Origin of the sequence: Acidisoma silvae, from assembly GCF_020618775.1 — a bacterium.
Taxonomy (GTDB): domain Bacteria; phylum Pseudomonadota; class Alphaproteobacteria; order Acetobacterales; family Acetobacteraceae; genus Acidisoma; species Acidisoma silvae.
The window spans coordinates 1-114,454 of record NZ_JAESVB010000001.1 but is presented as its reverse complement, the minus strand read 5'-3'; the positions used below and the strand labels follow the sequence as shown (position 1 = coordinate 114,454).

At 62.4% G+C, this 114,454-nt stretch carries 98 protein-coding genes, 2 tRNA genes and 1 riboswitch (1 of these 101 cut by a window edge); of the genes, 41 read left to right on the top strand and 59 right to left on the bottom strand.

The window, feature by feature from the left end; all coding sequences use genetic code 11:
• From ASILVAE211_RS00505 to ASILVAE211_RS00470, 8 genes are all read right to left on the bottom strand, one after another.
• Positions 1-93, bottom strand: the 5' end (the start) of a protein-coding gene (locus tag ASILVAE211_RS00505; protein ID WP_227319332.1) for a phosphogluconate dehydrogenase C-terminal domain-containing protein. It extends 747 nt beyond the left edge of the window; the window shows 93 of its 840 coding nt (coding positions 1-93); its start codon is at positions 91-93; its stop codon lies beyond the left edge, outside the window.
• 16 nt (positions 94-109) lie between these two features.
• On the bottom strand, positions 110-1,510 hold the full coding sequence (locus ASILVAE211_RS00500) for a four-carbon acid sugar kinase family protein (RefSeq protein WP_227319331.1): 1,401 nt from the start codon (positions 1,508-1,510) through the stop codon (positions 110-112).
• The gene (locus tag ASILVAE211_RS00495; protein ID WP_227319330.1) at positions 1,507-1,959 is read right to left on the bottom strand and encodes an RpiB/LacA/LacB family sugar-phosphate isomerase; all 453 of its coding nucleotides are present in this window, start codon (positions 1,957-1,959) and stop codon (positions 1,507-1,509) included. Before ASILVAE211_RS00495 ends, ASILVAE211_RS00500 begins: the two co-directional genes overlap by 4 nt.
• 33 nt (positions 1,960-1,992) lie before the next feature.
• Entirely contained in the window at positions 1,993-3,264 is a 1,272-nt protein-coding gene (gene oiaX, locus ASILVAE211_RS00490; RefSeq protein WP_227319329.1) for a 3-oxo-isoapionate-4-phosphate decarboxylase OiaX, read from the bottom strand.
• On the bottom strand, positions 3,264-4,283 hold the full coding sequence (locus ASILVAE211_RS00485) for an ABC transporter permease (RefSeq protein ID WP_227319328.1): 1,020 nt from the start codon (positions 4,281-4,283) through the stop codon (positions 3,264-3,266). The genes oiaX and ASILVAE211_RS00485 overlap by 1 nt, the downstream gene beginning before the upstream one ends.
• Positions 4,283-6,778, bottom strand: coding sequence for an ATP-binding cassette domain-containing protein (locus ASILVAE211_RS00480; RefSeq protein WP_227319327.1), 2,496 nt, complete (start codon positions 6,776-6,778; stop codon positions 4,283-4,285). The genes ASILVAE211_RS00485 and ASILVAE211_RS00480 overlap by 1 nt, the downstream gene beginning before the upstream one ends.
• 31 nt (positions 6,779-6,809) lie before the next feature.
• Positions 6,810-7,850, bottom strand: a complete 1,041-nt coding sequence (locus ASILVAE211_RS00475) for an ABC transporter substrate-binding protein (RefSeq protein WP_227319326.1) — start codon at positions 7,848-7,850, stop codon at positions 6,810-6,812.
• Positions 7,851-8,217: 367 nt separating this feature from the next.
• Positions 8,218-8,526 (bottom strand): putative quinol monooxygenase, encoded by a 309-nt coding sequence (locus ASILVAE211_RS00470; protein WP_227319325.1) that lies wholly within the window; start codon positions 8,524-8,526, stop codon positions 8,218-8,220.
• 336 nt (positions 8,527-8,862) lie between these two features.
• Between ASILVAE211_RS00470 and ASILVAE211_RS00465 the strand changes: the two genes are divergently transcribed.
• The 11 genes from ASILVAE211_RS00465 to ASILVAE211_RS00415 all read left to right on the top strand — a co-directional run bounded on the left by ASILVAE211_RS00465 (position 8,863) and on the right by ASILVAE211_RS00415 (position 21,646).
• A complete protein-coding gene (locus ASILVAE211_RS00465) occupies positions 8,863-9,882 on the top strand; it encodes a glycosyltransferase family 2 protein (protein WP_227319324.1) in 1,020 nt (339 codons plus the stop codon).
• 123 nt (positions 9,883-10,005) lie between these two features.
• Positions 10,006-10,198: riboswitch (cobalamin riboswitch) on the top strand.
• A gap of 92 nt (positions 10,199-10,290) precedes the next feature.
• Complete coding sequence (locus ASILVAE211_RS00460; protein ID WP_227319323.1) at positions 10,291-11,364, top strand: HoxN/HupN/NixA family nickel/cobalt transporter; 1,074 nt, start codon at positions 10,291-10,293, stop codon at positions 11,362-11,364.
• A gap of 451 nt (positions 11,365-11,815) precedes the next feature.
• Positions 11,816-12,211, top strand: a complete 396-nt coding sequence (locus ASILVAE211_RS00455; protein ID WP_227319322.1) for a DUF4214 domain-containing protein — start codon at positions 11,816-11,818, stop codon at positions 12,209-12,211.
• A 115-nt stretch (positions 12,212-12,326) separates the two neighbouring features.
• Entirely contained in the window at positions 12,327-13,532 is a 1,206-nt protein-coding gene (locus ASILVAE211_RS00450) for a hypothetical protein (protein ID WP_227319321.1), read from the top strand.
• A 94-nt stretch (positions 13,533-13,626) separates the two neighbouring features.
• Positions 13,627-14,712, top strand: coding sequence for a glycosyltransferase family 4 protein (locus ASILVAE211_RS26260; RefSeq protein ID WP_227319320.1), 1,086 nt, complete (start codon positions 13,627-13,629; stop codon positions 14,710-14,712).
• On the top strand, positions 14,705-15,637 hold the full coding sequence (locus ASILVAE211_RS00440; protein WP_227319319.1) for a hypothetical protein: 933 nt from the start codon (positions 14,705-14,707) through the stop codon (positions 15,635-15,637). The genes ASILVAE211_RS26260 and ASILVAE211_RS00440 overlap by 8 nt, the downstream gene beginning before the upstream one ends.
• Positions 15,634-16,764: a glycosyltransferase gene (locus ASILVAE211_RS00435; RefSeq protein WP_227319318.1), complete on the top strand. Its 1,131-nt coding sequence runs from the start codon at positions 15,634-15,636 to the stop codon at positions 16,762-16,764. The genes ASILVAE211_RS00440 and ASILVAE211_RS00435 overlap by 4 nt, the downstream gene beginning before the upstream one ends.
• A gap of 391 nt (positions 16,765-17,155) precedes the next feature.
• Positions 17,156-18,355: a hypothetical protein gene (locus ASILVAE211_RS00430; RefSeq protein WP_227319317.1), complete on the top strand. Its 1,200-nt coding sequence runs from the start codon at positions 17,156-17,158 to the stop codon at positions 18,353-18,355.
• 109 nt (positions 18,356-18,464) lie between these two features.
• On the top strand, positions 18,465-19,481 hold the full coding sequence (locus ASILVAE211_RS00425) for a KpsF/GutQ family sugar-phosphate isomerase (RefSeq protein WP_227319316.1): 1,017 nt from the start codon (positions 18,465-18,467) through the stop codon (positions 19,479-19,481).
• A gap of 80 nt (positions 19,482-19,561) precedes the next feature.
• Entirely contained in the window at positions 19,562-20,443 is an 882-nt protein-coding gene (locus ASILVAE211_RS00420) for a tetratricopeptide repeat protein (RefSeq protein WP_227319315.1), read from the top strand.
• Between the two features lie 108 nt (positions 20,444-20,551).
• Positions 20,552-21,646 (top strand): glycosyltransferase 61 family protein, encoded by a 1,095-nt coding sequence (locus ASILVAE211_RS00415; protein ID WP_227319314.1) that lies wholly within the window; start codon positions 20,552-20,554, stop codon positions 21,644-21,646.
• Between the two features lie 140 nt (positions 21,647-21,786).
• Here the strand turns inward: ASILVAE211_RS00415 and ASILVAE211_RS00410 are convergent, their stop codons facing one another.
• The 4 genes from ASILVAE211_RS00410 to kdsA are packed head-to-tail and all read right to left on the bottom strand — an operon-like array spanning position 21,787 to position 25,741.
• Complete coding sequence (locus ASILVAE211_RS00410) at positions 21,787-22,707, bottom strand: CatB-related O-acetyltransferase (protein WP_227319313.1); 921 nt, start codon at positions 22,705-22,707, stop codon at positions 21,787-21,789.
• A gap of 57 nt (positions 22,708-22,764) precedes the next feature.
• Complete coding sequence (locus ASILVAE211_RS00405) at positions 22,765-24,123, bottom strand: hypothetical protein (protein ID WP_227319312.1); 1,359 nt, start codon at positions 24,121-24,123, stop codon at positions 22,765-22,767.
• A gap of 32 nt (positions 24,124-24,155) precedes the next feature.
• Entirely contained in the window at positions 24,156-24,890 is a 735-nt protein-coding gene (locus tag ASILVAE211_RS00400) for a 3-deoxy-manno-octulosonate cytidylyltransferase (RefSeq protein ID WP_227319311.1), read from the bottom strand.
• Complete coding sequence (gene kdsA, locus ASILVAE211_RS00395; protein ID WP_227319310.1) at positions 24,887-25,741, bottom strand: 3-deoxy-8-phosphooctulonate synthase; 855 nt, start codon at positions 25,739-25,741, stop codon at positions 24,887-24,889. The genes ASILVAE211_RS00400 and kdsA overlap by 4 nt, the downstream gene beginning before the upstream one ends.
• A 131-nt stretch (positions 25,742-25,872) precedes the next feature.
• Between kdsA and ASILVAE211_RS00390 the strand changes: the two genes are divergently transcribed.
• Genes ASILVAE211_RS00390 through ASILVAE211_RS00375 form a run of 4 tightly spaced genes read left to right on the top strand, consistent with a single transcriptional unit; the run spans position 25,873 to position 31,868 of the window.
• On the top strand, positions 25,873-28,248 hold the full coding sequence (locus ASILVAE211_RS00390; protein WP_227319309.1) for a glycosyltransferase: 2,376 nt from the start codon (positions 25,873-25,875) through the stop codon (positions 28,246-28,248).
• The gene (locus tag ASILVAE211_RS00385; RefSeq protein WP_227319308.1) at positions 28,245-28,955 is read left to right on the top strand and encodes a methyltransferase domain-containing protein; all 711 of its coding nucleotides are present in this window, start codon (positions 28,245-28,247) and stop codon (positions 28,953-28,955) included. Before ASILVAE211_RS00390 ends, ASILVAE211_RS00385 begins: the two co-directional genes overlap by 4 nt.
• A gap of 25 nt (positions 28,956-28,980) precedes the next feature.
• The gene (locus ASILVAE211_RS00380; RefSeq protein ID WP_227319307.1) at positions 28,981-30,798 is read left to right on the top strand and encodes a glycosyltransferase family protein; all 1,818 of its coding nucleotides are present in this window, start codon (positions 28,981-28,983) and stop codon (positions 30,796-30,798) included.
• Positions 30,795-31,868, top strand: coding sequence for a glycosyltransferase family protein (locus tag ASILVAE211_RS00375; RefSeq protein WP_227319306.1), 1,074 nt, complete (start codon positions 30,795-30,797; stop codon positions 31,866-31,868). Before ASILVAE211_RS00380 ends, ASILVAE211_RS00375 begins: the two co-directional genes overlap by 4 nt.
• A gap of 29 nt (positions 31,869-31,897) precedes the next feature.
• Here the strand turns inward: ASILVAE211_RS00375 and ASILVAE211_RS00370 are convergent, their stop codons facing one another.
• The 18 genes from ASILVAE211_RS00370 to ASILVAE211_RS00285 all read right to left on the bottom strand — a co-directional run bounded on the left by ASILVAE211_RS00370 (position 31,898) and on the right by ASILVAE211_RS00285 (position 54,327).
• Positions 31,898-32,617 (bottom strand): glycosyltransferase, encoded by a 720-nt coding sequence (locus ASILVAE211_RS00370; protein ID WP_227319305.1) that lies wholly within the window; start codon positions 32,615-32,617, stop codon positions 31,898-31,900.
• 104 nt (positions 32,618-32,721) lie between these two features.
• Positions 32,722-34,185, bottom strand: coding sequence for a mannose-1-phosphate guanylyltransferase/mannose-6-phosphate isomerase (locus tag ASILVAE211_RS00365; RefSeq protein ID WP_227319304.1), 1,464 nt, complete (start codon positions 34,183-34,185; stop codon positions 32,722-32,724).
• Between the two features lie 104 nt (positions 34,186-34,289).
• Positions 34,290-37,049: a tetratricopeptide repeat protein gene (locus tag ASILVAE211_RS00360; protein WP_227319303.1), complete on the bottom strand. Its 2,760-nt coding sequence runs from the start codon at positions 37,047-37,049 to the stop codon at positions 34,290-34,292.
• A 269-nt stretch (positions 37,050-37,318) separates the two neighbouring features.
• Complete coding sequence (locus ASILVAE211_RS00355; RefSeq protein WP_227319302.1) at positions 37,319-38,716, bottom strand: class I SAM-dependent methyltransferase; 1,398 nt, start codon at positions 38,714-38,716, stop codon at positions 37,319-37,321.
• A gap of 31 nt (positions 38,717-38,747) precedes the next feature.
• The gene (locus ASILVAE211_RS00350) at positions 38,748-40,193 is read right to left on the bottom strand and encodes a tetratricopeptide repeat protein (protein WP_227319301.1); all 1,446 of its coding nucleotides are present in this window, start codon (positions 40,191-40,193) and stop codon (positions 38,748-38,750) included.
• A gap of 256 nt (positions 40,194-40,449) precedes the next feature.
• Positions 40,450-42,168 (bottom strand): AMP-binding protein, encoded by a 1,719-nt coding sequence (locus ASILVAE211_RS00345; protein ID WP_227319300.1) that lies wholly within the window; start codon positions 42,166-42,168, stop codon positions 40,450-40,452.
• Positions 42,165-44,342 carry a rhamnosyltransferase WsaF family glycosyltransferase gene (locus ASILVAE211_RS00340; protein WP_227319299.1) on the bottom strand — a complete coding sequence of 726 codons (2,178 nt, stop codon included), beginning with the start codon at positions 44,340-44,342 and terminating at the stop codon, positions 42,165-42,167. Before ASILVAE211_RS00340 ends, ASILVAE211_RS00345 begins: the two co-directional genes overlap by 4 nt.
• 670 nt (positions 44,343-45,012) lie before the next feature.
• Positions 45,013-45,927 (bottom strand): PfkB family carbohydrate kinase, encoded by a 915-nt coding sequence (locus ASILVAE211_RS00335; protein WP_227319298.1) that lies wholly within the window; start codon positions 45,925-45,927, stop codon positions 45,013-45,015.
• A gap of 6 nt (positions 45,928-45,933) precedes the next feature.
• Entirely contained in the window at positions 45,934-46,797 is an 864-nt protein-coding gene (locus tag ASILVAE211_RS00330) for an SIS domain-containing protein (RefSeq protein WP_227319297.1), read from the bottom strand.
• On the bottom strand, positions 46,794-47,747 hold the full coding sequence (locus tag ASILVAE211_RS00325) for an ABC transporter permease (protein WP_227319296.1): 954 nt from the start codon (positions 47,745-47,747) through the stop codon (positions 46,794-46,796). Before ASILVAE211_RS00325 ends, ASILVAE211_RS00330 begins: the two co-directional genes overlap by 4 nt.
• 24 nt (positions 47,748-47,771) lie before the next feature.
• Entirely contained in the window at positions 47,772-49,271 is a 1,500-nt protein-coding gene (locus ASILVAE211_RS00320; RefSeq protein WP_227319295.1) for a sugar ABC transporter ATP-binding protein, read from the bottom strand.
• Between the two features lie 14 nt (positions 49,272-49,285).
• A complete protein-coding gene (locus ASILVAE211_RS00315; RefSeq protein ID WP_227319294.1) occupies positions 49,286-50,329 on the bottom strand; it encodes a sugar ABC transporter substrate-binding protein in 1,044 nt (347 codons plus the stop codon).
• A gap of 51 nt (positions 50,330-50,380) precedes the next feature.
• Complete coding sequence (locus ASILVAE211_RS00310) at positions 50,381-51,274, bottom strand: sugar phosphate isomerase/epimerase family protein (protein WP_227319293.1); 894 nt, start codon at positions 51,272-51,274, stop codon at positions 50,381-50,383.
• A 740-nt stretch (positions 51,275-52,014) separates the two neighbouring features.
• Positions 52,015-52,091: transfer RNA gene (locus ASILVAE211_RS00305), tRNA-Arg, on the bottom strand.
• 70 nt (positions 52,092-52,161) lie between these two features.
• On the bottom strand, positions 52,162-52,467 hold the full coding sequence (locus tag ASILVAE211_RS00300; RefSeq protein ID WP_227319292.1) for an ETC complex I subunit: 306 nt from the start codon (positions 52,465-52,467) through the stop codon (positions 52,162-52,164).
• Positions 52,468-52,518: 51 nt separating this feature from the next.
• Positions 52,519-52,595 (bottom strand) — tRNA-Pro (locus ASILVAE211_RS00295).
• Positions 52,596-52,647: 52 nt separating this feature from the next.
• On the bottom strand, positions 52,648-53,196 hold the full coding sequence (locus tag ASILVAE211_RS00290; RefSeq protein WP_227319291.1) for a DUF192 domain-containing protein: 549 nt from the start codon (positions 53,194-53,196) through the stop codon (positions 52,648-52,650).
• A 3-nt stretch (positions 53,197-53,199) separates the two neighbouring features.
• The gene (locus ASILVAE211_RS00285; protein WP_227319290.1) at positions 53,200-54,327 is read right to left on the bottom strand and encodes an acetoin utilization protein AcuC; all 1,128 of its coding nucleotides are present in this window, start codon (positions 54,325-54,327) and stop codon (positions 53,200-53,202) included.
• A gap of 357 nt (positions 54,328-54,684) precedes the next feature.
• On the opposite strand from ASILVAE211_RS00285, the gene alaS reads away from it, so the two are divergent.
• Both alaS and ASILVAE211_RS00275 read left to right on the top strand, forming a co-directional pair.
• The gene (gene alaS / locus ASILVAE211_RS00280; protein ID WP_227319289.1) at positions 54,685-57,324 is read left to right on the top strand and encodes an alanine--tRNA ligase; all 2,640 of its coding nucleotides are present in this window, start codon (positions 54,685-54,687) and stop codon (positions 57,322-57,324) included.
• Positions 57,325-57,396: 72 nt separating this feature from the next.
• A complete protein-coding gene (locus ASILVAE211_RS00275; RefSeq protein ID WP_227319288.1) occupies positions 57,397-57,585 on the top strand; it encodes a DUF5397 family protein in 189 nt (62 codons plus the stop codon).
• A gap of 306 nt (positions 57,586-57,891) precedes the next feature.
• Here the strand turns inward: ASILVAE211_RS00275 and ASILVAE211_RS00265 are convergent, their stop codons facing one another.
• On the bottom strand, positions 57,892-58,842 hold the full coding sequence (locus ASILVAE211_RS00265) for a glycosyltransferase family 9 protein (protein ID WP_227319287.1): 951 nt from the start codon (positions 58,840-58,842) through the stop codon (positions 57,892-57,894).
• A gap of 78 nt (positions 58,843-58,920) precedes the next feature.
• Positions 58,921-60,465, bottom strand: coding sequence for a YifB family Mg chelatase-like AAA ATPase (locus ASILVAE211_RS00260; protein WP_227319286.1), 1,545 nt, complete (start codon positions 60,463-60,465; stop codon positions 58,921-58,923).
• Between the two features lie 168 nt (positions 60,466-60,633).
• On the opposite strand from ASILVAE211_RS00260, the gene ASILVAE211_RS00255 reads away from it, so the two are divergent.
• Positions 60,634-61,668 (top strand): aspartate-semialdehyde dehydrogenase, encoded by a 1,035-nt coding sequence (locus ASILVAE211_RS00255; protein WP_227320095.1) that lies wholly within the window; start codon positions 60,634-60,636, stop codon positions 61,666-61,668.
• A 47-nt stretch (positions 61,669-61,715) separates the two neighbouring features.
• Here ASILVAE211_RS00255 and ASILVAE211_RS00250 read toward each other — a convergent pair whose 3' ends face one another.
• Positions 61,716-62,546, bottom strand: coding sequence for an SDR family oxidoreductase (locus ASILVAE211_RS00250; RefSeq protein ID WP_227319285.1), 831 nt, complete (start codon positions 62,544-62,546; stop codon positions 61,716-61,718).
• Positions 62,547-62,662: 116 nt separating this feature from the next.
• On the opposite strand from ASILVAE211_RS00250, the gene ASILVAE211_RS00245 reads away from it, so the two are divergent.
• The 3 genes from ASILVAE211_RS00245 (at position 62,663) to ASILVAE211_RS00235 (ending at position 67,943) form a co-directional block, all read left to right on the top strand.
• Positions 62,663-63,556 (top strand): LysR family transcriptional regulator, encoded by an 894-nt coding sequence (locus ASILVAE211_RS00245; protein ID WP_227319284.1) that lies wholly within the window; start codon positions 62,663-62,665, stop codon positions 63,554-63,556.
• A gap of 120 nt (positions 63,557-63,676) precedes the next feature.
• Positions 63,677-66,361, top strand: a complete 2,685-nt coding sequence (locus tag ASILVAE211_RS00240; protein ID WP_227319283.1) for a glycosyltransferase — start codon at positions 63,677-63,679, stop codon at positions 66,359-66,361.
• A gap of 10 nt (positions 66,362-66,371) precedes the next feature.
• Complete coding sequence (locus tag ASILVAE211_RS00235) at positions 66,372-67,943, top strand: hypothetical protein (RefSeq protein ID WP_227319282.1); 1,572 nt, start codon at positions 66,372-66,374, stop codon at positions 67,941-67,943.
• Here ASILVAE211_RS00235 and ASILVAE211_RS00230 read toward each other — a convergent pair.
• The 3 genes from ASILVAE211_RS00230 to ASILVAE211_RS00220 form a co-directional block, all read right to left on the bottom strand.
• Positions 67,923-68,597, bottom strand: a complete 675-nt coding sequence (locus tag ASILVAE211_RS00230; RefSeq protein ID WP_227319281.1) for a hypothetical protein — start codon at positions 68,595-68,597, stop codon at positions 67,923-67,925. The genes ASILVAE211_RS00235 and ASILVAE211_RS00230 overlap by 21 nt on opposite strands.
• A complete protein-coding gene (aat, locus tag ASILVAE211_RS00225) occupies positions 68,594-69,259 on the bottom strand; it encodes a leucyl/phenylalanyl-tRNA--protein transferase (protein WP_227320094.1) in 666 nt (221 codons plus the stop codon). The genes ASILVAE211_RS00230 and aat overlap by 4 nt, the downstream gene beginning before the upstream one ends.
• A 92-nt stretch (positions 69,260-69,351) precedes the next feature.
• Complete coding sequence (locus ASILVAE211_RS00220) at positions 69,352-69,999, bottom strand: S24 family peptidase (protein ID WP_227319280.1); 648 nt, start codon at positions 69,997-69,999, stop codon at positions 69,352-69,354.
• Positions 70,000-70,212: 213 nt separating this feature from the next.
• Here ASILVAE211_RS00220 and ASILVAE211_RS00215 point away from each other — a divergent pair, with 213 nt between their 5' ends.
• Positions 70,213-70,638, top strand: a complete 426-nt coding sequence (locus ASILVAE211_RS00215) for a hypothetical protein (RefSeq protein ID WP_227319279.1) — start codon at positions 70,213-70,215, stop codon at positions 70,636-70,638.
• A 36-nt stretch (positions 70,639-70,674) separates the two neighbouring features.
• Positions 70,675-70,911, top strand: a complete 237-nt coding sequence (locus tag ASILVAE211_RS00210) for a hypothetical protein (RefSeq protein ID WP_227319278.1) — start codon at positions 70,675-70,677, stop codon at positions 70,909-70,911.
• Between the two features lie 12 nt (positions 70,912-70,923).
• On the opposite strand, the gene ASILVAE211_RS00205 is transcribed toward ASILVAE211_RS00210, so the two are convergent.
• The 8 genes from ASILVAE211_RS00205 to ASILVAE211_RS00170 all read right to left on the bottom strand — a co-directional run bounded on the left by ASILVAE211_RS00205 (position 70,924) and on the right by ASILVAE211_RS00170 (position 77,243).
• Positions 70,924-71,178: a hypothetical protein gene (locus tag ASILVAE211_RS00205; RefSeq protein ID WP_227319277.1), complete on the bottom strand. Its 255-nt coding sequence runs from the start codon at positions 71,176-71,178 to the stop codon at positions 70,924-70,926.
• 127 nt (positions 71,179-71,305) lie between these two features.
• Positions 71,306-72,235 (bottom strand): cation diffusion facilitator family transporter, encoded by a 930-nt coding sequence (locus tag ASILVAE211_RS00200; RefSeq protein ID WP_227319276.1) that lies wholly within the window; start codon positions 72,233-72,235, stop codon positions 71,306-71,308.
• A 62-nt stretch (positions 72,236-72,297) separates the two neighbouring features.
• Entirely contained in the window at positions 72,298-72,960 is a 663-nt protein-coding gene (locus ASILVAE211_RS00195) for a tyrosine-protein phosphatase (protein ID WP_227319275.1), read from the bottom strand.
• Between the two features lie 24 nt (positions 72,961-72,984).
• On the bottom strand, positions 72,985-73,767 hold the full coding sequence (locus tag ASILVAE211_RS00190; RefSeq protein ID WP_227319274.1) for a succinate dehydrogenase iron-sulfur subunit: 783 nt from the start codon (positions 73,765-73,767) through the stop codon (positions 72,985-72,987).
• A gap of 24 nt (positions 73,768-73,791) precedes the next feature.
• Entirely contained in the window at positions 73,792-75,603 is a 1,812-nt protein-coding gene (sdhA, locus tag ASILVAE211_RS00185; RefSeq protein WP_227319273.1) for a succinate dehydrogenase flavoprotein subunit, read from the bottom strand.
• Between the two features lie 13 nt (positions 75,604-75,616).
• Positions 75,617-76,018, bottom strand: coding sequence for a succinate dehydrogenase, hydrophobic membrane anchor protein (gene sdhD / locus ASILVAE211_RS00180; RefSeq protein WP_227319272.1), 402 nt, complete (start codon positions 76,016-76,018; stop codon positions 75,617-75,619).
• Between the two features lie 12 nt (positions 76,019-76,030).
• Positions 76,031-76,465 (bottom strand): succinate dehydrogenase, cytochrome b556 subunit, encoded by a 435-nt coding sequence (gene sdhC / locus ASILVAE211_RS00175; RefSeq protein ID WP_227319271.1) that lies wholly within the window; start codon positions 76,463-76,465, stop codon positions 76,031-76,033.
• A gap of 373 nt (positions 76,466-76,838) precedes the next feature.
• Positions 76,839-77,243, bottom strand: a complete 405-nt coding sequence (locus ASILVAE211_RS00170) for a ketosteroid isomerase-related protein (RefSeq protein ID WP_227319270.1) — start codon at positions 77,241-77,243, stop codon at positions 76,839-76,841.
• 92 nt (positions 77,244-77,335) lie between these two features.
• On the opposite strand from ASILVAE211_RS00170, the gene ASILVAE211_RS00165 reads away from it, so the two are divergent.
• The 5 genes from ASILVAE211_RS00165 to ASILVAE211_RS00145 all read left to right on the top strand — a co-directional run bounded on the left by ASILVAE211_RS00165 (position 77,336) and on the right by ASILVAE211_RS00145 (position 84,674).
• Positions 77,336-78,217 (top strand): glycine--tRNA ligase subunit alpha, encoded by an 882-nt coding sequence (locus tag ASILVAE211_RS00165; protein ID WP_227319269.1) that lies wholly within the window; start codon positions 77,336-77,338, stop codon positions 78,215-78,217.
• Positions 78,218-78,222: 5 nt separating this feature from the next.
• Positions 78,223-80,298: a glycine--tRNA ligase subunit beta gene (gene glyS, locus ASILVAE211_RS00160; protein ID WP_227319268.1), complete on the top strand. Its 2,076-nt coding sequence runs from the start codon at positions 78,223-78,225 to the stop codon at positions 80,296-80,298.
• Complete coding sequence (gene ppdK / locus ASILVAE211_RS00155) at positions 80,299-82,980, top strand: pyruvate, phosphate dikinase (RefSeq protein WP_227319267.1); 2,682 nt, start codon at positions 80,299-80,301, stop codon at positions 82,978-82,980.
• A 141-nt stretch (positions 82,981-83,121) separates the two neighbouring features.
• Complete coding sequence (locus tag ASILVAE211_RS00150; RefSeq protein WP_227319266.1) at positions 83,122-83,985, top strand: glycosyltransferase family 2 protein; 864 nt, start codon at positions 83,122-83,124, stop codon at positions 83,983-83,985.
• Entirely contained in the window at positions 83,982-84,674 is a 693-nt protein-coding gene (locus ASILVAE211_RS00145) for a TVP38/TMEM64 family protein (protein ID WP_227319265.1), read from the top strand. Before ASILVAE211_RS00150 ends, ASILVAE211_RS00145 begins: the two co-directional genes overlap by 4 nt.
• On the opposite strand, the gene gluQRS is transcribed toward ASILVAE211_RS00145, so the two are convergent.
• Complete coding sequence (gene gluQRS, locus ASILVAE211_RS00140) at positions 84,658-85,515, bottom strand: tRNA glutamyl-Q(34) synthetase GluQRS (protein WP_227320093.1); 858 nt, start codon at positions 85,513-85,515, stop codon at positions 84,658-84,660. The genes ASILVAE211_RS00145 and gluQRS overlap by 17 nt on opposite strands.
• 95 nt (positions 85,516-85,610) lie before the next feature.
• Here gluQRS and ASILVAE211_RS00135 point away from each other — a divergent pair, with 95 nt between their 5' ends.
• Positions 85,611-86,282: an alpha/beta hydrolase gene (locus ASILVAE211_RS00135; RefSeq protein ID WP_227319264.1), complete on the top strand. Its 672-nt coding sequence runs from the start codon at positions 85,611-85,613 to the stop codon at positions 86,280-86,282.
• A 309-nt stretch (positions 86,283-86,591) separates the two neighbouring features.
• Positions 86,592-87,104, top strand: a complete 513-nt coding sequence (locus ASILVAE211_RS00130; protein ID WP_264478648.1) for an HNH endonuclease — start codon at positions 86,592-86,594, stop codon at positions 87,102-87,104.
• A 59-nt stretch (positions 87,105-87,163) separates the two neighbouring features.
• Here the strand turns inward: ASILVAE211_RS00130 and ASILVAE211_RS00125 are convergent, their stop codons facing one another.
• On the bottom strand, positions 87,164-88,726 hold the full coding sequence (locus ASILVAE211_RS00125; protein WP_227319262.1) for a Do family serine endopeptidase: 1,563 nt from the start codon (positions 88,724-88,726) through the stop codon (positions 87,164-87,166).
• Positions 88,727-88,880: 154 nt separating this feature from the next.
• Here ASILVAE211_RS00125 and ASILVAE211_RS00120 point away from each other — a divergent pair, with 154 nt between their 5' ends.
• The 9 genes from ASILVAE211_RS00120 (at position 88,881) to ASILVAE211_RS00080 (ending at position 98,177) form a co-directional block, all read left to right on the top strand.
• Complete coding sequence (locus ASILVAE211_RS00120) at positions 88,881-90,014, top strand: Mrp/NBP35 family ATP-binding protein (RefSeq protein ID WP_227319261.1); 1,134 nt, start codon at positions 88,881-88,883, stop codon at positions 90,012-90,014.
• A 336-nt stretch (positions 90,015-90,350) separates the two neighbouring features.
• Positions 90,351-91,304, top strand: coding sequence for a hypothetical protein (locus ASILVAE211_RS00115; protein ID WP_227319260.1), 954 nt, complete (start codon positions 90,351-90,353; stop codon positions 91,302-91,304).
• An 82-nt stretch (positions 91,305-91,386) separates the two neighbouring features.
• Positions 91,387-91,914, top strand: coding sequence for a Fur family transcriptional regulator (locus ASILVAE211_RS00110; protein WP_227319259.1), 528 nt, complete (start codon positions 91,387-91,389; stop codon positions 91,912-91,914).
• Positions 91,915-91,962: 48 nt separating this feature from the next.
• Positions 91,963-94,788: an isoleucine--tRNA ligase gene (gene ileS / locus ASILVAE211_RS00105; protein ID WP_227319258.1), complete on the top strand. Its 2,826-nt coding sequence runs from the start codon at positions 91,963-91,965 to the stop codon at positions 94,786-94,788.
• A 5-nt stretch (positions 94,789-94,793) separates the two neighbouring features.
• Positions 94,794-95,303: a signal peptidase II gene (gene lspA, locus ASILVAE211_RS00100; RefSeq protein ID WP_227319257.1), complete on the top strand. Its 510-nt coding sequence runs from the start codon at positions 94,794-94,796 to the stop codon at positions 95,301-95,303.
• A 29-nt stretch (positions 95,304-95,332) separates the two neighbouring features.
• A complete protein-coding gene (locus ASILVAE211_RS00095; RefSeq protein ID WP_227319256.1) occupies positions 95,333-95,890 on the top strand; it encodes a DUF3035 domain-containing protein in 558 nt (185 codons plus the stop codon).
• 13 nt (positions 95,891-95,903) lie between these two features.
• Positions 95,904-96,671 carry an SDR family NAD(P)-dependent oxidoreductase gene (locus ASILVAE211_RS00090; protein ID WP_227319255.1) on the top strand — a complete coding sequence of 256 codons (768 nt, stop codon included), beginning with the start codon at positions 95,904-95,906 and terminating at the stop codon, positions 96,669-96,671.
• A 40-nt stretch (positions 96,672-96,711) separates the two neighbouring features.
• Positions 96,712-97,737 carry an aldo/keto reductase gene (locus tag ASILVAE211_RS00085; RefSeq protein ID WP_227319254.1) on the top strand — a complete coding sequence of 342 codons (1,026 nt, stop codon included), beginning with the start codon at positions 96,712-96,714 and terminating at the stop codon, positions 97,735-97,737.
• Positions 97,738-97,742: 5 nt separating this feature from the next.
• Positions 97,743-98,177: a secondary thiamine-phosphate synthase enzyme YjbQ gene (locus ASILVAE211_RS00080; RefSeq protein ID WP_227319253.1), complete on the top strand. Its 435-nt coding sequence runs from the start codon at positions 97,743-97,745 to the stop codon at positions 98,175-98,177.
• A 32-nt stretch (positions 98,178-98,209) separates the two neighbouring features.
• Here the strand turns inward: ASILVAE211_RS00080 and ASILVAE211_RS00075 are convergent, their stop codons facing one another.
• The 4 genes from ASILVAE211_RS00075 to rpsF form a co-directional block, all read right to left on the bottom strand.
• Entirely contained in the window at positions 98,210-99,493 is a 1,284-nt protein-coding gene (locus ASILVAE211_RS00075; RefSeq protein ID WP_227319252.1) for an SAM-dependent methyltransferase, read from the bottom strand.
• 169 nt (positions 99,494-99,662) lie between these two features.
• Entirely contained in the window at positions 99,663-100,229 is a 567-nt protein-coding gene (gene rplI, locus ASILVAE211_RS00070; RefSeq protein ID WP_227319251.1) for a 50S ribosomal protein L9, read from the bottom strand.
• A gap of 12 nt (positions 100,230-100,241) precedes the next feature.
• Positions 100,242-100,517, bottom strand: coding sequence for a 30S ribosomal protein S18 (gene rpsR / locus ASILVAE211_RS00065; protein ID WP_227319250.1), 276 nt, complete (start codon positions 100,515-100,517; stop codon positions 100,242-100,244).
• A gap of 3 nt (positions 100,518-100,520) precedes the next feature.
• Positions 100,521-101,006, bottom strand: a complete 486-nt coding sequence (gene rpsF, locus ASILVAE211_RS00060; protein WP_227319249.1) for a 30S ribosomal protein S6 — start codon at positions 101,004-101,006, stop codon at positions 100,521-100,523.
• Between the two features lie 383 nt (positions 101,007-101,389).
• Between rpsF and ASILVAE211_RS00055 the strand changes: the two genes are divergently transcribed.
• On the top strand, positions 101,390-103,294 hold the full coding sequence (locus ASILVAE211_RS00055) for a potassium transporter Kup (protein WP_227319248.1): 1,905 nt from the start codon (positions 101,390-101,392) through the stop codon (positions 103,292-103,294).
• Positions 103,295-103,304: 10 nt separating this feature from the next.
• Here ASILVAE211_RS00055 and ASILVAE211_RS00050 read toward each other — a convergent pair whose 3' ends face one another.
• From ASILVAE211_RS00050 to ASILVAE211_RS00030, 5 genes are all read right to left on the bottom strand, one after another.
• On the bottom strand, positions 103,305-104,939 hold the full coding sequence (locus tag ASILVAE211_RS00050; RefSeq protein WP_227319247.1) for an ABC transporter ATP-binding protein: 1,635 nt from the start codon (positions 104,937-104,939) through the stop codon (positions 103,305-103,307).
• Entirely contained in the window at positions 104,936-105,976 is a 1,041-nt protein-coding gene (locus ASILVAE211_RS00045; protein ID WP_227320092.1) for an ABC transporter permease, read from the bottom strand. Before ASILVAE211_RS00045 ends, ASILVAE211_RS00050 begins: the two co-directional genes overlap by 4 nt.
• Before the next feature lie 6 nt (positions 105,977-105,982).
• Positions 105,983-107,044, bottom strand: coding sequence for a microcin C ABC transporter permease YejB (locus ASILVAE211_RS00040; protein ID WP_227319246.1), 1,062 nt, complete (start codon positions 107,042-107,044; stop codon positions 105,983-105,985).
• 43 nt (positions 107,045-107,087) lie between these two features.
• Positions 107,088-108,926 (bottom strand): extracellular solute-binding protein, encoded by a 1,839-nt coding sequence (locus tag ASILVAE211_RS00035; protein ID WP_227319245.1) that lies wholly within the window; start codon positions 108,924-108,926, stop codon positions 107,088-107,090.
• 119 nt (positions 108,927-109,045) lie between these two features.
• The gene (locus ASILVAE211_RS00030; RefSeq protein WP_227319244.1) at positions 109,046-109,828 is read right to left on the bottom strand and encodes an inositol monophosphatase family protein; all 783 of its coding nucleotides are present in this window, start codon (positions 109,826-109,828) and stop codon (positions 109,046-109,048) included.
• 226 nt (positions 109,829-110,054) lie between these two features.
• On the opposite strand from ASILVAE211_RS00030, the gene ASILVAE211_RS00025 reads away from it, so the two are divergent.
• Positions 110,055-110,912, top strand: coding sequence for a prephenate dehydratase (locus ASILVAE211_RS00025; protein ID WP_227319243.1), 858 nt, complete (start codon positions 110,055-110,057; stop codon positions 110,910-110,912).
• Between the two features lie 17 nt (positions 110,913-110,929).
• Here ASILVAE211_RS00025 and ASILVAE211_RS00020 read toward each other — a convergent pair whose 3' ends face one another.
• The 4 genes from ASILVAE211_RS00020 to ASILVAE211_RS00005 all read right to left on the bottom strand — a co-directional run.
• On the bottom strand, positions 110,930-112,108 hold the full coding sequence (locus ASILVAE211_RS00020) for an acyltransferase family protein (RefSeq protein ID WP_227319242.1): 1,179 nt from the start codon (positions 112,106-112,108) through the stop codon (positions 110,930-110,932).
• 30 nt (positions 112,109-112,138) lie between these two features.
• Complete coding sequence (locus ASILVAE211_RS00015; protein ID WP_227319241.1) at positions 112,139-113,470, bottom strand: amidase; 1,332 nt, start codon at positions 113,468-113,470, stop codon at positions 112,139-112,141.
• Positions 113,471-113,568: 98 nt separating this feature from the next.
• Positions 113,569-113,988 carry a hypothetical protein gene (locus ASILVAE211_RS00010; protein WP_227319240.1) on the bottom strand — a complete coding sequence of 140 codons (420 nt, stop codon included), beginning with the start codon at positions 113,986-113,988 and terminating at the stop codon, positions 113,569-113,571.
• A 100-nt stretch (positions 113,989-114,088) separates the two neighbouring features.
• Positions 114,089-114,454, bottom strand: a 366-nt coding sequence (locus tag ASILVAE211_RS00005; RefSeq protein ID WP_227319239.1) for an integrase core domain-containing protein, incomplete at its 5' end; no start/stop codon positions are given.

Below are 114,454 nucleotides of genomic sequence, written 5' to 3'. Positions count from 1 at the left end.
GACATGGTCGACGTCGAAACGCGAGCCCTTGAGGTTGGTGGCGAGACGAACGCCCATCTTGCCGCCGGCGCCGAGGAGAGCAACCTTGGTCATGATCTTGATCCTTCAATCAAATGGTTGAGGCGATATCCTGGCCACCGGCCCGGATACGCCCGAAATAGTCCGGCTGGCCCATCTGGCCGCCCTTAAGGGCAAGTTCCAGATCGCGATGGGCAGGGTCGTCGGAATGGGCTTTATTGAGTGCGGCGCCCGGCACGGTGGCAGCCACCGCCGTCAGCGCATAAACACCCATCGCAAGCGCCGCGTGGCTTGATGTATCACCACCGGCGATTATGCCACGGTGGAGGCCGGTCTCACGCAGCGTCGCATTCAGAATCCGGCCGAGGCCGTTGCCGATGCGGTCATTGACCTCTTCCATGGTCACGCCAGCGGCTTCCACCGCCGGACGCAGCACATGGGCGGATGGGTCATCCGGACCGCGCGCGGTATAGAGGATCGGGCTTTGACCCTCGGACAGAACGCCGAGGGCTGCGGTCACAGCCCGCGCGATCTCAGCGTCCCAGCTATCGGCCGCGACCGCCTTGGTCGCGTCCAGCGGCAGCGTGCGGAAGCCATTGGCATCCGCCCAATCGAGCTGCTGGGCCGTCACCGGCGAGCAGGACCCCGAGACGCCCACAACCTGACGCACACGCTCCGTGATCGGGGCTTGCGCCTGCGGCGCGATCCAACCACGCTTCTGGAAATAGGCGATCAGGGCATATTCCAACCCCTGAGAGCCGACTGCGAACTGGCAGTATTCACGATTTTCCCAGACCAGACGGCCGGCTTCTGCCAGCGTCTCCTGATCGACGATATCGAGGGACAGGATTTCAGCACCGGCCGCGCGGCGGCTGGCGAATTCCGCATCCGCCTGGCCGGTCTTCATCGACACGAAATCGACGACGTCGATGGCACGTGCCGTCTGCTGCGCCAGATGCAGGCCGAGATCGGCCTCATGCATCGGCGTGACAGGATGACGGCTCATCGTCGGATGACGATCAAGCCGGAAACCGCGCCCGGCGACGGTCGCGAAAAGATTACCGAAAGCCTGATAGCGGTGAATGGCGGGTGCCGCCGTCACCAGCGGCACCCAGCTATTGCCGAAGATCCCCTGCCCGATATCGATGGCCGCACCGATTGAACCGACATGCGGCGCGGAATCGAAGGTCGAGCAGATCTTGTAATGCACGATAGGGGCTGCGGTCTCCCGCAGCGCCTCATAGACCGGCGGCAAATGGGTCTGCATCCAGGCCGGGGTCTGGGACCGCGCGATGCCGGCAATGCCGATACCGCGCAGGCCCGGAAAGCGCGCAAGCTGCTCTGCCGTCGGTGCCGCAAAGAACAGCGCCGAAGGCAGGCCCGCGAAGGTCAGCGCCTCCATCGTCGCGGCCGAGCCCGTGAAGTCATCGCCATAGAAAGCGACGATGGGCCCTTCGGGCAGACCTGCGGTCATGGTGGCAGCGTCGCTCATGAGCAGCGCGTGTATTTCGCGTCGAGGCTGCTGATGCCGTCGACATTGGCAACGGACGCGCCCTTGGGATCGAAATCGGATTCCAGGAACTTGTCGGCGATGGCCTTGGCCAATTCGCTGCCGATCACGCGCGCGCCCATGGTGATGAAATGCGCGTTGTTGCTTTTGGCAGCGCGCTCGGCCGAGTAGGTGTCGTGCGTCTGCGCGGCGCGGATGCCCGGCACCTTATTCGCGGAAATCGCAACGCCAATGCCCGTGCCGCAGCACAGGATGCCGCGTTCGGCACGGCCTTCCAGAACTTCCTTGGCGCCGCGATCGGCGAGGTTCGCGTAAAGCTCACCCGTCTGCGCACCGAGGTCAATCACCTCATGGCCCTGGGCCGCGAGATGCTTGACCAGGATATCCGCGAGCGGCTTGCCCGCACTGTCACCACCGACAACAATCTTCATCACATAGTCTCCAAGAAACGCGAGGAACGGCCTTTACGACACGCCCGTCTTGCCGAAAGCCTCGATAGACTGGGCCAATTCCTTATGGTCGCGGGCATAGGTTTCCAGCGGAATGCCGGAAACGGCCGCTTCCCAGGATTGGGCGATGGCGCGCACGCCCGCGCCCGGCCCGCCGGGATGGCCCATGATGCCGCCGCCGCCGAGATACAGCAGATCCGTGGACTTCCCGTTGCGGGCATAGGTTTCCGGCGCCTGGCCGCCCCATTGGCCGGACCCGACGACCGGCAGCGGCCGGTCGCTGTCGTCCAGCAGCGGCGTCATGCAGTCATGGAAGGATTTCAGGAAGCTTTCGTCCGGCTCCCAATATTTCGCGCCTATGCCGTTGATCTGGAACTGATCGACGCCGAGCAGACGCCACAGCTGCTGATAGACGCTGAATTCCAGACCCAGATCCGGGTGGCGGGTCAGCATATCCCACTGGCTGCGATGCGCATGCAGGATGAGGCGCGAGCGCTTGCGCAGATACATCATGCCGCCATAGCCGAGCGCATTGATATTGATCACCGCCGTGGTGCCGCCGGCATCCGCCACCAGATCATGGTGACGCAGCATCGTATCCGGGTCGGCGGAGGAAATGCCGAAGGCATACAGCACGGTCTTGCCGGTCTTCTGCTCATGATTTTTCAGCACCGGCATCACGGCCTTCACGCGCGCTTCCAGGGGCGCATAGCCTGGGTTCATCATCTTCTCATCGTCTTTGATGAAATCGACGCCCGCCTCGACCAGTTCCTTCGTGACCGTCGCCACATCCTCGGGCGAGAGGCCGAGCGCCGGCTTGATGATGCTGCCGATCAGCGGACGCCCCTGCACGCCCGAGACGCGGCGCGACCCGGCGATGCCGAATTGCGGACGCGGATAGGCGCGAATGAATTCCTCCGGCAGCTTCATGTCGACGATGCGAACGCCCGATAGCCCGCGCACGGAAAAGACGCCGCCGAAGGCGATGGTCGTCAGCGCCGCGATATCGGTACCGACCACTTCCAGCGGAAAGTCGACATCGATATCGGCACGCTTATAGGGGCGCGGATCGGACGAGGTGACCCGATCCTGCGGATAGGTCGGCTCGGCATAGGGTTCCAAGTCGCGAATGGCGACGACGCGGGCCGCGCAACGCGCTTTCAGGTCCGGCGTTTCCCCCGGCACCGGCACGAAGGTGCCGGTCGTCTGGTCGCTGGCGATCTTGTCCGCCATGCGGCGCACGTCACCCGGCGTTTCGATGCGGTAGGTGAGGCGAATAAAGGCCATTACGCTGTCTCCTGCGCGGGCTTGGGCCGCGCCTTCTTCACTGTCCGCCCCTTCACGCCGCCGGCCAGCGACAGCACGAAAATGACGACCAGGCCTTGCACGATATCCTGCATGCCCTGCGGCAGACCGGCCACCTGCATGGTAGCGACAATCAGCACCAGCAGGACGCAGCCGAAGAGCGTGCCGACGGCGGTGGAAGCGCCACCCATGATCAGTGACCCGCCGAGCACAACCGCGCCGAGCGATTGCAGCAGGTAAGGCCCGCCCATATCGAGGAAGGCACCACCGACATAGGCTTGCAGCAGCAGACCATCAACCGCCGCCAGCACGGCGCTGATCAGGAATGTTGCGGCCACAATGCGCGTGACCTTCAGACCGGCCAGATAGGCCGCGCGGCTGTTCTGTCCGACCGCCGAGAGCGTACGGCCATAGACCAGCTTGCCCAGCACCACGGCAGAAATGGCGACGGCGACGACAGCGACGATGGCGATCACCGGCAGCGCGCCGAAGCGTGCGGTCGTCAGCCATTTCAGCGTCGGGCTGACGCCGTAGCTGACCAAAGCGCGGTTCGCAAAGAGGCTGAAGGTCGCCAGGATATAGCCCGTCGCCAGGGTCGCGATGATGGAGGGAATACGCAAAGCCAAAACCAGAAAGGCATTGACGGAGCCGACGACGAGACCGATGGCAATGGCCACCAGCACGCCCATCCACAGCCGATGATCATGGCCCTGGATCAGGATGGTGCTCATATAGGCGCTGAGCGTCAGCACATTCGGGATCGACAGATCGATATTGCCGCGCCCGGCAGTGACGACGAACATCTGCCCCAGACCGGCCAGCGCCAGGAAGGAGGCCGAGATCGCAACGCCGGACAGGCTGCTGAGGCTGAAGCGGCCGGTGACGCCGGACAGAATGATCCAGATGAAGACGACGCCGAGCAGCGACCAGACCCAGCGGTTGCGCTGCGCCCATTCCATCAAATTGAACGACTTGTTCTGTGTCATCGCGTTCTGGGCCATCACGCGTCTCCCCGCCGGGTCAACATGGATCGGAGCGCCAACACGCCCAGCAGCAACAGCCCTTGCACGGCCGCGTTGTAATCGGTGCTGACATTCAGCGCGCCGAGCAGCGCGCCGATCAGCGACAGCAGAACCGCGCCGGCGACCACGCCCCAGGGGGCCAGCACACCGCCGAGCAGCATGCAGCCACCGATGACGACCGCCGCGACGCTCGACAGCGTGAAGGGGCCGCCGACGGTGATGTCGCTGGCGGTATTGATGGCGGTCAGCGACAGGCCCGCCAGCGTGGCGAAGATCGCCGCCATGCCGTAGCGGATCGTGCTGTAGCGCAGAGCAGACCAGCCGCTGCGGACAAGCGCCGGGGAATTATTGCCGAAACCGCGCAGGACGACGCCAAGCGGAGCACGGTCGATGACGACCGCGATGGCGGACAGGACCAGGATGATGATGACGGACGTCGGGATGCCGGGCACCGACCAGCTGAACAAAGTCGTCAGCCAGTCCGGGCTGCTGCCGCCGGGCGAAGGTTGCAGCGAATAGCCGGTGCCTTCCCAGACGAAGGACGCGCCGAGCGTGACGACGATCGCCGGAATATGACGGATGCGGATCAGCGCGCCGAGCAAGCTGTAGACGATGACGCTGCCAACGATGGCCGCGATGCCGATCAGCGGCGTATCCACCAGCAGGGTCGCACTCAGCACGTTGATGAGGCCGGCGAAAGCACCGACGCCCAGGTCGATCTCGCTGCCGCCGACAACGAACATCTGCGCCAGCGCCACCAGCACCAGCGGGATGGAGGAGCTGAGCAGCAGGTCCAGGCCGAAGACGGTCGCCGTCTTATGGTTGACGAGCATCATGATCGCGAAAATTACGGCAAGGCTGACGAAGGGCGCGGCCTTGATGATGGTCTTGCCCCAGTCGCGCTTCTGCGCACCAAGGGCTGCCTTGTCCTCGCCTTTCGTCATCTGGTCCGCGAAGGACGCGCCGATGATGGCGTCTTCCGTAATTTCCTCGCGCTTCAATTCGCGCACGATGCGATCCTTGCTGAAAACCAGCACGCGGTCGCATTCCAGGAATTCGAGGTCTTCGGTCGACAGCCAGACGATCAGCCGTCCGGCATCGGCGGCTTCGCCGAAGAGGCGATAGAAATCGGCTTTCGCGGCCACATCCACGCCGCGCGTCGGGTCATCCAGCAGGATGGTCGGCGAATCGCTGACCAGCGCGCGACCGACCAGCGCCTTCTGCTGATTGCCGCCCGACAGATCGAGAATGCCGGACCCGAAGCGGCCGGAATCCAGCCGCAGCTGCTCGGACGCGCCCTTGATCGCCACGGCGTCATCGTCACGCGCGAAGGGGGCCAGCGCAAAACGCCGGCCGACGCGCTCGATATCCATATTGGCGAAGACGTTCCAGAAGGCGAAGACGCCTTCGCGCTGACGGTCGCCGGAGACGAAGCTGACCGCGCCGCTGCGCTCGATGCGATTGCCGCGGCTGGACTTGCCGGCATAAAGCTCATGCAGGAAGGTTTTTTGACCCGCGCCTTCCAATCCGGCGAGACCGATGATCTCACCTTCGTTCAAAATCAATTCGCCGCCGAGCGGTGCGACGACCGGGCCGGTGATGCGCAGACGCTGCGGGCCGGAAGCGGCGTGTTCCGCCCCATGGGAGCGACGCAGCACTTCAGTGGCGCTGCCGCCCATGGCCTGAACCATATCGGCAATGGTGATGTCGCCGCGATCGCCCGTCCGCGTCACGCGGCCGTTGCGCAGCACCATGATACGGGTGGCGACATCTTCGATTTCCACCAGCTTATGGCTGATGAAAATGGTCGCCAAACCTTCCGCTGCGCGGGCATGGATGAAGGCGCGCAATTGCCGGCTGCGTTCCAGGTCGAGCGACGAGGTCGGCTCATCCAGAATCAGCACGCGCACATTCGGCACCATCGCGGCACGCGCGATTTCCACCATCTGGCGGTGGCCGATGGACAGGTCTTCAATGACGCTGTCGATATCGATGCCATTATTCGGAAAGACGAAATCCAGCGCCTGGCGCGCACGCACCTTATAGGCGCGGCGCCAGCCGGGAACGGGCTTCGCCAGATCCGGCGCTTCCAGAAAGAAATTTTCGGCCACCGTCAGATTGGCGCAGAGCGACAATTCCTGATGGACGATGCGGATGCCATGGGCCTGCGCTTCCGCAGGCCCCCAGCGATCCCAGGCAGTTGCCTGTCCATCCAGTTCCAGCCGTCCGGAATCGGGACGCATGACACCGCAAAGCTGACGCATCAGCGTGCTTTTGCCCGCACCATTGCCGCCGACCAGGCCAACGACATCGCCGGGGGCGATGATGAGCGACACCTGGTCATTGGCGAGCGTCGAGCCGAAAGCCTTGGTGACATCATGCAAAGCGACGATGGCTGGCGCCGCCGCCTGCACTGTCCCTGGTTCACGCTGGGGGGAGACGTCCATCTCCCCCAAAACTGCGTCACGGTTCATGGCGTCATCCGTTTCCGCTAACCGGTCGCGATCAGTTCTGCGCCGACTTCTGATTGATCAGATTCGTCTGCACCCAATCCTGCGAATAGGTCGGGCTGACGATGATGTTCGGCGGCAGATCGGCGTATTTCGCCAGATTGTCCTTGTTCACGGTCGCCACCGGCATGATCAGCGTCTTGGGCACGTTGGCGCCTTTGACGATGCCCAGCGTCAGCCAGAAGGCGGCGCTGCCGATGCCCGGCGTGGTGTTCATAGAAATCGTCTCATAACCATTCGCCTTGTTCTCGGCGGCCCACCAACGGATGAAGTTGGAGCTGCCACCGCCTTCGACGATCGGCATATGGTCCTTATAGGCGCTGCCAGCTTGCGCGAAGGCCTGCGCGTCACCGTAGTCATCGCCGCCCTGGCCCAGCACGGCATCGACATGCGGCAGGCTGGGCAGAACATTGGCGATGGCGGACTGCGCGACGGCGGCATCGCACTGACCGAAGACGGTCGCGACAACATGCACATCCGGGTTCTTCTTCAGAACGGCGAGCTGCGCGCCATACATGGTGACATCGGGGGCCGAGCCCTTCACGCCACGGACGACCACGATATTGCCCTTGTGGTGGATCATATCCATCACGGCATTGGCCTGCGCGGTCTTATAGCCGGCGAAGTCGAAATTCAGCTGGGTATTGCAGGGTGCGGAGGCAACCGAGTCGAAGGAAATGACCTTGATGCCGGCGCGGCAGGCCTTTTGAATCATGCCGTTCTCGGCCGTCTCGGACGCGGCGTCGATGGCGATGGCATCGACGCCTTTCAGGATCAGTTCGGCGATCTGGCTGTTCTGCTGGCTGACGCTGCCGTCACCGTTCAGAATGATGTAATCGGCGATCTTGCCATCGGCCTTGGCCTGCTTGGCAGAGGCTTCGAAAGCCTCGACCATCTGATGGCGCCAGATATTGCCATAGAATGCGTTCGACAGCGCGATGACGGGCTTGTCGGCCGAGGCGAAAGCCGGGGCGGCGGAAACGCCGAGCCCTGCGAGGAGCGCCAGGCCAGAGGCCACGAGGGTCTTGAGTTTCATCAGTACACATTCCTCCATGAAAGGGTTCGGCTGCCCCGAACCGTTTATTGATCCCTGAGGCGTTATCGCCGTCGAGGTTGGTAAGCTCATTATACCAGTACCAAGACGCTGAAAAGACCCCTGCGCCCGGCAAAAGTACTACCGTGAAAACTCAGATTATCTCGCCGCCCCGATCTGGCGGCAGCGCGCCACGATCACCAGAAAGCGGCTGTTTTCGGCCAAAACCGGCATGCCGGGGGGCGCCTTGGGGGCGCCTGTTTTGCCCTGCGCGCATGGTTATTGAGCGGCAGCCGCGCCGCCAATTCATCCGAATGGCCGAGGCGCATTATCTGCACGGCTTATCCTGAGACGTCTGACCGTCGCTGCGTCAGCGGGTGGCAGGCTTGGCAAAGATCTCTTCGCCCATGGAGAGGGTCATGGGACCGTCCAGCATGGATTTCGCCCCCCACAGGAAGCGCTCCATCACGCCGGAATTGAGGTGCAAGTCCAGGGCGGCGCGGGAGGTGAAGCGCCCGAGCAGAGTGAAGATCGCCTTGTCCTGCTCATCGGCCAGAATACGGAAGTCGACCGTCTCGGTCTCCTCCGACTGAACGAATTCAGCGAGATCGAGCAGGGCCTCGCGGATAGCGCCTTCGTAACCCGGCTTTGCCCTGAGAATGGTGGTGCTGCTGATCATAAGGCCTGTCTCGTCAGTCCCGGGCGTCGGGTGTCATTGTCGCGACGGCGACCATACCGGCCTCCGGCGCGAAGGCCCAGAGCTAATTCCGCGACAATATGACCAGGTCACCCGTCAGACAGTAAGACAATATTCAATATTTTTTGCGATGATTCACTGCCGTCGCATGCCGCTCATCCGGCAGAAAACCTCTGCCTGGAAAGGTCATTTATTGAACCCGGCTTGGACACAGCGCCTGCATCGCGATGCTTATGTCAAATCCACGAGAAATATGACGCATGTAAAGAAATTCGAAAGCAAATCAATCAATAGCTTGCCAGGCCGCCCGCGCGGTCAGTGCAGCTTGAGGCTGCCTACAGGTGGCGGCTGACCGTTTTCGAATCTGGGAGGCGTAAGGTGATAATCGTCGGCGTCGTCAGGACCCTCAACGAGGATGACATCATTGAATCCGTATTACGCCATCATCTGAAACTCTGCGACAGGATTATTGTTCTTGACGACGGCAGCAATGACGACACCGCCGTCATTGTCCGGTCAATGATCGAGGAAGGCTTGCCGCTCGATCTCATTGAAATTCGATGCGTCGTATTTGACGAGGGAAATCGGAATACCTTCCTGTTCAACCGGGCGCGCGATCATCATGCCGCGGATTGGGTGATCTTTTTCGATGCCGACGAGTTTCTGGACATGCGGAATGCGGGCCTGTCCTTGCGTGCATTTCTGCAAAGCGTTCCGGGCGAGGTCGATGGCGTGCAAGTCCGTCTCGTCAATTATATGGATGCGATGACCGATAACGAGCATGAGCTGGTTGTGCCCGCACGCATGGTCTGGCGGCATACGGTGCCGCATGACGTCCATAAAATCATGATGCGCGCGGGAACCGGCATTACCATTAGACCGGGGAACCACAGCGCGGATCGAGAGACCGGCTCCCTGACCATCATTCAAAACCAGGATATTTTATTTGCCCATTACCCCCGCCGTTCCGGTTGGCACGACATCTATAAATGGGTCATCGGCCGGCTGAAAATCACCGCCGCCGGCGCTAAGGAAACCTCCCGGGGCACGCGGACGCATTACATCGCGCCTTTCGGGATATTGCTCGAACGGCCTGAGCAGATCATCCAGAATGAAGGATTTTTCAGGCAGACGCCCAATGAGCGCATCATGTCCCAAAATCCGATCGACTATCTCGGCGGTGCGTTAAGATACACGCGCGTGACAAACTATAAGATGAAATGCGTCAGCATGATTCTGAAATATTCTTACGAACTGGCGACCGAATTCGGGAAATTGGTCGACACTGATCAGGCCGCGCGCAAGCGGATAGACGACAGTCTCAAAATCGAGCCCTGACCAGCGAGCCCCTCGCCGCCTTTGTCATCGGGACGGCACGATTGCGGTCGGCGCTGACACTTTGCACAATTTAGGACGGGCGTCAGTCCTGGCGCTAAGGCTTGCGATGCCCCAGCCCAGCCGCTAAGGCAGACGTGATGGTTCCCCGCGAAGGGATTAAACGGGAATGCGGTGCGGGCGACGAGCCCAAAGCCGTGGCTGCCCCCGCAACTGTAAGCGGCGAGTCCTGCGTCATGATGCCACTGGGGCAACCCGGGAAGGCGATGCCGGATAAAGACCCGCGAGCCAGGAGACCTGCCATCGACAGGCGTCAAAGCATTCACACCGGGCGGGGTGCCTCGGTGGGTTCAGGACCTGCTTTCCTGAACCGGTCTGCAGAGACAAACGCCGTTTGAAGGCAGTTTTGTTATGTTAAAAACTCTGAGGCTTGTCTTTAACGACGCTGCCGCCGATGTGCGCGGCAAAGTCGTGGGAATGTACAGTTTCCTGATTGCCGCGAATATCGGCGCCTGGGTCTGGGCAATCGCGGCTTTTCATAACCGCCCTGTACTGCTCGGTACCGCCCTTCTCGCCTATAGCTTCGGCCTGCGGCACGCTGTCGACGCCGACCATATCGCAGCCATCGACAATGTAACGCGCAAGCTGATGCAGGAGGGTAAACGCCCGGTCACCGTCGGTTTCTTCTTTTCCATCGGCCATTCTTTGGTACTGCTCATCGGCACAGGCATCATCGCGGTCGCCGTGGTTGGCCTGCAGAAAGGGTTCAACGCCTTCAATGACGCCGCCGGCATCATCAGCACCGTGGTCTCGGGCAGCTTTCTGCTGATCATGGCCGTCATGAACCTGATGATCGCGCGTGGCGTCTGGAAGACCTATCGCCATGTCCGGCGTGGCGGCCAATATGACGACGACAGCTTCAATATTCTGCTCAACAATCGCGGCCTAATCGCGCGCCTGCTGCGCCCGCTGTTCCGGCTCATCGATCACAGCTGGCAGATGCTGCCGGTCGGCTTTCTGTTCGGTCTTGGCTTCGACACCGTCACAGAGGTCAGCCTGCTGACCGTCGCCGCGACGGAGGCCAGCAAAGGCCTTCCGGTCTGGTCGATCCTGGCTTTTCCGGCGCTTTTCTCAGCCGGCATGTCGCTGATCGACACGACCGACGGCATCCTCATGCTTGGCGCCTATGGCTGGGCTTTCGTAAAGCCCATTCGCAAACTCTATTATAATCTGACCATCACGATCGTCTCTGCCATCGTCGCCATTCTCATCGGCGGGATCGAGACGCTGGGCCTGATTGCGGGCGAGCTGAACCTGCAGGGCTGGTTCTGGGACCGGATGGGTGACCTGAACAATAATTTCGGCCTGCTCGGCTACGGCATCATCGCCATTTTCGCCGCAGCCTGGATCATCTCCTTTGTCATCTACCGGGTGAAGAGGCTCGACGATATCGAGATCAGCCAGACGGGTAGCGCCAAGCCCTGACCGCCGTTCTCCAAACGAGCGGGGGGCAGAAAGCTCCCGCTCGTCCAGGCAGGCGCGGCAGGCGCCGTCTCAATTCATATTTTGATATGCGGGAGGCGGTCGAACCGGTTTTGCCGAGTATTCGTTTCAATCGCTCGATGATGCCGGGATCAATGCACGACAAACGGAGCTCTAGCCGTGAAGAGCTAGCTGCCGTCTCACCACAGGCCTTCCCTAAAGCGTCACGATTGGCCATAACACGGGCCGCATCACAAAGGCGTGAGTCCTCGTAGAAAACAGGAACGATCTCGACGCATAAGATTTTCGCATGCTCATGTTTTCGCAGAAAATTTTTCAACTTTAGTATTAAAATTAGGCCTTTTGGGTGGGTCCAGCGTTGCAATGCAACAATTTCGTGATAGGTTTCGGCCTGCTTGCGAAGATAGACGCATCCATCGAGGCAAGATTCACGATGAACAACAACGCTGCGCAGAAACTCGCAGGACTTCTCTATGGCAATATTTTGCATCGCAATGCCGATGCTGAAGGCTATGACTTTTATGTGAGAAGCCTAAGCGACGAGGCGATGCCGCTGAAAACGATGATTGTAGAATTTTATACCTGCGAGGAATTCTGCCAGAAATTCGTTGTCAACCAGACGCCTAACGAGCTTGGCCGCAATCTGCTGGCAAGTTTCTTCAACATCACCGATATAACCATCACGGACGTCAAAGCCGTGACGGACAGCCTTATCAGACAGGGATTGCCGGCCGTGGTCACCGATCTTGTCCACGACCACCGGTTCTTCGATCGCCACGGCAACCTAGGGGTGCCTCGCTATGCCGAAAACGCCCAAATCTACAGCTAGAACCAAGGCAAAGGTTACCCCGCCCGCGCCCGCCGCCGAGGAAACGACGCCACCGCGCACTGCAAAATCGACGACAACTCTGGTGCTGGCCGATCTGACGTTGCAAGACGGCGTCTTGGATTATGTATTCGATACGGAAACCGGCGTCAGCGAAAGCGACAGGATTGAGGCTTTCGCGGGAGATTACCTGATCGGCACCACTTCGGTCAGCAAGGGCCGGGGCGCCAAGGCAGTGCCGTCCGCGCAGATATCGTTGCGCGACCTGCCCGTCATGGAATTTCCGACCGAAATCCGCTCTCTCCTGGCCCGTACCGGGCAGGAAATTGCCGCGACCGTTCCGCTGCGCGATAAGGCCGCGCTGCTGCAATCCGTCGGTGCACCGACCGTCAAAGTTGACCTGACATCCGTCAGCGACCGTGCGGTATCCTTCGATCTGACGATCGAGACGCTACCGGAATATGCCCGCGAATGCACCCTGTATGTCAACGGCGCCGAAACCGGCACCGCCGTCTCAAAACCCCGCCCCTTTGTCGGCCATCCGTCCGCTATCACGCACGAAATCGCCTTTCCGCTGCGGGCGCTTCTGCGTGACGGCGCCTATGTCGAAATCACCGATATCGCGACCGGCACCGGCATCTATGCCAGCTCCATCACCTGGATGAACATCATGGGGCCGGTGCTGACGGATTTGAAACGCCTACAGGCCCGCTACGATGAGTTGTCGTCCTTTTTCGAGCGCGCGCAGTCGCGTATGGACACGATCGCCAATATCAGCCGTGACAAGCAGCTGCTTGACCGCCTGGATATGTTCTATTTCCTGATCAATGACCGGCTCGATCGCGAGGTCAAGTTCCTGGCCGGCAAAATCGACCCGGCGCTGGCGCAGCAGATGACGGCCGAACGGGCCGCCGCCGTCGAGGAAGACATCGCGCGACGCACGGCCCATGACATCGACGGCGTCGGTTTCTACGAGGTTGAATCGGACGGACGGGCCTTCTGGCGCTGGTTCGGCCCCGACGTGACCCTTTTCCTGAAAGACGTCAATCCCACGGCCCGCGCGTTGCGCCTGCAATTCGGCGCGGTCGGCAGCGGCGTGCGGTTTGATGACGCGAGCGGCAGCCTGAACGGATTTCCGATTCAAGCCGAATTCAGCACGGCCCCCGAGGGCTATAGCGAAATCACCTTCCCCATCGCTCCGGGCAGCGTGCGGTCCGACCGCGCCATTATCCTCAACCTCACCTTCAAACAGGCCTACCGGGCGCCGGGCGACGCGCGCGCCTTGAGTGCGGCCTTTGTGGCAGCGCAGATTTTCTTCAGCTAGCCGATCAATGTATACAATTTGCACGCCCTGGCCGCCACAAGCGAACGGCATCGCGGATTATGCCCACGAGCTTGTGCGGCATGGGACGCGCCCCGTGGGCGTCATCACCCAGGCCATGCAGCCGGTCCTGCCGCCCGGCCCTATCCGCGTCTTTTCGGACCATGAGCCGGAAGCCTTGCGGCAGTTGGAGCGCGGCCGGAACATCTTCCATTTCGGCAATAACAGTGACCATGTTTTTCTCGTGCCGCTGTTTCACCGCTATGGCGGCGTCGCCGTCGTGCATGACGCGACGCTGCATTATCTGGCCGAATGTACCAATGACGTCATTCCGGGCTTCTTCGAGGCCAGCCTGGCCGAGGAGCAGCCGCAGCGCGCGGAAGCCCTGATGCGGCTATGGCGCCAGCCCGGCTTCAAGCGCGTGATGGACTATCAGGAGATCAAGCTGCTGTCCTGGTTGAATCGCGCCAGCGCCATCATCGTGCATTCGCATTTCGCGGCACGGGTGGTGGGGGCGCGGCTGCCGGGCATGCCGATCCATGTCATCCCGCATTTCGCCTATCCCTCCGCCATCGGACCGGATGGGCAGGCGCCGCTGAAACAGGCGGCCCGCACGCGGCTGAATATCGCGCAGGATCGTTTTGTCGTCACCACGCTCGGCTTCGTGACGGCGAATAAGCAATATGACGCGATCATCCGCGCGATGATGCAGCTCCCCGCCGATCTGCGCGCCCGCGCCACCTTCCTCATCGCGGGCCAGGTGAGGCCGCATGAATATGATGTGGAGCGCGTCATCGATCAGTTCGGCATGCGCGGCCAGGTGATGCTGACCGGTTTCCTCAGCGAGGCGCGGATGCGCGATGTGCTGCTGGCCAGCGACCTCATTTGCAACCTGCGCTATCCGACCTTCGGCGAAAGTTCGGGCTCCCTCTCCCGCGCGCTCGGCCTCGGCTGCGGCATTGCCGTCACCGATACCGGCTCCTATGCCGAAATGCCGGCCGGCACCTGCTTTCGTATCCCGGCCAAGGCCGATCCGAGCCGGGAACTGGCCGAGCTGTTCGGCCAACTGATGACCGAACCCGCCATCCTGCGGGCGCATCGCCAGGCCGGCTATGCTCATGCGCGCGATGATCTGTCCCCCGCGCTGATGGCGCGCCGCTATGAAGAGATCGTCCATGGATAGCGCGGCCCCGATCAGCCCGTCCGTGATCCGCAATATCGTGCAGATCAACCCGACCGCCGACGCGCTTGGCTTCGCGGCGGCCGGTTTCGCGGCGGAGGCCCGCGTGCTGCGCCTGTCGGAACTCGGCCCCGACCGGCTGATGGTCCGCATGCTGCCGCCCGCCGGCACGGATATCAGGATCTGGCTGCCGGACCGCACGGTTCTGGCCCAGGGGCCTGAGGCCGTGATGCCCTTGCTGGACAATCTGCGATCCTGCCGCCTGGCGGTGGTGCATCGCGTCGACCATCCGGCCCGCGTGGCCAGCCTGCTTGACCGCATGGGCGCGGACGCCATCTGCCTGTCGCCCCAGGTCTCCGCTGCTTGGATGCCGGACCTCACCCGCAACGGTCTGGCCGCATGCGACCTCGGCTTCGATATCGCGGCGTGCGGCCTCACCGGTCTGCGCCTTTTCGCCAATGAGATCGGCGCCGCCGCGCTGACCGCTGGCTTTCTGACATTGGACGGCGCCCGCCGCCGCCGGCTGCGCGAAACGGAGCGCGTCTATGACGTCGAGGATTTCGTGCCCTGCCACGGTCTTTATCCCAATGAGCGGGATGACTGGGGCCGCTGGGCCTGGACCGGGCCGGAAACCATCGCGACCTTCCTGGCGCCCATGCATGGTGGCGCGCGGGCGCGGCTGACCCTGTTTTTCTTTGCCAATAAACGCCCGCTGGATGCCGCCAATCTGCGCGTTCTGGTCAATGGCCGCAGCTTCCCCTGCCGCTATGTCCCGGACGAATTGAAGATCGAGATTGCGGTGGAAGGATTGGGCGACGCCGCCTTCGCCCGCTTCGACCTGCTGCAGGCGGCCATGGTGCCGACCGAGGATCATTCCCGCCGCCTCGGCTTCGCCTTGCATAAGCTGAAGGTGGAGACAGAGCTATGAGGGTGCTTGTCATCACCCCGACGCCGACCCATCCGGCGACCCAGGGCAATCGCGTGCGCGTGGCCCAGGTGGCAGGCGCCATGAAGGATGCCGGGGCGACCGTCGATCTGCTCTATTACGCGATCGACGGCAGCGATCAGGAATCGATCAATGCCATGCGCGCCGCCTGGGACACGCTGTATCTGGTGCCGACCGGCGGCTTTCGGCCGCGCCGGGCGCATCCGGCCTATTGGGGCGTGGATGACTGGGTGAGCCCCAATCTGCTGCAGGCCGTGCGCTTTCTGGCCGAGACCACGCATTATGACGCCGTCATCGTCAATTACGTGTGGTGCTCGCTGCTGCTGGATTGCTTCACCGACCCGCGCACGCTGCGCATTCTGGATACGCATGATGCCTTCGGCGGCCGCCATGAGGTGGCGCGGCAGGCGGGCATGCAGCCGCACTGGTTCTATACCTCGCTGGAGGAGGAAGGCCGCGGGCTGGACCGCGCCAATCTGGTTCTGGCCATTCAATCGGACGAGGCACGGCATTTCGCCGCCATTACGGCGACGCCGGTTGTGACCATCGAATACGCCGCCCCGCCGCATTATCTGCCTGCGACCCAGGCGGACAGCCTGACCATCGGCTATCTGGGCTCCGGCAATCCGTGGAATGTGCGGAGCGTGGAGGAATTCGACGCGGCTTTGGCCCTGTCCCTGGCCGAGACGCCGCGCGTCGCCTGGCCGAAACTGTATCTGTTCGGCGGCATCACCCGATCCGTCAAGGATCTGAAGGTCTTCCAGCCTTTAGGCATGGTGGATGACGTGGCCGACGCCTATGGCGTGCTGGATATCGTGGTCAACCCGATGGTGGGCGGCACCGGGCTGAAGATCAAGACGGTGGAGGCGCTGGCCTTCGGCAAGCCCGTGCTGAGCACCAAGGCCGGCGGCGCCGGGCTGGAGGCGATCCACACCGACCTGCTGCATGACGATCTGGCGGGGATGATCGACCGGCTGCATCATCTCATCGACCACCCGGAGGAGGTCGCCCCGCTGGCGGCCAGCATGCGCGCGGGGTATCAGGCGTTTTATGATAGCGTGCATGAACGGCTGGGGGATTTGGCGAAGCGGGTTGGGCATGATCGCTAAGCGATATCATAGACTTGCCGATGGCTATGGCGCTGGCCAAGCCTTGGCCATTGTCATGCACCGCCCTTCCTTATAGGGAACAGTGTGATGCAAGACATCGGATAGAGACGAAAGGCTATTAGCTGATGACTGTCTTTGCCTACCAGCTGATGGCACGGAGTAAGTGATGGACGCTATCTTGCGGGGCGTGCTCCAAAATCTGCCGGAGAGCGGGGCCGAAAGCTGGTCTGCGCTTGCGGCAGTCATGAGCGCGCTCAGTCTATCCGCGGCAGACGGCCAAACCAGATTCTGGAATGCCTTTCGGGAAATTGGATTGCGCTATCTTGATAGCCTTCCCGACGATCAGGCATCCGGCCGGCCCCAGATCAAGAGATTTCTTGAAACGACGACCTTGGATGACGTTGCGCATTTCGTTAGGCGCGACCGCCATGTCTGGCATAATTGCCTTCACGTCGTGCGCCAGGACGGCCAGTGGCTGGTCTGCGACGGCCTATACAACGGCACGATGCTGCTGACGAAAGACGAGAGCACGGAAGACCTGCATATCGCCGGGCAGCATTCCGAGCGTGACCCGTCCCTGTCCGTCATCCAGGACGAGCAGACACGCAATCTTTATAGCAAATTGCACGGCCGCACGCCTCGCACCCTGGTGATTTTGGCGAATGGCCGCCCAATCGACCAATCCGTCAGCATTGCCAAATTCGCGACCTTCTTCGCGTCCGAGGACATCGCGCCCACCGTTTCCGTGCATCAATCGCGCGTGACGGCCTATTTCGACCCGGCCATTTTCCCCGAAATGAAAATGCGCGGCGAGATCGAATATTTCGATCCCAAAGCCTGGCATCAGCGGCGAAACAGCCTGCACGAAGGCACGTCGATTGTCGAATCAAGCTACCTGCCCGACAATAGCTGGGACACGCAGGCCGCTTTGATGCGGCAGGTGCAGTCTGCCATCTGGAAAGAGGCCGGCGCACCGGCGGCTTACGTCGACCCGCGCGAAAATCTGCGCCTTTTCTGCTCCCTGGAATTCGAAAAGCGGTCCTGGGCCGAACAGATCGACGCCTTGCTTGATGTTTTCAAGAAAACCAAGACGATAACAAAGAAGCTGACGATCGTCCTCAACGGCATGACCGGCACCATTTTCCCGGACGCATCTGCCAAGCTTGAGGAACTATACGCCGGCATCTTCAAGCTTGAGAAAGAGATCGCCCAGACCTGGCGCGATGCCCTTGGCGATTTCGTGACAATCGAATTCCTGGGCGGCAAGGATCTTGTGAGTAAGGTGCGGGCATCACAATCCGCCCATTTTTTCCTGGCCCCGGCCGGCACGGCGGCCCTTATTGCGCTGATGGCGAATGTCAAAGGCGTCTTTTACAGCCATCCGCGCCTGCACGGCCATTTCGCAAACCAGCTCAAGGGTTTTCCCAACGGGCATTTGATCTGCCGCAAGACGACCCGGGAGGAAACCGGCGAGCATGGCGGCGTGATGAACTACGAATGGTCGGGTGCTGCCGGCCAATCCTACAGCATTTCATCCGAAGCCTTCATGGCCGAAGTTTGGCCCGCTTTGACCAAGAGACTGTCCGAATAGCGGAAGACCGGAAAGCAGGCGCATAAAGGCTGCTCTCGGCCTCATAAGCGTTGCAGCTCGGTAAAGAATCGGGTGTCATGTCGACGATGACGGGCCAAGGAATTTTGCCGTGGTAACGAAATTGCTTGAATTGGCCAGAGCGGACGTGGATTCGGCCGCCGTCGCGACGGCGGTTTCCAGTGTGTCGCGTGCCATTGCCATCGAACAGCAGGGCCTTGCCGCCATCCTGGGGGCGTTGGACGCGGGTCTGGCGGCCGCCTTCGCCCGCGCCGCCGCCGTGATCAGCGCAGCGACTGGAACCGTCATCGTGACCGGCATGGGCAAATCCGGCCATATTGGCCGCAAGATTGCCGCTACGCTTGCCTCCACCGGCACACCCAGCCATTTCGTGCATCCCGGTGAGGCCAGCCACGGCGACCTGGGCGTTATCCGTGACAATGACGTTGTTCTGGCGCTGTCCTGGTCCGGCGAGTCACCGGAACTGGCCGATATCGTTGCCTATACGCGGCGCTTTGGCGTGCCCCTGGTGGCGATCACGTCACGCCCTGACAGCGCCCTGGGCTCCGCCGCCGATATCTGTCTGGCCTTGCCCAAAAGCCCGGAAGCCTGCCCCAATGGTCTGGCGCCGACGACCTCCACCACCATGCAGCTTGTGGCGGGCGATGCGCTGAGCATTTTCCTGCTCGAGCAGCGGAAGTTCTCGGCCGAGGATTTTCACCAGTTCCACCCCGGCGGCAAGCTGGGCGCGAAGCTTCTGCAGGTTCATGCGCTGATGCATACCGGCGACGAATTGCCCATCGTTCCCACCACCGCCAGCCTGTCTGACGGAATCATGGAAATGACATCCAAGCGCTTCGGCGTCACGGCTGTGGTGGATGACGGGGGCAAGCTGGCTGGCATTCTGACAGACGGCGATCTGCGCCGCGCCTTCAAGAAAGGTTTTGTCGATCAGCCTGTGCAGAATACCATGGGCAAGCGCCCCTATACGCTGCCGCCGGAAGCGCTGGCGATGCAGGCCCTGGCCATCATGAACGATGCGAAGATCACCTGTATTTTCGTCGTGGATAACAAGAAGCCGGTTGGGCTGGTGCATATTCATGATTTGCTGAAAGCCGGCATCGCCTGACCGGCCGGACAGAGCCGTGCTACAGGCTTGCCGCTTCGCCTAACCGTATTTTTCGACTACTAGAAGGCAAGACCGTCACGATGGCCAGTTTCACCAATTCTCCATCGCGGCAGAAGCTTCTGAAGGCCGTCAAAGATCATTTCGAGTCGAATGGATGGTTTGTCGAGACGGTTAGGAATGACTACCAAGACTACAGTGTTTCGATTGGAAAGATAAAATTTGCCGTCCTTTGCGTTGATGAAAATCGTGGAAATTTTCATGATTCAACAAACATACTGACCAAAATAGAGCGAGCATCAGTAACTATTCGCGGACATTGGAACCGAGTGCTGATTACCGTTCTCGACAGAAATTTTCTTAATGTTCCGTTGGATGACCTTCGATCCAAAAGAGTTTTCGTAACTACGATGCCGCAACTGGATGAAGTTTCTGCACTTGGTATATATGCACAATCTGAACCGGGACAAATGACACCTTTGCAGGAAGACCTTCTCACAAGCGAACTTCAGTATGGAATTTTTGTATCTGACCGATATCAGAAGAAGGGGGATCAAGACCGCGCAATTACGTGGGCGCAACATGCGACAGCAGCCGGCACGGGAATAACAGACGCTCATCTCCATCTATTTTCGCTCTACAGAAAATATCAAAAATTAGAAGAAGCTGATAAAATTTCCAAAATAATCACAGATCGCTTTGGAGATAATCCTAAATTTATCAAGATGATGGTTTCTTATTCAAAAGAGCGAGGAGACACGATAGCGGCAGTCACCTGGGAAAATAAACTCTCCGGTAGCAATCTGATTCCGCGAAATATACAGGACATCCTTACGATACAGCGGTCCCGCCAAGCCGATAGCCCCGCAGAAAACATTACGCCGAAAAGGCCGGAATTAAATGCTCCTTCACACAAATCGGGACTATTAGCGCGCATTGTAACCTCGCTTAAGAGCAGGCATTAAAAGATCTGAAAAACTAGTTTTGTGAGGCAAAATATTTGAAAGGTCATCAGTCAGATTTAAGATTTTCTAGACCTAAATTTATTATATTTGTTTGAGGTGTCTATTCCTATGCTGAAAGACGAAGTGGACATTATCGCAGACGCGCTTGTCACGCCGCTACCGAGAGACCGCAATTGTGGTCTATTCTCCAACGGACAAGCTGTGCTGAAGTCCATCCATCTCAATGGCCCAAAGGCGCCAGAAGCCAACCCTTCGATTGCACCAGTCGTGGAGGTAAAAGATAGTCTTGAAGAAGCTATCTTTGGCGGCGTCGCATTCAATCATTTCGGCCATTTCATCATGGAATCATTGGGACGACTGTGGATGGTTAATGATGACCAATATCGTCATCTACCGATCCTCATGCATAGCCCCTGGAGGCAACCACCACTAGAAAACAAGGATCATTTCTTTCCGATCTTGCTTGATTTTCTGGAAATTGATCCACGGCGGCTAAAAATCGTCAGTCAACCTATGCATATAGGCAAGTTGCATCTTCCATCTCAGCTTTACGGTTTCCACACCTTTGATGATGTCTCTCCCGTTTTTGTAGATTTTTTGCGCGTTGCCCAGCGCAATATATCTGCTCTAAGCAAAGACTATACGCTTGATTCAGAAAAAGTATTCATATCTCGATCGGAATGGCAAAAAACTGCGCCCCGACGTGGTATCGTTGCAGGAGCCCAGGCATTTGATGACTATCTAAGCGCTGAAGGGTGGCTAGTAATACAGCCGGAACAATTGAACCTTCGGGACCAAATGAAGATTTATGCATCGGCAAAGCATATTTTGATTTCTGAGGGCAGCGCTCAGCATAGCTTTATCCTTTTGCCCGACATCACTGCCAGCGTAACTGTCTTACTTCGCCGACCGAATAATTGGGACAAAACGCGTGTCACCAAGCAGTTCGGGGGACTCGGCTGCACCGCGCAGACAATTCAAGATATTGAAAAAACTTATTTCTTTGGTCAACCAAGTTGGAGCGGATTAACTGTGGTGAACCATGACCTTGTAAGCGAAAAACTTAAGGTGTCCGGCCTTGTATCAGAGACCTTCACAAAATGGGAGGGAATGAAGGCGCAAAACGTCAATGCAAGCTTACGCGAATACATTGCGGCTATACATGAAGATGATAGTTTTATTGATTTTCTGACTAAAATATAAAGAAGAAATTTTTCTAGGAAAATCGCTGCATCTGCTCGCAGAGTGTAGCGACTTTCTAAAAATTCACCGAATATGGCCAGAATATCATTACGATATAAACTTAAATAAAACTACTCGAAGAGTGCTTTAGCGCCTCAAATCTACTTCGCATCGACATTACTATGCAATAAGTCTATTTCTGACCTTATTCGCTCAAATTCATCCAAAATAATTGAGCTATTTTTAGACATAAGCGCCGGAATAATTGATTCTACAGAATCATGCGGCAATTCCCACCAGCGTATATTCAACAATCGCTCAATAGTATTTTGATCAAAACGACTCCTGGCAACTCTGGCTGGATTGCCAACAGCAATTCCATAAGCTGGAACATCTTTAACAACAACAGCTTTGGCGCCAATTACAGCACCATCTCCTATCGACACACCTGATCCTATAAAAGCTCCAGAACCAATCCAGACATCATTGCCAATACAGACATCACCTTTTGTTGAGTGGTCATTAATATTATCAGGAATATTTTTCCATTCCGATTTTAAAGACTTAAACGGATAAGTCGTAAATGTATCAGTCCTATGGTTTCCAAGTGAAATTATAACTCCACCAGCAATCGAACAATATTTTCCTATAGAGAATCGAGACATCCCTTCTTCGATAAAAGATGGAATTCCATACGTATAATCACCCACCGACCAACCGAATTTTTTAATCTGCTCAGAGAGAGCTTTCTTGGTTGGCCCATATGTTAACCGTTCACCGGTTCGTTCCTCTAAACATAGAACAACCTTAGGGTTGGGGATGTGTTTGCCTTTCAAGAATAACTGGTTGCTTTTGAATTCAACGATTTCAAATTTAACAGTCTCTATTTTCTTATTGTTTAATAAGCGAAGAACACCATCTTTTATCTCCCAGTATTTCTCATTGTTGTGATTGTAGCCTCCTATATGGCCATCGGGAAGAAACTGAAAATTGTCAGCCGATGAAGGTTTACCTTCGCGCGAAAAAATCCAAAACTTGTCTCGTATCCTTGAAAAATCTAAATACTCTTCCGCGTCGTTCATTGTTCGTCCTGTTTATGTCTTGCGTAAGCCTTATGCCTGCTTCTGCAAGCAATTTTCTTACGCCACGCGAAACCGAGCCGCCAAATTCGTGCGCGGGGGCAATGTCAGGCTGACGCCATCAGCGGTCAGGGCAAGCATTGGGGCATCCTTGCCGAAATACCTCGTCTCCACCGGCCTTTTGCCCGGCGGCAAAAGGCCGGAACAATCGAGAGAAATTTGTACTTTCTCCTGACGCAGATTGACGGCGCAGAGAGTAACAGTGCTTCCCTTCTGGAACAGCATGACAGGCACCTGCGCCACGGCCTGCGCCGGCACAAACACCTTCATGCCCGGGGCCACCATGCCGAACAGGTCCACCAGAGCCTGCACATGCGGCTTGATGTTGCCGTCCAAGTCGATCAGGCCCCAGGCCTGCTTGGCACCCTTGTTATCCTCCAATGTCCAGATGAACATGTTGGTGACGCCATCGGCCACCAATTGCAGCGCCTCACCAGACAGGGCGATGCCGTAATCAAGTGGCGGCGGTTGCTTGCCCGGTAGGAAGGGGCCCGGCGGCTGGTTCCAGGGGTTTGCGGTTACCGAATATTCGGTGATGGAAATCGGGTGGGCCGGAACGCCCGCCAGATCAGGGCGGATCATGGTCAGCCCCGCCGGCACAAGGCCTGCACGGCTGTCATATTCATGGAAGGAATAGGCGCCCAAGTCGCTGATATGACCGGTGCGCGTCAGCTCCTGGAAATATGGCGGTGAGCCGTCACTGCTGGCGCCAGGCCCTTCGATCTGAATATGTTTCAACCCAGCTGCGTCCAGGGCCGCGCGTGTCACGGTCAGCAGCTGGTCATATTGCTCGGGCGTATAGCGCGCATTCCAGGCGCCCATTGGTTCGTTCGTGAGTTCGACGGCGGAAATGACCGCACCCTGGTCCTGAAAATAGAGCAGATGCGCCGCGATATAATGCGCATAGTCATCAAAATAGGCCGGATTGGCGAGATGCTTGGTGGCCCCCAGCGGCAGCAGCCAGTTCGGCGGCGCATTCCAAAAAATCACATGCAGCTTGATATGCAGCTGCGACATCTCATCCGCGAAACTCTGCAATGACGACTCTTTGGCGCCATGCAGAGCAATGATCTCATTGTAGATGGATTGCGTATCCAGCTTGCCGGTCAGGCGGCCTGGGGAAATCAGATAAGGCGCGCCGACACGGAGAAGGGCCGCGTTGAGGTCGTGCAGCAATTTGTCCCGCACGGCGACATGGGGAGATTCAATGCCGGCATTGGCACCGAACCCGGCAAAAATCTGACGCGGCACCAGACGCAGGCCTGTCGCCTGCGCCCAGCTGCGCCCCGATACCAGGGCGCTGCCGAAGATGCCGGCGCCATAGGCCAGAAAGCGCCGGCGCAAAAGATCAAGGCTCATGTCTGTCTACCGATCCAGTTCCTGGGCTCGCCTCAGCGGGCGCTCATCATCACGCGCGCCCGCTCCAGATCCTCGGGCGTGTCCACGCCCAGCGGTACTTCGCCCACCTCAATGGCATCGATGCGCATGCCGTTTTCCAGGGCGCGCAGCTGCTCCAGCTTTTCGCGCTGCTCCAGGGGTGAAGGCGGCAGGGTGATGAACCGCGCCAGCGCGGCACGGCGCCAGGCATAGAGCCCGATATGGTGATACAGCGGTCCCTCGCCCCAGGGCGCGGTGGCGCGGGTGAAATAGAGGCAGCGATGCCGCCCAGCCCCCAGCGGCGCGCCGACCATTTTCACGACGGAGGAGGCCGTGCGCTCCTCCTCCCGATGGATTTCGGCGACCGGGGTGCCGATGGCCACGTCCGGATCGTCCAGCACCGAGGCAGCGGCGCGAATGGTGGCGGGCGCCAGCAGCGGCAGGTCACCCTGCACATTCAGCACCACGTCATGCCGCTGGCTGGGGTCGAAGCGCGTCAAAGCCTCAAAGATACGGTCTGACCCTGAGGGATGCGCCTCCGCCGTCATCACCGCCGTGCCACCCACGGCGCGGATGGCCTCGGCAATCTCGGGCGTGTCTGTCGCCACCACCACGGGCGCGATATCGGCCTCCATGGCGCGGCGCCAGACGGCGACGATCATCGGCTCGCCGTTCAGGTCAGCCAGGGGCTTGCGCGGCAACCGGGTGGAAGCCAGCCGCGATGGGATGATGATGACGGGGTAGCTCATGCTGCGGCGGCCGCCGCAGCCTGCGCCTTGGACAGCGCGTCAATCGCCACCAGATTGCGCATCAGCGTCTCGAACTGGCTCAAAGGCACCATATTGGGGCCGTCCGAAGGCGCATTGTCAGGATCCTGATGCGTCTCGATGAAGACGCCTGCCACGCCGACCGCGACGGCGGCGCGCGCCAGGACAGGCACGAATTCGCGCTGCCCGCCAGAGGAGCCGCCCAGGCCGCCGGGCTGCTGCACCGAATGCGTGGCGTCAAAAATCACCGGAGCGCCGGTCTTGGCCATGATCGGCAGGCCACGGAAATCCGATACCAGGGTGTTATAGCCGAAACTCGTTCCGCGATCGGTGACGAGAACCTGCGGATTGCCGGCCCCCACCAGCTTGGCCACCACATTGGCCATATCCCAGGGCGCCAGAAACTGCCCCTTCTTCACATTGACGGCTTTGCCCGTGGCAGCAGCGGCCAGCAGCAGGTCCGTCTGGCGGCAGAGAAAGGCCGGAATCTGCAATATATCCACGGCCTCGGCGACAGGCGCGCATTGATAGTCATTATGCACATCCGTCAGCACCGGGATGCCGAGGCTTTCCCGAATTTCAGCAAAAATCGGCAGTGACTTCTCAAGCCCCAGGCCGCGCTCGGCCTTGCCGGAGGTACGGTTGGCCTTGTCAAAAGAGGTTTTGTAGACAAGGCCGAAGCCGACACGCGCTGCGATTTCCTTCAGCGCCGCTGCTGTTTCCAGCGCATGGGCGCGGCTTTCAAGCTGGCACGGTCCCGCAATGACCGCCATCGGCAGAGCATTGCCGAAACGGACCGAACCGACCGCGAGTTCAACCAAAGGTGTTGCCATGACGTCCTCACAAAAGCCTGCGTCTTGTCACGACCGTAGCGCAGACAAACCTGCGATCCCAGCCCCAATCCGAAAACCGCCCCGCGCCCGCGCTTGCCAAGCCCCCGGGCAGGCCATAGCTTTGGCAGCCCATGCGCCAGCCGTCACGCCGACATGCCCTTCGCCGCGACCGGCTGGACCTCGCCTGGGTCGCAGGCCACGCCCCGCCGCCGCGTGCAGTGGCCGAGGACGAAGCGCGGGCCGTGGCGCTGGCCAATCGCCTGCTCGATGTCGAAGCCGAAAGCTTCGCGCTGCGCGCCGAACTCGGCCGCCGCAAACAGTCCGGCGGCGCGGTCTTCGACATACCGCGCCCCGACCATGGCTGGCCGCTGGCCCAGACCCCGGACAGTGACCCGGCGGCGCTCGGCCCTTTCGACCGGCGGCCGGACGATGCCGTCATTCTGGAAGGCCAGCTTGGCCAAGGGTTTATGGATCGTTTCGGCCTTGCCGGCGACGCCCCGGATTTCGGCGCCGCGACGGCCGCCCTCGCCGCCTCGCCGCCCATCCTGCGGCTGATCCCGCCGACAGCGGAGGCGGTGCCGGATGTCTCCATCATCATCCCGATCTACGGACAGCTGCATTACACGCTGAACTGCCTCGACAGCCTGCTGACGCATAAAGCCGGCTATAGCGCCGAAATCCTGATCATCGACGACCGCTCGCCCGATGACAGCGGCCGGTTTCTGCGCGGCTTGCCCCATATCCGCTACCAGCGGCAGGCCCAGAACGGCGGCTTCATCGCCAGCTGCAACGCCGGCGGCGCGCTGGCGCGCGGGCGGTTCATCCTGTTCCTCAATAACGATACGCGGGTGGTGCCGGGCTGGCTGGATGCGCTGCTGGAGAGTTTCGGGCTGTTCCCGCGCGCGGGGCTCGTCGGCTCAAAACTCTTCTATCCCGACGGCAGCCTACAGGAAGCCGGCGGCATCGTGGCGCGAGACGGCACCTGCCGCAATTATGGGCGCGAGGATGACCCCAACCGCCCGCAGTATTGCCATGCCCGGCCGGTCGATTACATCTCGGGCTGCGCCATCGCGCTGCCCAGGGCGCTGTGGCATGACCTTGGCGGTTTCGACACCCGCTACAGCCCGGCCTATTGCGAAGATGTCGATCTTTGCCTGCGCATCGCGGCAAGCGGCCAGCAGGTCTGGCTGCAAAGCGAATCCCGCGTCATTCATTACGAAGGCAAGACCTCCGGCATAGATACGCGCCAGGGCGTCAAAGCCTATCAGACCGTCAATCAGCGCAAGCTCTTTCTAGAATGGCACGCCTATCTGGAACAGCATCGGCCGCGTGACGAGGCGCCCTATTTCGAGCGGGAACGCGGGGTTGCGCGCCGGCTGCTGGTGATCGACGCGACCACGCCGACGCCGGACCAGGATGCCGGGTCGGTGCAGACGCTGCATGCCATCGGCGCGGCCCAGGCCTTGGGCTATAAAACTCATTTCGTGACCGCCCATAACTGGTTGTTTCAGGCGGGCTATACCAGCGCCTTGCAGAAGCGCGGCGTCGAATGCGCCTATGCCCCCTTCGACCTGGATATCGCCACCTATCTGGAACGCTACGGCCCGCTATTCGATGTCATTCTCGTCTATCGCATGACGGTGCTGGGCCCCATTCTGGACGATATCCGCACCCACGCGCCGCAAGCTCTGCTGCTGTTCCATCTCGCTGACCTGCATTACCTGCGCGTGCAGCGTCAGGCGGAGATGGAGAACAGCGCTGAGGGCTTTGCCGAGGCTGCCATCACCCGCGCCCAGGAACTGGCGCTGATCGCGGCGGCGGACGCCACCATCACCCATTCCACAGCCGAGGCCGCCATCATCGAAGCGGCGCTGCCCGGTGCGCCCGTCACCGTCTGGCCGCTGATGCTGGATCACGTCGGCACCGCAACACCTTTCGCGGCGCGGCGGGATATCTGTTTCCTCGGCGGCTACCGGCATACGCCCAATGTCGATGCCGCCGTCTATTTCGTGGAAGACATCCTGCCGCTGATCCGCGCGGAGGAGCCTGGCATCCGCTGTCTCATCGCCGGTGCCAATGTCACGCGCGAGGTAGGCGCGCTGGCCGGCGAGGGCGTCGAAATTCTGGGCCAGGTGCCTGAACTCTCCGATCTCTTCGACCGCAGCCGCGTTTTCGTCTGCCCCTTGCGGGTCGGTGCGGGCGTGAAGGGCAAGGTGCTGTCTGCCCTTTCCCATGGGTTGCCGATCGTCTCCACCGGCATCGGCATCGAGGGCTCGGGCCTGTCACCCGATACGCATCTGCTGCAAGCCGATACGCCGCAGGATTTCGCGCAGAAAGTGCTGCGCCTCTATCGGAACAAGGCGGAATGGGGCCGCCTCTCCGCCGCCGGGCAGCGGATCGTGCAGGAGGAATTTTCTCCGGCGCAGGGCAAACGCTTCCTGGAAGCAGCCATCACGCGCGGCTGGGCTCAGCGGCTGGGTCTGCCGCTGGAACGTGCGACCGCATGACGGCCCATCTGCGCTTTCCCGCCTTCCCGCTGCGCTCGGCCGAGGATTTTCAGCGTTTCGCGGCGGAGAATCGGGCGCTGCTGGATGAACGGCTGCGGCAGGAAATGCTCTTCATCCGCGAAGGCCAGCTTGTCCGCGCCGGCACCTGCGGCGCCTGCCTGGCCGTCACGCATTTTACCAGCGACACCGCGACCAGCCACGGCGCCTATGACCCAGGCCAGCAGATCTGCGATTGCGCGGCGCGGCTCAGCGCCCATCGCCGGGCGCTGCTGCATCTGGCCGGTGCCAGCTTCGGCGGCCGAGACTGGTTCCGCCTCGGTCTTTTCGGGCAGGACGCGCCGCTGGCGCTCAAGCTCGCCACGCTCTGCCCACCGGCCTGGGTCTGGCCCAAGACCCAGGCAAAACCGGCCGCGACCCATATGGTGTTGAGCGTCGATACGCTTTCGACCGTTCCCGACCCAGGGACAGCCCTGGCATGGATCGCCGAAAGCCTGATGCCGGGCGGGCTGTTTCTGTTCACCCTGCCCTTCGACCCGGCCGCCCGGGACAAGCAGCCACCGCTGGCCGGGTCACCCCGCCGCTTCGGCTGGGATATCCTGGACCGCGTGCGGGATGCCGGGTTTCAGGATTGCGTCGCCCACTGCTATTGGTCGGGGGAGCTTGGGCTTCTCGGGCCCGATGCCATGATCTTCAAGGCCTTTCGATGACCGAGCGGATGCGGAAACCCACGCGATGAGACCCCGCGCCCATCTGGAGCAAGTGAAGAACGAGGGGCTCGTCAGCGGCTGGTGCTGGGATGAGAGCCGCCCTGATCACGCCGTGCGGCTGGTGGTGCTGGTGGACGGCCAGCCCGTGGGCAGCACGGTCGCCAATCTCTTCCGTCCCGATCTGGCCGAGGCCGGGATGGGCGACGGGCATCATGCCTTCTCCTATCTCATTCCCTGGGACCGCATCGCCGCCAAATCCGTCTCCACGATCGGCTTGATTGATGAGGCAAGTGGCGAGGCGCTGGACACGACCTTCGTCTTCCGCCGCACGGTAGTACTGACAATCGAAGACCGGCTGCGCGATGTCGAGCAGCAATTGCGCCTGCTGGGCGCCCGGCTGGATGAGACGACTGCGCGGGCGGCGCAGGACAGCGCGATGATGGCCGGCGTCTTCGCGACCATCGGCGCCTTCTTCACGCGCCTGTCGGAACTGCCACCCGCTGCCGTGCCGGTCGAACTCGGCCATAGCGTTGCGGGCCTGCTAGACAGCACACGCGCCCAATGTCCGCCCTTCAGCTTCACCCAGGCCAACGCACCGCTTCTGACGCTCTGCGTCGATGGCGGGGCGCCGGTTCAAACCGTCTATGCCTGCCTGCGGCAGATTCACGAAACCGGTCTGGACCGGATGGCCGAGGTGGTGCTGATCGATGATGGGCAGGCGGGTCAGACCGCTCTGCTGCCCGCTTTCATCGGCAATCTGCGCTACCAACGGCTGCAATCAGGCCAATCCGTGACCGAAGCGCGCAACCAGGCCGTGCTGTTCGCCGACCGGCCTTTCGCCGGCTTTCTGTCGTCCGGCTGCCGCGTCACGCCCGGCTGGTTCAACGCCGTGCAGGCTGAATTCGCGGGGCGGCCGGAGGCTGCCGTCATCGGCACAGGCCTCGCCGAGGCAGGGCCGGCGCTGACAGGGCCGCTCGCCGATTTTCTGGAAGCGTCCGAGGATGATGGCCTGACCCCCATCACCGCGACGCTGGATGCGGCGATGATCATCCGCAGCGCGGTCTTCAAGGAGCTTGGCGGTTTCGATAGCGGTTTTGTGGCGCCGACGGCTGCCGCGATCAATCTCTGTCTCCGCGCCTGGGAGACCGGCTACGGCGTCTATCACCTGCCTGCGCCTGTCTTGCTTTGGCAGGATGAGGGTGGTTCTGCCGCCGCAAAATTTCAGATCGCGCCCGATATTGCCGATCTTCTCGCCTATCGGGCAGAATCAGTGACAGAGGATGAGGCCACTGAACCGCAGACGCGCGTGCTGATCGTCAGCGGCGCAGGCTTTGACCAGGCCGATTTGCGGCAAACGGTCTTTTCCTTTCAGGCGCAGGGGCTTGCCGTATCGGCCGCTTTCGCCGGCACGGTGCCGCCATCCGCAGAATTGATCGCATTTTTGCACGAGAGCGGATGCGCGGTCATCGATACCACCCAGGCCAGCGGCTATGATGTGCTGTATCTCACGGTCGCGGCTTTCGGTCATCCCGCTCTGCCGCCGCAGGACAGCATCGCGCCCCGCATGGTTTTGGCGCTGGATGCGGCGGCGGAGGAACGGCTCAGCACCGGCGGCCGAACACGCCCCGGCATTAAGGCGATACGCGCGGCGATCGATGCGGCCGATTGCGTGCGGCTGCGCTCGGCGGCCGGCGCCGCCAAGCTGGCCTCCCTCGGCAATGCCCACAAGATCTGGCGCATCGGCGCCGATGACGGCAACGGGCTTGACCGGTCACCTTCGGCCGAGGATGTCGCGCGGCTTTTGGCGCAATTGGGCCTGTCACCGCACGACGCAGACGCATGACCGGCACGCCCGTTCAAGGCGGGCTGAGCCGTGCCGGCGGTTCCGCTGTGGGCATGGTTCAGGGCTGGTGCTGGTCGGCCGACCGGCCGGCGGAGCGCCTGACGGTCGCCCTGCTGATCGACGGTGTGCAAAAAGCCAGCGTTGTCGCCGCACGGCTAAGGTCGGAACTGGTGCGACCCGGCCTCTGTGACGGCTATCACGGATTTTCCCTGGCCTTGCCGGCCGATCTGGCGCCAACCGCGCGGATCGAGGCCATGGAATGCGGCAGTGGGCAGGTCTTTGCCCGCATCGTGCCTGCGGAAACGGCCGAGAGTCTCGCCTGGGCTGCCCAGGCGGAAGCGGCCTATGTGACGGCGGCCACGTTGCAGGAGGCGCTACCCGATTGGGCCGGCACGCCGCGATGGTCGACGCTCGGCCCGGCCTTGGCCGAAACCGGCCGCCATTTTGCGCGCCACCCTTTGTCTGAGCTGCAATTGCCGGCGGCCCCGCACCTGCCCGTCATAGCCCAGCCGCGCTTCACTCTGCTGCTCGATGCTGGTTCCGATCCTGCGGCGGGCCGGGCTGGAATCCTCGCCATCGCACCGCTTCTCCGCCGCTATCTGGCGGAACTTCTGGTCTATGGTGACGGCCATGGCGCGCAGCACGTGAATGATGCCGCCGCCCAGGCGCGCGGTGACACCCTCGTCTTCCTGCGTGCGGGCCAAATCGCCCCCCGTGATCTGGCGATTCTGCTGGATGCGGCACAAGGGCGCAGCGATAGCCTGCTTGGCGGGGCCGCGCAGATGGCGGCACGTCAGGCTGGTTTCCGCGATCCGTTTCCCGCCATGCCCGCTAAAGCGTCGCGCAGCGGCCTGTCCCTGCTGACCCCCCGGTCCCTTTTCGAGGCGCTGGGCGGCTTTGACCTGACCATGGCGGATGGTGCCGATCTGCCCATGCTCGATTTCGCTCTGCGCGCGGAAGACGCCGGCCATACTGTCCTCGCCTGGGGCGACGCGGCCGTTCCGGATCTGTCTCCGGGACCGCAGGCCGCCACGGCACGCGGCAATTTTCTGGCTTATTGGGTCAACTGACATAAATGCAGGTCGCGGCGCAGTTTGCCTCAGCCCGGTTCGAACAGGCGTTCAACCTTCTGCCGCTCGCTCCAATGCTGGCCCGGTTCGCGATAATGGTAGTGCTTGTACCAGACGAAAGCCGGCTCCCCTTTGCTGGGATGCAGAACTTCCAGCTGCACGCGCTCGGCCAAATCACCCTTCAGATGATAGGGTTTGCGACTGAGGTCGAACAGAAAGTTGAGCAGTCCCCATCCACCCGTGAGGGAAAATATATTGTAGCCGACATGATCTGTCGTCCGGCTTTCCCTTGCCCAATGGGTCTCAAGATTCCTGAAACAGATTTCAATAAACTCACCCAGCAATGCAGATTGCCTGCGCGCAAGCATCGCACCATTGAGCAGGTAGATATCGTCTTCGGCGCGCCCTTCCCCGGCCTGATCGAAAACCACAAGCTCTTTCGAAGCCAGATGGGCGAAAAGCTGGATCAGCTTGACCTGACTACCACTACCGCTATGTGCATCGACATAGAATCCGCCATAGGTGAAGAGCAGCAGCAGCCGGGTGAGATCGGACCGGCAGGCCGATATGCGGATACGGTCAAACAGGGCCAGACGCTCGGGACTGTAGCTTTTGGCCAGAAGGGCGCGGACATCTTGCGGGCCGAAAATCTTCACGTCATGGCCGGCCATCAGCCAATCCGCGCAGAAGGGACCAAGCGCGCTGCCATCACCCTCCCAATAGGTGAATATGGGATAGGGGCTGGTCATGGCGTCTGTCTATCCTCTCGGCCGAAGGCCAGGATTATCCGACAGACCCCATGCTTCACAACCAGAAAGGCAGCGCTTCCGCTGCTCTTTCGGCATGGCCGAGATCAGCTGCGGCCGTAGGTATCTTCGTAGCGGACGATGTCATCCTCACCCAGATAGGCGCCGGACTGGACCTCGATCAGCGTCAACGAGATGCGGCCGGGATTATAGAGGCGATGTCTACAGCCGAGCGGCAGATAGATGCTCTCATTTTCACGAACGAAAACCTCATCCGTATCCCGCGTCACGATGGCGGTACCCTCGACCACGACCCAATGTTCGGCACGGTGGAAATGGCTTTGCAGCGACAGCTTTTCACCTGGCTTGACCACGATGCGCTTGACCTGGAAGCGGTCGCCCAAAATCAGCACCTCATAATGGCCCCAGGGCCGATAGCTGAGATTATGGGTCGTCGCTTCCGGGCGCTTCTGGGCCTTCAGCCGCTCCACGATCTTCTTGACGTCCTGGGCACGATCCTGATGCGCGGCAAGGACGGCGTCCTCCGTCACCACCAGGATGGCGTCTTCCAGGCCCAGCACGGTCGCCAGCATACCGTCACTGCGGACATAGCAATTGGATGCGTCTTCAATGACGACATCACCGACGGCGACATTGCCGGCGTTATCCTTCTCGCCCAGATCCCACAGCGCGCTCCAGCTGCCGACATCGGACCAGGCGAAATCGACCGGCAGAACGGCGGCCCGGGTGGTGTGCTCCGCGACCGCATAATCGAGGCTGATATTCGGGCAGGCGGCGAATTCCTCGCGGCCGAGGCGGATGAAGTCCAGATCACCGGTCCGCGCATCCACCGCGCGGCGCACGGTTGCCAGAACATGCGGCGCATGAGCCTGCAATTCTTCCAGCAGAGTGCTGACGGTGAAGACGAAGATGCCGGAATTCCACAAGACCTTGCCTGAAGCGATCAGGGTTTCCGCCAGGTCAGGATCAGGCTTTTCGATAAAGCGAAGCAGCGTATGGGCCTCTGCCATTTCGGCCAAAGGCGCGCCCATTTCAATATAGCCGAAGCCCGTCTCCGGCTTGGTCGGCTTCATGCCGAGTGTCACGACCTTATTGCTGTGGGCAACTTCCGCCGCCGCGATCAGCGCGTGGCGCAGCGCCGTGCTGTCCGGAATTGCGGCATCGGCCGCCATCATGCAGATGACCGCCTGCGGATCGTCCTGCGCCACGATCAGCGCGGCAGCGGCGATGGCCGGGGCGCTGTTGCGGCCTACCGGCTCCAGCACGATGCGGGCCCCTGTCACGCCGGCCTCTCGCAGCTGCTCGGCCACCATGAAGCGATGTGCCTCGTTGCAGACGACCATCGGCGGAGCGAACTCCCCGCCCAAAGTGCGCAACACCGTATCGGCGATCAAGGATTTACCGGAAGCCAGCGGCCAGAACTGTTTCGGAAAGCTTTCGCGCGAGACCGGCCAAAGGCGCGTGCCCGAACCGCCGGACAGGATGACAGGCACGATCACCACCGATTTCGCCGTATGGCGAGAGAGTTCGGCCTCCAGATCCAGGTCCATGTGCAACTCCGCAAAAATTGCCAATTCGCACTTATTACCTAGAACTTAGGATCGTTCAAGAATTTCGCTGCATCTTGCGACAATTTTGCAAAATCCAGACTGTCTCAGACCGTTTCCGTCACCGCCGCACGCGATGGGAAGCTGGAATTGAGCCAGTGGCGGGTCGTGACCTTATATCCGGCGGAGCAATGAATGGCGACAAACTGGTTGAGGGTCCGCCTGTCCAGAATAAGAGCGCCTGCCGGCAGGCCATCCGCCTCCTCCGCCACCATGACCTGCACAAAGGCGCGGGTGACGAGGCCGGGACCGGTGGACAGCCAGGCGATTTCGGAATCGCCCCGGTTGATCGCCGTCACCGCCAATTCCAGCGCCCGCACCATCACCGAATGGCGCGGGACAGCCGCCATCACGTCATTCGCCAGCGTGCCGATATCCTCCTGATAGACGACCAGGCGCGCTTCCTTCGGCAGCATCTCGTCCAAGGGCTTGATGCAGCGATCATCGGCATCGACATAAATGCCGCCGCTGGCCACCAGCCAGGCAAGGCGGAATATATCCGCCTTCTGCGCCGGCTCGCGGCAGCGGCTGAAGGCGTGCAGCACCGGCGCCGCGAAATGCTTGCCCAGAAAAGCCGCTGCCGACCGGCTGTCGAAGACCTGAATCTCATAGCCGGGATTCAGGAGGCTCCAGCTTTGCATGAGCTTCTGAACGTCATCGGGTACCGGCGCCCTGTCCCAGAACTGCGCGATCGTGCGGGGTATGCCGCCCTCGCCGGAGGGGCGATGGTCCAAAGCACCGGCCTGACGCATGGCAAGAAGCAGGCTGAAAGCGGCGGCCGTATTATCTGGATTGTACCGCGCGATGAGGCGCAGCACAGAAGCCCGCCCGGCAGGCACCAGGGGCTGCAAGGCGCCCACCGCCCCGGCCAGGGTCTGATCGATCGTCAATTCGTTGATGATCTGCCCAAAAAAGGTCTGGGAGACGTTCACCGATTTCCGACGCAGGCGGTTGTAATAGGCGTCGAGTTTGGACGCGGCCTGCAAATGCACGCGCGCGCCCGCGAAGTCGCTGCTCATGATCTTCACCCGCGTCAGATCCTTGAGCGGACTGGGATCGGTGGGATCGAATTCCGTCGCATGGGTATAACGCGTTATCGCGGCCGCAAGACGGTTGCGGTTTTCCTCATACAGGCCCCAGCAGCGTTCCAGCACGGATTGTTCCAGCCGCCCGGCGGGCCGCATGCCCTTGAGAGATGCCTCGATCGCGGCATCATCCCCGAACAGGATCTCCGTGTAGAAGCGCTCGTAGAATATCCAGAAATTGTCAGGATGGGCCTCGGATGCTGCGCGGGCGGTCTCCAGCGCCTCATGGTAGCGGCCGGACTGACGCAGCAGCATGATCAGCTTGACCAGGAAACCCAGCGGGACTTCCTGGCTCAGCCGCAGGGTCTCGATGAGGTCGATCGCCTCGTCGGTTCGCCCAAGACTGCCCAAAACGGTCAATAGCCCCAGGGTGAAGGACGGCTCACCCGGCCGCGCGGCGCGCGCGCGCTCGAACAGCAGCTTCGCCTCCTCGATATCATTCCGCGCGATCAGCCGATCCGCCAGCAGGGCCACCGCGTCCACATGGAACGGATGCATGGCCAGCACCTGCTGCAGATGGGCGTCGCATTCGGCATGAAGGCCCAGGCGATGCTCGTCCTGCGCCATTTCCATGATGAGATCGGCGCTGGCCGAATGGGCAGGATAGGCTTGTCCCAGCGCCGCCAAAGCGGCTTCGCGGTTGCCCGCCTGACGCTCGGTCTGCGCCAGATTGCGGGCCACATTGAGATCATGCGGATCGCGTTCGAGCAGGCCGCGGGCAATCGCCCGCGCCTCATCAAAACGGCCAGCCTCGCGATATTCCTGCGCCAATTCCAGTTGCGGCCAGGACTCGCCCGGCGCGCAGCGCGCCGCTTCCTCAAAGAATTCCAGGGACTTGCGCTTGTTGCCACTGGCCCGCGCGCAGTAGCCCGCACCGATCAGCGCCATGATAGTGCCGGGCTGGCTTTCCAGAACGGCGGCGTAATGCGCCTCAGCCTCGTCCGCCCGGCCGAGATCGCGCAAATCAGCCGCGGCCTCCAGGCGCGGCCAGATGGCGGCGCCATCCTGCGCCACGACCGCGAGGAAAAACTCCAGCGAGGCCCCTGCCCCCTTCTGCGTGCGGAGGATTTGCCCGATGCCGATCTGCGCCTCATCGAAGCCCGGATCGAGCGCCACGATCTCCTGATAGACCTGCCTGGCGTCATCCAGCCGATCGAGCGCCATCAGCTCGATCGCGACGTCTCGTTTGCGCCAGATATCCTGCGGCAGATGACCGGCGACTGTCTGGAAATGTGCGAGCGCCGCCTGGCGGTCGCCCAGCCCGCGCGCGCTTTGCCCAAGCGCGATCAGCGCCTGTGGCTGGCCAGGCTCCAGCGCCAGCACTGCCTCGCAAACCGCCTGCGCCTCCGCGAACTCGCCGAGCGCCATGAGGTCGTCGACTACGTCGAGCTTGCGCCAGATATCCTGCGGCAGACGGTCGGCGGCATAGCGAAAATAGGCGAGTGCGGCCAAACGGTCCCCTATCCGGCGCGCGCCCTGGCCGAGCGCGATGAGCGCCTGCGGCTGCTCGGGTTCCAGCGCCAGCACCGCCTCGCAGACCGCCTTGGCCTCATCGACCTGGTCGAGCGCCAGAAGCTCGTCCGCCACATCAAGCTTCCGCCAGATATCCTCAGGCAGGGCCTCGGCCGCCGACCGGAAATATCCGAGGGCGGCAAGGCGGTCCCCGGTCTCCCGTGCGCTTTGGCCGAGCGCGACCAGCGCTTGTGGGGTCTCTACTTCCAAGGCCGGTCTCTCACGCTGGCGTCCCACCGTCTCATTCCATAGACGGATAGATAGCAAGCCTTCCTGGCCTTTGCGAGTGCCGGGTTGCGGGCCCCGGCGCCGCACTCACCCGGCGCGCTTTGCCGACGCGATTGGATATGGCATCGCCAGACGGCGGGTAGCGGCTATGCGACGATCTCGACCGACGCGTCATTTGACCGGCAAGACGCTATGACACGAAAACGACGCGGCTACCTTGATGCGGTGCAGCTTTGGCAACACTACATTCTCTAGCCATTTCTTGTCCGCTTGCCGCCACGCCGCAAGACGGCAAAGTCAAGGTTGCCGATTGCCTCGGGCAGTATGTCAACAATCTCAAAATATTTGGACCATTCTCTCGTCACATGCTCATGCGTCTGAGCGGTATTTCGATAGTATGTTGCGTCTTCAATTTTACCATCAAGCGCCAAGTCGATCTTATCGGCATGAATGCCGTCCTCACGCCATTTTGTAAAATAGTTTTCGTTATTCCAAACTGAGGACCAGGCGACGGCTGCCGGACCACCGAAACTCATAAGCACAATGCCTCCTGGGCGTACGATCCTCGCCAGCTCGGCTAACCAAAGCAACTGCACGTCCAAGGGAAGATGGGTCATCACTGATATGGAGAAAACGGCATCAACCGAAGCATCTGCCAACTGGCATGGCGGAAGCAGGGGAGATGCAACAAATTTTCCTTTGCGAAGATTATTTGTCGCCCAATCAATATTCTCGGCATCAATATCCATTCCGATAATATTTGCGCCAGGCCACTCCCGAATGAAGTGCCGCGTGACACGACCGTGGCCACAGCCCCAGTCCAAAATAGTTGCCCCATCTCCCCGTATGCCGTAGCGATTGAGCAAATCACGAATGACGTGATACGCATTATAGCCCGTCAGAGAAACGCTCCGCGTATCGGACCATGTCTGGACCCTCGTCAACTGAGTGCCATCGTGGGGAAAGCCGATAGAGGTTCCGAAGTCGCGCGGTATCCAAACCCGCCCATAAGGCTCTGGAAAGTTCTTTTGTGGCCCCCTTGAATATTTGAACCTAAACGAAAACGGATCTGCCCCATAGGCACTGGCCGCAAGATCAATCGTCAGGAGAAAGTCAGAAAACACGGCATTGGGCCAGTACCAAAAATGGCTCTCCCAACCGGGTGCCTCAAGCGGATATTGAAAATCAAAGACGACGCCGGGCTGAAATTCGACCCGCAGTGCGGATGGATCACCGTCTGGCGGCAAATGCGAACCAACAATAGTTAGCTTGGCACCATCGAATGACATATAGGGAACGCCAAAAAATGGGCGATTGTGAAGTGCCAGAATATCCGCAGCCGAAACCCCGGCGCTGTTGCAGGCAGGTAGACGAGGCGGAACCGCGATCGATGCTATCGTGTCGCCGTAAATGTCGACAACAGACGCAATACCGTCGGGCGCCCCGTCAGCCGGCGGAGGAGGAAGATCACAGCGAAAAATGCGATTGGTCGACCCGTCCAACGGCTTTGACGGCACTTTTGCCCAGTCACGACCATCGTAGCGAACACTGACATCCCCCGTCAGAATACCGGATGACGAAACCCCTCTTAACGTCCCGCGCTGATCAATGCTCAGTGAAAGATGGTCAGATGTCTGCAGCAGCATCATTATTATTCCTTACGACAGTGAGGAGAAAATTTCAGCCGCGGGTATGGAGACGGTTGGACAGATCCAGATATGCCAGGTTATTCGGATCAAGCTGCAGCGCACTGGAGACGGCAATCAGAGCCTCGCCAAATTGGCCGGATGCCTCTCGCAAAATAGCAGCCCAATACCACAGGTTTGCGTGGTCTCGGATGCTCCGGAGCGCGGTCTCTGCTACTAGGGACGCAACAGCCGACTGCCCATCTTGGATTAAACTGTAAATATACAGTTCCTGGATGGCTCCGTTCCAAGGTGCGACTTCCACGGCTCTCGATAACACTTTAACCGCCTCCCCAAGCCGGCCCGTGGCGAGGCGACACCTGGCGGCCAATGCCAGAGCGCCAATACTGTCAGGTGCGGCCGTTAAGGCTGCCTCTGCAAAGGGAGCTGCTTTGGCATGATCCCCGGCAGCCTCGAAAATCACCGCGGCTGAATAAGCATGTACAGAATTCTGCAAAAGGTTGTGTTCCTCCTTTTGCATAATGTCTGCAGCTGCAACGGGCTCCCCCCCCGCCAACAGGTTAAGAGCACGCAGCACACTCTTGCCCAGATCACCGGAGTGGTCCGTCAGATAGAGCCAATCATAGCTATGAGTCTGATGGTCAGTCTCAAAGGCAACAAGACGGCGCTCTGCGACTTCGCTGATAACGACATCCGGTTCCCAATCATCCACAGCGTCCAACATGACGCGGGTCGTTGTTCCCATCGTCAGAAAGTCAGAAAAGCTACGTGCAAGGTATGGAGACAGGTCGGTCATGAAAGAATCCCGAAAGGCGAGCACACGCCCGACCGGGATATCCGGCATATGGGTAACCGTCGTCGTCTGTCGTTGTGCCCCGTGGCGCTCAAGGACACGGTCGGGCTCTCGGCCATCGAAAGAGACAATCGGTATTTCGGAACGTCGCTCGGGTTCGCATTGTGAACCCAAGTCACCGAAGCTATTGCGAAAGGTAAAGCGCGTAGCACTTGTTGGAATGATTTGACATGGAATCGAAGTGGCCATGACTTTCATAATTTCTTGATAGGCTACTCCGCTGCCAAATGTTGTCCAATGCGAGTCGGTGCGCTGATAAACCTCGAGACCGCCTCTGGAAGCACGAAGCGCCTCTACGGGATAAACGAACCGCACTCCGGGTATATCGCCCATCGCAGCCAGAAACACCTGGCCCGGCGTTTGGTAGGGACCGGGATAGTCATCCGGCAAGTCCTCGAAATGGATCGACGCGGCATCGGGCGGAATGATGAAGACGTAAGGAATTCCACGAGACGACAACTCTCGCCCGCGCCGGACAAGGGTCGCACGCCACTGGACGAGAAGCGAAGGCGGGAGGGCGCTGCCATTGATGAACCGACCCAGGTCAAAACCCTCTTGTCGGCCCAGGAAGAGGCGTCCACCTCGACCTTCCACAACAGCGCCGACAGCACCGACGAGGGCAGTCACGCTTCCGCTGCCCGGAGAGAAAGCCTCGTTATTCTATCATATAGTTCCCCCACCGATTCTGCTGGAGAAGCATCCGCTTCGACCAGGGCGAGGTGAAGCCGCTTTTCAATTCTGGACAGAAGGACTGAATGGCCAAGGGAATCCCAACCTGGAACATCGGCGCATCGCGTATCACGCGTGATTAATTTTGGTGAAAGATCAAATGTTCCCGCGACCAATTCTGCGAAATTCGAAAACGGGGTTACTGACATAGTCGTCATACTCTCATCTCCTCAGCGTATCGCCTCCCATTCTCATATCGGCTTAACTTGCCGCTGGTCGTCTTAACCAACACTCCCGGCGGCCTGATGGCGACGTGGTGCAGTGTAAGGCCTAGAATGTCGAATACGGCGCGGCTGACGGAACGCGTAAGGGCCGGGTGGTCGAAGAACTCTGACGAGGACTCCGCAAGCACAACTGCTCCCTCGCTGCCGGCAGAGGCCTTTTCTACGGAAAATGCAACAGCCCTCCCCGCCTTGATACCCGGCACCGAGGAGACGATCGCCTCTATGTCATGGGCGTAGAAGTTGCGGCCATTGACGATAATGAGATCCTTCAAGCGGCCCGAAATATATAATTGGCCTTCATACACAAACCCAAGATCACCGGTCTTGTACCAAGACCCGTCCATGCACGCCACTGAAGCCGCTTTATCTTGATGATAGCCAGAAAATGCCGAACTGCTGAGCACCTGAACTTCACCAACCATGACGACCTCTGGATCTGCACGATGAAAAAACCCAGGTAAAGCAGCAAGCAAGTTGAAACGACGCCCCTGGGTTGGCACAACCCGTATTGAGGTTCCTTCAACCGGTAAGCCACACGAAACAAATCTAAGAGCGTCAGGCGTTCGGTCGCGCACTACAACGACCTGGGAGTCCTCTCTGAAGCGCTCGGCATCCACAGAAAGGATAAGGGGCCGCGATCCGACGTCTGATTGCGTAACAGCAAAAACTGTTTCTGCCATGGCATAGCAAGTGGTGACAGCGCCCGCACGAAGGCCATGCTTGGAAAAGCGGTTTTGGAAGGTTTCCAATGTATCCGCCCGGCAAGGTTCCGAACAATCCACAAACGCTCTTACCGTCGAAAGGTCATAGTCAGAGGCATCGTCAGCGGTGTTAACCAAATGGGCGAAAGCAAAATTCGGCAACCAGCAGAATGAGGCCTTGAAGCGTGCTATCGCCAAGAGGATCATGTCTGGTTGCACGAGCCAGTCGAAAGGATCCATGGCAACGACCAGACAGTTCAGGGACAGTGGCATGATGAAGCCCGTCACAAGTCCCATATCGTGGTAAAGCGGCAACCAGGATGCGACAACGTCGTCACCGGACATCGCCAAGCAATCAGAATACGCCTGAACCTGACGGCGCAACTGGCCATGCGTAAGGATCACCCCCTTTTTAAGACCTGTCGTCCCTGAACTGTGCTGAAGCAATGCGGGAATATCATCATGATCGACGTCGTCGAGATCAGGTAAAGAACCTACAGTTACGGGAAGGGGAGCATCGACATCCAGAAGCGGCACCGAGGCGTCCAGCACGTTCCGGAGATCGTCCATGAGTTCGGCAGGCGCTACGACGACGGCCGGCGAAATTCGCGCCAAGACTTCACGGTGACTTGCCCAATACAGATTCGGATCCTGCTTTGATGTCGGACGAGGGATGAAACATGCCACCAGCCCCGCGCGCATTGCGCCAAGATAAGACGCATAGCCGTTGAGACCATGCTTTGCGACTATGACGGCAACTGCACTCCCGGGCCGGTCGTTAGGCGGGCGAAAACCAGAAAAGGCTCCTGCCCAGCGTGTCATCATTGCGTCAAGTTCGCCATATGAGACCTGTTGCCAGCCGTCACGTGAATACAAGACAAGGCTCGGCTTGTAAGGCTTGTCTTGCCCGGCAAGAACAACCGATCTGATAACCGAATTGGTTTTCATGTGCAGTGCTCCCTTACGGCGCTGCCGTGAAGAGATGGTTTTGGCCTTCTTGTTTTCGGGATCACGGAAACTTCCTCGTGAGTCGCAGTGTCCGTGGGCAAGGCTTTACCGAAAGTGGATTCCACGAACTTGGAATTGAATATTTCTTCCCATCCGCCGGCGTTGGGAACAAGGCTATTGCGAACGCGCCCTCTAAAATCGGAGACCCTGCCTGCAGCGGTTCTTATGGCTTCCGAGACTGATTCAATTGATAACTCGCATGGAACAATATTGGCGCAAATAGATACCAGCTCGGAGGCTGATCTATTTTCATAGGTATTGGTCACAACCAGCGATCCGGTGGTGGCGAATTCAAACGGCATGACGCTCGGGTGCGGAGCATACATGAGGCTGAGGCCAATATCCATGGACCCACACATGCTTGCATAATCGGTTTCGGATTGCTTCTCCCGCAGAATAATTTCGTGGCCTTCACCGAGGCGAACCGGCGGAAGCTTGCTGAGCGCGCCGACACCTTCAAAGCGCCACTCGGGACCGAAGAAGTTTTCCTTGCAAAGGCGCCTGAGTGCCAAAACAGCTATCTCGAACACGTTGCGCGCCGCATGGGCTTCAGGCCGAGCATAGATGACAAGCAGGCGCGTGGACCGCGACGACATGGCGGCCACGCTTTGGCGCGGCAGCTGCATGATGCGATGCTCAAAGACAACATATTTCGAACGAACACTGTTTTTGTCATTATTTGAAAAGACGCCGAGACCACGCGCCATGAAATACTTGCAAAGCATGGCACTATTTATGATCGCGTAATGTGGAATGCGGTAGATCGCTTCGAGAAGCGCTCGGTGAGAGCCGTTATCGTGGAAAACCGGCTCGTATTCCTGCGTCAGAAAAAACGGCAGGGGGTGTTTCGTGTTCGCAGCCAGGCGCGCGCACAATGGCAGATCCCAAGCCGAATAGGCCATGAACAGATCGAAAGCCGAATAGGACGACGTTGCGATCTCAGTCAAACGCATGACAGAAACCGTGGAAAACGCGGCTCGGACTGCAGCGGAACCTTCGCGCAACAGAAAGTATTGCAAATTGGGTTCGTCTTGCACGCAGACAATTTTGACTTTGAACTTGGCTTTGACAAGCGCGACGACAAGCCAAAGGACCGTACGATAGCCCCCAAACATGATATCCGGATTCAAAGTCGGTAAGACGATCCAGACCGTGGCAGGGCCTTGGGCGGTCGCGTCGAACTGCGGCACTCCATGGTTCGGATTGAGGCGGTTTTCGAGCTCCTCCGCTTTAGAAAGCAGCGTCGGCGACGTCACGCCCGGCATCCGCGCTTCCAGGGCCTGCGTGAGATTGAACCGGGGCAGGCGCCCCTCCGAACGTCCCGTATAAAGATAATGGAAAAAACCAGACGGCAACCAGCCCTCGGAGCATGCGGCTTGGATATCCAGGTAAAACGCCCGATACCAGCGCTCATCGAACCACTTGTTCGGAGAATATCCTAGTGCAGCACCGAAGTTGAGATAATGGGCAAGCGGATCATCGCATTCCACATCTACCAAGTAAGTACGGCGGTAAAATTCCCCATCGAATGCGGCGCGCACGACTCCCATTTCATCATCAAGACCTTGCTGCGGAGGGCGAGATTCGATTTGGTAGCCCAGCCGCCTTCCATAAGCGTTGTAATGGGCTAGTGGCGTGAGACAGGGAAAGGCCGCCAGGAAGGCCGCAGCGGCCGGATTGATCCGCAGATAGGTGTCGTCATCCAAGATCGAGACTGGTGTCTCATGATCTTGCTGAATAGAAGCAGTGCCTTGTGCGGCTAGAACGGGATTTGGCCAACGTCCACTGTCCAGGCCATGCCGTATGAAATGGACAAAGCCGGACACCAGCCCCTGGGCCTCGACAGCAAGCTCGACATCTGGGTAGGTCGCCAGATACCATGATTCGTCGAAGAAAGCATTTGGGCTGAGCGCGCTGCACCGCTTGCTGAAATAGAGCTTGGCCACGTCCATGTCAGAGACCTGGGCATCGCAGACACCAAGAGCGATCATCTGGGCACGCAGGCGGCTGAGGTCCATAGACTGCGCAACAGCTTCGATGTGCTGAGCATCTAAGATATGACCCAAGGCGATCATAGCGATTTGCGTGACTTTTTTTTCAAAATGATTATGCAACTTCTAGCTCCAATACGGAGAAAATATCGCCGATGCCGATCACTTCCAGGAAGTCACAAATCGTCTCACAATCCATATTTTGAAATATAGTTTGTGGAATTTCAGATTTTTATAATCCATTCCAACATGAGGCACAAAATAATGACCGGAATATATTTGTCCAACCAGTCACATCATGGCAATTTTAGTGATACATCAACATTACAATAAATCGAAACGAATAAGATTAATATCAACCAACTCGTCATCCGCGTGATGCCAAAGCATCTTCTCCTCAGAAAAAACCTTAACGAGTCGTAAAGCGAAATAAAATTAGTCTTGCGGTCAGCCGGCCTAGCCCAGGCAAGCGGGCGGGTTTGCCAAAAATGGCATGCAATCAAAGCCTTGCGGCTAGCGATCTTGCAGCGCAGCAGACAGAAGTATTACGCCGACAGGACGAATCCCTCATCGGGCCGGTCGCGAGGCCGGAAAGCTCCGGAATTTGTGATCCTGGGACGTGACGACGCGGCCGAAACTTGGCTAAAAACGCGCGATATCGCCAAAAAGCCGGGTTCGCCGGCTTGGCTAACAGCCCGCGGGATCAGCCCGCGCGGGTTGGACGGAGATTATGGGAGATGCGAAGCGCGCGCCGGCATCGCCGGCGCGGCAAAAACCCTTGGCCTGGCGGCCCTCAGGCCTGGCGCAGCAGTCTTTCCGTATCGTCGGGAGACAGCGCGGCGCGCGCTGCCTCGGCGGTTGAGACAAGAACGGCGGCCGCGGCATTGGCATAGGCCATCGCCTGTTCCAGTTCCGTCCCCCGCGCGAGTTGAGCCGCCAGCGCCCCCACAAAGGCATCGCCCGCGCCATGGGTGCTGACGAGAGCAACCCGGTGAGCGGCGATCGACGTGCCACGCCCGGCGGTGTGAAGCGCCAGACCGTCACCGCCAGCCGTGACAATGACGGCGGGCACAAGCGCACTCAATTCCGCCGCCGCCGTGACGGCGGACGACAGATCCTCAACCGCGCGACTGCCGAGCATCTCAGCCTCCACCGCATTGACGATCAGGATATCGATGAGCGCCAGCAGGCCAGGCGCCAAGGCGCGCGCCGGCGCCGCGTTGATCACAACGCGGGCGCCCCGCGCACGGGCCGCGCGCGCCACGATCAGATTGGCGGCTTCCGGCACTTCGTTCTGTAGAACCAGAATACCGTCCGGGCCAAGCTCGGCCACACCAGCCAGAATATCCGCCTCGGCAATCAGCGCATTGCTGCCGGTCACGATAATGGCACCGTAATCGCCGGCAGGGTCACTGATCGCCACGCTCATGCCGGAACCGGTCTTGCCGCGCGCAACGAAGCGGGTATCGACGCGCGATGAGGCGAGGTTATCCAGAAGCCGGCCGCCGAATTCATCCTCTCCAATGCAGGCCACCATGGCCGTCGCCGCGCCATGCCGGGCGGCTTCAACAGCCTGATTACCGCCCTTGCCGCCGCATTTGGTCATCCAGTGGCTGCCGGGAAAGGTTTCGCCCGTGCGCGGCAGCCGGTCGCTCTGCACCAGGATGTCGTAATGCAGGCTGCCCACGACCAGAACATCGATCGCCATGATGCGTTACCGTTCCCGTTTGGCGGCAACCGCCGCTGTTGTGCGTTCAAGGTTCCGCTCGGCAATGTCATAGGCTTTGGCTGCGATGGCGGCGAAGACCGCATCCATCACGGTCAGCTGCGCCACGCGCGCGGCGGCGTTCTCACCCAGCAGAGGGGAGCCACGGGCCGTGGAGCACAGAACAAGGTCGACAGCGTCGACGAGCGGGGAATGGGCGTAATTGCTGACGGCGATCGTCGTCGCACCACGACGGCGCGCCTCACGCATGCCGTCGATGACGGCGCTGGTGCGGCCCGAATGCGAGAAGGCAATCGCGATATCGCCGGGCTCCAGAAGGGAGGCCGACATCAGCATCATATGGGCATCGTCATAGACGGTGCTGCGCAGGCCGATGCGGAGGAATTTATGCGAGACGTCGCGCGCGATCTGCGCGGAACCGCCGATACCGTACAGGTCGCGGCGTGGCGCGGCTGAAATGGCATCGACGACCTTGGCGAAGGTCTCCAGGTCGATGATCGCCAGGGTCTCGTGCAGCGCCTGAATGGCCGTGTTGAAGACCTTGCGCATGATATCGGCCTGATTGTCCTCAGGCCCGATTTCCTTATGCAGGGCAGCACTGGGCTGCGCGTTATACGCGCTGACCTGCTCCCGAAAATCCCGAAAGCCGGCGAAACCGAACTTCTTGGCGGTCTTCACCACCATGGCCTCAGATACGCCGGCCTGCTCGGCGACATAGGTGAGCGGCGTGGTCTCCTCGAACCCTTCCTCGAAAGCCACATCGAGGATGCGGTTTTCGAGGGGGGTTAGCATCGGCCTCAAGGCACGAAGGCGGGCCCCGACCGTGGATGGCTCGGCCGGGGTCTCGCTCATGCGCGGCCCCGGGTGAAGCGGTCAACGAGCATCGCGGCGATGATGATGATGCCGGTCGCGAGAAGCTGGTAGAAGGCCTGGACGTCCATCAAAGTGAGCCCGTTGCGCATCGCCCCAAGCACCAGCGCTCCGAGCAGGGTGCCGACAATACTCCCCTTCCCGCCCATGAGCGAGGCGCCACCGATGGCCGACGCCGCGATGGCGTCAAGCTCCCAAAGATTGCCCAGCACGGGCTCGGCCGCGCCCAGGCGGCCGATCAGGATGATACCGGCGATGAAGGCCAGGGCGCCCGACAGCATATAGGTCGTGATCTTGGTGCGCGCGATGGGCACACCGGCAACCCGCGCCGCTTCCTCATTGCCGCCGACCGCCAGGATATATTCGCCGATCGGCGCCTTGCGCAGCAGCAGCCAGCCGATCACCGACAGAACCGCGACGATGATCACCGGCACCGGCACGATGCCGATATAGGCGTTGAAGACGTGCCGGAAGCCGTTCGGCAGGCCCAAAATTGGGTTGCCGCCGGTGAAGATCAGGGCCAGCGCCCGATACAGGCTCAGCGTGCCGAGCGTGACGATGAAGGGCTGCAGGCCGGCGAAGGAGATCAGCGCACCATTGACGAAGCCGCACAGCAGGCCGACGCCGAGACCGGCCAGCAGCGAGATGGGCAGCGGCACGCCCGACGTCATCAGCATGGCCGTCAGAACGGCCGAAAGTGCGGCCGTGGGCCCCACCGACAAATCGATGCCGCCGGAAATGATGACCAGCGTCATACCGATGGCGACGCAGGCATTGATGCTGGACTGCTGCAGGATGTTGATGAGGTTATGGGTCGTCAGGAAGTCCGGCGCCAGCACGGCGAAGACAATGGCGATGGCGACGAGACCGAACAGCGTCCCGGCGTCGCGCAGGTTGAAGGCAACCAGACGATGACGCTTCGCATCCGTCATGGGGAGAGTTCCTTGAACAGCCATTTAGGCAGCCTCCTCGACCCGTGTATCGCGGGCGGCATATTGCATGATGGCTTCTTCGCTCATCGTGTCGCGGCCGAATTCGGCCACCGCACGCCCATTGCGCATGACCATCACACGGTCACTGATATGGAGAATTTCCGGCAATTCGGACGAGACGACGATAATGGCGTGGCCCGCCGCCGCCAGGTCGCGAATGACGCGATAGATTTCGCCCTTTGCCCCGACATCGACGCCGCGCGTCGGCTCGTCCAACAGCAGCACCTTGACGCCGGCCACCAGCCAGCGCGCGATGACGACCTTCTGCTGGTTGCCGCCGCTGAAGAGCCGCACAGGCTTGTCCGGGTCGAAGGGCCGCAGCTGCAATGACCGGAAGACCGCAATCACGTCGCGCCGCAGCTTGCCGCCGTTGATCAGTCCGCGCGGACTGTAACTGTCCAGCGAGGTGATGCCGGCATTGGCGAGCGCGGAGCGGAGCGGCACGATGCCCTCCTTCTTGCGCTCTTCCGGCAGCAGGCCGATGCCGCTGCGGATGGCGTCGCGCACCGAGCGGAAACGCACCGACCGGCCGTTCACCAGAATCTCGCCGGCTTGCGGCTTTTCCAGCCCGGCCAGCAGGTGAAGCACCTCGGTGCGCCCGGCACCCATCAGCCCGGCGAAGCCCAGAATTTCGCCCTTATGCAGCGTGAAGGAGACGTCGCACACGCGATTCTGCCAGGTCAGGCCGCGCGCTTCGAGGGCGACCTCCTCCGTCCTGGCGGTGGGGTGAATCTCATGCGTCAGATCGCGGCCGACCATCATGGAGACGATCTGCTCCTCGGTCGCATCGGCAAGTTCGATCGTGCCGACCAGCTTTCCGTCCCGCAGCACCGTGCCGCGATGGCAGAAGCGGCGAACCTCATCGAGCTTATGCGATACATAGATGATCGACACGCCCGTCGCGGCGAGCTGATGAATGATTTGACCCAGCTTTTCGACTTCGGCCGGCATCAGGCTCGATGTCGGCTCATCCATTGCGATGATGCGCGCCTCGAACAGAAGTGCGCGCGCGATCTCGACGATCTGCCGCTGCGCCACGCGCAGCGTCGAAATCTTGACGTCTGGATCGATATCCTTGTCGATGCGGGCCAGCGCTTCCACAGCGCGCCGGCGCATCTCATCACGCGCGAGCAGCACGCCGCCGCGCGTGATGGGGCGGCCCAGAAACATGTTCTGGGCCACGGTCAATTCAGGAACCTGCTGCAGCTCCTGATGGATCATGGCGATGCCGGATCGGCGGGCATTCGCCATGGAGTGCCCGGCCAGGGCTTCGCCGTCGACCTCGATATGGCCTTTCGTCGGCGGCAGGATGCCGGAGAGAATTTTGAGCAGCGTGGATTTACCCGCGCCGTTCTCGCCCAGCAGGGCATGCACCTCGCCGACGCCCACAGTCATAGAGACGCCGGACAAGGCCGCGAACGCGCCATAGGTCTTGCTGATGTCCCGCAGCGCGAGCCGCGGCATGTCCGGCGCTTGGCTCATTGGGCGGCGGCCGCGTCTTGCTTCAGCGCCGCTTCCTGGGATGCAAGGTCACCGTCGTAGCGGGACATGTTCTCCTGGGTCACCAGCGCCTGGGGCGTCGCCACCACGCGCGGCACCTGCTGCCCGGCGGCGATACGCTCGATCACCTCAAGCGCGATCACGCCGGTCAGCTTCGGGAAGCTGTCGACCGTGCCAGTGAGTTCGCCGGCCTTGATCGACGTATAGGCGTCGCTGGTGCCATCGGTGCCGATGACATCGGTCTTGCCCAGGCGGTTGGCGGATTTCACCGCTTCCACCACGCCAAGCGCCATCGTGTCATTGTTGCAGTAAAAGCCGATCAAGTCCGCATGCTGCTGCAAAATGGTTGTTGCGGCATCATAGGACTGCTGGCGGTCCCAATTGCCGGGAACATTCGCGACCAGGGTGAAGCCCTTGGCTGCCTTGATGGTATCGACGAAGCCGGCCGTGCGCTGGATGGCGGCGAAGACGCCGGCCTGGCCTTCGATGACGGCAACCTTACCGCCCTGGGGGAAATGAGCGATGAACCACTTGGCCGCGCGCACGCCATTGTCGCGCTGCACATTGCCAACGAAATGCGCAATGGACGGCACCACCGCGTCATCGACGTCGACCACCGGCAGATTGGCCTTGGCGGCCTCATCAATCGAAGGCTGTAGATTGGCATCCGTCTGCGGCGAGATCAGCAGACCCTTGTAGCCGCCGTCGATCATATTCTCCATGATGGAGAGCTGGCCGATCTGGTCGCTTTCGCCCTGCGCGGCTTGAACGGTGACGCGGCTACCGTCCTGCTTCGCGCCGTAGCGATAGCCTTCCGCCAACTGCCGCCAATAGGGATTTGTCAACGTCTTCAGCACAACACCATAGTGCTGACCATGCACATCCGGCATCGCGCCGAGCTTGGACAGGTTGAACCAGTCGATCCGGCTTGCATCCGTATCCGGATTGAGCGGGGGCAGCCCCTGTGCGGCGGCAGCCATGGGCAGCAAAGCCGCCGTGGCAGCCAGGAGTAGCTTTTTCATAGTGTTCCCTCTCGATGCGCCGCATTGCGCGCCGCTTATTTTTCAGTCCGCTTAGTCATTCCCCAGCATGATCTGCTGCAGGATGGCTTGCGCGCCCACCGCATCCTGGCGATGGATCGCGTCCGTGAGGCCATTGTTCTGGTCGAGGCGATCGACGATCGCGATCATGCGGCGAACGGTCTTGATGTTCGTCTCGCATTCCTTGACCGGGTCGAGCCCGGTGATATCGGGGAAGGTGTCGAAATAGAGCGCGCCGGAATAGCCATCGCGCTTGATCTGGCGCAGCAGTTCGATGGTCTGCACGGAATGGACAGCGCCGACCATCAGGCCGTCATCGCGCTTGGCATAGGCATCGTTCAGATGCAGGCCGAGCAGCTTGCTGCGGCGTGCGACGAGGGCAGCAGCAAAGGCCGGATTTTCTTCGGCATAGAGAACATGGGCCATGTCGAGCGTGACGCCGAGATTGGGGCGGCCTACTTCGTCGATCGCGAGCAGAGTGGTGGCGGCGTCGGGCAGCAGGCTGAAGGAGCGCGGCTCGTTCGGCTTGTATTCCAGGCTGATCTGAACATTGGGGTTATGGTCGGCAATCTCACGAATGCCTTCGATTTCCATTTCCCAGGCGCGCGCGTAATCCATCTGGAAGGCGTAATCGAAGCCGTCCTGGCCCAACCACAGCGTCAGCATCGGCGCGTCGCAGGCGGCGGCGGCGTCCGAGCCGCGCTTGGTCAGATCGATCGCCTTCTGGCGCACGACCGGGTCCGGGTTGGTGAAGGCGCCGAGGGCGAATTCGCGGACGCTGTAATAGCGCATGGCGAGGCCGCTGATCTCCAGCCCTTCGCTGCGGATCTGACGCGCAAGCTCAACCGGCTCGGTGCCGGAAAAATGGTCCGGGAAGTTGAGATCCAGCACGGTGAGGCCGTCCACCGTCGCGGCGCGCTGCACCATCTGCATTGGCTTGGGTTTACCAACCAGATCCGGCCAGAAAAGCTGAGGATGTGACGCAAAGGAATTAAGCCGCGTAGCGAACGGCAAAGACTGTAGGGAACTCACTTGGGCGGCCTCCAACCTTGATTAACTTTACCGGTAAATGATCTTTGGTAAAGTTTCAAGTGTCGTTTTGGGCTTGCCCGTTCCTGTCCCGACAGGGGCCAGAGGCTCCGGCCAGGAGCACCTGGCGTGACCGTGGGAGGCGAGGGCCAGCCTCCCGCAACGCCATAATCACCCGCATCCGCGCGCCTATGGAGGACGCCCGCGCGTTCCATAGCGCCGATACCCGACGAAGCCATTCCGGCCCAAAGCGCGCGGCAAAACCGTCTCCTACAGGTCGAATTGAGCCTCAATTTTTATTGCTAAATCAAAAAATTCTAGCTCTATCGGAATTTTATTTTGGCTGCCTATCAAGAGCTTCACGAGCAGAATGCCTAGTCCTCCCCAAGACAGGACCGCAGATTCCTACTGGAGCGATGACTGAAATTCCTGCCTGCTTCGGTCATTTTGGATGACACGCCAAACGGCCCGCTCGGTAATCATCTTAGAACCGTCGAAGGCTCCACAGTCGGACCGTCAAAATTTGCTCAATCAACTTTGTAGAAGAGGCAAGAACACGCAGCATGCCGATCTTGAGCGGCCCCCGCTCAAGCCGGGAACCACTGCAAACGAATACTGATTGATGGGGGACAGTAAATTGGCGCGCCCTGCTGGATTCGAACCAGCGACCTACTGCTTAGAAGGCAGTTGCTCTATCCAACTGAGCTAAGGGCGCCCAGGCTGCGCAAGCCGATGCCGCACAGCAAAGCCGCAGACCGGCCGGGTTATATCCGGCCAGAAAGCCGTCAATGGGACCAGTTATCGACCCGGTCGTTGCGGAAATTATCAGCATAGGCTTTGGGCTTGACGGCCCGTGCCTGGACGATTTCCACGTCATAGGCAGCGCCGTTGCGCTCGGCATAGGCAATCGCCTCTTCCCGCGTCGGGAAGGACAGGACAACCTGTTGCTGCGTCTCACCGCCGCCGATCCAGCCCATCAGGGGATCAGGCCGCTGCGGCTCCTGCCGCTGCCATTCCAGCACCCAATGGTGCTGCGCGCCGAAGCCGGATTGCATCGCGGATTTCGGCCGCCGAAAAATACGTGCGCGCATCGGAACTCCTCCCATCCTGCCGGACCCGAAGTTCCGGTGTCACTTATCCGGTGGTCGGGGCGGCCGGACTCGAACCGGCGGCCTCGTGTACCCAAAACACGCGCGCTACCAGGCTGCGCCACGCCCCGTCCAACCCGATGTATAGCCGGACCGGCGCAATATGCCAGCCCGTCCGGCCGCTTAGTTGCTACCCGCTGCGGCGGGGGCCGGCTTGGCATTGCCGAAGCTCTGGGCAACGACCTGATCGCCGACCGAGATCTGCTCCTTTTCCGTCAGCCCACCTTGCAGTTCCAGCACCGCCTTCACCGGGCCGCCGCTGTCGACCGGCGCCAGGCTATAGGGCACCGTATTCTCGGCAATCGCGCGGATAGTGCCGTCGGCATTGATGAAGACCATGTCGAGCGGCACCAGCGTATTCTTCATCCAGAAGGGCTCGGGCTGGACGGTCGGGAATACGAACAGCATGCCGCTATCGGCCGGCACGACCTTGCGGAACATCAGACCGGTCGCCTGTTCCTGCGGCGTCATTGCCATCTCGACCTTGAACTGATGCGGCTTGCCCTGGTCGTCGATGATCGTCAGCGGCTGCACCGCCAGCGTCGCCTGCGGGCCGGTCGGGTCATCGTCCTGGGCATGAACCGGGGCGATCAGCGCCAGCACGATCGGCACGGCGGACAGGACCAGCAAAAGGATGAATACGAGGATGATGGTGCGAAGGCGAAGGCGCATCCGTTAGGTCTCCTGAAGCGTGACGGCGGCGAGCTGGCGGATTTCCGCCCGCACCGGCCCTTCCCTTGGCGGATCGGCCAGGGTGGTCATCCAATGCGCGGGCGGATTGCGACCGGCGGCGCGGTTGTAGACCAGTCGGCGCAGGATTGTCTCAGCCTCACTGGGCAAAATTTCGGGGATCTGAAATCCGTTTGCCGTCGCCCAGATGCCGGCCCAGCAGCGCGCGACGGTGAAGGGGTTATAGCCGCCACCGCCCAGCAGGATCAGGCGCGGGCTCATGGGTAAGACAGCCGCGACCGCTGCCCAATAGGCGTTGTTGGAGAGGGACAGCCGGGCCAGCGGGTCTTCCTCCAGGGAATCCGCGCCGCATTGCATCATGATGGCCTGCGGGCGAAAGCGCTGGATCAGCGGCAGCACCGCCTCCTGCAGCAAAAAGCGGGCTTCCGTATCATGATAGCCAGCAGGCACGGGCAGGTTGCGGGCCGAGCCGAAGGCGCGATCCTCCGCCTTTCCCGTGTGCGGCCAGCGTCCGGCCTCATGAATACTGACGGTCAGAACCCGGGGCTCACCGGCAAAGGCATCCTGCACGCCGTCGCCGTGATGGGCGTCCAAGTCCAGATACAAGACACGGTCCAGGCCCTGATCCAGCCAGGTCAGGATACCGAGCACGCAATCATTGACGTAGCAGAAGCCAGACGCGCGATCCGCCCGGCCGTGATGGGTGCCGCCGCCCGGCACATGGATTATGCCGCCCTCCGCCGTCAGGTCCGCGGCCAGCATAACGCCGCCAGCCGAAGTCGCAGGCCGGCGGAACATTTCCGGATAGACCGGATTATTGTCGGTGCCGATGCGGTAGCGCTCGCGATCTTCCGGACTGACAATGCCGGAGCGCTCTGCCTGCAGAAGCGCCGCCAGATAGGCAGGATCATGAAAGCGGCCGAGTGCGGCCAACGTCGCCATCGGACTGTCGCGATAGGCCGCATCGGGCAGCCAGCCCAGCGCGCGGCAGAGATCGATAGTGGTGGAGACGCGCGGCACAGCCAGCGGATGCGTCGGCCCATAGGTCGAGAAGCGATAGATGTCGCTGCCGATCAAAAGCGGTATGGTTGGGGCGACGCTGGCCAGACCCACGCAATATCCCTCAAAGCAAAAAAAGGCGGTGCCGAAGCACCGCCAAGTTTAGGGAGGAAACGTCCAAGAAAGCAGCAACACGATCAAGGACCGCCGTTGCTGCGATGCAAAAACTAGCTTGAACGAATGATCTTTGCAAGCACATTTTTGCAGAACTGAACCGCATAGCGAACAGGCTTCCGCAATTACGAATAATTTTGCGAATCAACCCTCGCATTTAAGGCTGTTCTGCTCGTAAATTACCGCGCCAGACGCATAGCTCCCGCAATCTGCCCCGGACAAGGTGACAGCGCCGGACGGGTGCGCTAGGTGCGACTTAACTTTTATCCCATCCCAGTCTTTGAGATCTTGCCCGCCATGGCCAGCAGCAACGATATCCGCGCGACCTTCCTCGACTACTTTGCCCGCAATGGGCATAGCGTGGTGGAAAGCTCTCCCCTCGTTCCGCGGAACGACCCCACGCTGATGTTCACCAACAGCGGCATGGTCCAGTTCAAGAACGTCTTCACCGGGCAGGAACGACGGCCCTATAGCCGGGCGACGACCGCGCAGAAATGCGTGCGCGCCGGGGGCAAGCATAACGACCTCGACAATGTCGGCTATACCGCCCGCCACCATACCTTCTTTGAAATGCTGGGGAATTTCTCTTTCGGCGACTATTTCAAGGAACAGGCCATCACCCATGCCTGGACCCTGCTGACGAAGGATTTCGCGCTCCCCAAGGATAAGCTGCTCGTCACCGTCTATCATGAGGACGAGGAAGCGGCCGCCCTGTGGCGCAAAATCGCTGGCCTGCCGGACGAGCGGATTATCCGCATCGCGACCTCCGACAATTTCTGGCGCATGGGCGATACCGGCCCCTGCGGTCCGTGTTCCGAAATCTTCTTCGACCACGGCCCCCATATCGCGGGTGGGCCGCCCGGCAGCCCGGACGAGGACGGCGACCGCTTCATCGAAATCTGGAACCTCGTCTTCATGCAGTATGAAGAAGGTCCGCCCGGCACGCGCACGGCCCTGCCCCGCCCCTCCATCGATACCGGCATGGGGTTGGAGCGCTTTGCCGCGATCCTTCAAGGCAAGCACGACAATTATGACACTGACACGCTGCGCGCCCTGATTCTGGCAAGCGCTGAGGCCACCGGCCGCGACCCTGACGGGGCCGAGCGCACCAGCCACCGTGTGGTCGCCGACCATCTCCGCTCCAGCTGCTTCCTGATGGCGGATGGCGTGCTGCCCTCCAATGAAGGCCGCGGCTATGTGCTGCGCCGCATCATGCGCCGTGCCATGCGCCATGCCTATCAGATGGGCGCGGCCGACCCGCTGATGCCGCGCCTTGTGCCGTCTCTGGTGCGCCAGATGGGCCAGGCCTATCCGGAACTCGTGCAGGCGCAGGCGCTGATGACCGAGACACTGCGCCTGGAGGAAACCCGTTTCCGTTCCCTGCTGGAGCGCGGCCTCAGCCTCCTCGCGGAAGAAACCGGCAAGCTCGGCGAAGGCCAGACGCTGGCCGGCGACGTCGCCTTCAAGCTCTATGACACCTATGGCTTTCCGCTGGATCTGACGCAGGACGCGCTGCGCGAGCAGGGCCGCACGGTCGATGTCTCGGGCTTCGAGGACGCCATGGCCGAGCAGCGCACCCGTGCGCGGGCCGCTTGGGCCGGGTCCGGCGATGCCGCGACCGACCGCGTCTGGTTCGACCTGAAAGAGAAACTCGGCGCGACCGAGTTCCTGGGCTATGCGACCGAAAGCGCCGAAGGGGAAATCCTCGCCATTGTCGCCGACGGCGCGCCTGTGGCCGATGCCATGGCCGGAACCGAGGTTGCCGTCATCCTCAACCAGACGCCCTTCTACGCCGAAAGCGGCGGCCAGGTCGGCGACCAGGGTCTCATTACCGGCGCTGACGGCCTCGTCATCACGGTCACCGACACGCAGAAGAAGCTCGGGGATCTTTTCGTCCATTATGGTCGCGTCGAAAGCGGCCTTGCCCGCCCCGGTTTCGCGGTCCAGGCCAAGGTCGATCATACCCGCCGCAGCGCCATCCGCGCCCATCACTCGGCCACGCATCTGCTTCATGAGGCGATGCGCCGCCATCTCGGCACCCATGTCGCCCAGAAGGGCAGCCTGAACGCGCCGGACCGGCTGCGCTTCGACGTGAGCCACCCGAAGCCCGTGACGGCCGAGGAACTGGCCTTGATCGAGGCCGAGGTGAATGCCCGCATTCGCGAAAACAGCGCTGTCACCACCCGGCTGATGACGCCGGATGCCGCTGTCGCGGAAGGGGCCATGGCGTTGTTCGGCGAGAAATACGGCGATGAAGTCCGCGTCGTCAGCATGGGCTTGGGCGATGGTGAGCGCGGCGCCTATTCCATCGAACTCTGCGGCGGCACGCATGTTGCCCGCACCGGCGATATCGGCCTGCTGCGCATCGTCGGCGAAACCGGCGTCTCGGCCGGCGTGCGCCGCATCGAGGCGGTGGCCGCCGAAAGCGCCTTCCTCAGCCTGCGCGAGACCGAGCGCCTGCTGGATGAAGCCGCGGCCGCGCTGAAGGTTCCGGCGGCCCAGTTGCCCGCGCGCATCGCGGCCATGGTCGAAGACCGCAAGAAGCTGGAACGCCAGCTGAGCGAAGCGCAGAAGAAGCTCGCGACCGGTGCCGGCGCTGCCGCCATCGAGGAGATCGCGGGCCTGAAGCTCGCCGCGCGCAATTTGGGTGACGTCTCCCCGCGCGATATCAAGGGTCTGGCGGAAACCATCGGCAAGCAGATGGAAAGCGGCGTCGTGGCGCTGGTTTCGACCGCTGACGGCAAGCTCAGCATCGTCGTCAGCGTCTCGGATGATCTCACCAGCCGGGTCAGCGCCGTCGACCTCGTGCGGGCGGCAGCCGAAGCGGCCGGCGGCAAGGGCGGCGGCGGTCGCCCGAACATGGCCCAGGCCGGCGGCCCGGATGGAGAGAAGGCCGATGCCGCGCTGGATGCCGTGCGCGCAAAGCTGGCGGGCTGAGCCGCCAGCCGCTATCCTCGCCTCCGGTTAGGTCAATCCCAGAAGCTGGGGCAAGCCTGATAGGAGGCGACGATGCTGCAGACAGAACAGCTCATCGGCACATGGCGGCGGTTTGGTTCGGCAGGCCCTGTTTACGAAATTCTGCGCTCCGTCCGGCAACTGCCCGACGGTGATCGGCTGATGCGCATCCAGGTCGTCGAAACCGGCGAAGAACTGGACTACAAGCTGCACGATATCCTGAAGGACCCGCGAGAAAACTGATGTTCGCGGTCGCTTTCGATCTGGTTGTTGCCGATACGGCGACACACCATCCGCGCAGTGTGGCGCAAGCCTACACGGATATCGGTGCCACGCTGGCAGGGTTCGGTTTCAACCGTGTCCAAGGCAGTCTATATCTGACCGACAGGGACGATCTCGCTAATCTTTTTAGTGCCATTATGGCCTTGAAGGCCCTCCCCTGTTTCCGGCATCGGTGCGCGACATCCGCGCCTTCAAGGTTGAGCACTGGTCCGACTTCACGCCCTTGGTGAAGGGCTGAACGGCTATTTGATTTGCTGCGCGGCAATCCTAAAGCAGATCCGCCTCGCTCAGCGCGGCGGTGACGTCATCCAGCGGCAGGTCGGCCAGATTGTCCTCACGCAGGACGATGCCGAACTGGCCCTGGGGGCCGCGCGGCTGGGTGCGGGACGGGTCGCTGTCATAGGAAAACAGCGTCACCGTCGGGCAGCCCATGACAGCCGCCAGATGCATCGGCCCCGTATCATTGCCGACGGCGAAGCGCGCGCCGGCCGCCAGCGCCGCCAGCCCCGGTAGGTCGGTCTGGCCTGTCAGATCGACAGCCTCGGGGCAGAATTCCTGAATGGTTTTGGCCATCGCGCCTTCCGGGCCGGTGCCGACGACGACCGGCGTGATTCCGCGCTGCATCAGGATGCTGCCAAGCTGACCGTAGAAGGGCGTCGGCCAGCGCTTGGCGGGCCGATGCGGCGCGGCACCCGGCACCAGCAGGGCATAGCGGTCCGGCATTGCCGGCAAATCGGCGGCCCGGATCAGCCAGTCGGTCTCCGCCACCGGCACGGCAGCAATGCCGGCCATCTCCAGCTGATCGCGCTGCCTTTCCCATGTGTGCATGAGATCGCGGTGGGGATTGGCATGCGGATGCGATGCGCCGCCGGCGATGCCTGACCAGCCCGGCCGCCCGGCCAGCCTAAAATAGCGGCTGGAGCGACCGGAGGTCTGTAAATCATAGACGAAGTCATAGCCCCTGAGCTTCCGGCGAATATTCAGGAACCCGGCAATGTCCCACCAAGGGGCGCGGCGGTCGATGGCGACCTCATCGAACCAGGGGCTGAGCCGGCCCAGCCGCGCGAAAGCGGGTGTCGTCAGCAGCGTGATATGGGCATCCGGGTGCGCCGCGCGGATGGCGGCGAATGGCCCAAAGGACAAAATGAAATCGCCCAGCGCACTGAGGCGGATCACCAGGATCCGCTTCGCGGTCTTCGGGTCTTGACGACGAGCCATCGCGGGAATGCGCCTTATCTGCAGCCGATCCGGCCCCAGGCCTAGCCTATCCCGGCGCGGGAGGAAATGCGGCGGCGCTCAATCGGCCGCCACGCCCTGGTTTTTGCGTGGCCGCAGCGTAGGCTGCCCGGGCGCACGATGGCGATAGGCGAAGGCCTCCGCAACGTCGATGCGGCGGACGGTTTCGACCCCGGCCAGATCGGCGATGGAACGGGAAACACGCAGCATGCGGGTAAACCCCCGCGCCGAAAGGCCCAAGCGCTCAGCGGCCTTCTCGGCATAGTCCCGCGCATCCGGTTGCAAAACGATGCGGTCCACCTCCAGTTCGCTATTCAGCCAACCGCCATCGGCCTCACCGGCTCTTTCCCGCTGCGCCGCACGCGCCATGGCCACACGGGCCGCGACCACGGCACTTGTTTCACCGGCCGGCGCACGCGACAGCTCGATAGGCGTGATGGGGGACACTTCGACGACAAGGTCGATCCGGTCCATCAGCGGGCCGCTTATCTTGCCCTGATAATCCTCGGCGCAGCGCGGCGCCCGACCGCATTCGCGCGCCGCATTGCCGAAATGGCCGCAGCGGCAGGGGTTCATGGCCGCGATCATCTGGAACCGCGCGGGATAGGTGATGTGCGCAGCGGCCCGCGCCACCGTAGTGCGCCCGGCCTCCACCGGCTGGCGCAAAGCCTCCAGCGCCGCGCGCGGAAATTCGGGCAATTCGTCGAGGAACAGCACGCCGCGATGGGCGAGGCTGACCTCGCCGGGCTTGGCCCGCTGGCCGCCGCCCGTCAGCGCCGCCTGGGAGGCGGAATGGTGCGGCTCGCGGAAGGGCGGCCTTTTGAGCAACTGACCACCCTGCAACATGCCGGCGACACTATGGACCATGCTGACTTCCAGCGCTTCCATGGGGCTGAGATCGGGCAGAATGCCCGGCAGGCGAGAGGCGAGCATGGATTTGCCGGCGCCGGGTGGCCCGATCATCAGCATATGATGGCCGCCGGCCGCCGCGATTTCCATGGCGCGGCGGGCGAGCTCCATGCCCTTGACCTGCGCCAAATCCGGCCCCGGCGGCGCTTCCGCCAGACCGGCGACGCCGGGCGGCATCAGGATTTGCGTGCCGCGAAAATGGTTGATCAGGCTCATCAGGTCAGGAGCGGCAAGGATCGCCAGATTGCCGGCCCAGGCGGCTTCCGGCCCCTGCACGCCGGGGCAGATCAGCCCCCAGTCGCGCTCCGCCGCCGCGATGGCCGCCGGCAGGATGCCTGCGACCGCGACGATGCCGCCGTCGAGCGCCAGTTCGCCCAAAGCGGCGAAGCGGGCCAGTTCCTCGGGCGGCAGAATATCCATCGTGCCGAGCACGGCGAGTGCCATCGGCAGGTCGAAATGGCTGCCCTCCTTGATCTGGTCGGCCGGCGCCAGATTGATCAGAAGCCGCTTGGGCGGCAGCGCAAGGCCCATGGCGGCCAATGCCGCCCGCACCCGCTCCCGCGCCTCCCCCACCGCCTTGTCCGGCAGGCCGACGACCAGAAAGGCCGGCAGGCCACCGGCGGCCTGGGCCTGCACCTCCACCGGCACGGCGCGAATGCCGGAGAAGGCGAAGCTCTGCACCCGGACCACGCCCATAAGTTCATTCCAATTATAACGATATTGGAATGTTAATCCGCCTGATCCAGCCTTGTCCATCGCCGGCCGGGAGGCAGCCCGGCAGAGGCTTCGCTTGTGAAATCGGCATGAAATCGCTAACCGGGTCGCCCCTCCCTAATCGCTGGGAGCGGAACAGGAGCAAGGATGATGGGCTATCGGGTCGCGGTCGTAGGTGCCACTGGCGCAGTGGGACGCGAAATCCTCAAAACGCTGGCCGAGCGGGATTTTCCGATTAGCGATATTGCCGCCCTTGCGTCCGGCCGGTCCACCGGCACCGAAATCTCTTTCGGCGACAAACGCGTGCTGAAAACCCAGAACCTGGAAAAATTCGATTTCCACGGCTGGGATATCGCGCTGTTCAGCCCCGGCGCCTCGGTTTCCGCCATTCACGCCCCGCGCGCGGCAGCGGCCGGCTGCGTCGTCATCGACAATACCAGCCATTTCCGCATGGACCCGGACGTGCCGCTGGTGGTGCCGGAAGTGAACCCAGAAGCGCTGGCCGGTTTCCGCAAGAAGAACATCATCGCCAATCCGAATTGCTCGACCATCCAGATGGTCGTGGCACTGAAGCCGCTGCATGACGAGTTTCGCGTCAAGCGCGTCACCGTCGCGACCTATCAGTCGGTCTCGGGCGCCGGCAAGGAAGGCATGGACGAGCTGTTCAACAACAGCCGCGCCATCTACGTGAACGACCCGGTGACGCCGCAGCAATTCACCAAGAACATCGCCTATAACGTCATCCCGCATATCGACGTCTTCATGGATGACGGCGCCACCAAGGAAGAGTGGAAGATGGTGGTGGAGACGAAGAAGATTCTCGACCCCAATATCGCCGTGATGGCGACCTGCGTGCGCGTGCCTGTCTTCATCGGCCATGCCGAGGCCGTGCATGTCGAATTCGAACTGCCGGTGACGGCGGGTGAGGCCCGCGCTGCGCTGCGCGACGCGCCGGGCGTGACCGTGATCGACGTCCGCGAGGACGGCGGCTATGCGACACCGGCCGAAATCGCGGGCGAGGACGATGTCTTCGTCAGCCGCATCCGCAAAGACCCGACGGTCGAGAACGGTCTCGCCTTCTGGTGCGTGTCCGACAATCTGCGCAAGGGCGCGGCACTGAACGCCGTGCAGATCGCGGAAAGCCTGATCGCGCAGAACCTGCTCAGCCAGCCCAAAGCCGCCTGACGCTCGCAGGCCGGGTCGTATAGGACTGACCCGGCCTGATTGGCTTGTTAAGCGTCGCGCTCGGTGGAGACAGCGACGTCTCTTTGGGCTTCCAGTTCTGCCAAGCGGGCCGTTAGTGCCGCGTGGACGCGGCCATAGGCTTCCGCGCCCAGCAAAAGCCGCCGTGGTGCGCGGCCGCTATCGGCACAATCGATCATCGCCTGGGCCATCTTGTCCGCGTCACCGCGAATAGCGAAGCTGCCCTCTGCCAGCGCTCGCCGTATCGCCCCCGCTGGCGTCGCGGCGTAGACGTCCATGGCCTCCGCCCGCATGGCATTGGTGGAAAAGCTGGTGCCGGCCGGCCCCGGCTCGACGATGGTGCAGGTAATGCCGAAGGGCGCCACTTCCTGCGCCACGGCCTCCACGAAGCCCTCGATCCCCCATTTGGTCGCGTGATAGAGGCCGAAGCTGGGATAGGCGATCTGGCCACCTTCCGACGACACCTGCTGAATCTGCCCGCCCCCCTGGGCGCGCAAATGCGGCAGTGCCGCCCGGATGACGGCGATGGAGCCGAGCAAATTCGTGTCCAACTGCAACCTTATCTGATCATCGCTCACCTCTTCCCCCGCGCCGAATAGGCCGTACCCTGCATTGCTGACCACGGTGTCGATCTGACCCAATTCCGCGAAGGCGCGGGCCATGACATCGCGCACGCTCTCCAGATCGGTGACGTCGAGTGCTGCGACCCATAGCCGCTCGCCATAAAGCGCCTTCAGGTCATCCAGCGCATCCACCTGCCTGACCGTGGAGGCGACCCGGTCGCCGCGCGCCAGAAGCCGTTCGGTCAGATGCCGTCCGATGCCGGACGAGGTGCCGGTAATGAACCATGTCTTGGACATACAAAAATTCCCAATGGCCGGCCGCTGCATTGCGGCGCCTGGCCGTCGTGGAAATTTGCGCCTTTTCATTGCTGGGATAATCGGGAAGGATCAGCATGACTTGGTGAAAATTAACCATGAATGACCAACCGAGCCTGAGCGAATTACGGGCCTTCGCGGCCATCGTCGGCCATCGCAGCTTCCGCAAGGCGGCGGACGAGTTGGGCATGTCGCCATCCACGCTCAGCCATATCATGCGCCATCTGGAGGCATCGCTCGGCGTGCGCCTGCTCCATCGCACCACCCGCAGCCTGTCGCCGACCGAAGCGGGTGACCGGCTGATGGCGCGCTTGCAGACCGTGCTACGCGACCTCGACGGCGCGCTGGCGGAAGCGACGACCTTCGCGGCCCAGCCCAGCGGACGCCTGCGCATCAATGCCGGCGAAGCGGGCGCGCGCATATTGCTGGCGCAGGTCGTGCCGGAGTTCATGAAGCGCTACTCAGATGTCGAACTCGACCTCGTCACCGAAGGGCGGCTGGTCGATATCGTGGCGGAAGGTTTCGACGCCGGCGTGCGGCTGGGCGAATCCGTACCGCAGGACATGGTGGCCGTGCGCTTCGGCGGCGATGCGCGCTTCATTGCTGTCGCCGCTCCAAGCTACCTTAAGGGCCGCAAGACACCCGTGACGCCGGACGACCTGCGTCATCACGCTTGCATCCGCATCCGCATGCCCAGCGGCAAACCCTATCGCTGGGAATTCGAGCGCCATGGCCAGGAAATCGTCATCGATGTGCCGGGCCATCTGACGCTCGACCATCCCGGCCTCATCGTGCGGGCCGCTGCCGCCGGCCTCGGCATTGCCTATGTCGTGGAACGCTCGGCACAGCCCTATCTCGATCGTGGTGAACTGGTCATCCTGCTGGATGACTGGTGTCCGACGATCCCTGGGCTTTTCCTTTATTATCCCGGCCATCGCCATGTACCGCCGGCGCTGCGCGCCTTCATCGACCTCATGAAGACAGTGACCTGACAGCCATTGATCAATAGTGATTTTTTGTTTTGATATCGAACTATATGTGCTAGCTCATGCGAATGGCTTGGCGCTGCGCCGGCCCAGCACAAGATTGACGATATCGGGACGAGCCCTGCCATGCATATGCGCAGTTCCGCGAAACTATCGAAGGTGCATTACTGGTTACAAGACAAGACCGACCAGAATTTCGGTGACTATCTCACCGAGTTCTTCCTCGAATATCTGTTTCTGCCGACGCCGAGCGAAGCGCGCGGCATTCACCTCGTCGGCAGCGTGCTGGACGATATGTTCGTCTCCCCGGAAGCAAGCCAGGATCATGCGGTCGTCTTCTGGGGCTGCGGCCTGCGCAAGCCGGACGGGCTGTCCGAAGGACAAAGAAGCCGCGCCCAGGTTCTGGCGGTGCGGGGTCCGCTCAGCCGGTCGCAGCTGCGCCTGGGCGCTCATATTCCCTGTAGCGATCCAGGATTTCTGGTCGCCGCCTTGTACGACCCGAAACCGGCATCGGCCTTCGCCGGGTGCCGCCTCTGCATTCCCCATTTCCTCGATCAGCGGACGGACGCGGAATTGCTGGCGCTGACCGGCTGTGATCTGGTGCTGCGGCCGAATATCGCGGCCAGCCTGGAGGCGATCGGCCCTTTCATCGACGCAATCGCGGCAGCGGATTTCGTGCTGACGGCCTCGCTGCATGGCGCTGTCATGGCGGCGGCCTATCGCAGGCCTTTTGCCTTCTGGGATTCCGGCTGCATCGACCTGCCGTTCAAATGGGCCGATCTGGCAGCCTCCATGGGCCTGGCCTGCAAGTTTCAAAACGATCTGGACGGCGCCAAAGCCTGGTATGCCGCTGTCGAAAACGACATCCGGCTGCCCGAGGCATGGCGGCTGCTGATCAACCCGCCGCTGCTAATACGCCCCGAAGCCTTGCTCTTGATCGCGCGCCATTACACATCGGGACCACAGGCCGTATCGCTTGAAACCTTCGCCGGCGCTTTCGGTTCCCACGGCGCAAGTTCGGCACGGTTTGCCGAACGAATCCGGCTTTATATCAAGACAGCGGATGCGGTTTACGAAGACCGTGACCGGCTGGCCGCGCTTGGCGAGGCGCAGCAGGCGGACCATGCCGAGAACACCCGCAACCTTGCCGATGAGATCGCACGATACGAAGAAAGAGACACCCGCCAACGCCGCGCGCTCGACGAAACCCGAAGTCTGGCAGAGCACCACAGAGACGACGCAGACCAGGCGCGTTCTGAATTATCCCATCTGGCGGCGGCGAAAACCGAGATTGATCAAGCGCTGGCCCGTTTACGCGAAGATTATTACGCAACTCTGAGCAAGCTGGATGACCTGTCGCACCAGCTCATGGCCCGCGACCAGCGGATCGCTGATCTTCATGGCAGCACAAGCTGGCGTATTACACGCCCTCTGCGTGGTCTGGTGACATGGTTTCCGGGGCCGGCCCGCCTGTTGCGCGGCGCCGCCAGGGCGGCATGGCGGACCATGACCGTGCAATGGCTGCCAAGCCGGACACAGCGAACGGCCTCCATCACCGCACCGCCGATCCCTGCCGATCCCCTCGCCGTCACCGCCGCATGCGTCCCAGAAAGTGCGGCCAAGGATGGCAATATCGACGATTTCGTGCCGCCACCTAAATTTTGTCTTGGCAACGACAACACACCGAAAGCGCTGATCATCGACAGCCGCTATCCGCGCACCGACCGCGATTCCGGATCGCTCGACGCCTTCAATATGATCAGAACACTGCAATCATTCGGCTATGATGTTCTGTTCGCGGCCACAGCGGAATATGACAGTATCAACGCCTATGGCATTGCTTTGCAAAATCACGGCGTGACCGTGATTGCGGCTGCGGATTTCGGCAGCCTGCAAAGCTTCCTGCAACAGCACGGACGCCACCTCACGCTTGCCATCCTGTCGCGCGTCGAATGCGGTGGATTGTATATCGACCATATGCGCCGCCTCGCGCCGCAGGCACGCGTCATCTTCAATACGGTCGACCTGCATCATATCCGCATGGACCGTGAAGCCGCGCTGACGGATGATCGGCCGTTGCGCCATGAGGCCAGCCGCCTGGAGGAACGCGAGCGCTATCTGATCCGCATGGCCGACGTCACCTTCGTGGCAGCCTCTTCTGACCGAGACAGGGCGCGCAGCCTGGTGCCCGGCGCCGATATCGTGTTGATGCCCATAGCCCGATGCATTCCGGGACGGCGGGCCGGGTTTCAGGCACGTCATGGCATCGGCTTCATCGGCGGCTTCGAACACTCGCCCAATCTTGATGCCGTCCGCTATTTCCTTGACGAAATCTGGCCGAAAGTGCGCGCACGACTGCCGGACGCCGAGTTCCATATCATCGGCGCCGATATGCCGCCCTGGTTACGTGACCTGACAATGCCCGGTGTCGATATCGTCGGCTTTGTCCCGGAGCTCGATCCCTGGCTCGACTGGCTCAGGCTGACGGTCGCCCCGCTGCGCTATGGCGCCGGGGCCAAGGGCAAGGTTGTTTCAAGCTTTTCCTTCGGCCTGCCCTGCGTCATGTCATCGATGGCCGCCGAAGGCATGGACATCGATGGTATGGCGGCGAGGCTCCTGGCCGATGAGCCGGATGTCTTCGCTTCCATCATCGCCAGACTGTATCAAGATCCGGCCGAGTGGCAGCTGCTTTCGGGTGCCTGCCTGACGATCGCGCGACAGCGCCACTCCCTCGGCCGTGGGCGCAGAATTCTGGCTGAGGTGCTGGGACAGCTCGGGCTGCCTGCCGAGCCGATGGCAATCGCCGCGTGAGGCAGCGGCGATGACGGCGGCCCCGATGATCGTCTTCACCATCTGCGCGCGCAATTATCTCGGCTATGCGCAGGCACTCTGGCAATCCTTGACCGCACATCATGACAATGTGCTGTTCCATGTCGCGCTCTGCGACGATGCGAGCGACTTCGATGCGCTGACTTATGGTTTCGACATCATCCAAGTCTCTGACCTCGGCATGGCACGCTGGGCGGAAATGCGCGCAAGCTACAACATCACCGAACTCAATACCGCCCTGAAGCCTTTCGTGTTCCTGCTGCTGTTCGGGCGCTATCCCGGCCAGCCGATTCTTTACCTGGACCCCGATATCCTGGTCTTCAGCCCTTTCATCGAAGTGCAGGCGCTGCTGGATGGCGGCGCCGATTGCATCCTCACCCCGCATATCGTGGCACCCTCCGAATTCGCGGAAATGAACGATCAGCAGTTTCTGCGCTATGGCATCTATAATCTGGGTTTCTGCGTGTTGCGGGCCTTGCCCGAGGTTCGGCGGGTCGTTGCCTGGTGGGCAAGGCGGCTGGAGACGCACTGCGTCATCGCGCTGGAAGAAGGGCTGTTCGTGGATCAGAAATGGGCGGATCTTTTTCCCGCCTATATCGATCGCACGGCCATCCTGCGGCATCCGGGCTATAACGTCGCCTATTGGAACCTCTCCCAGAGACTGGTCCGCGTGGATGGCGCCGGGCATTGGTCGGTCAACGGCGAAGCGCTGCGCTTCTTCCATTTCAGCGGCAACAGGATCGAGACCCGCTCTTTCTTCTCGCGCCACAGCGAAGTCTTTTCTATTGGCACGATCGGCGATGTCCGCAAGCTGCTCGACATCTACCGCGAGTCCGTCATGGCGCATGGCCATGCCTATTACAGCGGCATTCCCTATGCCTTTAGCTGGAGCCAGGGGGACGGCCGGCATGTGCATAGCCCGGCCGGGATCGAAGCGGAACGGCGCGCGGCGGCATCGCCAATGCCTTTTCTTCCAATCACGGCGCAGCCTATCCATGCCGCTGAGCGGCGCAGCGTGGATAGGCTGATTGAGCGCCGTCTATGGGACGGCGAGAATATCCCCGGCTTCTGTGCCCTCTGCCATGCCCCGTCCCGCTTCGACGGCGAACCCCGAGCCGCGAACTGGGGCCGGTCTCTGCACTGCCTGACCTGCCGGCAGCCGAGCCATATCCGGGCCGTGGCAACGCTGCTGGCGCAACGGTGCCGGCCCGGTCATCGTCCCCGGGTCAGCACCAACCACCCCACTCTGCTCGACTGCGACGGGCTGCGCGAGCGCGTCACGGGAGGTGACCGGCCGCCTGCCGATATCCTCGTCCTCTGCCAAAGCGGCACCGGCCGTGATCTCGATCGGTCGCTGGCGGCCGGCTATGACAGTCTCCGTGCCGGGGGCGATGTTCTGCTGACGGACGGCGACGATGCGCCGGACGCCGAAGCCCGATTAGGCGCGGCCGGATTCCGGGACATCACCCGGCTGTTCTACTGGTCGCGCGGTCTGGCTCATTTCGGCGAAAATCTGACGATCCTTGCCGCCCGCAAGCCGCCCTTACTGGATCGCCAGGCCTGACAGGCCGGGGATCATGGAAGCCAGCAGGCTCGGCGGCAGGTCCACTTCCTGCAGGCCCGGCGGAATCCCGAAGACATCCGGCGGCACAGGACCGTAATTGACGGCAACGGCCGTCAATTGCCCGGACGGGATATGGCCTTGGTCATCCGGCCGATTGCCCTGCCCTTGGCCAGCCAGAAGGATGCCGTCACGGGTGACGCAGGCCTCCCCCTGGCCGCCGGGTCCGGTGACGGACCAGTCCATGCAGCCATGACCGGCGACCTGGCGCGGGCCGCGCTGGTGGAAATGCAGGTTCGAGCCAGGCCCCAGGTCGCGGTGCAAAAAGCCCTCGGACGAGACGGCGAAAACGAGGTGCTTGCCAGGGGAGACCAGCATGACGCGTTCATGGCCCCGGTCGAGCAGCAGATAGTCGCCGCCCTGCCCTTCCTGCAGCCGCATCATCTGCAGCGCCGGATCGACGAAAGCCTGGATCTGCATCGGTCCGGTCTGGGTGCTGTTGAGCTGATAGGTAATCGTCGCCGGGCGCTGCGGCTGGATGCTGGGAAAGTCCTGCGCTTGCGCGCGGGACAAGCCGGCGCCCAGCGCAAGGCCAGAGACCGCCATGGCGGCCATAAAGCGGGCCGCGTCGCGGCGGGTCTTGATGGAGGGTTTCATGAAGGATCCTTGCCTAAAGTCTCGATGGCATCGCGCAGCACGCTGTCCTCGGGATGCAGGGGCCATTCGGCCGGCAGATCCACGGCCGCGGTCAGTCGCGCACGATAAAGGTCGCGCGGCACTTCTTCGGTGCCGAATTGTGACAGGTGCTGGGTCACGAACTGGGTGTCGAGCAGCGTAAACCCGCCCAGGCGCAGGCGCGCGACCAGATGCACCAGTGCCACCTTGGATGCATCGCGGGCGCGGGAGAACATGCTTTCGCCGAAGAAGGCGCCGCCGATCGCCAGACCGTAGAGGCCTCCGACCAGCGTATCGCCGTCCCAGCATTCGACGCTATGGGCGTGGCCCTGGCCGTGCAGCGCGGTAAACAACCGCTCGATCACCGGATTGATCCAGGTCTCGGGCCTGTCCCGCGTTGCCTCGGCGCAGCCCGCGATCACGGCCGGAAAATCCCGGTCGGTCGTCACCTGATACTGGCCGGACAGCACGGTGCGGCGTAGCCTCCGGGGCAGATGAAAGCCGTCCAGCGGCAAAACGCCGCGCAATTCCGGGTCAAGCCAATAGAGCCGAAAATTGCCCCGAGTCTCAGCCATCGGAAAGAGCCCGACGCGATAGGCGCGCAGAAGAAGGTCGGGCGTAAGGTCCATGTGCTGGCGCTGCATGCGTCGCATGTGGGATCACTCCGGCCGGCGTAAATCGTCTGGCGCAGTTTTCGGCATTCTTGTGACCTCTCCGATCCCGCAGGATCCATCCGTCACTGGCTGGCCCAGACGACGCGATGCATCCAGGCGATGGCCTCCGTCTCCAGCCTTGTATCGGCCCGCGCCGGGTTAAGCGACCGGGCATCGACGGTGCGAGGGGACCGGCGGACGATCTGGCGGACCATGACGCGGCCCTTGCGGTCCCGCAGCACCACCCGATCGCCGCGTCGGATCGGCGCCAGCGGCGAAATGATGAGAAAATCCCCGTCCCGATAGACGGGTTCCAGCGTATCGCCGCTGACTTCCAGCGCATAGGCATGGGGGTCGGAGACGTCCGGCAGACCGGTCTCATCCCAATCCTTGCCCGATGGATTGCCGGTCTCGTCGAAAAAACCCGGCAGCGCCGCCTGGCTGATGGAAATCATCGGCAGCCTGCGGATCGCCGCGCGGCCGATACCGGCCGGCAAAGCGCGGGCGCCCGAAACCAGGCTGGCGAATTCCTCCAGCGTCGCATCGGTCGCCCCCAGAACCTTGGACACGCTTTCGGTACTGGGCCAGCGGGCTCGGCCATCGGCCGTTGCCCGTTTCGACTGATTGAAGGTCGTGGGGTCCAGCCCGGCGCGGCGGGCGAGGCCGGACGCCGTCAAGCCGCGTTCTGCCGCCAGAGTATCAATCGCGCGCCAAATATCTTCGTGCCGCATCGGGGTTCCATCGGTTTGAAGTGCGGAAGGGCGAATCGGACCGCCCCAAGATAAGAATCTTTACCTATTTTTGGGTTGCAAATCTCTCTCAAAAGCCTTATTTATTATTATATCGAAACGGAAAATTTGACCCGTTTCGTGGGATCGACTGGTCCTGCGTTGAGCCCCCGAAGGCGGCTGCCCCCTTCGCACCCCTAAAAAGCGGATCATCTCATGATGTATAACGAGCCATCGCCCCTGCCATTGCGGGAGCGCCGACCCACGCCCGAACCGGGACGCCCGCAGCGCCGAGGCCAGCCCTTCCGCGACGTCGAAGCCTGTATTTTCTGGACCATCAAGGCCCTGGCCGCAACGGCTGCGGACCAGCCCATCCTGCCAGGGACTCGCGCGCGGACACGCATGGCATCCCCGATCTGCGCACCGGCCGAGGTCGTGAAATGCCTCGACACGCTGTATCGGCGCCGGCGGATCGACCTGCATCATGTCCGTATCCTGCGGATCTGGGGCCATCGCGGCCGTGCGCCCAATCCGGATCAGGCGACGGAACGTGGCGATTGGCGGGTCTGGCGCGAGGCGCTGGAACGGTTGGAATGGCCGCTGCGGTCTTTAGGTATAATTTCCTGTGACTTCGGTGACTGAGGATAAATTTCCTGGCCGTTTGGGAGCGACCTGCCGATGTCTTTCGCGTTCCGCAATCTCTGCGTTCTGGCCTATGCCAATGGCTTCACCCTCTGGCACTACAAGGCCGGAGCCGATCCGCTGGACGATGTCGCGGGTCAGGGCTTTTTCGCCGATGCCTGCGACATGCTGTCGGCCGGCGACATGATCATGATCTCGGCGCGAGACGGCGGCCGCCTCGCCGGTATCGAAACCCGGCAAGGCCAGCCGTCGCTCACGTCTTTAAGCCTATAGGCGATGCTGCCGTCAGTAGCCGTTATTGTAGTAACGGGGGCGCTGCGGCGTCGTCGCGGCACCACCGGCGGCACCCACGGCGCCACCGATCAGGGCGCCGAGCCCAGCGCCTTGGCCGCCGCCGGCAATGCCGCCGATGACAGCACCCGTGCCGGCGCCGATGGCAGCACCACCCAGCGCACGCTGGCCGGGGCTATAGGGATCGGTGCAGCCCGCCAGCAGAACCAGCCCGCCGAGCGTCGCCAAAGCCACCAGATGTTTGCGCATAAACCTTGTCTCCATCTTTGCTGAAGACCGGTCTAGGTCGCGACCTGGGCAGGATCTTTGCCGCTTCGTGGTGACGGCATGGCGGAAAACCGCCAATTATGGCGGCGGGCGGCAAAAGCAGCCCTAATCAGAGGACGATCACGCCAGTGTGTTTGGCCTTCTGCTCGGGCTCGACATGGATAGTGACGACCAGCCCTTCCATTTCCGCCTTCAGCGCGGCTTCGATGCGGTCGCAGATCTCATGCGCTTCCTCAACCGTCATGCTGCCTGGCACGACGAGGTGAAATTGCAGGAAGGTCAGGCGCCCGGCCTGGCGCGTGCGCAGATCATGCGCTTCCAGCGCCCCTTCGGCATGGGCGCCGACGGTGCGGCGAATGCGCAGCAGCGTCTCGTCATCGGGCGCCGCATCCATCAGCCCGCTCAGCGATTGTCGCAGCATCTGGATGCCGGCCCAGAGGATGTAGAGCGCGGTTGCGACGGCGAGCGCCGAATCCAGCCACAGGATGCCGGTGGCAACCACCAGCAGCAGGCCGATCAGAATGCCGGTGGAGGTAATGACGTCGGTGCCCAGATGCTTCGCATCGGCGATCAAGGCCGGCGAGCGCGCCCGCCGTCCCTGCTGCATCAGGAACCAGGCCCAGGCCGCGTTCAGCACGGTCGCGACCAGATTGACCGCCATGCCGACGAAGGGCGTGTGCAGGCTGTCGCCGACTTTCAGATTGAGCCAGACGTGATGCAGGATCGAGAAGGCGGCGACCACAATCAGCACCGCCTCGACCACGGCCGAAAAGAACTCCGCCTTGTCATGGCCGTAGGGATGGTCGTGATCGGCCGGGCGGGACGCAACCCGCAGGGACCAGACGGCGACGATGGCCGTCACGACGTTGACCACCGTTTCCAGCGCATCGGAATAGAGCGCGGCACTGCCCGTTATCCACCAGGCGGCGCCTTTCAGCGCCAGCACGATGAGGCCCACGACGACACTGCCGACGGCCAGACGCAACGCCGGCCGCGGCGCGCCAGGGGCGAGGTCAGGAAGAGGATATTCGTCGATCACTTGGCAGGTCCTGTCGCCGGGGTTGCGGCAGAAGCTGCCCCTGTGACAGCCCGCTTGGCGGTTTATTCGCGCCGCAGCAAACGATCAACCACGAAGGCGGACAACCCTCCCGCGACGAAGTCCTTCTTCAACGCAACTTCATCATATTCGGTCGTCACCCAGTCGAGGAACGAAATACGGCCCTCGGCCTGCTCGGCGTAGCGCAGGAAGAAAGCGTCCAGAATGCCGGTACGCGCTCGGCTCCAATGGCCGAAACGCCAGGAAAGCTGGTTCAAGGCGTCCTTCGAGGTGCCGCCGTTGAAGATCAGGAACAGGCCGGCGGCAAGGCCGGTGCGATCCGCGCCGGACTTGCAATGCATCAGCGCCGGCTCGGCCAGGTTTTGGCAAATGTCATAAAAGCGCAGGATACGGTCGCGATGCGGCGCACCCCGGCTCTCGAAAGCCATGTCGATATGCTTGAGCCCAAGCTGGGCGGAAGCCTCGCGCGACAGCGCGTCCGACCCGCAGAAGCGCTTGCCCCGCAGATTGATGACGGTCTTGATGCCCAGCTTGCGCTGAGCCGCCGCCAGCCGCCAGGCAGTCGGATGGTTGCAGCGATAAAGCCGCCCCGGCGCTACCTCGGCCCAGTTAGACCAGACCAGCCGGAAGACGGAATGGTCGACGAACAGCGAATCGGACCAGGCGGCCAGGCGGCCGCCGGTCGTCGCGATATCACCCTTGAACATGCAGAAACCTGATCCGGTAAAGCCTTAGCCTTGCCGCTGTACCATCAGCTTCTTGATTTCGCCAATCGCCTTGGCCGGGTTCAGGCCCTTGGGGCAAGTTTCGGTGCAGTTCATGATGGTATGGCAGCGATAGAGCTTGAAGGGATCTTCCAGCGCATCCAGCCGGTCCCCGGTATGCTCGTCGCGGCTGTCGGCGATCCAGCGATAGGCGGCCAGCAGCACGGCCGGCCCAAGGTAGCGGTCACCGTTCCACCAATAGCTGGGGCAGCTTGTGGTGCAGCAGAAGCACAGGATGCATTCCCACATGCCGTCCAGCTTGGCGCGTTCTTCCACGCTTTGCAGACGCTCGCCATCGGGGGGCGGCGGGGTTTCGGACTGTAGCCAGGGCTCGATGCTGCGATACTGCGCATAGGCCTGGGTCAGGTCGGGTACCAGATCCTTCACCACCGCCATATGCGGCAGCGGGTTGATCTTGACCGGGCCCTTCACCGCCTCGATCGGCTTGAGGCAGGCCAGCGTATTGGTGCCGTCGATATTCATGGCGCAGGAGCCGCAGATGCCTTCACGGCAGGAGCGGCGGAAGGTCAGCGTGCTGTCGACCTCGTTCTTGATCTTGATCAGCGCGTCCAGCACCATCGGCCCGCAGGCATCAAGGTCGATTTCGTAGATATCGACATGCGGGTTCTTCTCGTCATCCGGATTCCATCGATAGACGCGGAATTCCTGAACTCGTGTGGCTCCAGCCGGCGCCTTATAGCGCTGGCCCTCGACCACCTTGCTGTTCTTCGGAAGGGTAAATTCTGCCATGTGCCAGGCTCCGGTCCGCGCGACTTAGTAGACGCGCTTCTGAGGCGGAAAGACCGAGACTTCATTCGTCAGGGTCTGCATTTTCACGGGACGATAGCCGAGCGCCACATCGCCCTTGGCATCGCACCAGGCGAGTGTGTGCTTCATCCAGTTGACGTCGTCGCGGTCCGGGAAGTCGTCATGCGCCTGGGCGCCACGGCTTTCCGTGCGGGCTTCGGCACCGACCATGGTGGTCATGGCGGCACCCATCAGGTTGTGCAGTTCCAGCGCTTCGACAAGGTCGGAATTCCAGATCAGGCTGCGATCGGAGACGGACATGTCGTCCATCCCCTTCCAGACCTTCTGGATCTTCTCGACGCCGAGCGTAAGGCTTTCCGAATTGCGGAAAACCGCCGCGTGGGACTGCATCGACCGCTGCAGGTCCGCACGGAGATCGGCCACGCGCGTGCCGCCCTTCGCGTTGCGGGTGGTGTCGAAGCGGTCCAGCGAGGCTTCGCCCGCGCCCGCCGGCAGCGGCGCTTGCGTAGCACCGGGCTGGATGGTCTCCGCCGCGCGATGGGCGGCGGCGCGGCCAAACACGACCAGATCGAGCAGCGAATTGGTGCCGAGGCGATTGGCGCCATGGACCGAAACGCTGGCGCATTCGCCGACGGCCATCAGGCCGCGCACGATACGGTCGGGGTCTTCCGGCGTCGGGGACAGAACCTCGCCGTGATAATTCGTGGGGATACCGCCCATATTGTAATGCACGGTCGGCAGAACCGGGATCGGCTCCTTGGTCACGTCGACACCTGCGAAGACCTTGGCCGTCTCGGAAATGCCGGGCAGGCGCTGATGCAGCAATTCCCCGCCGAGATGCTCCAGATGCAGCAGGATATGGTCCTTGTTCGGACCCACGCCCCGGCCTTCGTTGATTTCAATGGTCATGGAGCGGGAGACGACGTCGCGGCTGGCCAAATCCTTCGCGGTCGGCGCGTAACGCTCCATGAAGCGCTCGCCGGCGGCATTGGTGAGATAGCCGCCCTCGCCGCGCGCGCCTTCGGTGATCAGACAACCAGCACCAAAAATGCCGGTGGGATGGAACTGCACGAATTCCATGTCCTGCATCGGCAAGCCGGCGCGGATCACCATGCCGTTGCCGTCGCCGGTGCAGGTATGGGCGGATGTGCAGCTTTGATAGGCGCGGCCGTAACCGCCGGTCGCCAGCACAACGGTCTGCGCGCGGAAGCGGTGGATTGTGCCGTCATCCAAATTCCACGCCATGACGCCGCGGCAGGAGCCGTCTTCGTCCATGATCAGGTCGAGCGCGAAGTATTCGACGAAGAATTCAACCTCGTGCTTCAGGCTCTGCTGATACAGCGTATGCAGGATGGCGTGGCCGGTGCGGTCGGCAGCGGCGCAGGCGCGCATGGCGGGCCGCTTGCCGTAATCCTGCATATGACCGCCGAAGGGACGCTGATAGATGCGGCCGTCCTCGGTGCGGCTGAAGGGCACGCCGAAATGCTCAAGCTCATGGATCGCCGGAATGGCGTTGCGGCACATATATTCGATGGCGTCCTGGTCACCCAGCCAGTCCGACCCTTTGACGGTGTCGTACATGTGCCAGCGCCAGTCATCCTCGCCCATATTGCCGAGTGCGGCGCCGATGCCGCCCTGGGCCGCCACGGTGTGGCTGCGCGTCGGAAAAACCTTCGTCACGCAAGCGGTTTTCAAACCGGCGGCGCCCATGCCCAAGGTCGCGCGCAGCCCAGCGCCACCGGCGCCGACCACGACGACGTCATAGGTATGGTCGATGATGTTATAGGCGCCGAGGGACGGCTTCGAGATCGCGTTCATCGTGACGCCCTCTTCAGATCGCGAGTTTCAGGACGGAAAGGACAGCGGCCAGGCCCAGCAGCCAGACGATGGCGCGCATCACCATGAGCCAGATCAAACGCTGGCCTTCCTCATGGACATAATCCTCCAGCACCATCTGCAAGCCGAGCTGCGTGTGATGGAAGGACGCGACGATCAGCGCGATAAGCAGGACAGCGACCAGAGGATGCGAGACCCAATGGACGATATCGGCCTGCGGATGACCGGCCATCGACAGGACGGAGAAGACGAACCACAGCGTCAGCGGGATCAGCGCGACGGAGGTGACACGCTCGGCCCACCAGTGATGCACGCCGGATTTGGCGGAGCCCAGACCCTTGACCCGCCCGAGCGGCGTGCGCCGCATCGTGACGGAGAGTTTCTCATTCTGTGCCATGGGTATTGATCCTCAGAGCCAGACGGCCAGGCCGATGATCCAGCAGATGACCGTCATCACGGCCGTCGCGGCGACGACGACGAGGGCGGTCTGGTGCGAGGTCTTGATCTCGAAACCCCAGCCCATATCCCACAGCAGATGCCGGATACCGTTGAAGAAGTGGTACCAAAGGGACAGCGTCCAGCCGAACATCAGGATAAGCCCGATGGGCGAACCGATGAACCCTTGCGCAACGGCGAAGGATTTGGGGCCGCTGGCGGCGGCGACCAGCCACCAGACCATCAGAATCAGCCCGACCGAGAGCGCGATGCCCGTCATGCGGTTGATGATCGACGTCGAGGAGCTGACCTGGGGCTTGTATACTTGAAGATGGGGCGACAGGGGCCGGCGCACGAGCTTTCCGTCGCTACGCTTGCCGATCATTAATGCGTCGCGCACATCTGGCATAAGCGATTCCACTTACGTTCTATTTTGACCAACTGTGCGCGATGAAGAAAAATGTCGTGCGCAATTGGCACTGGGGCCGGATTTGTTCCGAACCTCTCTAGTCTCGCTGCTGCACCCGGTCAACGCAGGTGCAGCATACTGATATGGCAGGGCAGCCCCGTCCCCAGGGGCTAACCTACAGCGATGAATACTTTCGATCTTTTCAGAAGAAACCGAATTTTCGACGCCCATCTACTTCCGTCGCCCCCGGGCCTAGCCGGCCACACTTGTTCCGGGGGCCTACCCAGTGAGGCGCCCAAACGGGTAGTTGCCCGGCATGAAGCCGGGCATGACGATTAAATGGGAAACGATGCCGTAATGCCCGTCGTTCAAATCACGCCCCGACCTGGGCCAGCCAATCCTGCAGGTTATAATAATTCGTGATGCGCGCCACTTTACCGTCTCGCAGCGTGAAGAAGGCGCCGGCCGGCAGAACATAGGTCTGGCCGTTCGCCTCGGGCAGGCCCTCGTCGGTCGCGAGATAGGTGCCATTCACGATGAATTCGGCCGCGCCACGGTCGGGCGTCGGCCCCGCCATGATCACCATATCCGTCAGCTGCTCGCGGTAGCAGCGGGTCATGTGGTCAACGAAACGGCCGAACGCCTCCTTGCCCACCTGGCGTTCGCCCTGGTTGATGTCATGCGCCACGTCATCGGTCAGCACATCCAGAAAAGCCTGCTTATCCCCGGCATTGAAGGCCGCGTAATAGGCCCCGATCACCGCCGTCACGTCGCTCATACCCGTCCTCATCCTCTGAAATGGTGCCTTGCCTTGCCGGGAGGCCGCAGGGGCCGTAATGGGAAACCCCTTTTAAAAGCCTTGGCGAGCCCATGAACCCGAGTTCCGCGAACGCGCGCAAGCCCCTGAGCTTCCAGGGCATCATTCTCAAGCTGCACGAATACTGGTCCGATAAGGGCTGCGTCATTCTGCAGCCCTATGACATGGAGGTCGGTGCCGGCACCTTCCATCCGGCCACGACCTTGCGCGCGCTCGGCGCGAAGCCTTGGAAAGCGGCCTATGTGCAGCCCAGCCGCCGCCCGACCGACGGCCGCTACGGCGAGAACCCGAACCGGCTTCAGCATTATTACCAGTATCAGGTGCTGATCAAGCCAAGCCCGGCGGATGCCCAGGCGCTGCTGCTGGGCAGCTACAAGGCCATCGGCATCGATCTTGAGCGTCACGATATCCGCTTCGTCGAGGACGACTGGGAAAGCCCGACACTGGGCGCCTGGGGCCTGGGCTGGGAAGTCTGGTGCGACGGCATGGAGGTGACGCAGTTCACCTATTTTCAGCAGGTCGGCGGCATTGCCTGCGCGCTCCCCAGCATGGAACTGACCTACGGGCTGGAACGTCTGGCCATGTATGTCCAGGGCATCGAGAACGTCTATGACCTCGATTTCAACAGCCAGGGCGTGACCTACGGCGACGTCTTCAAGCGCGCCGAGGTCGACTACAGCAAGCATAATTTCGAATACGCCAATACCGAGATGCTGGCGCGGCACTTCGTGGATGCCGAGGCCGAGTGCCAATCCCTGCTGAACGCCAAATTGGCCCAGCCGGCCTATGACCAGTGCATCAAGGCCAGCCATCTCTTCAATCTGCTGGATGCGCGCGGCGTCATCAGCGTCACCGAGCGCGCCGCCTATATCGGCCGCGTCCGCACCCTGGCGCGCGGCTGCTGCGAAGCCTGGCTTGCCGGAGAGCAGGAGTAACCCCCATGGCCGAACTGCTCATCGAACTCTTCTCGGAAGAAATCCCGGCCCGCATGCAGGCGCAGGCGGCTGAAAACCTGGCGCGACTGCTGGGGGAAGCACTGTCCGCCCTCGCGCCGCGCGACACCCGCAGCTTCTACGGCACCCGCCGCATTACCTGGGCCGGCCAGATCGCGGCCGAAGTGCCGGCGTCCACCGTCAGCGAGCGCGGGCCGAAGCTGGGGGCGCCGGAACAGGCGCTGGCCGGCTTCCTGCGCAAGCACGGCGCGGATCGCGCGGATATGCGCGAGGAAGGCGGCTATTACCTGCTCGAAAAAGCCATTCCCGGCCGCCCGGCGGCTAACCTGATCGCGGAGGCCATGCCCGCGCTGCTGCGCCGCTTCCCCTGGCCCAAATCCCAGCGCTGGGGCGGCACCAGCCAGTTCACCTGGGTGCGCCCGCTGCGCCGGATTCTGTGCCTGCTCGATGGCAAGGTGGTGCCGTTTAACCTCGCCTTGGGTGATGATGACGGCCACGGACTGGCGTCTTCCGACCAGACCGAAGGCCACCGCTTCCTCTCCCCCGGCGCCATCACCATTACCGGTACGGCGGATTATCTGAGCAAACTGCGCGCGGCGCATGTGCTCGCCGATTTCGCCGAACGCCGCCAAGTGGTGGCCGACGGCATCGCTGGCCGCGCGGCGGAAGCCGGCTACAGCATCGTGCCGGATGAAGGCCTGCTGGACGAAGTCGCCGGTCTGGTGGAATGGCCGGTGGCCCTGCTGGGCCGCATCGATGACGACTTCATGGGCCTGCCCCCCGAAGTCCGGCAGGTCTCCATGCGCGTCAACCAGCGCTATTTCGCCCTGACCAATGCCCAGGGCGCGCCCGCCCCGGCTTTCGTCTTTGCCGCCAATATCGTGGCGCCCGATGGCGGCGAGGCGATCATCCACGGCAATGAGCGCGTGCTGCGCGCGCGCCTGTCCGACGCCCGGCATTTCTGGGATCTGGACCGGGCGCAGACCCTTGCCTCCCGCCTGCCGGCGCTGGAGAAGGTGACGTTTCACGCGAAACTCGGCAGCCAGTCCGCCCGCGTCGCACGGCTGAAGGCCCTGGCCCCGGTCATCGCGCAAGCCATCGGCGCCGACGCAACGGAAGCCCAGCGCGCGGCGGAACTCGCCAAGGCTGATCTCACCACCGGCATGGTCGGCGAATTCCCGGAGCTTCAGGGGGTCATGGGCGGCTATTACGCCCTGCATGACGGCGAGAGCGAAGCGGTTGCCGCCGCCATCCGCGAGCATTACCAGCCGAAAGGCCCGGGCGACGCGGTGCCGACCGCGCCCGTCTCCATCGCCGTCGCGCTGGCCGAAAAGATCGAAATTCTGGTTGGCTTCTTCGGTATCGGTGAAAAGCCTAGCGGCTCTGGCGATCCTTACGCGCTGCGCCGTGCGGCGCTTGGCATCATCCGCATCATCCGCGAAAACGGTCTCCGTCTGTCCCTGCGCCAACTGCTCGCTCAGGCGCAGACGCTTTTCGACGGAGTCGTCGATGAGAATGCAGGCCTGACCGAAGACGTCCTCGCCTTCATCATCGAACGCCTGCGCGTGCAGCTGCGTACGGAAGGCCGCCGGCATGACGTTCTGGCTGCCGCCTTCGCCGCCGCCAATGACGATGATCTGACCCGTCTGCTGGCTCGCGCCGATGCGGTGGAAGCCCTGCTCGGCACGCCGGAAGGCACGGACCTGCTCGCCGGCTACCGCCGGGCCGCGAATATTCTGCGCGCCGAGGAAAAAAAGGCTGCGCTCGGCGATCTTGCCGTCGACACCGCGCTTTTGTCGGATGAGGCGGAGATTGCTCTGGCGGCCGCGCTTGAAAGCGCAACAGCTCAAGTCACAAAAGCGCTGAGGGAAGAAAATTTCTCGCTCGCAATGACGCAATTGTCGGAACTTCGGCCTGTGGTCGATGAGTTTTTCGATAAAGTGACCGTGAATGCAGACGACCCCGCCACAAGAACGAATCGCCTCGCACTCCTCAAACGGCTAAGATCCCTGACCGATCAATCAGCCGATTTCTCAAGGCTGGAGACAACAGGGGCCGTCTGAATGAGCGATGTGACCACCAAGTGGGTCTACAATTTCGGCGCGGAGGCTAACGAAGGCCGCGCCGGCATGAAAAACCTTCTGGGCGGCAAGGGCGCCAATCTGGCCGAAATGGCCAGTATCGGCCTGCCGGTGCCACCGGGGTTCACGATCACCACCGAGGTCTGCACCGCTTTCAATAGCGCGGGACGGCATTATCCTGCCGACCTGCAAGCCCAGGTCACTGACGCTCTGGCCCGCGTCGAAGACGCGGTCGGGCTGACATTCGGAGACCCGGCCAAGCCCCTGCTGGTCTCCGTCCGCTCCGGCGCCCGGGTGTCCATGCCCGGCATGATGGACACCGTTCTCAATCTTGGCCTGAATGACGAGACCGTTCGCGGTCTCGTTTCTGCTTCTGGCGATGCCCGCTTCGCCTGGGACAGCTACCGCCGCTTCATCCAGATGTTCGGCAGCGTCGTCCTCGGCGTCGATCATCACCGGTTCGAGGAAATCATCGAACAGGCCAAGATCGATGCCGGCGTCGTGGAGGATACGGCGCTGACCGCCGCGCAATGGCAGGAAGTCGTCGCAGAATATCTCCTGCTGGTCGAGACGGAAACCGGCAAGCCCTTTCCGCAATCGCCCGAGGATCAGCTGTGGCGGGCCATCGGCGCGGTTTTCGGCAGCTGGATGAACCAGCGCGCCATCACCTATCGCCGCCTGCATGACATTCCGGCCGATTGGGGCACGGCGGTGAATGTGCAGGCCATGGTCTTCGGCAATAGGGGCGCCGATTGCGCCACCGGCGTGTGCTTCACGCGTGACCCCTCGACCGGCGAGGACGTCTTCTATGGCGAATTCCTGGTCAATGCGCAGGGCGAGGATGTCGTCGCCGGCATTCGCACGCCACAGCCGCTGTCCCAAGCGCGCGCCAAACCCGGCGAGGTCAGCATGGAGCAGGCCCTGCCCGCCGCCTATGCGGAGCTGCTGACGGTCCGGGAAAAACTGGAACAGCACTATAAGGATATGCAGGACATCGAATTCACCGTGCAGAGCAACAAGCTCTACATGCTGCAAACGCGGAACGGGAAGCGCACAGCAACCGCCGCTCTGCGCATTGCGGTGGAAATGGCGGAATCCGGCCTGATCACGCGGGACGAGGCGCTGATGCGCGTCAATCCAGCGGCGCTCGACCAGTTGCTGCATCCGATGCTGAACCCCGATGCACCACGCACCCTGCTGTCGCGCGGCCTGCCGGCCTCGCCCGGTGCGGCATCCGGCATCGTCGTCTTCTCGGCCGATGAAGCCGAGATGCGGGCGCAGAAGGGCGAAGCGGTGATTCTCGTGCGGGTCGAGACCAGCCCAGAGGATATCCACGGCATGCATGCGGCGCGCGGCATTCTGACGACGCGCGGCGGCATGACGAGCCATGCGGCGGTCGTGGCGCGCGGCATGGGCCGCCCCTGCGTGTCCGGCGCCGGCGGCGTCGCCGTCGATTACGGCACACAGACCCTTTCCGCTGGCGGCCGCATGGTGCGGGCCGGCGAGGCCATCACCATCGACGGTGCGACCGGCGAGGTCTTCATCGGCTATGTGCAGATGATCGAGCCCAAGGTTTCCGGCCATTTCGGCACTATGATGGGCTGGGCGGACGCGGTCCGCACGCTGAAGGTGCGCAGCAATGCCGAAACGCCGCTCGACGCCGAGACGGCGAAAAAGTTTGGGGCCGAAGGCATCGGCCTTTGCCGCACCGAGCATATGTTCTTCGATCCCGAGCGGATCGGCGCCGTCCGCCAGATGATCATGGCGGGTGACGAGGATGGCCGCCGCAAGGCGGTCGCGAAGCTACTGCCCTTCCAGCGCGGCGACTTCATCTCGCTCTTCCGCATCATGGCCGGCCTGCCGGTGACCATCCGCCTGCTCGACCCGCCGCTGCATGAATTCCTGCCGCATGGCGACCAGGAACTGGCAGAAATCGCGGCGGCCCTCGGCGTCGATTTCGCCACCATCCAGCGCCGGGCGGCCGATCTCTCGGAAGCCAATCCCATGCTGGGCCATCGCGGCTGCCGCCTGGGCATCACCTATCCTGAAATCTATGAGATGCAGGCTCAGGCGATTTTCGAGGCGGCGCTGGCTGTGGCGGCGGAAACCGGCGCGGCTCCGGTGCCGGAAATCATGATTCCGCTCGTCGGTGCGCCGCGCGAGCTGGAAATCACACGGGCATTGGTCGACAAAGCGGCGGCAGCCGTCTTCGCCGACAAGGGGCAGAGCATCGCCTATCAGGTCGGCACCATGATCGAGCTGCCGCGCGCCGCCCTGCTGGCCGACAGAATCGCGAAAAGCGCCGATTTCTTCAGCTTCGGCACCAATGACCTGACACAGACCGTCTATGGCCTGTCGCGCGACGATGCCGGTAAATTCCTGCCGCATTACGTCGACAACGGCATCTATGAAAAAGATCCCTTCGTGTCACTTGACCGTGATGGCGTCGGGCTTCTGGTGCAGATGGCGGCAGAAAAAGGGCGGCAGACGAAGCCCGGCCTCAAGCTCGGCATCTGTGGCGAGCATGGCGGCGACCCGTCCTCCATCGCCTTTTGCCAGGAAGCCGGGCTCGATTACGTGTCCTGCAGCCCATATCGGGTGCCGGTGGCGCGTCTGGCGGCTGCCCAGGCCGCGATTGGAAACCGGGTGGACCGCACCAGCTGACGATCCATCACCTTGCCTGAATGATGGCAAAGTCAGCCATGATGTGACCATTTCTTGGGTGCTTGCTCATGTGATGGATGGTGTGGGTAGCCAAACGGCGCTACCCACACGATCTGCCACCGAAGAGCAAGGAGACGGGTTATGACCGAGGCGCAGCTGTTTGGTTCGTCATTGACGCCGCTTAATGACGGCCCGTTGATCTCCGTCGTCGTGCCCGTGCGCAACGAAGCCCCCAATATCCTGCCGCTGATCGGTGAAATCCGCGCGGCACTTTCGGGTATTTCCTATGAAATCGTCTATGTCGACGACGGCAGCACGGACGAGACGCCGGCCCGTCTGCGTCAGGCGCTGGCCGAAGGCGCACCCTTGCGCATCATCCGGCACAAGAACAGCTGCGGCCAGAGTGCCGGCGTCATCACCGGCGTCAAGCATGCACGCGGCACCTGGATCGCGACGCTGGACGGTGACGGCCAGAATGACCCCGCCAGCATTCCGGAAATGCTGGCCCGCGCCCAGACCGAGGAACGCAGCGGCGGCGGCCCGATCCTGATCGCCGGCTGGCGGCAGAAGCGCCGCGATACCTCGGCCAAGCGCTACGGCTCGCGCATCGCCAATAAGGTTCGCGCCTCGATCCTGAAGGACGATACGCCTGACACGGGCTGCGGTCTGAAAGTCTTCCGCCGTGACGCCTTCATCGACATTCCGCATTTCGACCATATGCATCGCTTCCTGCCGGCGCTGTTCATCCGCCAGGGCGGGCGCGTGATTTCGGTGGCTGTGAACCACCGCCACCGGATGGAAGGCGTCTCCAACTACAACAATTGGCAAAGGCTGAAAGTTGGCATCGTCGATCTGGCCGGCATGTATTGGCTGCAGCGCCGCTGGCGCGGCCCGCAGATTGATGGTCAGATCATCGAACCGCCTGTCGCTGCAATCGCCCGCCGTCCGGTCGAGACCACAAGCTCGGGCCAGAACGTTGACCTGTCCGGGGAGCTGAACACATGAGTGCCATATCCTCCCATTCCGCTTTACCGGGACGGCGACCGGAACCCTGGAAGCTCTTCGTCAAGCCGCTGGGTCTGGCACTGGGTCTGGTCGTCGCCGGTGTCGTTCTGAAAACCCTGGCCGGTGGCGTGAAGGGCGGTCTTTTCGCGCATTACGTGATGGGCCATGGCATCGAGGGCGAGGTGATCTTCGTCCTCGGCGGCGCGCTGCTGACGGCGGCCGGCCTGCCGCGCCAGGCGGTCGCCTTTGCCGGCGGCTATGCTTTCGGGCTGAAGATGGGTCTGGCGCTGGCGATGGTGGCGCAGATTCTGGGCTGCGTCGCCGATTTCTACTGGGCTCGCGCCATCGCGCGCGACTGGGTGCGGGGGCGCATCGGCAAACGTCTGGCGAAGCTGGATGACCGGTTGAGCGCACAGCCGTTCACGGCATCGCTGACGCTCCGGTTATTGCCCATCGGCAATAACGTTTTGCTGAGCCTGCTCGCAGGCCTGTCCTCGGTCAGCGCCCCGGCATTTCTGATCGCCTCGGCCATCGGCTATGTGCCGCAGACCCTGGTTTTTGCCCTGCTGGGCAGCGGCGTTCAAGTTTCACACACAACGCAGATCGTGCTTGCGGTCGTGCTCTTCGTGCTGTCGGCCGGTCTCGGCCTGCTGCTCATGCGGCGCGTAAAGCCTATGCAGGCCGGCTGAACGCCGCCTCTATTCCGGCCCGGCGGAAGGCTTCCGCCGGGCCGATGCCTTCCGCGCGCAAGGCGCGCAGCGACAAAGCCCCATCCCGTTTCGACAGTTTCGCCCCCTGCGCATCCGTCAGCAGGGCGTGATGTGCGTAGTCAGGCACAGGCCAATCCATCAGCGCCTGGATCAGCCGGTGAATATCGGTCGCCAGCCGCAATTCCTCCCCGCGCGTCACCAAAGTCACGCCCTGGACAGCATCGTCATGGCAGACGCAAAGATGATAGCTGCCAGGACAATCCTTCCGCGCCAGCACGACATCGCCGAACGCCTCCGGCCGGCAGATGACGCGGCCCAGGCCTTCCTCCTGATAATCCAGTTTGCCGAAGCGAGCATGGGCGGCGCCCGTGCGCAGCCGCCAGGCATGGGCCTGTCCTGCCGCAACGCGATCCTCAGCCTCGGCCAGCGACAGCCCAGCGCAGGTGCCAGGATAGACCGGCCCATCTGGCCCATGCGGTGCCTGGGTGGAAACCGCCACTTCCCGCGCGATATCGGCGCGGGTGCAGAAACAGGGATAGAGCAGGCCCTGTCCCCGCAGCTTGTCCAAGACGACCTGATAGTCGGGCAGATGGTCCTGCTGGCGGCGCACAGGCCCGTCCCAGTCCAGGCCGAGCCAAGTCATATCGTCCAGAATGCTTGCTTCGTATTCCGGGCGGCAGCGCGTCGCGTCGATATTTTCGATCCTGAGCAGAAACCGGCCGCCGGCGTCCCGCGCCCGCGTCCAGGCCGTCAGCGCCGCACAGGCATGGCCCAGATGCAGATAGCCCGTGGGGCTGGGCGCGAAACGCGTCACCGTCATGGTGTTGGTAGCGGGCTTGTGCATGGCATAGGGGCTCGGATCAGCAGCCGTTTGCTGTAGCATCGAAGCCTGATGACAGGCACTGGGAGGACAGAATGGCGCATCTGACGGCACCGAGCTTCGGCCCAGCGGCGGGCGGCGCACCCCGGCAACTGGTCGTTATCTGCCACGGCCTTGGAGCGAATGGCGACGATCTCATTCCGCTCGCGCCGGTTCTGGCACCGGCCCTGCCCCATGCGCTGTTCGTGGCGCCGCACGCGCCGGAACCCTGCGACCTCGTCTCCCCGGAAGAAGGGGTTCATGCGCGGCAATGGTTCAGCCTGCGCGACTGGAGCCCGGCGGCCATGGCGGCCGGTGTGCGCCGCACCCGCCCGGTGTTTGACCGTTTTCTGGACGAGACCCTGGCCGAGCATAAAATCCCCGAGACTGACTACGCGCTCCTTGGCTTCAGCCAGGGCGCCATGATGTCCCTGTTCACGGGCCTGCGCCGCATCGTGCCGCCGCGCGCCATCCTCGCCTATGCCGGCATCCTGCTCGACCCCGAGGCTTTGGCCGAGGAGATTGTCAGCCGGCCGCCGGTACTGCTGGTGCATGGCGACGCGGACAATGTCGTCTCGGTCGAATTCTCGCGCATGGCAGCCGAGGTTCTGAAGCGGCAGCAGGTGCCGACGGAGCTTCTGATCGAGCCCGGTTTGGGTCATGCCATTGACAATGCGGGCATTACCGCCGGCGCGCGCGTTTTGGCGGGGGCATTTTCCCAAGGTTAAGGGGCGCCTGGCGCGGCATGCCAGATGAATCCCCCATGACACAATGGCAGAGACGCTTGCCGAGACCGGCAGCCTTTGCAATAGTCGCGTCAGGAATTCAGCGGCGTACCATATTTGGTTCGATCCTTGGCTTTTCCCGACCAGATGTGGTCGCTCTTGAAGGAGCGACGATCGGCTTATGGCTAGACGCCTAAACACGCTCTGGTTCGAGGACATCCTTCCTGTCCCTGACCGTACCATCTCTGCTGCGAGGGCCATCCGGTGAGCCAATCCCCAGCCGGACTGCAGACCCTCGTGCTCAATGCGGATATGCAGCCGCTCAGTTGGGGACCGCTATCCGTCTGGCCCTGGCAGGACGCTTTGGTCGCGGTGCTGCAAGACCGGGTCAGTCCGGTCATTAATTATGAGACCGAGGTCCGGTCCGCCAATCAAAGCTTTCCCATTCCATCCGTCGTGGCCCTCAAGCGCTATCACAAGCGCAAGCATGTGGCCTTCACCCGTTATCATGTCTTTCTGCGCGACGGATTCCGCTGCCAATATTGCGGCGACAGCCTGACGGCGAAGGAATTGACCTTCGACCATGTCATTCCTCGCTGCCGGGGTGGCACCACCGTCTGGCACAATGTCGTCACCTGCTGCCAGCGTGACAATCTGTTCAAAGGCAGCAAGTCGCTGTCCGAAAGCGGCCTGCGGCTGCTGCGCTCGCCCTACGAGCCGTCACCGCATCAGATCGACGAATTTGCCAAGCGCCACGCGACACGGGATTACTTGCACAAGACCTGGCTCGACTTCCTGTATTGGGATGCCGATCTGGAAGCCTGATTGGCCGCTCTCTGTTGTCGTCCGCGCAGCACATGCGCGGACGACAAATTATATACGGATTAGCCGGTCCAGCCGCCGTCGAGGCTGATCCACTGCGTCTCGTCCGATCCCTGCACCAGCAGCAGAACTTCGGTCTCGTGATCGCTGCGCATGCCGGCGATTTCGTCCAGAAAATCCCGCAAATGCAGAACCGGCTTGCCGCCGAGCTGAAGGATGACATCCCCCGCCGCCAGACCCTGGCGGGCCGCGACGCTGTTCGGCGCCACGGCGGTAATCACCACGCCATGCGTATCGGCGGCGATATTGTATTTGCTGGCAAGCGCCGGCGTCACATCCGACAGCGTCAGACCCAGGCCGGTAACCGGCGCGGGCGGCGCCGGCGCGGGTGACGGCACCTTCGGCGCGGCAGCCGGGGCGGAGGACGCAGGCTCGTCCGTCACCGTCAGATTGGCGACCGCTTCATGCCCGTCGCGCCAGTAATCGACCTCCGCCGGTTGTCCCACCGGGCTTTCCTGCACCAGACGCGGTAGGGATTTCATGTCGCTGACCGGATGGCCATCGAAGGTCAGGATGACGTCGCCGGGCCTGAGATGGGCTTTGGCCGCCGGACTGTCGGTCGCGACGGTGCCGATGACCGCGCCATTGGCGTCCGGCATTTTCAGCAAGGTTGCGATATCGGGCGTTACCGACTGCACCTGGGCGCCGATCCAGCCGCGCCTTGGCTTGCCGTATAGCTCCAACTGATTGACGACGGCCGAAACCTCGTCCGAGGGAATGGCGAAACCGATGCCCACGGACCCGCCGGAGGGCGAGTAGATGGCGGTATTGATGCCGATGACATTGCCATGCATGTCGAACAGCGGACCGCCGGAATTGCCACGATTGATGGCGGCATCCGTCTGGATATAGTCGCTGGACCCGTCTTCTTGCAGGTCTCGGCCCCGGGCGCTGATGATGCCGGCGGTGACGGTGCCGCCCAAGCCGTAGGGATTGCCGATCGCGATCACCCAGTCGCCGATGCGCGCCATGCGCGACGGGCCGAAATGCACGGCTTTCAGCGGATGATTGGGATGCACGCGCAGCAGCGCGATATCGTTCTGCGTATCCCGCCCGACCAGCGTCGCCGGCAGGGCCGTGCCATCGGACAGGATCACGCTCATGCTCTGGGCGCCGTCGATGACATGATTATTCGTCACGATCAGGCCGGAGGGGTCAATGATGAAGCCGGAGCCCAGGCTTTGCATCTCGCTGCCGCTCGCGGTCGCGTCCGGGCTGCCCGGCCCCTGCGTATTGTGCAGGAACTGCTCGAAGCTCTTGTCGATGGCGGAGGCGGCAGGCGCCGGCGGACTGCCGGCCCCCTGCCCGCTGTCGTCATTGCCCGGATTATCCGCGCCATTCGTGGCGCCGCCGTCAGGGGACGGCTGGCCGTCCGGCGCGGACGAACCGCCGCCGCCGGAGGTCGCATTACTATCGGGACTGCCCGCCTGGGTACTGGCGACATTGACCACCGACGGCAGCAATTGCGCCGCGAGGTCTGCGAATCCGGTCGGCACATCATGCGCCGTGGCAAGCGGGGCAGCGCCCAGAAACAGGGCCGCGGAAGCGAGCAGAAGGGCGCGCATGGGTCTGGTTAGCTCATCCGGTGGACAGAGATGACGTGAAGGGGGATTGTGCGCGTGCGAGCGCATGATCACAAGCGCGACGAGATGAGACGGGAAAAACCATGATCTCATCACCGCCCCCGCCGCTCGGACGATCAACCCTGGAATGACCCCCATGGCCGAACATGACGATGCTCTTGCCGCTGCCACCCGCCGCCTGATCACCGCATTCCAGGCCGAAGACACAAAGGGCGAATTGCTGGGCAGCACGCAGTTGGACGGGATCGCGGTGCGGGACGGTCTGGTGCAGGTCACGCTCGGCGTCGATCGCGCCCGCGCCGGCAGTCTGGAACAGGCGCGCCGCGCGGCGGAAGCGGCCATCGCCCGCCTGCCGGGCGTGCGCAACGCAACCGTGGTGCTGACGGCCCATCGCACCGGCCAGGAGAGCGCCGCGGCGCCTGCCGCGCCAACGGGCCATGCGCATGGCCCTCATTCGCATGGCGGCGCCAACCGCCCGCCGGCCCCGAAGCCGCAGCCCATACCGGGGGTCGCGCATATCATCGCGGTCGGGTCAGGCAAGGGCGGTGTCGGCAAATCAACCGTATCAGTCAATCTGGCCGTGGCGATGGCCCGCGCCGGTCTGCGTGTCGGGCTGATGGATGCCGATATCTATGGCCCCAGCCTGCCGCGCATGCTGGGTGCGAACCGCAAGCCGGACGTGCGCGGCGACCGGCTGATGCCGGTCGAGGCCTGGGGCATCAAAGCCATGTCGATGGGTTTTCTGGTCGAGGAGGACAGCGCCATGATCTGGCGCGGCCCCATGATCATGGGAGCGGTCCAGCAATTTCTGGCACAAGTCGAATGGGGCGAGCTTGATGTCCTCGTCGTCGATCTGCCGCCCGGTACCGGCGACATTCAGCTGACCTTGTCACAGAAGGCGAAAGTAACCGGCGCCGTTATCGTATCCACGCCGCAGGATATCGCGCTGATCGATGCGCGGCGCGCGGTGAAAATGTTCGAGAAAGTCGAAATCCCGATCTTCGGCCTTATTGAAAACATGAGCTATTTCTGCTGCCCGAATTGCGGTCATCAGACCAATATTTTCGGCCATGGCGGCGCGCGCGCCGAGGCGAAAACCTTGGGTCAGGCCTTTTTGGGCGAAATCCCGCTCTTGGCGGAAGTGCGCGCGCTGTCGGATGCCGGAACCCCCGTGGTCAGCGAAGCACCGCAAAGCGACGCTGGCCTCGCCTTTGCAGCTATAGTGGATCAGCTTCTTGTACGACTGAAGACAGAGAGCGAGGCGATCTAAAAAGCCGTGACGTTTTGATTGCGGCTTTTACTTATCGCTAAATCGATACGGTTTCGAATTTTATAAAATCGCTAATCAGACCTATGTCTTTTGTATTAATCTCGCAAACTTGACCGAAGCGGGCTCCGGGCCCAGCGGGGACTTGTCCTATACTGTCATCGTCCGAAAGCGAAAATTTCTATTTTTGACGCTTAAGCGACTTGCATTTCGGTCGGTTTCCTTACAAGTAATAGATACACGAATCGGCGAAATGCCCGGACACATTACAACCGTGTCAGATAAGCATCTATGTCGCCCGCGTTAAAACGCTGAATAAGTCCAATTTACAGAGTCACAATGCCGTCCCAGAAGCTTAATATTGACCAGCCCACTGAGGCTATCGACGCAGCAGAAGCGCGTATGCGCCTCGCGCTCGGCCTGACCGGATCGGGCCGCCCAGCGACCGCCGGTCTCAGCGGCGGTCCGCAAAATCACACGCCGCAGCAGAATGCGCCGCATGACGGGTCTCGCCCGCAGCGCCGTCGCTTCGCGCAGGACGGTGACGTCCCCGTTGTCATGCTCAACCGTGGCCGGGAAACCGAAAACGGTGGCGAAAACCGCGTGCAGACCTTGACGTCGGAACTGCGGGACGAGCGGAACAATCGCCAGCGCGCCGAACGTGCGCTTGATGAAGCAAACCTTAATATTCAGTCTTTAAAAACCAAAGTTGCGCATGCCGAGATGGCATTCGAGGAACGCCTGCGCGTGGAACGCGAAGCGCGCGGCAAGATCGAGGTGCTGCGCATCGCCGATCAGGAAGCGCGCCAGCAGGCCGAGCGCCGCGAAGCCGAAGCCGCTCTCGCGCTCTCGGTGCTGGAACGCCGGGTCAGCGATCTGGAAGCCGAGACGGCAGCCGCAAGGTCGGCCCTTGCCGTAGCAACCCAGGCAGCCGTGCCGAAGACCGACCTATTCGGTGACCTGACACCGGACGCGCCCGTGCGCCGTGCCGGCCGCGCCCGCAAGCCGGTTGTGCTCGACGCCGAAGACGATGCTGGCTTTGAAGCCGAGCCGGATATCGAGCCCGACCTGCCGCCCGCCCGTCCCCCGAAGCTTTCGGCCAAGGCCGCCGCGAAAGCGGCATTGGCGGCCGCAGCTGCGGAAAAACCGGTGGACAAGCGCGCCGCCAAGAAGGCGGCTATCGATGCCGATGATGCCGAAGCGCCTGAGGACGACCAGCCGATCGAATGGTGGCTTCCCAGCTTCCGCGCCACCCGCACCGCCAGCACCACACGCCGGCGCAAGGTGGGCTGATATCTGGCCCGCAGCTTGGCCAGGGGAGACCGGCAGCCGCAGCGGTTGACGGTCGCCCCCAAGCCGATTGAACTAGGCCGTCATGGGCGCCACCACCTTTACCCCGGATACAGAACGGCTGCTGGACAGTGCCGAAGCCTTCTGCGTCAGCCGCCACCAGCGGTTGACGGAGCAGCGCCGGCAGGTGCTGGGACTGATTCTGGACAGTCCACGTCCCTCCGGCGCCTATGACCTGCTTGACCGGATGCGGGTGGATGGCAAGCCCACGGCGCCGCCCACCGTCTATCGCGCGCTGGAATTCCTGACCGCACAGGGTCTCGTCCATAAGATCGAGCGGCTATCCGCCTTTGTCGGCTGCGCCCATATGCTGCAATCGGCAAGTCCCTGCGGCCATAGCCACGGCCATGCCCAAGGCATCGAGGCCATTCAGTTCCTAATCTGCACGCATTGCCGGCGCGTGTTCGAAATTACCGACGACCGCATCCGCACCGCGATCGACGCGGCCGCCCAGGCGCAAGGCTTCCGCCCGGCCGGCGCCACAGTCGAAATCGAGGGCACCTGCGCGGAATGCCTGGCGGATGCCGCTGCCGCCCAGACCCAGATTTCCTGATCACTTTCCAGATTCGCATTCACCCCGGAATTCGGCCATACCGCCGCCATGAGCGATACCGTGACACAGACACCAGACGCCGCTGCGCCTAAGGATCAGGCTCCCGATTATCGGAAGACCGTCTTCCTGCCGCGAACAGGTTTTCCGATGAAGGGCGACCTGCCAAAGCGCGAGCCCGGCATGCTGGCGGCCTGGGCCGAGACCAAATTGTGGGACCAGGTGCGTGGGGAATCGAAGGGCAAGACCCCCTTCGTCCTGCATGACGGCCCGCCCTATGCGAACGGCCATCTTCATCTCGGTCACGCGCTCAACAAGGTTCTGAAGGACGCCATCAACCGCGCCCATCAGATGGCCGGTTTCGATGCTCATTATATTCCCGGCTGGGACTGTCACGGCCTGCCGATCGAATGGAAGGTCGAGGAAGGCCACCGCAAGGCCGGCCGCAACAAGGACGAAATCCCGGTCCTGCAATTCCGCGCCGAATGCCGCGCCTATGCCGAAAAATGGCTGGCCATCCAGGCCGAGGAATTCAAGCGCCTGGGCGTGCTCGGCGACTGGCAGAACCGCTATGCCACGATGGACTTCACCTCCGAAGCCGCCATCGCCGCCGAAATCGGCCGTTTCCTGATGAACGGCGCGCTGTATCGCGGCCTGCGTCCCGTCATGTGGAGCCCGGTCGAGAAGACGGCCCTGGCCGAGGCTGAGATCGAATATCACGACCACAAGAGCGTCACGATCTGGGTGCGCTTTCCCGTCATCTCGGGCGGCCCCGCCGAAATCGCCGGCAGTTCGATCATCATCTGGACGACAACGCCTTGGACGATGCCGGCCAACCGCGCCATCGCCTATGGCCCCGAGATCGATTATTCTTTCATTGAAGTCACCGAGGCCGCTGAGGGCGCTCGGGCCAAGCCGGGCGAACGCCTGCTGGTCGCGGAAGCCCTGCTGGAAGCTTTTGCCAAGGAAACCGGCATCGCCGGCTATACCAAGCTCGGCAGCTTCAAGGGCGAGGATCTGGCCGGTGCCATCACGGCGCATCCGCTGCGCGGCCAGGGCTACGATTATGACGTGCCGATGCTGCCGGCCGAATATGTGACGACGGAGGCCGGCACAGGCTTCGTCCATACCGCCCCGACGCATGGCGAGGATGACTTCATCCTGGGTCGCGCCCATGGGCTGGAAGTGCCGGATACGGTGGGCGATGACGGCACCTATAATGCCTGGGTGCCGCTATTCGCCGGCCTTCACGTCTTCAAGGCGGCAGACCCTGTCTGCGCCGCGCTGGAAGCCGCCGGGGGCCTGTTGCACCGGAATGTGCTGGTTCATTCCTATCCGCATTCCTGGCGGTCCAAGGCGCCGGTCATCTACCGCGCGACGCCGCAATGGTTCATCCGCATGGACGGACCCGAGGATATTCGCGGCAAAGCGCTGGCCGCCATCGCGGCCACGAAATTCATCCCCGAACAGGGCCGCAACCGCATCGGCAGCATGGTCGCCGGCCGGCCGGACTGGTGCGTCAGCCGCCAGCGCGCCTGGGGCGTGCCGATCGCCATCTTCGTCGATCGCCGCACGGGCGAGCCGCTGCGTGACCCCGCCGTCATGGCCCGCGTCGTCGAATTCTTCAAAACCGAGGGCGCGGACGCCTGGTACGCCCGCCCGGCCTCGGATTTCCTCGGCAATGAATATGACGCGACCCAGTATGAGCAGGTCCGCGACATCGTCGATGTCTGGTTCGAAAGCGGGTCCACCCATGCTTTCGTGCTGGAAGCGCGCGGCATGCCCTGGCCGGCCGATCTTTACCTGGAAGGCTCGGATCAGCATCGCGGCTGGTTCCATTCCTCGCTGCTCGAAGCTGTCGGCACCCGTGGCGTCGCGCCCTTCAAGGCGGTGCTGACGCACGGCTTCCTGGTCGACGAGCAGGGCCGCAAGATGTCCAAGTCGCTGGGCAACGGGGTCGAGCCGCAGGACGTCATCGAGAAATATGGCGCCGATATTCTACGGCTTTGGGTGATGTCCTCCGATGCGCGGGACGATCTCAGCATTGGGCCGGAAATCCTCAAGCAGCAGGGCGAGCTGTATCGCCGCCTGCGCAATACGCTGCGCTGGCTGCTGGGCAGCCTGGACGGTTTCACCGACAGCGAAATCCTGCCTTACGACGAATTGCCTGAGCTGGAGCGCTGGGTTCTGCACCGCCTGTCGGAACTGGACAGCCTGCTGCGCGGTGCGGTCGAAAGCCATGACTGGACCGGCGTCTATCCCGCCATCCACCATTTCTGCGCGACCGATCTGTCGGCCTATTACTTCGATGTCCGCAAGGATGCGCTGTATTGCGACCGGCCGGACAGCCTGCGCCGCCGTGCCGTCCGCACCGTGCTGGATCAGCTGCATCGCTGCCTCGCCACCTGGCTGGCCCCGGTTCTGGTCTTCACGGCCGAGGAAGCCTGGCAGACGCGCTTCGGCACGGAGACGAGCGTTCATACCCGGCAATTCCCGACGATCCCGGCGGAATGGCGCAACGAGGCCCTGGCCGAGAAATGGACGCGCCTGCGCGATATCCGCCGGCTGGGCACGACCAAGCTGGAAGCCATGCGCCAGGGCGGTCAGATCGGCGCCTCGCTACAGGCCGATGTCACCCTTGGCTTCCCTGCCGACACCGACACGCTGCTGTCGGCAGCCGATTGGGCCGATATGCTGATCGTCTCGACCGTTAGTCTCACGACGGCCGATTCCATTACGGCGGAAGCAACCGTCGCGTCGGGCGAGAAATGCGCCCGCTGCTGGCGCGTGCTGCCGGAAGTGGACGGAACGACGAAGCTTTGCCTGCGCTGCACCGATGCCGTGGCGTCCGGCCTCACCTGCCAGACGGCGGGCTGAGGCTTATGCGCCTCTCCGTCGTGCTGAGTGGCCTTGTCACCGCTATCGTGGTGCTGGCCGCCGATCAGGGCAGCAAGTGGTGGGTGCTGCATGGCCTGCATCTGCCCGAGATCGGACAGGTCGTGATTCTGCCGGTTTTGAATTTCACCATGGTCTGGAACCGGGGCGTCACCTTCGGCCTGCTGACCGGCAACAGTAATTTTGCCCATCTGGCGCTGGCGGTCTTCGCGCTGGCGGTCGTGATCGTGCTGGCCATATGGCTCACGCGCACCCAGCGCCTGATAATCGCACTCCCTGTCGGCGCAATTGCAGGGGGGGCTCTTGGCAATGTCGCCGACCGGCTGCATTACGGCGCCGTGGTCGATTTCATCCAGGCACATGCCTTCGGTTATTCATGGTATGTTTTCAACGTGGCTGACGCCGCCATCGTGTGCGGGGTCGCCGCGCTGGTGATCGACAACCTACTACCCGGCCGGTCGGATGCGACCGCCTCGGGTGCCAAGAATCGCGGCTGAGGGACGCACGCATGCCCAGGATGACAATAATGCGGTGGACGCTGTTTGTGGCGCCGCTGATGCTGGCGGGCTGTTCCAGCGGTACCATGCAGACGCTTGGCCTTCAGCGAGATCCGCCGGACGAGTTTCTGGTGACCACGCAGAGCCAGCTTTCCATGCCGCCGGACTTGAATTCGGCCGCAGCCGATCTGCCGGCGCCCACCCCGGGCGCGCCGCGCCCGCAGGAAGTAACCATCCCCGTGCAGGCCGAAAGCGCCATGCTGGGCGGTGCCTCTCTGGCGGGCGGCGCACCCAATACAGCCGGCGACCAGGCCTTCGTGGGTGAGGCAGGCCCGGCTGCGCCCGCCAATATCCGCCAGCAGATCGATGTCCAGGCAGTCAAGGATGCCAAGAGCCAGACGCTTGGCAACCGCCTTGACCCATTCGGCCGGCCAGTCGCGAAACCGGCCCTTGTCGATGCCAAGGGAGAGGCCCAACGCTTGCAGAAGAATGCGGCGCTTGGCCTCAGCCCCGCCAATGGCAGCACGCCTTTGGTGAAACCCAAAAGCCACGGCCCATTGGGCGATCTTCTCGACAAGATTTTCTGAGGACAAGCATCTCATGAACGGCCGCTTCGCGAACTATCCCAGTCTTGAAGGTCGGCGTGTTCTGGTGACAGGCGGCGCTTCGGGTATCGGCGCCGGCATTGTCGAGCATTTCCTGGCCCAGGGCGCTCATGTCGGCTTCCTGGACCTGGATGAGGCCTCGGCCGCTGTATTGCTCGCGCAGCAACCGGCTGATGCGGTCGTGCACTTCGAGAAGGTCGATCTGCGCGATATTCCGGCCCTGCGCGCCGCCATCGCCGACTTGCGCGGCAAGCTGGGTGGCGGCTTCGAGGTTCTGGTGAATAACGCGGCCCGCGACGACCGGCACAGTATCGACGAGGTCACGCCCGAATACTGGGATGACCGCATGGCGACCAATCTGCGCCATCAGTTCTTCTGCGCCCAGGCGGTGAAGGATGACATGATCGCCGCCGGCGGCGGCTCGATTATCAATATGAGCTCCAACAGCTTCCTGATGGCCCAGGGCGGATTCGCTGCCTATACCTCGGCCAAGTCGGGCGTCATCGGCCTGACCCGCAGCCTTGCGCGCGACCTTGGGCCCCACCACATCCGGGCCAATATCGTCTTTCCGGGCTGGATCATCACGCAGCGTCAACTTGACCTGTGGATGACGCCGGAAGCCGAGGCCAAGCGGGCCGCCGGACAATGCATTCCGGATCGGTTGTATGAGGCCGATGTCGCCCGCATGGTGCTGTGGCTGGCGGCCGACGACAGCCGGCTGGTGACGGCACGCGAATTCATCGTCGACGGGGGCTGGTACTAAGGCTTCAGCACGGCCCCCGTCTCCATAACAGGAGGTAGGCTTGGAACAGAGACGTCTCGGACGATCCGGCTTCATGGTGCCCGTGCTCAGCTTCGGTACCGGCACTTTCGGCGGCAAGGGCGAGTTTTTTCAGGCCTGGGGCGCGACCGATGTCGCGGAAGCCAGCCGCCTCATCGACATCTGCCTGGATGCCGGGCTGAATATGTTCGACAGCGCCGATATCTATTCGGCCGGTGCCGCCGAGGAAGTGCTGGGTGCCGCCATCCAGGGCCGACGCGACAAGCTGATCATCTCCACCAAGGCGACCTTTCGCGCCGGTGACGGCGCCAATGATGTCGGCTCCTCGCGCTTTCACCTCATCCGCTCGGTGGAGCAGTCGCTGAAGCGCCTCGGCACCGATTACATCGACCTCTTCCAGCTCCATGGTTTCGACGCGATGACGCCCGTCGAGGAAACCCTCTCGACGCTCGACGATCTCGTCCGCGCCGGCAAGATCCGCTACGTCGGCTGTTCCAATTTCTCCGGCTGGCATCTGATGAAATCGCTGGCGGCGGCCGAGAAATACAACCTGCCCCGCTATGTCGCGCATCAGGCCTATTACTCGCTGGTCGGCCGCGACTACGAATGGGAGCTGATGCCGCTGGGCGAGGCTGAAGGCGTCGGCGCGGTGGTCTGGAGTCCGCTCGGCTGGGGCCGCCTGACCGGCAAAATCCGCCGTGGCCAGCCGCTGCCCGCAGGCTCACGCCTGCATAAGACGGCCGACATGGGGCCGCCGGTGCCGGACGAGCACGTCTATACCGTGGTCGAAGCGATGGACCAGATCGCTGAGGAAACCGGCAAGACCGTGCCGCAGATCGCGCTCAACTGGCTGCTACAGCGCCCGACCGTCGCCAATATCATCGTCGGCGCCCGCAACGAGGAGCAGCTGCGCCAGAATTTGGGCGCCGTCGGCTGGAATCTGACGCCGGAGCAGGTGGCGAAGCTGGACAAGGCCAGTGCCGTCACCCTGCCCTATCCCTATTGGCATCAGCGCGGCTTTACCGAGCGCAACCCGGCGCCCGTCTGACGCCGATGCGGCAGGCGACCGACCGCCTCTCCATCCAGACCCGTGGCAAGGGGCTGACGGAATTCACCCGGGCCGTCTGGGCCTGGGTGGACCAGCAAGGCATGGAAACGGGGCTGCTGACGCTGTGGTGCGCCCATACCTCGGCGTCTCTGGCAGTGACCGAGAATGCCAGCCCGGAAGTGCTGGTGGATATCGCCGATGCTTTCGAGCGTCTGGTGCCGGAGGATCGCGGCCAGGCCGGGGCCCAGCGCTATATCCACTCCCTGGAAGGGCCGGACGATATGCCGTCGCATATCCGCACGCTGCTGACCGGCCCGCAGTTGACAATTCCCTTGGCCGAAGGGCGACTTGCCCTCGGCACCTGGCAGGGCATTTTCCTGTTCGAGCATCGCACCCGCCCGCATCGGCGGGAGGTGGCGCTGCATCTGATCGGGGAATAGGCGCAGCGAGCGCCCGGTCAGATCAGATCAAATCAGGCGTGAACCTTTTCCGCCACCGGCACGAACGTATCGGCCTTGGCGGCGGCGGGAACCGCGCTCATCATCCGCTGTTCAGTCTCGGTGATATAGTCGCGCGCCATCGGCACCGCCGTCTGCACGCGCGCCAGCTGCACCTGGAAATTCACATGCTCCTGGTAGCGGAAAGCGAGTTCCGAGCCGATCAGGTAGAATTCGAACATGCGGCAGAAACGCTCGTCATACAGCGTCTGGATGGCGTCGCGATTGGCCGCGAAGCGCCGGCGCCAGTGGCGCAGAGTCTCGGCGTAATGCAGGCGCAGCACCTCGACATCGGTGGCGATCAGCCCGGACCGCTCGATCGGCAGCATCATTTCTGACAGCGCGGGGGAATAGCCGCCGGGAAAAATGTATTTTTCGATCCAGCCGTTGGTGGTGCCCGGCCCGTCGCTGCGGCCGATGGTATGGATCAGGGCAACGCCGTCATCCTTCAGCGTGCGCTTCACCATGCCGAAATAGGTGGCGTAGTGATTGATGCCGACATGCTCGAACATGCCGACGGAAACGATACGGTCAAACCGCTCCTGCACGGCGCGATAGTCGAGCAGTTCGAACTTCACCCGGTCGGACAGGCCCTCGGCCTCGGCGCGGGCGCGGGCTTCGGCCAGCTGTTCGGTGGAGAGCGTTATGCCGGTGACCTTCGCTCCATAGTCACGCGCCAGGGTCAGCGCCATGCCGCCCCAGCCGCAGCCGATATCGAGGACGGACAGATCCGGCCGGTCCAGCTTCAGTTTGGCGGCGATATGATGCTTCTTGGCGAGCTGGGCTTCTTCCAGGGTTTCATCGCCGCGTGCGAAATAGGCACAGGAATATTGCCGGTCGCGATCCAGGAAAAGGCTGTAGAGACGACCGTTGAGATCGTAATGATGGGCCACGTTGCGGCGCGAGCGCACCGCGTTGTTCAGCTGTTTGAAGCGGCGGAAGATGGTGCCCAGCACCATGCGGGCGTTCATGATGGGCACGGCACCCATGCCGGCGGTCTGCAGATTGGCGAGCAGGACTTCCATAACCTGGTAGAGCGAGCAATCGACCGGGACCAGAAGCCCGTCCATATACATTTCGCCGACCGCCAGACCAGGATTGAGGACGATGGCGCGGATGGCGCGATCATCGGTCAGCTTGATCGTGTAGGCGCCGTCCTTGTCCGGACCGTAGGAAGTCTTCTCGCCATTCGGCCAGATGACGACCAAGCCGCCCTTTCTGATCATGCGTTTCAGAAGGCGATCAAGGATCTGTCGCATTAGCACTTCTCTCGTCTCACGACGCGGGCCGGGCGGAATCCTGGCCCACTGCACATTACCGCGCTGATAATGCGCCCAGGGTCGCCGGAACTGCAAGCGCGTGCAGACATAAAAAAGGGCCGGCAAGTTTTCACTTGCCAGCCCTTTTTCAATCAGCGCGTCACCTGAATCAGGCGGCGGCTTCCTCTTCGTCATCGGTGCCGAAAATATCGGCCGCGACGTCGTTCTCTTCTTCGGCCGCACGACCGACCGCCTCACCGCGAAGCTGCTTCTCAGCTTCTTCGACGGAGCGGGCGACGTTGACGGAGATGTCGATCACGACTTCCGGGTGCAGCACCACGCGGACAGCGCGAACGCCCAGCGTCTTGATCGGGTGATCAAGCTCAACCTGGCCACGGTCGATGCCGAGACCGGCGGCGGTCGCACCTTCAGCGATATCGCGGCTGGAAACGGAGCCGTAAAGGCTGCCGCTGTCGCCGGCCTGACGGATCAGGGTGACGGACAGGCCGCGAACGCGACCGGCCACGGCCTGCGCTTCTTCACGGCGCTGGAGGTTCTGGGCCTCCAGATGCACGCGCTCCTGCTCGAAGCGGGCGGCATTGTCCTTGGTCGCGCGAAGCGCCTTCTTCTGCGGAAGGAGGAAGTTGCGGGCATAACCCGGCTTCACCTTCACGCGGTCGCCCATCTGGCCCAGCTTGGGAACGCGCTGGAGCAGGATGACTTCAATAGCTGCCATGGTCGTTCTCCCTTACTGCAGAACGTAGGGCAGCAGCGCCAGGAAGCGGGCGCGCTTGATGGCACGGGCGAGCTCGCGCTGCTTCTTGGCGGAAACCGCCGTGATGCGGGACGGCACGATCTTGCCGCGCTCGCTGAGGAAGCGGGACAGAAGGCGCACGTCCTTGTAGTCGATCTTCGGCGCGTTCGGGCCAGAGAAGGGGCAGGACTTCTTGCGGCGGTAGAACGGGCGGCGGGCGCCGACGGCGGCCCGGCGCGCAGCCGGATTGACGTCTGTCGTATCAGACATGGATCAGATCTCCTCCTGCATGCCGCGGCCATGGCCACGGTCGTCCTCGTCATCCCGCGGGCCGCGATATTCTTCGCGGGCACGGAATTCTTCGCGGTCGTCATAACGGCGGCGGCCGCTATCGAAACGGCCAGCGGGCTTCGGCCCACGGAAGCCGCGATCGTCGGACTTGCGCGCGAGAACGGCGGAAGGATTCTCATCGATTTCATCGACGCGAATCGTCATGAAGCGCAGCACGTCTTCGTTCAGACGCAGCTGGCGTTCCACTTCGCCCAGCGCCTTCGGCTCGATTTCGAGGCCGAGAAGCACATAATGGCCCTTGCGGTTCTTCTTGATACGATAGGCAAGGCTACGCAGACCCCAGTATTCGCGCTTGCGCACCAGGGCGCCTTCGCTCTCAACCTGAGCCACGACAACGTCAGTCAGGGTATCGACCTGCTGCTGCGTGATTTCGCTGCGTCCAATCACGACGCATTCATATAGAGGCATATTGTCCCTCCGGATGTATCGGCCTGGTATCCGTGGTCCGGGACTCCGGGCACGGCCAAGCACAGCCGAGGTGATGCCTTCACCCCGGCAGGGCGGGGGGCAAAAGCGCAGATCTTGCCCGATTTCGCAAGGCAAACCTGATCTGCGCCGGTCTCACATGCGCCAGACGGCGGACCGCTTCGCAAGCGCAACACCGCCATGCTTGCACTCCGCTGTCATCCCAGCGTAAGGCTCCGTCCAGACGCCAAGCAGAGACAAGATATTCGATCCTGTCGGTCTGGATGCCATGCCCGAGGCTTTGCCCCGTTTCCGCTCCGCCTGACTGCACGCCTCGCCCCTTTCTTCGCTGACGACTGGCGCCCGCCGACAGAAACACGGACCCGATGAACAGCTCGACCACGACCGCCGCAGACGCCTCTCACCCGGTGCGGAATGCCGTTACCCCTGCGCTCCTGCTCGGCGTTCTGGGTATCGTCTACGGCGATATCGGCACCAGCCCGCTTTATGCGCTTTCAACCTGCCTGACGTTTTTCGGCCGTGCCGGCATGACCGATACGACCGTCCTCGGCACGCTTTCGATGATCTTCTGGGCGCTGATCATCACCGTCACCATCAAATACGTGACCTTTGTGATGCGCGCCGACAATAACGGCGAAGGCGGCATCCTAACCATGATGGTACTGGCGCAGCGCGTCTGCCGCCGCCCCAAGGTCGCCGCCACGGTCGTGCTGATCGCCATCACCGGGGCCTGCCTGTTCTTCGGTGACGGCATGATCACCCCCGCGATTTCGGTTCTGTCCGCGATCGAAGGGCTGGAAGTCACCTCGCCGCTGTTCAAGCCCGCCGTGCTGCCGCTCGCCGTGCTGGTGATCGGCCTACTGTTTTCGTTCCAATATCGCGGCACGGCCACGATCGGCCGCATTTTCGGCCCGGTGATGGCGCTGTGGTTTCTGTCGATCGGCGTGCTCGGCCTCGTGGAAATCGTTCACAACCCCTGGGTGCTGCGCGCGATTTCGCCGAGCTATGTCGTATTTTTCGCGATGAACCATGGCTTCGTCACCTTCGTGACGCTCGGCTCCGTCGTGCTGGCCGTCACCGGCGCGGAAGCGCTCTATGCCGATATGGGCCATTTCGGCCGCAAGCCGATCCAGCGCGCCTGGACCTTCTTCGTGCTGCCCTGCCTGGCGCTCAATTATTTCGGCCAGGGCGCGCTCGTGCTGCGCGACCCCAGCACGCTGGACAATCCCTTCTTCCTGCTCTGCCCGCCGGTGCTGCGGGTGCCGATGGTCATTCTGGCCACCGCCGCGACCGTCATCGCCAGCCAGGCGATGATCTCGGGCGCCTATTCCGTCGCGCGCCAATGCGTGCAGCTCGGCTTCATCCCGCGCATGATCGTGCGCCATACCAGCGAGACCGAAGAGGGGCAGATCTATGTACCCCAGGTGAACACCATGCTGCTGGTCGGCGTGCTGGTGCTGGTGCTGGCTTTCCGCAGCAGCGCGTCGCTCGCCTCGGCCTATGGCGTGGCCGTCACCGGCACCTTCACCTGCACCACCATCCTGGCCTCCCTCGTCTATCGCCGGCAGTTCAAATGGTCGCGCTCGGCCGTCTTCGGCGTCTTCGGCGTCTTCTTCGTCCTCGACGCGGTCTTCTTCATCTCGAACCTGCTGAAAGTGCCGGACGGCGGCTGGGTGCCGATTGCGGTCGCCATCGTGCTGATGGCGACGATGACGAGCTGGAAGCGCGGGCGGGAGCTGATGTTCCAGCGCTGGAAGCAGGACAGCCTGCCGCTGAATTCCTTCCTGGCGCGTCTGCCCTCCTCCCGCATTATCCGCGTTCCAGGCACCGCCGTGTTTCTCACCGGCAACGGCGCCTATGTGCCGAACGCTTTGCTGCATAACCTCAAGCACAACAAGGTGCTGCACGAGCGGGTTTTTCTCGTCACGGTGCAGACCGCCGACGTGCCGGAAGTCGGGCTGCATGAGCGGCTGGAGGTCGAGGAACTGGCGCCGCAGGTCAATCGGGTGACGGTGAAATACGGCTTCAAGGAAAGCCCCAATATTCCCCGTGCGCTGGAAGAACTGCGCGTGCTGGGCGTACCCTTCGACACGATGCAGACCAGCTATTTCCTGGGCCGGGAGGTCATCGTTCCGGCACTGGTGCCGAAACTGTCCTTCTGGCGCCTGTGGCTATTCCTGGTTCTGTCGCGCAATGCCGTGCCAGCGACGGAATTCTTCCGCATCCCCAGCGACCGCGTGGTCGAACTTGGCGTGCGCATCGCGATCTGACGGGCAAGGCTCAATCCACCAGCGTCGGCGCTTCCGGTTCGTCCAGATCGGTCTCCAGCGCCCGGCCCTCGAAAGCCGCCGCGATCAGCGCCCGCGTATAATCCTGCTGCGGATTGGCGAAGATCTCCGCCGCCGGGCCTTCCTCCACCACACGGCCCCGCCGCAGCACGATGATGCGATGCGCCAGCGCGCGGACGATGCGCAAGTCATGGCTGATGAAGAGATAGGCCAGGCCATGGTCGGCCTGTAGCCGGCGCAGCAGATCGACGATCTGCGTCTGCACAGAACGGTCCAGCGCGCTGGTCGGCTCATCCAGCACCACGAAACGCGGCTCGAGCACGACAGCGCGGGCGATGGAAATGCGCTGCCGCTGGCCGCCCGAGAATTCGTGCGGATAGCGCTCCATCGCATTCAGCGGCAGCCCGACCTCGTTCAGAACTGCCGCCACGCGCTCATGCCGCTCGGCGCGGTTGAGTTTGGGGAAATGGACCTTCAGCCCTTCGGCGACGATCTCCTCCACCGTCAGGCGGGGTGACAGGCTGCCGTAGGGATCCTGAAAGACGATCTGCATGTCGCCGCGCAAGGCGCGCAGCTTGCGCTCGGGCAGTTCGGCAATGTTCTGCCCCGCGAACAGGATGCGGCCCTTCGCCTGTTCCAGCCCCAGCATGGCGAAGCCCGTGGTGGTCTTGCCCGAGCCGCTTTCGCCCACCAGGCCGACCGTCTCGCCCTCGCGCACCGTCAGCGAGACATCGTCGACGGCCGCGACATCGCCCACCGAGCGGCGCATGACGCCGCGACGGATGGCGAAGCGGACCGTGAGATTTTCAGCGCAGATCACCGCCTTAGCGTCGGCCGCGACCGGCGACGGACTGCCCTTGGGCTCCGACCCCAGCAGCATGCGCGTATAGGGATGGGTGGGCCGGGCGAAGATATCGGCGACCGTCCCGGTCTCCACAATCCGGCCGGCCTTCATCACGGCGACCCGATTGGCATGCTGTTTCACGACGCCCAGGTCGTGGGTAATCAGCAGCAGCCCCAGCCCCCGCGCCGCCTTTTGCGCGTCGAGCAGGGCCAGGATCTGCGCCTCGATGGTCACGTCCAGCGCCGTCGTCGGCTCATCGGCAATCAGCAGTGCCGGGTCGTTCGCCAGCGCCATGGCAATCATCACGCGCTGCCGCTGGCCGCCTGAGAGCTGATGCGGAAAGGCATCCAGCCGATGCGCGGCATCCGCGAAACCGGCCTGTTCCAGCAGCGTCACCGCGCGACGATGGAGGGCGTCCCGGCTCAATCCGGCCTTGGCGTGCAGCTTTACAGCCTCGGCCACCTGGCGGCCGACGCGATGCAGCGGATTGAGGCTCGTCATCGGCTCCTGAAAGATCATGCCGACGCGCCCGCCACGGACGCGGCGCAGATCGGCCTCGCGCATGCCGGTGATCTCTTCGCCCTCGATTTCGATCCGGCCGGAGGCGACCGCCGCGCCCGGCGGCAGCAGGCGCAGCAGGGACAGCGCGGTGAGCGACTTGCCGGACCCGCTTTCGCCGACCAAAGCCAGCGTCTCCCCGGCCGCGACGGTGAAGGAGACGTCCTGCACCACGGCACGATCCCCGAAGGAGACGGACAGGCCCTCTACGACAACAAGGCTCATCGAAAACCCGTCTTCCGTGGGTTGAAGGCGTCCCGCACCGCTTCGCCGATGAAGATGAGCAGGATGAGCAGTCCACCCAATACGACAAAGGCGGTAATGCCAAGCCAGGGCGCCTGAAGATTGTCCCGCCCCTGCGAGACCAACTCACCGAGCGACGGCGAGCCCGGCGGCAGGCCGAAGCCCAGGAAATCCAGGCTGGCCAGGATGGTGACCGAGCCTGACAGGGTGAAGGGTAGAAATGTCAGCGTCGCGGTCATGGCATTGGGCAGGATATGGCGGCGCATCACCGCGAAATCCGAAACGCCTAGCGCTTTTGCCGCGCGCACATAATCCAGCGTGCGGCCGCGCAGGAATTCAGCCCTGACGACGCCTGTCAGATTGATCCAGTTGAACAGCAGCAGAAACAGCAGCAGCACCCAGAAGGAGGGGGCGATGATGCTGGACAGGATGATCAGCATGAACAGGTCCGGCAGACCGGACCAGATTTCGATGAAGCGCTGAAACAGAAGATCGGTCAGGCCGCCGTAATAGCCCTGCACGGCACCGGCCAGGATGCCGATGGCGGAGGCCAGAATTGTCAGCGTGAAGCCGAAAAGGATGGAAATGCGAAAACCGTAGATGACGCGCGCCAGCACGTCCCGCGCCTGATCGTCGGTGCCCAGCCAGTTGCGCCAACTGGGCGGCGACGGCGCGGAGGCGCCCAGATTATCCACCGTGGTATTGTAGCTGAAGGGGATCGGCGGCCAGATCATCCAGCCATGGGCGCGGATGGCAGCCGCGACCTCCGGGTCGGCGTAATCGGCCTCGGTCGGCATGAAATCCGCCCCGAAGTGATCCTCGCTATAGTCATGCACGACCGGGAACAGGAAATGCCCGTCGAAGCGAACGACCAGCGGACGGTCATTGGCGACGACGCCCGCGCAAAGACTGATGCCGAACAGGACCAGAAAAACCCAGAAGGCATAGAAACCCCGCCGATGCGCCCGGAAGGCAGCCAGCCGGCGGCGATTGAGGGGGGAAATGAGCGGACGTTTCATCACGCGTCAGCGCCGCGCCGAAAAGTCGATGCGGGGATCGACGACGGTATAGAGGATGTCGCCGACGATCTGCATCAGCAGGCCCAGCAGCGAGAAAACATACAGCGTGCCGAACATCACCGGGTAGTCCCGCTGCAGCGCGGCTTGATAGCCCAATTGCCCCATGCCGTTGAGCGAGAAGATGATTTCGATCAGCAGCGCCGAGGTGAAGAGGATGCTGATGAAGGCAGCCGGAAAGCCCGCCACGATCAGCAGCATGGCATTGCGGAAGATATGGCCGTACAGCACGCGCGCATTGCTCGCACCTTTGGCGCGGGCCGTCAGCACGTAATGCTTGCCGATTTCTTCCAGGAAGCAGTTCTTGGTCAGCATCGTCAGGCTGGCGAAACCGCCCACGACCATGGCGACAGTCGGCAGCACCATATGCCAGGCATAGTCGCCGACCCGCGCCGGCCAGGCCCAGGATTGCGATCCGACGGTCGTCAATCCGCGCAGCGGGAACCACTGGAAGGCCGTGCCGCCCGCGAAGACGACGATCAGCATGATGGCGAAGAGGAAGCCCGGGATGGCGTAGCCCACCAGCACCATCAGCGTCGTCACCAAGTCAAACCGCGTGCCGTCCCGCGTTGCCTTGGCGATGCCGAGCGGGATGGAGATGAGATAGATCAGCAGCGTCGACCACAGGCCCAGCGAAATGCTGACCGGAATGCGCTGGATGATCAGGCTCCAGACCGATTGGCCGAGGAAGAAGCTCTGGCCCAGGTCGAGAGTCAGATAGCCTTTCAGCATCAGCCAGAAACGCGTCAGCGGCGGTTTGTCGAAGCCGAAGGTATGCCGTATCTCGGCCAGGATATGCGGGTCGATCCCCTGGTCGCCACGATAGAGGCCGCCCGTGGGTGCCGACGTTTCACCCGCGCCTGCCACCATGCCGGCACGGCCCTTCAGGGTCGCGATCTCCTGCTCCACCGGACCGCCGGGCGCAAATTGCACCACCACGAAGTTAATCGCGATGATGCCGAACAGCGTCGGGATGATAAGAGCCAGGCGGCGCAGGATATAGGCCAGCATGGCTCAGCCGTCCCGCCCGGTCACGCGGCTATCGACACGGATCTCAGCCAGCATTCGAATGATGGCGCTGCGCGTCGGTGACCGCCGCCTTTGCCTGGTCAATCCACCAGCTGTCGATATCGAAACCGGCGCGGAAAGGCTTGGTCGGAAAGCCGAACACATCCCAGAAGGCAAGACGGTAGGCGCCCAGATGCCATTGCGGCACCACATACCACCCCCAGAGCAGGACGCGGTCGAGCGCATGGATGGCGGCGTAAAGCGTATCGCGGTCGGTGGCCCCGATCACCTTGTCGACCAGCGCGTCCACTACGGGGCTGGAGACGCCCATCTGGTTGTTGCTGCCCGTCAGCTTGGCGGCGGCCGACCCCCAATAATCCCGCTGTTCGCTGCCCGGAACATCGGATTCGGGAAACAGCACGACCGTCATATCGTAATCAAAATTATTCATGCGCGACTGGTATTGGGACGGGTCGATCACCCGGACCGTCACGTTAATGCCGAGCCGCTTGAGATCCTCGACATAGGGCAAGGTCACACGTTCGAAGGACGGATCGCTGAGCAGGATTTCAAAGCCCATGGTCTCCCCGGCCTTGTTCTTCAGCATGCGGTCCTGCACCGTCCAGCCCGCCTGTTCCAGCAGATGCAGCGCCGCGATCAGCGCCGGGCGGTTATTGCCTGATCCGTCATTGACCGGCAGCGCAAAGGGCTTGGTGAACAGGTCCGACGGCAATTGTGACCGGAAGGGCTCCAGCAAGGCGAGTTCGGCACCGGTCGGCAGGCCGGTGGAGGCGAGATCGCTATTGCTGAAATAGCTCAGCGTCCGCTCGTAACCGCCATAGAACAGCACCTTATTGGCCCATTCGAAATCATAGGCCCAGGCGATGGCCTGGCGAACGCGCGGGTCACTGAAGACCGCGCGCCGCGTATTCATGCCGAAACCCTGCATGCCGGCCGGCAGCCGGTCCGGGAAGACCTGTTTCTTGACCAGCCCCTTCTGCACGGCGGGAAACCCGTATCCCGTGAACCAGTTCTTGGCGATATTCTCGTTGCGGAAGTCGATATCGCCCGCCTTGAACGCTTCCATCGCGACCGAGGGGTCACCGAAATAGTCGTAGGTGATGCGGTCGAAATTATAGAAGCCACGACAGACCGGCAGGTTGGCGGCCCAGTAATCCGCCCGCCGGCTGTAGGTGACCGAGCGGTTGAGCGCAGAGCTTTCCACCTTATAGGGGCCGGAGCCGAGCGGCGCGTCGATCACCGGCGCCGTGAAATCCCGCCCTTTCCACCAGGCCTGGGGAAAGACGGTCAGGCTGCCCAGGATGAGCGGCAATTCCTTCGCGGCACCCGGATGCAGGCTGAACACCACCGTCCGCGCGTCCGCGGCCCGCACCGACGACACAGCCGCATAATACTGCTGATAGAAAGGCTGCCCCTTGGCGCAGAGCGTCTCAAAGCTCCAGACGACATCGCTCGCCAGAACCGGCGTGCCGTCGGCGAATGTCGCTTCCGGCCGCAGGGTGAAGGTGACGCTGCTGTGGTCGGGCGCGATTGCGATGGTCTCGGCCAGCAACCCATAGCCGGAGGCGGCCTCGTCACTCGACTGGCGCAGCAGCGTGTCCCACAGGTAATTGGCGCCGGCAGCCGGATTGCCGCGAATGATGAAGGGGTTGAAGCTGTCGAAGCCGCCGATCTGGCTGAAGGTGACGGCGCCGCCCTTGGGCGCGTCCGGATTGACATAGGGGAAGTTCTTGAAGTCGGCCGGCAGGGCCGGCAGCCCGGTGACACTGACGCCATAGCCGCCCGGCGGCACGGTCTGCGCCCGCAAAGCTAAGGGGGCAGTCAAAAAACCGGCGCTGGCAGCCAGAAAGGTCCGTCGCTGCATCCACACTTCCCGAAGGTTCTTCGCCGAATAAGACGTCCCAGATAAGACGTCACTGTAACAATGGGAGCTTTCAGCCTTGACCGAAAGCCCCAGGAGATGGCCGGACGCTGACGGTTTCGTCAGGTCAGGTGCTGGATGACGGCGGGCAGCAGCGAGGGATCGCCCAACGCGATGACCTGCCCGGAACAGCCCAGGCGCAGCGGTGCCCCCGCCCAATCGGTGATGCTGCCGCCGGCACCGGTCACGACCGGTACCAGGGCCGCCCAATCCCAGGGCTTCAGATCGTCTTCGACGATGAGGTCGATCTGGCCGAGCGCCAGCAAGCCGAAGGCATAGCAATCCCCGCCCCAGCTTGTACGCAGGGTCGCGGCCCGCAGACGCTCGAAGCGCGGGCGTGTGTCATCGCTGAAAATATCGGGACTGGTGCAGGACAGCTCGGCCCGTCCCAGGTCCGGGCAGGGACGGCAGGCCGCTTTGCCGCCCAGCGGACCGGTAAACTCGGTCGGGCGACCGGCAACACCCACCCAGCGTTCCCCGGTGATCGGCTGGTCGATGATGCCGATGACGGGAACCCCGTCCTGCAGCAATGCGATCAGCGTGCCGAAGGTGGTGCGGCCGGTGATGAAGGCGCGCGTGCCGTCGATCGGATCCAGCACCCAGGTGAAGCCGCTTTGGCCCGTCTCGGTCCCACCAAATTCCTCGCCGATAATGCCGTGGTCCGGGCAATGCGCGGCCAGCACCGCGCGCATGGCCTGTTCCGCCGCACGATCCGCCAGCGTGACAGGACTGTCATCAGCCTTGGCATCGGCCTGCAGGCCGACGCGAAAATAGGGACGCACCGCGACAGCCGCGGCATCGGCGGCGGCCAACGCCACCGGCAGGAAATCCATCGGAGCAGCCATCAGAAAATCCGCTTCACTTAAAGGCTCGAAAAGGAAGGAATACCCTGCGGTCAGAGACCACGACTGGCGCGGATCGGCAAGCGCCGCAGCCCTTTTATCGGGCAAGGCCCCGCGCGGGGTTACAATACGGAACCTTTATCGCCCGATCCGCGATTGGTGATGCGTGCGAAAGCCGGCTTGCCGCTCTGCCGGGGAATGGCTACCAGCGGGCACGGAGGATTTTCGCATGACCCAGGCTGCCATCTCATTCCAGGGTGTGCCCGGCGCCTATTCCGATCTCGCCTGCCGCAAGGCGCATCCGGAACTGGTGCCGCTGCCCTGCGAGACCTTCGAGGCCGCAATCGACGCCGTGCGCGAAGGCCGCGCCCAGCTCGCCATGCTGCCCTGCGAGAACACGCTCGCCGGTCGCGTGCCGGATATCCATTCCCTTCTTCCCGATAGCGGGCTTGCCATCGTCGGCGAGCATTTCGAACGCGTGGAGCATTGCCTGCTCGGCGTGAAGGGGTCCAGCCTGGACAGCATCAAGCGCGTCCATAGCCATGCCGTGGCACTTGGACAGGTGCGCCGGCTGCTGCGCGAGCACGGCATGCAGCCGGTGGTGGAGGCCGATACGGCCGGCAGCGCCGCGCTCGTCGCCGGCTGGGGCCGGATCGAGGACGGCGCCGTCGCCTCCGCCCTTGCCGCCGAGCTCTATGGGCTTGAGATCCTGCTGCGCAATGTCGAGGACGCCGCCCATAATACGACGCGTTTCTATGTCGCGGCGCGCGAGCCGCGCCTGCCGCCGCCCGAGGCGCCGGGGCTGATGACCAGTTTCGTCTTCCGCGTCCGCAACGTGCCGGCGGCGCTGTACAAGGCATTGGGCGGGTTCGCGACCAACGGCATCAATATGACCAAGCTGGAAAGCTATATGGTCGGCGGCCAGTTCACCGCGACACAGTTCCTGTGCGACGTCGAAGGCCATCCCGAGCATCCGGCCCTGCGCCGCGCGCTCGAGGAACTGGCCTTCTTCTCGCGGGAAATCCGCGTCCTCGGCGTCTATCCCGCCGCCGCTTTCCGGCTGGCACAGAAGATCGCCGCCGACTGAGGCGTAAGCTAGACTTATCAGCCGGCCGCCACGCCTTCCCTGACCTCGGCCGGCATGCGGCCGGCGCCGCCCCCGGAATCGACAGGCGCGTTGCGCAGGTGTTCGGCCCGACGCGCCTGGTGCCGCTCCAGCCAGCGAGCGATGTGGCCGCCAAGCTTGCGGAAAGGCTCCTCGATCACCAGCCAGGTGACGGTGGACAGGACGAGGCCCGCCGCGATCACCCCGGCAATCCACACGAAACCGTCGGTATCATGGCTGAAGGGCAGCCTGGTCGCCGGAAAGCGCGTCCAGGCGAGGCCGATGATCTCCTCGTGAATGAGGTAGTAGGAGAAGGAGATCTTGCCGAGCCAAAGGCAGACGGGTGCGTGCAGCACCCAGGATACGATGCCCTTGTCGTAGGAAATGCATAGGATCAGAAGCCCGGCGAAGATCGGAACATAGGTGCCTTGGCCGATCACGCAGGCGCCGATGATACCGCCCAACCCCACAAGCTCACCGAGGATGGTCAGCGACCGGGCAGGCACCGGCACGCGCTGGCTCGCCAGCCTGATCGCCATGCCAAGGCCGAAACCGACCAGGCCGCGCGCGACCGCCCCGTCGCCCCAGACATAGAGATCGTAGATCTGCAGATGATGCTCGATCACCGCCAGAACCAAAATGATGGGCAGCAGCACCCATAGCCGGGCGCCACGCAGCGCCAGGATGGCCAAGGGAAACAGCAGGTAGCAGACAAGCTCGACCGAAATGGACCAGGTGACCGCATTCCACATCAGCCGATGATAGATGAATGGCTGCAACAACAGGGCGAAAGCCGGCAGCCAGTGCAGATTCTGCGCCTCGTTATGGACACCGAAGCGCAGATAGGCGTCGATCCATAGCAGCAGCATGCCGCCGGTGACGGCTAGATGCATCGGATAGACGCGAAAGCCACGGCGGATGAAGAAAGAGCCCAGGTTGTGCCAGGCGAAACCGCGATAGACGGCCGAGAGAATGAAGCCGCTCAGGATGAAAAAGATATCGACGCCAGCATAGCCGTAATGAGAGACCCCGGGCCAAAGCTGATAGCCGACATCGGCCATGCCGAGCTGATAATGCAGCGACGTGACCCACAGCGCGGCGAAGCCGCGAATGGAGGTCAGGGGAACGCTTTCCTGTCGCATTGACCGTTTGTTGCGCACCAGGATCGTCCGGGTCAAATCAAAATGCTCAGGCTTGCTCTGTCGCGTTCAGCCCAATTCCGCTTCGATCGCAAAGGCCGCCGATAGCAGCCGCGTATCGCTGCCCGTTTGTGCCATCAGCATGAGACCCACTGGCATTCCGTCCGTCGGCAGCGGCAGGGATATGCTGCAAAGGTCGAAGAAATTGCCGAAACTCGGGTTGCGCAGAACGAGCATATTGGCCGCCTGGAAGGCTGCTGTCTCGGCCAAGGACGCGATCGTCGGCGCCACGACAGGCGTGGTCGGCATGGCCAGCAGACGGCCATCCGCCAGTTGCGCGTCAAGCTGGGCAATCAGACGCAGGCGATGCTGCAACGTCGCCACATAGCGCGGTGCCGTCACCGGCAGACCACCAAGAATGCGGGCGAGGACCTGCGGATCGAAGTCCGCGCGGTTATTGTCGAGATGGAGGGCATGGATGGCAGCGGCTTCCGCCGGGACGATCGGCGCCTCGGCCAGTGCCGTCCGCATCTCTGCGATCAGCGATCCAATCTCGGCCCAGACGATCTGGGCGCCGGCCTTTTCCAATTGGCGCAGCGTGGCCTCAAAAGCGCTGAAGACGGCGGGTTCGATCCCTTCCAGAAATTCCTCGACCACCGCGATGGTCAGGGTCTCAAGCGGGGCCAAAGCATGCGACGCCTGACCTGCCATGACCGCATCGGCGGCGGCGCAGAGGCCGACGCTATGGGCCAAGGGACCGATGGAATCGAGCGTATAGGACAGCGGAAAAGCGCCGCCTCGCGGCACCCGCGCGGCCGTCGGCTTGAAGCCCACGACGCCGTTCAGCGCGGCCGGAATGCGGACCGAACCGCCGGTATCCGTGCCGATGGCGATATCGCCGAGGCCCAAGGCCGCCGCGACACCGGCGCCAGAGGATGACCCGCCCGGCACGCGGCTGCTGTCCCTGGCATTGCCGGGCGTGCCCCAATGGGGGTTCAGGCCAAGACCGGAATAGGCGAATTCCGTCATATTGGTTTTGCCGAAAATAACCGCGCCAGCGTCGCGCAGCCTTTGGACGATCACCGCATCCTGTTTGGCTGGCGGCGCGTCTCGCAGCATGGCCGACCCGGCAGTGGTTGCCTCCCCCGCCACATCGAACAGATCCTTGATGCTGATCAGAAGCCCGTCCAGTGGCCCAAGGCTCTGGCCGGCGGCGGCGCGTTGGTCGGCGGCATCCGCGGCGGCGCGGGCTGTTTCGGGATAGAGCTTGGTGAAAATCGCCTGATCGGCACCCGGCTCCGCCATGCGGGCGAAGACCGCTTCCAAACGGTCGCGGGCCTTCATCACCTGGTCTGCCATCCTCGTCTCTCCGTCTCGCACACTGGTGGGAGGACTTGGCATTGTTTCCGTCTGTCGCACAATGCACACGGGCATTACGCTGCGGCAACACCATCTCAAAAGACGAAGGACTTGCCGGGTTGCGGCAAGTCCTTGTCTATTCAGGCAGGTTCTTGGTCGGTCTGGGCTTCGCCGGCAGGGCTTTCCTGCGCGGGGACGTCTTCGGCCGGAGCCTCTGCGGCTTCGGGTTCCGGCTTCTCGGGCGGTGCCTCTTTCGCGCGATCGCGCGCCGCCTGAAGATAGTCGAAGGTCAGCGGATCGTGGCCGTCAAAAATCAGATGGTATTCCGCGCCCATGGCGGCGCGCGACGTCTCATCGACCCTGCCGATCTTCTGAATGACCCAGCCATTGCCGCGATCGATGACTGCCGGCGGCAGTTTCACGATGCGGAGCGGAGCGCGCTTCTCGTCACGATTACGACCGCCAGGACGGCCCTGACCGCCTTTCCGCTCGCGATGGTTCATGTCGAACTGGGCGGGGGCGCCTGCCTTAGCCTTGGGTGTTCCGGGGGGTTTAGCCATGACAGTCTCCTCATTCAGCCAAAGCCATCGTTTAAAGACTTCCGGCGGCAGCGGATAGAGAAGAGCGTGGAAGGCTCTGTTGAAACTGGAGTTGCCCCCGTTAAACCGGACACGAGGCGGGTTGCGATTGGCTAAGAATGAACTCACGTGGTGAGCGCATACGCAAGCCGCTATGTGGGTGGTTCTCGTTATAATCTTCGATCCAATTTGGAAGCTGCTGTAGAACGGTCAGTGCATCCGGACGAGGCTGGATCCGCGCGTAATCACGCTTGAGCGTTTTGACAAAGGCCTCGCTGACACCATTGCTTTCAGGGCTGCGGACGGGCGTAAAGCATGGCACCAAAGCGAGCGCCACGGCGAACGCCAGTGTCTCCCTGGCGGCGTAGGCAGAACCATTGTCTGCCAGCCATTGCACGGGATGTGGTGCCCGCACGGCGTTGAAGCGCCGCTCGACGCAGGCGAGCAT

What these genes read in the sequence shown, in the direction of transcription:
- ASILVAE211_RS00275 (WP_227319288.1), top strand. Translation starts at nt 57,397, where the DNA reads ATGCTGCAGACAGAACAGCTCATCGGCACATGGCGGCGGTTTGGTTCG.
- ppdK (WP_227319267.1), top strand. Translation starts at nt 80,299, where the DNA reads ATGAGCGATGTGACCACCAAGTGGGTCTACAATTTCGGCGCGGAGGCT.
- ASILVAE211_RS00330 (WP_227319297.1), bottom strand. Translation starts at nt 46,797, where the DNA reads ATGAGCGAGACCCCGGCCGAGCCATCCACGGTCGGGGCCCGCCTTCGT.
- ASILVAE211_RS00375 (WP_227319306.1), top strand. Translation starts at nt 30,795, where the DNA reads ATGACCGGCACGCCCGTTCAAGGCGGGCTGAGCCGTGCCGGCGGTTCC.
- ASILVAE211_RS00345 (WP_227319300.1), bottom strand. Translation starts at nt 42,168, where the DNA reads ATGAAAACCAATTCGGTTATCAGATCGGTTGTTCTTGCCGGGCAAGAC.
- ASILVAE211_RS00210 (WP_227319278.1), top strand. Translation starts at nt 70,675, where the DNA reads ATGTCTTTCGCGTTCCGCAATCTCTGCGTTCTGGCCTATGCCAATGGC.
- ASILVAE211_RS00010 (WP_227319240.1), bottom strand. Translation starts at nt 113,988, where the DNA reads ATGGCTAAACCCCCCGGAACACCCAAGGCTAAGGCAGGCGCCCCCGCC.
- ASILVAE211_RS00215 (WP_227319279.1), top strand. Translation starts at nt 70,213, where the DNA reads ATGATGTATAACGAGCCATCGCCCCTGCCATTGCGGGAGCGCCGACCC.
- ASILVAE211_RS00240 (WP_227319283.1), top strand. Translation starts at nt 63,677, where the DNA reads ATGCATATGCGCAGTTCCGCGAAACTATCGAAGGTGCATTACTGGTTA.
- ASILVAE211_RS00310 (WP_227319293.1), bottom strand. Translation starts at nt 51,274, where the DNA reads ATGGTGCAGCGCGCCGCGACGGTGGACGGCCTCACCGTGCTGGATCTC.
- ASILVAE211_RS00050 (WP_227319247.1), bottom strand. Translation starts at nt 104,939, where the DNA reads ATGAGCCTTGTTGTCGTAGAGGGCCTGTCCGTCTCCTTCGGGGATCGT.
- ASILVAE211_RS00290 (WP_227319291.1), bottom strand. Translation starts at nt 53,196, where the DNA reads ATGCGCCTTCGCCTTCGCACCATCATCCTCGTATTCATCCTTTTGCTG.
- ASILVAE211_RS00120 (WP_227319261.1), top strand. Translation starts at nt 88,881, where the DNA reads ATGGCCGAACATGACGATGCTCTTGCCGCTGCCACCCGCCGCCTGATC.
- ASILVAE211_RS00420 (WP_227319315.1), top strand. Translation starts at nt 19,562, where the DNA reads ATGGCCAGTTTCACCAATTCTCCATCGCGGCAGAAGCTTCTGAAGGCC.
- ASILVAE211_RS00115 (WP_227319260.1), top strand. Translation starts at nt 90,351, where the DNA reads ATGCCGTCCCAGAAGCTTAATATTGACCAGCCCACTGAGGCTATCGAC.
- ASILVAE211_RS00385 (WP_227319308.1), top strand. Translation starts at nt 28,245, where the DNA reads ATGACGGCCCATCTGCGCTTTCCCGCCTTCCCGCTGCGCTCGGCCGAG.
- ASILVAE211_RS00485 (WP_227319328.1), bottom strand. Translation starts at nt 4,283, where the DNA reads ATGGCCCAGAACGCGATGACACAGAACAAGTCGTTCAATTTGATGGAA.
- ASILVAE211_RS00470 (WP_227319325.1), bottom strand. Translation starts at nt 8,526, where the DNA reads ATGATCAGCAGCACCACCATTCTCAGGGCAAAGCCGGGTTACGAAGGC.
- ASILVAE211_RS00030 (WP_227319244.1), bottom strand. Translation starts at nt 109,828, where the DNA reads ATGGCTGCTCCGATGGATTTCCTGCCGGTGGCGTTGGCCGCCGCCGAT.
- ASILVAE211_RS00325 (WP_227319296.1), bottom strand. Translation starts at nt 47,747, where the DNA reads ATGACGGATGCGAAGCGTCATCGTCTGGTTGCCTTCAACCTGCGCGAC.
- ASILVAE211_RS00250 (WP_227319285.1), bottom strand. Translation starts at nt 62,546, where the DNA reads ATGTCCAAGACATGGTTCATTACCGGCACCTCGTCCGGCATCGGACGG.
- rplI (WP_227319251.1), bottom strand. Translation starts at nt 100,229, where the DNA reads ATGGCAGCTATTGAAGTCATCCTGCTCCAGCGCGTTCCCAAGCTGGGC.
- ASILVAE211_RS00170 (WP_227319270.1), bottom strand. Translation starts at nt 77,243, where the DNA reads ATGAGCGACGTGACGGCGGTGATCGGGGCCTATTACGCGGCCTTCAAT.
- ASILVAE211_RS00130 (WP_264478648.1), top strand. Translation starts at nt 86,592, where the DNA reads ATGCAGCCGCTCAGTTGGGGACCGCTATCCGTCTGGCCCTGGCAGGAC.
- ASILVAE211_RS00405 (WP_227319312.1), bottom strand. Translation starts at nt 24,123, where the DNA reads ATGAGCCTTGATCTTTTGCGCCGGCGCTTTCTGGCCTATGGCGCCGGC.
- ASILVAE211_RS00335 (WP_227319298.1), bottom strand. Translation starts at nt 45,927, where the DNA reads ATGGCGATCGATGTTCTGGTCGTGGGCAGCCTGCATTACGACATCCTG.
- ASILVAE211_RS00135 (WP_227319264.1), top strand. Translation starts at nt 85,611, where the DNA reads ATGGCGCATCTGACGGCACCGAGCTTCGGCCCAGCGGCGGGCGGCGCA.
- ASILVAE211_RS00235 (WP_227319282.1), top strand. Translation starts at nt 66,372, where the DNA reads ATGACGGCGGCCCCGATGATCGTCTTCACCATCTGCGCGCGCAATTAT.
- sdhD (WP_227319272.1), bottom strand. Translation starts at nt 76,018, where the DNA reads ATGGCACAGAATGAGAAACTCTCCGTCACGATGCGGCGCACGCCGCTC.
- ASILVAE211_RS00365 (WP_227319304.1), bottom strand. Translation starts at nt 34,185, where the DNA reads ATGGACCTGGATCTGGAGGCCGAACTCTCTCGCCATACGGCGAAATCG.
- ASILVAE211_RS00320 (WP_227319295.1), bottom strand. Translation starts at nt 49,271, where the DNA reads ATGCCGCGGCTCGCGCTGCGGGACATCAGCAAGACCTATGGCGCGTTC.
- ASILVAE211_RS00220 (WP_227319280.1), bottom strand. Translation starts at nt 69,999, where the DNA reads ATGCGGCACGAAGATATTTGGCGCGCGATTGATACTCTGGCGGCAGAA.
- ASILVAE211_RS00400 (WP_227319311.1), bottom strand. Translation starts at nt 24,890, where the DNA reads ATGAGCTACCCCGTCATCATCATCCCATCGCGGCTGGCTTCCACCCGG.
- sdhA (WP_227319273.1), bottom strand. Translation starts at nt 75,603, where the DNA reads ATGAACGCGATCTCGAAGCCGTCCCTCGGCGCCTATAACATCATCGAC.
- ASILVAE211_RS00370 (WP_227319305.1), bottom strand. Translation starts at nt 32,617, where the DNA reads ATGACCAGCCCCTATCCCATATTCACCTATTGGGAGGGTGATGGCAGC.
- ASILVAE211_RS00500 (WP_227319331.1), bottom strand. Translation starts at nt 1,510, where the DNA reads ATGAGCGACGCTGCCACCATGACCGCAGGTCTGCCCGAAGGGCCCATC.
- ASILVAE211_RS00045 (WP_227320092.1), bottom strand. Translation starts at nt 105,976, where the DNA reads ATGAAACGTCCGCTCATTTCCCCCCTCAATCGCCGCCGGCTGGCTGCC.
- ASILVAE211_RS00080 (WP_227319253.1), top strand. Translation starts at nt 97,743, where the DNA reads ATGCGGCAGGCGACCGACCGCCTCTCCATCCAGACCCGTGGCAAGGGG.
- ASILVAE211_RS00315 (WP_227319294.1), bottom strand. Translation starts at nt 50,329, where the DNA reads ATGAAAAAGCTACTCCTGGCTGCCACGGCGGCTTTGCTGCCCATGGCT.
- oiaX (WP_227319329.1), bottom strand. Translation starts at nt 3,264, where the DNA reads ATGGCCTTTATTCGCCTCACCTACCGCATCGAAACGCCGGGTGACGTG.
- ASILVAE211_RS00415 (WP_227319314.1), top strand. Translation starts at nt 20,552, where the DNA reads ATGCTGAAAGACGAAGTGGACATTATCGCAGACGCGCTTGTCACGCCG.
- ASILVAE211_RS00025 (WP_227319243.1), top strand. Translation starts at nt 110,055, where the DNA reads ATGACCCAGGCTGCCATCTCATTCCAGGGTGTGCCCGGCGCCTATTCC.
- rpsR (WP_227319250.1), bottom strand. Translation starts at nt 100,517, where the DNA reads ATGTCTGATACGACAGACGTCAATCCGGCTGCGCGCCGGGCCGCCGTC.
- ASILVAE211_RS00090 (WP_227319255.1), top strand. Translation starts at nt 95,904, where the DNA reads ATGAACGGCCGCTTCGCGAACTATCCCAGTCTTGAAGGTCGGCGTGTT.
- ASILVAE211_RS00190 (WP_227319274.1), bottom strand. Translation starts at nt 73,767, where the DNA reads ATGGCAGAATTTACCCTTCCGAAGAACAGCAAGGTGGTCGAGGGCCAG.
- ASILVAE211_RS00035 (WP_227319245.1), bottom strand. Translation starts at nt 108,926, where the DNA reads ATGCAGCGACGGACCTTTCTGGCTGCCAGCGCCGGTTTTTTGACTGCC.
- ASILVAE211_RS00055 (WP_227319248.1), top strand. Translation starts at nt 101,390, where the DNA reads ATGAACAGCTCGACCACGACCGCCGCAGACGCCTCTCACCCGGTGCGG.
- ASILVAE211_RS00265 (WP_227319287.1), bottom strand. Translation starts at nt 58,842, where the DNA reads ATGGCTCGTCGTCAAGACCCGAAGACCGCGAAGCGGATCCTGGTGATC.
- glyS (WP_227319268.1), top strand. Translation starts at nt 78,223, where the DNA reads ATGGCCGAACTGCTCATCGAACTCTTCTCGGAAGAAATCCCGGCCCGC.
- lspA (WP_227319257.1), top strand. Translation starts at nt 94,794, where the DNA reads ATGCGCCTCTCCGTCGTGCTGAGTGGCCTTGTCACCGCTATCGTGGTG.
- ASILVAE211_RS00410 (WP_227319313.1), bottom strand. Translation starts at nt 22,707, where the DNA reads ATGAACGACGCGGAAGAGTATTTAGATTTTTCAAGGATACGAGACAAG.
- ASILVAE211_RS00380 (WP_227319307.1), top strand. Translation starts at nt 28,981, where the DNA reads ATGAGACCCCGCGCCCATCTGGAGCAAGTGAAGAACGAGGGGCTCGTC.
- ASILVAE211_RS00440 (WP_227319319.1), top strand. Translation starts at nt 14,705, where the DNA reads ATGGATAGCGCGGCCCCGATCAGCCCGTCCGTGATCCGCAATATCGTG.
- ileS (WP_227319258.1), top strand. Translation starts at nt 91,963, where the DNA reads ATGAGCGATACCGTGACACAGACACCAGACGCCGCTGCGCCTAAGGAT.
- ASILVAE211_RS00460 (WP_227319323.1), top strand. Translation starts at nt 10,291, where the DNA reads ATGTTAAAAACTCTGAGGCTTGTCTTTAACGACGCTGCCGCCGATGTG.
- ASILVAE211_RS00075 (WP_227319252.1), bottom strand. Translation starts at nt 99,493, where the DNA reads ATGCGACAGATCCTTGATCGCCTTCTGAAACGCATGATCAGAAAGGGC.
- ASILVAE211_RS00355 (WP_227319302.1), bottom strand. Translation starts at nt 38,716, where the DNA reads ATGATGCTGCTGCAGACATCTGACCATCTTTCACTGAGCATTGATCAG.
- ASILVAE211_RS00455 (WP_227319322.1), top strand. Translation starts at nt 11,816, where the DNA reads ATGAACAACAACGCTGCGCAGAAACTCGCAGGACTTCTCTATGGCAAT.
- alaS (WP_227319289.1), top strand. Translation starts at nt 54,685, where the DNA reads ATGGCCAGCAGCAACGATATCCGCGCGACCTTCCTCGACTACTTTGCC.
- rpsF (WP_227319249.1), bottom strand. Translation starts at nt 101,006, where the DNA reads ATGCCTCTATATGAATGCGTCGTGATTGGACGCAGCGAAATCACGCAG.
- ASILVAE211_RS00150 (WP_227319266.1), top strand. Translation starts at nt 83,122, where the DNA reads ATGACCGAGGCGCAGCTGTTTGGTTCGTCATTGACGCCGCTTAATGAC.
- ASILVAE211_RS00040 (WP_227319246.1), bottom strand. Translation starts at nt 107,044, where the DNA reads ATGCTGGCCTATATCCTGCGCCGCCTGGCTCTTATCATCCCGACGCTG.
- ASILVAE211_RS00230 (WP_227319281.1), bottom strand. Translation starts at nt 68,597, where the DNA reads ATGAAACCCTCCATCAAGACCCGCCGCGACGCGGCCCGCTTTATGGCC.
- ASILVAE211_RS00015 (WP_227319241.1), bottom strand. Translation starts at nt 113,470, where the DNA reads ATGCCAAGTCCTCCCACCAGTGTGCGAGACGGAGAGACGAGGATGGCA.
- ASILVAE211_RS00300 (WP_227319292.1), bottom strand. Translation starts at nt 52,467, where the DNA reads ATGCGCGCACGTATTTTTCGGCGGCCGAAATCCGCGATGCAATCCGGC.
- ASILVAE211_RS00435 (WP_227319318.1), top strand. Translation starts at nt 15,634, where the DNA reads ATGAGGGTGCTTGTCATCACCCCGACGCCGACCCATCCGGCGACCCAG.
- ASILVAE211_RS00095 (WP_227319256.1), top strand. Translation starts at nt 95,333, where the DNA reads ATGCGGTGGACGCTGTTTGTGGCGCCGCTGATGCTGGCGGGCTGTTCC.
- ASILVAE211_RS00165 (WP_227319269.1), top strand. Translation starts at nt 77,336, where the DNA reads ATGAACCCGAGTTCCGCGAACGCGCGCAAGCCCCTGAGCTTCCAGGGC.
- gluQRS (WP_227320093.1), bottom strand. Translation starts at nt 85,515, where the DNA reads ATGACGGTGACGCGTTTCGCGCCCAGCCCCACGGGCTATCTGCATCTG.
- ASILVAE211_RS00195 (WP_227319275.1), bottom strand. Translation starts at nt 72,960, where the DNA reads ATGTTCAAGGGTGATATCGCGACGACCGGCGGCCGCCTGGCCGCCTGG.
- ASILVAE211_RS00480 (WP_227319327.1), bottom strand. Translation starts at nt 6,778, where the DNA reads ATGAACCGTGACGCAGTTTTGGGGGAGATGGACGTCTCCCCCCAGCGT.
- ASILVAE211_RS00260 (WP_227319286.1), bottom strand. Translation starts at nt 60,465, where the DNA reads ATGGGCGTGGTCCGGGTGCAGAGCTTCGCCTTCTCCGGCATTCGCGCC.
- kdsA (WP_227319310.1), bottom strand. Translation starts at nt 25,741, where the DNA reads ATGGCAACACCTTTGGTTGAACTCGCGGTCGGTTCGGTCCGTTTCGGC.
- ASILVAE211_RS00145 (WP_227319265.1), top strand. Translation starts at nt 83,982, where the DNA reads ATGAGTGCCATATCCTCCCATTCCGCTTTACCGGGACGGCGACCGGAA.
- ASILVAE211_RS00495 (WP_227319330.1), bottom strand. Translation starts at nt 1,959, where the DNA reads ATGAAGATTGTTGTCGGTGGTGACAGTGCGGGCAAGCCGCTCGCGGAT.
- ASILVAE211_RS00245 (WP_227319284.1), top strand. Translation starts at nt 62,663, where the DNA reads ATGAATGACCAACCGAGCCTGAGCGAATTACGGGCCTTCGCGGCCATC.
- ASILVAE211_RS00475 (WP_227319326.1), bottom strand. Translation starts at nt 7,850, where the DNA reads ATGAAACTCAAGACCCTCGTGGCCTCTGGCCTGGCGCTCCTCGCAGGG.
- ASILVAE211_RS00205 (WP_227319277.1), bottom strand. Translation starts at nt 71,178, where the DNA reads ATGCGCAAACATCTGGTGGCTTTGGCGACGCTCGGCGGGCTGGTTCTG.
- ASILVAE211_RS00125 (WP_227319262.1), bottom strand. Translation starts at nt 88,726, where the DNA reads ATGCGCGCCCTTCTGCTCGCTTCCGCGGCCCTGTTTCTGGGCGCTGCC.
- ASILVAE211_RS00390 (WP_227319309.1), top strand. Translation starts at nt 25,873, where the DNA reads ATGCGCCAGCCGTCACGCCGACATGCCCTTCGCCGCGACCGGCTGGAC.
- aat (WP_227320094.1), bottom strand. Translation starts at nt 69,259, where the DNA reads ATGCAGCGCCAGCACATGGACCTTACGCCCGACCTTCTTCTGCGCGCC.
- ASILVAE211_RS00110 (WP_227319259.1), top strand. Translation starts at nt 91,387, where the DNA reads ATGGGCGCCACCACCTTTACCCCGGATACAGAACGGCTGCTGGACAGT.
- ASILVAE211_RS00255 (WP_227320095.1), top strand. Translation starts at nt 60,634, where the DNA reads ATGGGCTATCGGGTCGCGGTCGTAGGTGCCACTGGCGCAGTGGGACGC.
- sdhC (WP_227319271.1), bottom strand. Translation starts at nt 76,465, where the DNA reads ATGCCAGATGTGCGCGACGCATTAATGATCGGCAAGCGTAGCGACGGA.